This window comes from Microcoleus vaginatus PCC 9802, assembly GCA_022701275.1.
GTDB lineage: Bacteria > Cyanobacteriota > Cyanobacteriia > Cyanobacteriales > Microcoleaceae > Microcoleus > Microcoleus vaginatus_A.
On sequence record CP031740.1, the window covers coordinates 942399 to 1057741 of the forward strand.

Genomic DNA, 115343 nt, shown 5'->3' on the forward strand with positions numbered 1-115343 from the left:
ATTTTCTCATTCTGGGTTTTAGGTCGATAACCATTCTTTTGATCGGCATTCAAACCAGAACCAAACTGTGGGTTAATTTCCCCACCGCGACTAGCTAGCGCCTCTTCCACGCGGTTGGGAATGACAGCAATTTCTTCTGAGAGCTCAGCCAAAGCATTCTCTACTTTTTGCTGAAGTTCTGTTAGCTGCCGCTGCTGCAAACTGCCCCACTGCGGCAGTTCGTTGATAAACTGCTGCAAGTCCAGAATTATTGTTGTCAAAGTTTCGACTTGTTGCAACTCCGGTCGCTGTTTGAATTGGCGGCTGGTGAGTTCGATCTCGCTTTGAATCATTTTAATAGTTTTTTCTAAAATTATTAGTCGCTGGCGCAGGTTCTCAATTGCTGAAATTAGAGAGTGTACATTTTCTCCAGGCCCAACATTGAGATTTTCGCGAGATGTTTGAGCAAGAGCTTCGTCTAAAGCATTTACAGCAAGTTGCAATTGCTCGATTGCGCGATCGGTAGTAGCTGCTTGTTGATTGACGCGATCGAACGTGGCCGCCGTACTTGCTTTAACTTGCCCGTGCAGCTTCTGCCGGTTCACAAAATTCAACACCAACGAAATCACTACAGGCACTTGAGCATAAACGCTCTGCCCCCAAACCAAACTAGCAGCCAATCCCACAGCAGAGGCAGCAAGAAAAACCAATTCAGCAGTTTCTAACAAATTGCTGGACGTGGGATTTTGGATTTTCGTTTGTGAATTGGATGATGACATAGGCTAATACCATTTTAGATTTTAGATTTTAGATTTTAGATGTGGAATGAGTGATGAAGCTCCCAGTTGCGAGCGCGGGCCTATAGTTGCATTATTTTTTTGCAACTGGTACAAGTATGCGGATAACAATAAAGTACGCGAGCCCAGCTATCCGGTAGGGAATTGCACGCAGGCGCAGAATTGAGTAATGGTGAAAAACCCATTAAGTTTTTTATTGACAGCCATGTAATTAAATATATTAAAGCTGCAAAATTTGTCGAGCTAAAGTGAAATAAATCAAGACCCCAAGGACATCAACTGCGGTGGTAATAAAAGGAGCAGACATTAAAGCGGGGTCTAAACCCAAAGAACGAAATAGAAACGGCAGAGCTGAACCGGCAATAGAAGCTAAAATTGCGATCGCAAACAAACTCACTCCCACCGCGAGTGCCACTTCTAAACTCCCTTGCAGAGTATAAGCCCAGCCCGTCGCTACAGTCCCCAATATAGCTCCTAGCAGCGCTCCCGCCATCCCCTCGCGAACAATTACTTGAAACGGGCCCATTGCTGTAATTTCGTCAGTGTTCAAACCGCGAATTACAACTGTTGAGGACTGAGCTCCGACATTGCCTCCAGTGCCAGTCAGCAGGGGAATAAAGGCTGCTAAGGCGACTACTTGGTTCAAAATATCTTCTTGAGCTCTAATAATTGCGCCGGTGACAGTATTAGTTAAAAGCAGAACAAACAGCCACACGACTCTTTTCCGGGCAACGGTGATTAAATCGGTCTGAAAATAATTGTCGCCGCCGGACTGGACGCCGCCCAAGGTATAAATATCTTTGGCTGCTTCTTGTTCTAAGATGTCGATCGCGTCGTCAACTGTAATAATCCCGACCAGCCGCTGTTCGCGGTCTACAACGGGCACAGCTAAAAAATCGTAACGCTGGATCAGCCTAGCTACTTCTTCTTGATCCGTTCCTGTTTGAACAGAAACTACGTCGCGGGTCATAATTTCGCCCACAGTTTTGTCGAGGGGGGAAGTGACTAAATCCCGCAGGGACAAAATACCGGTCAAGCTGCGTCCGGCGTCGGTGACGTAAAGAGAATAAATTGTTTCCGTAGTTCTAGCCAAAGAGCGAATTCGGTCTAAAGCTTGGGCGACGGTAAAGCTTTCTTTCAGAGAAATGTATTCCGGGGTCATGATCCGACCGGCGGTACTGGCTTCGTAACCCAAAAGTTGAGCCGTAGCTTCGCGTTCCGTTGGGCTCAATTCCCCCAACAGGCGACGGACTAATATTGCCGGCAGTTCGTCAAACAGTCTAGCTCGATCGTCCGGGGACATTTTGTCTACAATATCAATGACTTCTTGGCGTTTAAATTTTTCGCAGAGGGACTGCTGAACGCTGGAGTCGAGATATTCGTAAACTGCGATCGCTTCGTCTTTGGAAAGCAAGCGGAAAGCTATTACTTGCATGGTTTCTGGCAGGCCTTCGATAGCTTCAGCTATGTCTGCTTCCTGCACCGGGTGCAAAATCGCTTTTGCTCCTTTAAAGTCTCCTTCTTCCAACAGGGCCCTTAACTGCGATCGAACTAATTCCCGGAGTTCTTTTCGCGCGTAGGTGGGTAGAGAAGACGATTGATAATTTTTTTCTGTTGTCACTGATGACCCTCCTAAACCTGTGCTGCGCGCCTTCCTGAATCCAGTTTAGAGCCTATTGACGCCACTGGTTGCAGTGGTCATCACACTTGCCCTGACAATATCCGCAGCTTATATGAAATCCGGCTTAAATACCCCTTTGTTTCTTAGTCGCTCTCAGGGAGGACGAAAGTTTGACTCTTGAGCGATTTCCATCGTCGAGTCGGAGCAAAGGGTTTTTAACGCGGATTTAGTATTACCCCTCTCCATCGGGTGCGCGCGAAGCACCTTAGCCGAGTGGGTATTAAATACATTTATCTTGATCGGCGACACTCATTGGTAGGAAAGGGAATTGCGCCCGCTCACTTTTTCCAACAGGTTCGTCGAACTTTGATTGCGAATAAAATTATTGACTGTTTCTTTCCATTCAGTGTCGCTTACTGGCAAGATTATGCCGTAGGAAATGCAGGTTAAAGGCTGCTGCTGTATAAGAGAATATTGGCTTTGAGTTACACCCTGTCTCAGCGCTTCTGGGACTAACAGCATCCTGTCGCTGGCGAAGGGATCGGTTGTTCCTGATACCGCATCTTTTACACCCGACTGTCGGCCCGTGATACCTTCATAAATTGCCTCTGAATAGTGTAGAATTCTCAAAAAACAGATGTGACATTACAAGGTGTGTAACAATGTGCGTATTGTGGGATAAACATTCTTGGCGCTCTTAATTTTATTACGGAATGTTTAAACTTGTATCTTTTCCTTAACCCTTTTATATTATTTACCAAATATTTATTTTTTTTCTCTAGGGTCTTGTTATGGTTGCTTCAAGCGAGCTTACAGCACTTTGCAACAAGAGTGAAATACCCTTAGTTATAAAAATAGGTCTTTATGACACACTGCCCCTGCTGCTCGAATCAAATGCTGCGTCACCTTCGCCAGCATCAACTCTACTGGTTTTGTCGCCAATGTTGGCAAACAATACCTATTTACAATCTGAACAGATGTAGCTCATCGCCCTATATAAATATAGTTAAAGGGCTAGGGGTTAAGAAACACCATTCTTTACCGATGCAATTTAACAGATCCACTTAGGGGGTATAAAGTTTAGAGATGGCCTTATTATTAAGTGGTTGTCCGGTAAAACCTTAGTTTTATTGCATCATTAAATTACCCAATTATATCCCACAAAATTGAAGACAGCTCTATTCATCTATCGGTTAATTTATGGTAATCCCTCGACGCAACGTAATTATAAGTTTAGGCCAAACACCACTTAAACGATTGCTACCTCTTTTGCTGGGTGTGGTGGCTTCTCTTGCTGTTTTATTTACGTGGCAACAGCTAACCATCAACGGACAAATCCACATCGAGCAGTTAATTCAGCAGGAAGCCAATGCGATTCAGTCACAACTGAGCGAAGGATTATCAATTCGGGTGTTGACACTTCGGCAAATGGCGAATCGCTGGGAAGCTAATGGCGGTACACCAACGGCTCTTTGGGAAGCCGATGCTGAGGCTTATGTAAAGGATTTCTACGGTTATCAGGCGATCGCATTAGTCGATCCATCATTTAAAGTGCGATCGGTTGTGCCACTGGCTGGGAATGAGGCAGCGCACAACCTCGATTTTAATCGCGAACTGCGCCGCCAAATTACTTTGCAAGTCGCTCGTGATTCGCGTCAACCTATTTTAAGTCGCAATATTTCACTTGTTCAAGGAGGTCAAGGATTTCTAGCTATTTTTCCTTTATTTGTAGGTGAAAGATTTGATGGCTTTATTGTCGGAATATTTCCGTGTCAAACTCTATTTGACAGTATTTTAAAAGTGTCACATGGGTACAAGGTGGCTATCTATGCTGGCACAGATTTGATCTACGGTCAAGAGATTTTATCTCACTATTTACAGCCTAAAACCGTTGTAGTGGAAGCGTATAGTGTAGACTGGCGAATAGATGTTTATCCCACTTTAGAGTTACTAAAAGGTAAATTTTATTTACTAAGACTTGTGTTAATTGGTGGCTTGATTTTAGTTGGGCTGCTTATGTTGGTCGTGTATCTCGCACAAGTTAGTTATTCCGAAGTCGATAAATTAAAAAAAGGCAATCGCCAGTTGCAATGGGAAATTCAGCAGCGACAACAGGCAGAAATTGCGCTCGCTCGACTAGCTGCGATCGTTGAATCTTCGGAAGATGCCATTATCAGCAAAGATTTAGAGGGTGTAGTTACAAGTTGGAATGTAGGAGCAGAAACAATTTTTGGCTATACAGCCGTCGAAATAGTAGGGCAATCAGGGAAAAAACTGATTCCCGCAGACTATCGAGATGAGGAAAACGAAATTCTCAGCAAAATCCAGCGAGGAGAACGCATCGAACACTACGATACAAAGAGGTTGAAGAAAGATGGAACATTAATCGATGTCTCGATGAGTGTCTGCCCCATTAAAGACGAAACAGGGAATATCATTGGAGCCTCAAAGATTGCCCGGAATATTGCTGACCGCAAACAAGCAGAAGCAGCACTACGTCAAAGTGAAGAACGCTGGGAACTGGCTGTACGCGGTAATAACGACGGCATCTGGGATTGGAATGTTCAAACCAACGAAGTCTTCTTCTCTAGTCGCTCGAAGGAAATCCTCGGCTATGAAGAGAAGGAAATTCAAAACACTGTAGATGAATGGAGAAATCGGGTACATCCCGATGATTTGGGGTGGGTGATGCAAGCCGTTCAAGACCATTTTGCCAAGAAAACCCCTTTCTATCTCACAGAACATCGTATTCGCTGCAAAGATTGTTCCTACAAATGGATTTTGGATCGCGGTCAGGCACTTTGGGATGATGCAGGTAAGGTAATTCGGATGGCGGGCTCTCACACCGACATTACCGAGCGCAAGCAAGCTGAATTTGATTTACAGCTCAGCGAAGCCAGATATCGGCAATTGATAGATAACTTAAATGCGGGTTTTGTGATTCATGGGACAGATACCAGCATCCAATTATGTAATGAAACGGCCGGTGAATTACTAGGGCTTTCAATGGATCAAATGCTGGGAAAAACCGCGATCTCTCCGACCTGGCATTTTGTGCGGGAAGATGGCAGCGTTATGCCGCTAGAGGAATATCCGGTAAATCAGGTTTTATCCACGGGAAGTTCCCTGAAGAATTATGTTTTAGGAATTAAAAAAGAAATTGATAGTTGTGTTTGGGTATTAGTTAATGCCTACCCCGAGTTCGCTCAAAACGGTAAAATTACACAAGTTGTAGTTACGTTTATTGATGTTAGTAAACGCAAAAAAGTAGAGCAGGACATCCAAAACACTCGCAATTTCTTACAAGCACTGCTGGATAATTTACCGGTGGCGGTTTTTGTTAAGGACGCACAGCCTAAACGATTTGGCGTATTTCAGTTTTGGAATAAAACCAGCGAACGGTTATTTGGCATTGCAGCCGAACAAGCGATCGGCAAAAGCTGTTATGATTTTTTCCCAATAGAACAGGCTATCTTTTTTGACCTAAAGGATAGAGAAGCCTTTGAGAAAGGTAAAACTGAGGATATTCTCGAAGAAGTTATTGACACTCATAGTCTGGGTCAACGCTGGCTGCATACAATGAAGATTCTTATTTACGACGAGCAGCATCAGCCCCAGTACCTACTTTGTTTTTCAGAAGATATCACCGATCGCAAACACGCAGAAGCAGAGCGTAAAGAAATGAGTGAGGTGATGCAAAATGCGGTGTCCGGCATTTCCAAACTGGATGTACAAGGGCGTTACCTCTATGTGAATAAAGCTTATGCTGACATGACAGGCTATTACCCAGAAGAAATGATCGGGATGTCCTGGGAAAATACCGTACATCCCGACGAATTGAAAAAACAGATTACCCTCTATTGGCAGATGGTGAAAGAGGGCCGAGTTGAAGTTGAAATGAAAGGAATTCGTAAAGACGGTTCGGTTTTTTACAAACAAATGGTGATGATTGCAACTTACGACGAACAGCAGCAATTTTTTGGGCATTACTGCTTCATGAAAGATATTAGCGATCGCAAAAAAGCCGAAGTTGCACTCGAACAGGAACTTCGGCGAAGTAAAGCCTTCTTCAACACTTCCCTGGACGGTGTTGTTGTCATGGATCGGCTCGGAAAAATAGTCGATTTTAGCCCGAGTTTTGCGCGGATGCTGGGCTACAGCCTGGAAGAAACCCTGAATCTTAATGTCTTCGATTGGGATGCTCAATGGACGAAGGAAGAACTACAAGTTATGTTAACAAAAGAGAAAATTCTTCCTCTGTTTGAGACGCGACATCGGCGTAAGGATGGTTCGGAGTATGACGTGGAAATTAGCTGGAGCCGGGTGGAATTAGAAGGTGAGATGATGCACTTCTGTATTTGCCGGGATATTAGCGATCGCAAACGCAACGAAGCGGAACGCCAACAAGCAGAACAGGCACTCCGAGAGAGTGAAACTCGCTTCCAAGCCTTCATGAATCACAGCCCTGCCCCTGCCTGGATTACCGATGAATATGGTGTAATGCTCTATGCCAGCGAGACTTATCTCAATACCTTGGAGTTACCCACTGACGATGTGATTGGAAAATCCCTTCTTGAACTTTACCCCGCCGCCACCGCCCAACAATTTCTAGACAATATCCAAACGGTTGCTCAAACCAACGAGCTCATTGAAACGATTGAGGTTGCGTCCCGTCGAGATGGAACCTTGGGTGAGTTTCTGGTTTACAAATTTGTCATCCCCGACTTACCTGGGCAAATCCTAGTAGGTGGTGTGGCGATCGATGTGACGCGACAACATCAAGCTGAAACCGCTTTACAACGGAGTGAGGAACGCTTAATGCTGGCACTAGAAGCCTCTGGAGATGGACTATGGGATTGGAACATTGAAACTGGAGAAGTTTACATTAATTCCTACTACCAGGAGATGCTGGGCTACAAGCCCGGTGAATTGGTGATGGATGTGAACGTCTGGGAGCAGATGATTCACCCTGATGATAATAAATTCTGGGTTTTTGAGGATCTCAATAGTAATTTGCAAGATAGCTCTCTCAAATATGCCTTTGACTATCGTGTGCGTTGCAAGTTAGGTGAGTGGAAGTGGATCGCTAACTACGCGAAAGTCGTTGCCTACGATGAAGATGGTAAGCCTTTACGGATGATTGGAACGCACCAAGACATTAGCGATCGCAAACGTAAAGAACTGGCACTGCTGCACGCAATGGAAGCAGCAGAAGCAGCGAACTTGGCAAAAAGTACCTTCCTAGCCAATATGAGCCATGAATTACGCACTCCTCTCAACGTAATTCTAGGATTTGCCCAAGTGATGGCCCATGACCCCTCCCTAACTCCCAACCAAAAACAAGACCTGCAAACAATTCGACGGAGTGGGGATCACCTCTTGAGTTTGATTAACGATGTGCTGGATCTCTCGAAAATTGAATCGGGACACTGCACAGTTGAACAAAGCGGATTGGACTTAGTTGCGCTGCTGCATTCCCTCCGAAATATGTTGGCGGAACGAGCAAGTTCTAAAGGACTTGACCTTTGTTTCGAGAGTGCGCCAGAAGTTCCCCAATTTATGCTTGTCGATGCTCAAAAACTGCGCCAGGTTTTGCTGAATCTGCTGAGTAATGCCATCAAATTTACCGATCGCGGAAGCATTAGTTTGCAAGTCAGCATTAAGGCGGACGGTACAGGGGCATTAACCACAACTCGGCCGATTCTCCAGTTTGTAGTCGCTGACACAGGTGTAGGGATTGCATCGCTCGAACTCAATACTATCTTCGATGCGTTTGTGCAAGCCCAAGCTGGGAAGGGATCGACCGGCGGTACTGGGCTAGGTTTAGCCATTAGCCGCAAATTGTTGGAACTAATGGGCGGAAAAATTTTTGTCAGCAGCACTGTGGGACAGGGGAGTACCTTCACCTTTACCCTTCCCGTCAGCCCCATCAGTGGAGTTAATGTTACACCAGAAGAGAATAATAATAATCGCCTCGTGATTGGGCTGGCTCCCTGTCAACTGGATCATCGCATTTTGGTGGTTGATGATCAAGCAGAAAATCGCTTGCTAATGGTCAGATTACTGACACAATTAGGATTAGAGGTAAAAGAAGCTACCAACGGACAGCAAGCGGTGCAGATTTGGCAACAATGGCAACCCGACCTAACCTGGATGGACATTCGGATGCCCGTGTTAGATGGATACGAGGCTACGAAGCAAATTCGGGCAATGGAAGACGGACACAACAGTATCATTATTGCACTTACGGCCCAGGCTTCCCAGAGCGATCGCGCCCTCGCCTTAGCTGCTGGCTGCAACGACTACATCAGCAAGCCCTTCCGGGAACAGATCCTATTTCTTAAGATGGCGGAATACCTAAGTTTAGAGTATGTATATGAGGAAGAGGAAACAGAAAAGGGGGGACGGGGAACAGATTGTTTTCCTTCTTACCTCTGTTCTGTTTCCCCTGGGGTTTCAGATTCCCTCGATCCAACGCTTCTGGCGACATTACCAAAAGTATGGGTGGTTCAGTTGGAAGATGCTGCTTTATGTGGGGATGATGTTGCGATCATTGAACTGGTAGCTCAACTTTCCTCAGAACTCGCTCAATTCGGTACTCATCTGACGGAACTCGCCCACCAGTATCAATTTGAGAAAATCATTAATCTAATTCAAGGTAATTTCCCAAGTGGAATTCCTCCATTGGATTTATAAGCTGTTGTGCAGTTAAACGTTTGATTAGGACTAGGGAATTAGGAACAGCCAACAAGAATACAATCTAGTTATTTATAATTTTTGAACTAAACCTCCTTAATCTTTATTAAAAATTCCTGCTCTAATATGCCTTATAAAATTACCAAGCTCTCCCAAATCACTCCTTTAACTTTAACAAGTTTAGAGGAATGCAGTGAAGAATCCGTGTATGCTCCCGGTCATATTCAGCCCCACGGAATCGTTTTATTGATGCAAGGAAACAGCCTCAATATTTTACAAGCTAGCGAAAATGTAGAACAGTTTTTTGGCATTTCTGCCGAAGAATTGCTAGGTCAGCCATTGCCAGGCTTATTGGGACACGATCAAGTACAAAAAATTGTCAGGTATCTAAATCAAGAACAACTCAACATTCATAATAGTTTTGACCTAAAAATCCCTCTAAAAGACGGCAAACATCAAACATTTAGAAGCACACTGCATCAGCTACCAGATCAGTTGATTCTGGAGCTCGAACCCCAATTGACTACTGAAAATAATCATTCAATCGATTTTTATCAGCGTCTGCAAACAGTTATCCTCAACTTTCGCAGTGCGATCGATCTTTCGGATTTAGCTCAAACCATTGCTAGAGAAGTGAAAGCCCTGACCGGGTTCGATCGCGTGATGATCTATCGTTTTGAAGCCGATGAGCATGGGGTGGTGATTGCTGAAGAGAAAGAAAGCTATCTAGAAAGCTACCTGGGATTGCATTACCCGGCTATTGATATTCCCGTACCCGCCCGCAAATTGTTTTACCGCAATTGGATACGCCAAATTCCCAATATCAATTACACTCCGGCTCGCCTAATTCCTACCAAGCATCCCGTAACCGGTACACCCCAGGATCTAAGTGCTTGTGTGTTAAGGGGAGTATCTCCCTACCACACTGAATATTTGCAGAATATGGGAGTTGCTGGGACACTGACGATTTCGTTAATTGACGATCGGCGCCTCTGGGGATTAATTGCCTGTCACCATTACAGCCCGCGATTGGTAGATTACGAAACTCGCAAAACCTGTGAATTTTTAGGACAATTTGCCTCGATCGAACTGGTACATCAGCAAGAGCTAGAATTGAACGTTTACCGAGCGCAGGCGAAAACTATTCAGGATCAACTTCAGCAGGCATTCCGGGGAGATTCTAATTTTATCGAACAGGTATTGACCGAAAATGCTTCTCAACTGCTAGATTTAGTTCATGCTCAGGGAGCTGCAATTCTGCTCGATGGTGGTCTGACATTGGTGGGTAAAACACCATCTGAAGCTGAGGTTGGCGCTCTCATGGAGTGGTTGCTGCAACAAAACAAAGAACGAGTGTTTGCAACAGCTTCTTTGTCTCAGTTGTATCCCCAAGCGAAGCAATTCAAAGAGCGAGCTAGCGGTGTTTTAGCAATCTCAATCTTCCTATCCTACGCCAAACAAAAGTCATACCATATCCTTTGGTTCCGACCCGAACAAATTCAAACCATAAACTGGGCAGGTAATCCACAGGATGCTGTGTCGATCGACGAAATTGGAAAAATGCACCTGTGTCCCCGCAAATCCTTTGAACTGTGGCAAGAGACAGTGCGCCAGATGTCTTATCCCTGGCAGATTGCAGAGTTAGAAGCTGCCGCCGAAATGAGACATATCCTCATGCTGGCGGTGTTAGAATTTTCGCAAGCTGCCCTAGAACACGCTGCAGAAAGGGCAGCAATAGCCAACCGTGCCAAAAGCCAGTTCCTGGCCAACATGAGCCACGAGCTCAGAACGCCACTTAACGCCATTCTGGGATTTACCCAGCTTATGAACCGTAGCCCCTATATCCCAGAAGAATTTCAAGAGCATTTAGGGATCATTACCCGTAGTGGAGAACACCTGCTGACATTGATCGACGATGTTTTGCAAATGTCTAGGATTGAAGCAGGGCAATTGGTACTGAGTCGAAGCTGTTTTAATCTGCATAGACTGCTGGGTTCTATTAATGAGATGTTCAGCATCAAAGCGCCTGAGAAAGGGTTACATCTGAGCAGCGAGTGGGATGCTACTGTCCCCCGTTATGTCTGTGGCGATCAAGCAAAACTTCGCCAAATTTTGATTAATCTGCTGGGGAACGCGATCAAATTTACAACAGCAGGAAAGATAGTGCTGCGCGGACGAGCTTTTTCATCCGATGATATGTCATCCGGCACAAATCGCGATCGCGCCACTAATCCACCCGATATTAAACCAACTATTACCCTGTGTCTCGAAGTTGAGGATACCGGATCTGGCATTTCTTCCTCAGATTTAGGATCAATTTTTGACGCTTTCAGGCAAACCAATCGCGGTCGTCACGATCGAGGAACAGGTTTAGGATTGTCTATCAGTCGTGAGTTTGCGCGTCTCATGGGAGGCGATATCACCGTGCGAAGCACCCTGGATCAAGGCTCGACTTTTACCTGCCAAGTCGTTTTGGAACTACCAGAGTCCGTTGATTTAGAGGAACCTGAAATTAGCGATCGGATTATCGGGATCGAACCTGGGCAACCTATCTACCGAATTCTAGTAGTAGAAGACGTTCCAGAAAATCGGCAACTGCTGGTGACGCTGCTGGAGTCAGTTGGGTTTGATGTGTGTGCGGTGGAAAATGGGGTAGAGGCGATCGCTCGTTGGCAAACATGGCACCCTGACCTGATTTTGATGGACATTCAAATGCCTGTCATGGATGGTTATGAAGCGACGAGACAGATTCGAGCGCAACAGTCATTAGTCATGAGTCATGGCTCATCAGCAGATAACTCAGGGCAAATGTCACAGGACAAAAGACAAATTACACGCATCATTGCCCTAACTGCCTATGCTTTTGAAGACGATCGTATCGCCAGCCTGCAAGTCGGTTGCGATGACTACATTGCCAAGCCGTTTACTGAAGACACACTTTTCGACAAAATAGCTCATCACTTGGGCGTCCGCTACTGCTACGCCGAAAAAGTTCCGCCAGACTCATCAGCTTCGCCACCAAAGATATTTACTCCAGACTTGAAAACCATGCCAACCAAGTGGATTGCAGAAGTTCATGAAGCAGCACTAGATCTTAGTGATAATAAGCTTTATGAACTTATCGCTCAAATTCCCCAGGAGAAACAAGATTTCATCGCGGCGATGACATCTCTGGTCGATAACTTTCAGCTTGAAGCGATCGCAACTCTCACCCAGATTTAGGAATAAGACCATGACAGCTTTATTCAAACTTGCGGCCCAAACGAATATTCTCATCGTGGATGATACCCCAGACAATCTGCGCTTGTTAGCCAAAATTCTAGAGTCACAGGGCTATATTGTCCGTAAAGCCCTCAACGGCAGAATGGCACTCCAAGGTGTTCATCGCAACCCACCGAATCTGATTTTACTTGACATCAATATGCCGGAGATGAATGGGTATGAAGTCTGCCAAAAGTTAAAAGCATCGGAAGCCAGTGCTCAGATACCAGTTATTTTTATCAGTGCGCTTGAACGACTCGAAAACAAGGTACGAGCCTTTGAACTGGGTGGTGTAGACTATATTACCAAACCCTTTCAAGAGCAGGAAGTGCTGATGCGAGTAAAAAATCAATTACTCATCCAACAGCAACGCCAACAACTGCTCGAACAAAATCAACGTTTAGAACACGAAATCCAAGAACGTCTGAGAGCAGAAGCAGAAGTAAGGCAGCTATCCGTGACCGATGAATTAACTGGATTATATAACCGACGAGGCTTCTTTTTACTAGCCAATCAACAATTAAAAACTGCTCGACGCACGCAAACCTCGTATTTTATTTTGTTCGCTGACTTAGATGGTTTGAAAAAGATTAACGACACTTTAGGACACGAAATGGGAGACAGAGTAATCGTTGAGGCAGCTCAAATATTGAAGCAAACCTTTCGTGAGGCGGATATTGTGGCTCGACTAGGAGGAGATGAATTTGCTTTATTTATTCCTAACTTTTCGGGTGATTCATCTACTAATTTTCATGGGCGGTTGCAAGAAAATATAGATCGCTTTAATCAACAGTCCGAGCGAGCTTATATATCAATAAGTCTTGGTGTGGAGTTGGGGGATTTAAACAATGAAGTTTTATTAGAACAATTGCTGGCAAAGGCTGACAAACTAATGTACGAGCATAAACGCACCAAATGCTGTTTAAATCCTCAACCGTTCTTTTGAGAACAAGGATATTGGAGCGCCATAAGCATTATTTATTAAACCTGAGTTAAACCGAGAAAGAGTAAACTGAAAACAAGATAGGGAAACAGCTTGCAGACTTTAGCCCCTCAGCCGGAAAACACCATGCAGTACACATCATCACACCTAAACCTGACAGGGTAGCAACCGGGTTAAAAGCTCTCTCTGTATTAGGTTAAGGGTGTGTGCGATCAAAAAATGTCGTAGCTATTGAACATTTGCTAGTTGAAATTGAGATGAGTTTTAGATTCAGCGGACTTATGTAAAGTATTGTAGGATTAAATTGGCGATCGCTCTAGCTGTTCGCAATTAAAATTAAGAGAGAGGATTTATGCAAATTGTGCTGGCTACCTTAGACGATGGTTTAGTTAGAGCGTGGGAAAGCACTTGCGGCAATATGGAAAATGTCAAGATACACCGCGGTTCAATCTTTGATGTGAAATGCGATGCTATTGTCAGTCCGGGAAATAGTTTTGGTTTCATGGACGACGGCTTAGGTTTAGAAATTTCGGTTTTTTTTGGGGGGCAGGTTCTTGAACGGCTGCAAAAACTAATTCAGGATCGACATCACGGTGAATTATTAGTAGGAATGGCAGAAGTTTTAGACACCGATCATGCTGAAATTCCCTATTTAATCGCTGCACCAATTATGCGCGTTCCCACAGTTTTAAGAGAAACAGTAAATGTTTATCTAGCAACCCGCGCTATTTTGACTCTCGTAAAATTTGGCTCAGTCCCCGATGGAACGCCAGTAAAACATATCATTGAAACTATCGCTATTCCCGGCATGGGTACGGGAATGGGCAAAGTACCGCCACATATCTGCGCCAATCAAATGAAAGTTGCGCTCGAAGAGGTCCTCTTCTCTCAGTACGAATTCCCTCAATCTTTACTGCACGCTCAAAGATGTCACCACTTGTTATATACGGACGAAAACGAAGATTTGCAGTTGGAAAATAGAAACTATTAAAGCGGCTCGTTTTATTGTGTTGAGAAACCAAGTTTATTAGTGTGTGTTTTTTGAGGTAGAGGGAGTTATCACAAATTTCAGTGCGCTAAACCGTACCTAAAAGTTGGCGGTATCCTACACACGAGAGAAACTTTGGTAGATATAATGTAATAGAACTGAGGTCATTCCAACTAGGTAAGCGCGGATACAAAAGTTGATGAAGCTGGAAGAAGAATTGCCTAGTTCTTATTAAATGCCAGAATTCCTTCGGGCGCTACACCTACAAAGTATGTATAAAAGACCACAATTCCTTCGGGCGCTACACCTACAAAGTCTGCATCCAGGGACTGTGAGATTTTTTGAAAATGTTTACTACCACAGGAGAAGATTGATATGACAGATCCAAAAGTAACCGAAGAACCAATTTTAGAGGCAACTCTAGAAACGACGGCGATCGTCAAAAAAGAGATGCCCGACGCGACTGATGAGGCGATCGCAGAAACTGCGGCGCTGTTTGAAGCAATTAAAAAACGCGCCACCGCCGAAGTGCAAGCAGCGGGCGAACTCACCCGCGAAGCTTATTTAAAAGCTGTGAATAAGGCCTCCGCGGCAATCGAAGAAAATAAGGATCTCGCCCACGAGAGAGTCACAGCAGCAGTCAGGCTGATTAAAAAAGAATCTGAGAAAAATTGGCTGGTGGTGGATGCGATTAAAACGCGGGCGCAAGCGCAGGTGCAAGAGGCCGGCGAAGTCAGTCGCGAGACTTATTTGAAAGCAGTGCGACAAGCGCGAGAAGCGGTGGAACAAAATAAATTGATCGAACGCCATCGCATCGAACAAGCGGTTGACCACATTCACACGGAAGCTGAAAAGAATTGGCACGTTATTGTGAAGCAAATTGAGTCGATCAACACTCGCTTGACGGATGCGGCTAAGTCTGCATGGAACGCGCTGACGGCGTTTTTTGACAAGTCTCACAGCGATCGCGGAGATTCCTAGAAGGGCCAGCCGGGGGTTTGGAACTCCCAGCGGGTTGTTAGGGTAGTTAGCTTTGGAATTAATTCCAAAGCTAATGGCGATCGTCGGTGCATTTGCATTCAGCAGAAGTTTCAGGCATACTGCATAATTAAAAAGCTTTATTTTTAGTCCACAACCCCGAATTATGAGAAGTTACTACTGCGGCGAACTGCGAAGCGAACACATCGGAGAGACTGTCACCCTTTACGGCTGGGTGGATCGCCGCCGCGATCATGGCGGGGTGATTTTTCTGGATGTGCGCGATCGATCGGGTATCGTGCAAATTGTCAGCGATCCTGAACGCACCCCCGATTCCTATCACGGGGCTGAGGCTTTACGCAGCGAATACGTGCTTAAAATTACGGGTAGAGTCAGCAGCCGCCCCGAAGACTCCCTCAACCCGAAATTGCCTACGGGTGAGGTGGAAATTTACGCTGACGAAATTGAGTTGTTGAATGCGGTTCGCAAACAGTTACCGTTTCAGGTGGCGACGGCGGAAAATGAAAGCGTGCGGGAAGATTTGCGGCTGAAATATCGCTATTTGGACTTGCGGCGCGATCGTATGAGTCGCAATTTGCAGCTTCGCCACCAAGTCGTCAAAGCGATGCGTCGCCATTTGGAAGATGTGGGAGGTTTTATTGAAGTTGAAACACCGATTTTAACGCGATCGACTCCTGAAGGTGCGAGAGATTATTTAGTGCCCAGCCGCGTCAATTTGGGCGATTGGTACGCTTTGCCGCAGTCGCCGCAGTTGTTCAAACAATTGTTAATGGTTTCGGGTTTGGACAGATATTATCAAATTGCCCGCTGTTTCCGCGATGAAGATTTGCGCGCCGACAGACAGCCGGAATTCACACAATTAGACATGGAAATGAGTTTCATGTCTTTAGAAGAAATTATCGAATTAAACGAAGGTTTAGTCTCCCAGATTTTCCAAAGTGTCAAAGGCGTAGAATTGCCTCGTCCTTTTCCGCGCTTGACTTACGCTGAAGCAATGGATCGCTATGGTAGCGACAAACCAGACACTCGCTTCGGTATGGAATTAGTTGATGTTTCCGATTTGATGAAAGATTCGGGATTTAAGGTATTTTCCGGGGCGGTTGCTGCGGGCGGAATTGTGAAAGTTTTGCCGATTCCGGGCGGGAATGATGCGATTTCTAACGTGCGGATTAAACCGGGTCCAAAAGGCGATTTGTTTAAGGAAGCCAGCGACGCCGGTGCGAAGGGATTGGCTTACATTCGGGTGCGGGATAATGGCGAAATTGATACGATCGGCGCTATTAAGGATAATTTGACGGAAGCACAAAAACAGCAATTGCTCGATCGCACGGGCGCGCAACCAGGTCATTTGTTGTTATTCGCAGCGGCTGACGCGACAACTGTCAATAAGACTTTAGATAGATTGCGTTTGTTCGTCGGTAACGAATTGGGATTGATTGACAAAGACAAGATGAATCTGCTGTGGGTGACAGATTTCCCGATGTTTGAATGGAACGCTGACGAGAAGCGTTTGGAAGCATTGCATCACCCGTTTACTGCGCCGCATCCCGACGATATTAACGATTTGAAAACTGCGAGAGCTCAAGCTTACGATTTGGTGTTAAACGGTACAGAAATCGGTGGTGGTTCTCTGCGGATTTATCAGCGGGAAGTTCAGGAAAAGGTGTTTGACGCGATCGGCTTATCGACTGAGGAAGCTTACAATAAGTTTGGCTTTTTGTTGGATGCGTTTGAGTATGGAACTCCGCCCCACGGAGGCATTGCTTACGGTTTGGATCGCTTGGTGATGCTGTTGGCTGGTGAGGAATCGATTCGCGATGTGATTGCGTTTCCGAAGACGCAGCAGGCTGGTTGTTTGTTGACGAATGCGCCGGCTGGGGTGGATGAGAAGCAGTTGAAGGAGTTGCAAGTGCGATCGACTTATACGCCGAAGTCATAAGCCGATGGGGACTTAGGCAAAGCCGATGTGTCATGCTGAGAGAAGCGAAGCATCTCAATCGATGCTTCGCTACACTGCGTTTTGTTCAGCATGACAGACACGATTCTGCGTCCTGGACTGTGATTGAGTCAAAACTTTGGCTGATACTGTATGCTCTAATTACATTCCAGGTCTTTAGACTAAAAACGCTATAATTAGCATAATCGAAAATAGGTAAAAACGATGTCAACAGTTTATCGTTTAAAAGCCAGCGAACTCAATCATCATTTTTTAGAACAAATCAAGGCGACTTTTGGAGATAAAGAGATTGAAATAATTGTTTCTGAGTGTGATGAAACCGAATATCTTTTGAAATCAGAAGTCAACAAAAATAGACTTTTAAAAGCTCTTGAAAATGTTAAAGAGGGGCAAAATTTAGTGGAAGTTAACTTACAGAATTTGCAATGAGCAGAAGAATTGTTTTTGAATCTTCGGCTTTTGCAGATTTTAATGAATGGGCAAAATTAGACAAAAAGATTTATCGCAAAATTGTAGAATTGATTAAAGATATAGACCGCTCACCGTTTGAAGGATTGGGAAAACCTGAACCTCTGAAATACGAGTTAAGTGGTTTTTGGTCTAGGCGCATTGATAACGAACATCGTTTAGTTTACCAAGTTACGGATCAAGAAATTGCGATCGTGGCTTGTAAGTATCATTACAGTGAATAGATGTGATTGCGTTTCCGAAGACGCAACAGCCGGGTTGTTTGCTGACAAATGCGCCGTCTGGTGTGGATGAGAAGCAGTTGAAGGAGTTGCAAGTGCGATCGACTTATACGCCCAAGTCATAAGCGTATAAAACACCTTGACAATTTAACCATTTGTAAATTCCTGACTTCTTTGAGAAGTCGGGAATCTGGGTAGTTCGAGTTTGGTGTCGTTGATGCAGAGGAGTTGGAGAGTTTGGTTGAGGTTGGTTTCGGTGAGTTGGGGAAACCAGGATTTAGGGAAGTTGGGTTAGGTTAAGGGTTGGGTGTGGCTATGCCATAATGAATGAGAGAATGAAATCAACCATTAACCATGACAACCACCGTTGAACTTAACGAAGAATTGGTTAAAGAAGCCTTTCGCTTAACCAATTTCAAAACAGAAAAAGAATTGATTGACTTTGCTTTGCAAGAATTAATTCGCACCCGTAAAAAGCGGAATTTACTCGATTTAAGCGGACAAATTCAATTTTCGACTGACTACGACTACAAAGCTTTGCGGGAAAACCGAAATGTTTCTGATTGATACATGAGTCTGGATCAGCGTTTTCCGCGACAGGACAGGTGTAGTACGCCAATCCCTGGAAGCAATAATTAATGATGAAAGTATTTTTTTGAACCGATTTACTCAGATGGAGCTTTTGCAAGGTTGCCGAGACGATCGCGAGTGGACACTATTAGAAACTTATCTCCAAGAACAAGACTACATCGAGTCTACGCCTAATACTTGGGTAGCGGCTGCTCGGATTTACTACGATTTGCAACGACAGGGGTTAACGGTTAGAAGTAGTATCGATTGCTGCATTGCCCAACTTGCGATCGAACACCAAATTATTCTAGTTCATAACGATCGCGATTTTGAAACTATTCAGAGGGTGCGATCGCTCAAGTGCTTGCGCTTCCGGCCTGACAATAATTAAAGATTAATTTGAGTTTGAGTTGGTGAGGATGGGGTGAAGGCTGAAATGATTACGGAAAGTATCTGTAAATCTCTTTGCGGTGGAGTATCCTGACGAAATAGACTACGCCATCATTAACTTTAATACCGATTCGGTAATCACCCACTCTAAGGCGATAGTAGTCTGCATCACCTTTTAGTTTTTTAACATTGCTGACTTCATTTAATTTTTCGGCGTTCTCAACTTCTTCTATCGCTTCCTGAATTCTTTGCAACAAGTCGGCATCAAGAATCTTGAGTAAATCCTTTTCAAAGCTCTTTTTAAACTCCACATTCATGGTTGTCTCTTCAGGATTTTGAAAATTTGCTCGCGGCTGACTGTTTCAGTATTTTCGCCTTCTTTGATAGCATTTTCCATCCCTATATCTTCTAGGGCTTCTGTTAAAATTTCAGAAAATACTTCTTTTTGTTCTTTTAACAACTCAAAAATCGCTGCTTTGAGCAATTCTTTAAGTTTGGTTTCGTCTAGAGTAATTTCAGACATTGCTTTTTTTCTGGTATTTATTTAAGGTTTTCATTATATCACGAAATAAAGTAGATTTATTTTGATGTTGAGGTAATTTAATTAAATTTATACTAGCTAACTTTGGTTTGCGGGTAGTCAGAAACCGGGTTTTTTCGAGAATACTTCGTTACACCTCGTAGAAGCGGCCAAAAACCCGGTTTCTTTGGTTTGCGGGTAGTCAGAAACCGGGTTTTTTGCGAGAATACTGCATCCCGACCTTTAACTAAAGTGAAAAACCCCGTTTCTTTGGCATCTATGCGTAACTCCCGACTGTCATAACTTAGGACTCTAGATGAAGTCGTTTGAGCCAGTTTACGACAGTTTGAAGTAAATCGGGGTCATGGGGGGAGAAGGTTTGCAGGGGTGGGTGAGGTGTGTCGGTGATGAGACAGATTGTACCGTCGAAGCGGGTAAGGGCATTGAGGAAAGTAGGGCTAAAACCTTCGGCGGCGGGGAATGTGGGGTCTTGGTAGAAGATGAGGATGGGGTGTTTGTCGCTGTGGCGGCGGAGTCGATTCCAGTAGGATTTGAGTTGGGGGAGGGTTTCGGGTTCGCCGTTGGGGTCTTTCGGGACAGTTTTGGTCGAGGAATTGTTCGTAGATTTCCAGGGCGGGGTTATCTGTGTCGATGAATTTGCTGGTGTCGATGCAAATTAGCTGTACGGATTCGATTAATTGTGTGTCTGCAAGTCTGGCATCAAGGATGTTGGGTAAATCTGCTAAATTGAGGCTTTGGGTGAAGGGGGTAGAACCGACTCCTGTTGTCTCTGGGACTTCTGGATGGGGTGTGGTGAGTTGATGGTGCCATGCTTGATAGAAAGTTGGGTAAGGCAGATTTTGGGCGCAGTTCCAGATGATTTCAAAGCTGTATTTGTAGAGGTCAAAATTGGTTTCATAGGTTTGATCGCACTGAAATTGTTGCAACGCTGAGACAACAGAAGGCATCTGGTCATTTTGCACAATTTTATTCAAACTTTCAGCGACTTCCCAACGGGTATGCTCATCATTAGTCGTTGATAGAAGTTCGATTAAAGCAGCGATCGCCTCTGGGTTGCCTGTGGCAATTTTACCCAAAATGCCAGCGTATCTCCCACGGGTAAGCTCATCATTAGTAGTGGAGAGAATGGCGATTAAAGCAGCGATCGCCTCTGGGTTGCCAGGGTCAATTTCACCCAAACTGTAAGCGACTATCCAACGGGTACCCTCATCAGTAGTAGTGGAGAGAATGGCGATTAAAGCAGCGATCGCCTCTGGGTTGCCAGGGTCAATTTTACCCAAACAGTCAGCGAACATCGGACGGGTGGTATAGTCATCATTAGTAGTGGAGAGAATGGCGATTATTAAAGCAGCGATCGCCTCTGGGTTGCCAGGGTCAATTTTACCCAAACTGTAAGCGACTCTCCGACGGGTATCCTCATCAGTAGTAGTGGAGAGAATAGCCATTAAAGCAGCGATCGCCTCTGGGTTGCCTGTGGCAATTTTACCCAAAATGTCAGCGACTTCCCGACGGGTATCCTCATCGGTAGTAGTGGAGAGAATGGCGATTAAAGCAGCGATCGCCTCTGGGTTGCCAGGGTCAATTTTACCCAAACTGTAAGCGACTCTCCGACGGGTATCCTCATCAGTAGTAGTGGAGAGAATGGCGATTAAAGCAGCGATCGCCTCTGGGTTTCCTGTGGCAATTTCACCCAAAATGTTAGCGACACTCCGACGGGTATCCTCATCAGTAGTAGTGGAGAGAATGGCGATTAAAGCAGCGATCGCCTCTGGGTTTCCTGTGGCAATTTCACCCAAAATGTTAGCGACACTCCGACGGGTATCCTCATCAGTAGTAGTGGAGAGAATGGCGATTAAAGCAGCGATCGCCTCTGGGTTTCCTGTGGCAATTTTACCCAAAATGTTAGCGACACTCCAACGCGTATGCCAATCGGTAGTAGTTGATAGAAGTTCGATTAAAGCAGCGATCGCCTCTGAGTTGCCTGTGGCAATTTCACCCAAACACTCAGCAACACTCCGACGGGTATCCTCATCAGTAGTAGTGGAGAGAATGGCGATTAAAGCAGCGATCGCCTCTGAGTTGCCTGTGGCAATTTCACCCAAACTGTAAGCGACACTCCGACGGGTATCCTCATCAGTAGTAGTGGAGAGAATGGCGATTAAAGCAGCGATCGCCTCTGTGTTGCCCGGGTCGATGTTACCCAAAATATCAGCGACTCTCGGACGGGTCTTCCAATCGGTAGTAGTTGAGAGAATTGCAATTAAAGCAGCGATCGCCTCTGGGTTTCCTGTGGCAATTTTACCCAAAATGTTAGCGACACTCCAACGCGTATGCCAATCGGTAGTAGTGGAGAGAATTGCGATTAAAGCAGCGATCGCCTCTATGTTGCCTGTAGCAACTTTACCCAAACACTCAGCAACACTCTGACGACAATTCTTATCAGTAGTAGTGGAGAGAATTGCGATTAAAGCAGCGATCGCCTCTGGGTTGCCTGGGTCAATTTTACCCAAAATGTCAGCAACTCTCCAACGGGTATCCTCATCAGTAGTAGTGGAGAGAATTGCGATTAAAGCAGTGATCGCCTCTGGGTTGCCTGGATCGATTTTACCCAAACACTCAGCAACACTCCGACGAGCATTTTCATCTTTAGTTCTTTTCAGTAAATCAATGAGTTGGTTGACAGCTATACTATAGTTTGTCTGTAACAGTGCTGCTCTTGCTCCCTCTGCAATAGGATCGAGAAATGTCCACCATTCTTGTTTTTCAAGGTTGAAATAACCGCAGCCCCACTTAATGATTGTTGCTACTATTTCAGCAGCCCACTTACAATCTTTAAACTCTCCTATCCCCGCAGCAGCTAGCAAATCGACTCGATATTCATAAAAATCACTGCACCCATCCTCAAACCCACCCAATGCCTCAATAAACTCCTCCTTCTGATTCCGATTCACCTCCTCCAGCCCCAACCACAGCAAAATCACCTGCTTCCACTGCGCTTCAAAAATCCGATATTCCTTCCCCACCACCGGAAAATCAACATGATTCCGAGGTAAAAAATAATCCCAATCATCCACCGCAAACGCCGCAAAATACTCCTGAAACGTCGCATGATAAAACGCATAGACAGATTCTTCCGGTTCATCAAAATCGATGCCAACCCGATTCAACCATCCTAGAGATAACGCTAAGGATAATAAAGACGTTTCATCGCTGCGTTCTCCTAAATACTCACTAACTAACTGATAGGACAAGCGAAAACGACCAGCTTTGCCATCAATTGCTGCTTTTGCTAATTCTCCTAACGCTTCATGTAAAAGTTTCTGACACTGACTCTGAGTTTTGCCACATAGCTTTGCATAGCTTTTGATAAACTGCTCTTTCCAGCGATAGATATACTTAATAAAACTTGCATATAATTTTGCCTGAGTATCCGGTAAAGTTCCCTTTCTCGAACTCCAAATTTGACACAACATCCACAACCGCAACGGATTTTGAATCAACTCCTTGAGACGGGAATTCTCCGACTCTGCTAACGCCAGCTCCAAACTCTCCCCCGTCGCAGCATCCCCCATCCCCGCAAACCAACGGCGAATATACTCCGTAACTTGTTCCGCATTAAACTCCAAATTGCGAAACACATCAAACCCCGAAAAAGCATTTTTATCCGCCTCCCAAACATTCACCCGACAAGTCACCACCACCCGCGCCGCCTGCACCCATGTCCTTAATAAGTCTTTCCCCAACTGCTGCATTCCTTGAGTGTGCGTCATTTCATCCACACCATCCAGCAACAACCAAACCAGACTTATTTGTGGCTCTAAATCACCGCGCGTCACTTCTCCCCGACACCGCAGCAACCACGCCTTTTCCAAATACTGACAGATATCTTGCTCCCCTAATTCAGCTAAATCTATCCAAATCGGCAACCCCAATTCTTGCTCTAAAATCCAATCAGCAATCTTCTGCAACCGCGTGGTTTTCCCTGCACCCGGTTCGCCAATAATCGCAATTTTGCGCCCTTGACTAATGTCGCTTTTCCCTTGTCGCAACACATCCTCAAAAAAGCGTTCTTCAGCAATGGGAATCAGTTTTTCAGTTTCTTTTTCCTTTTCTTCCTCCTGATTCCTTGGCTGAGGTTTGGGTTTTTGGCGTTCGACAATCGCTAAGGGAACATAAACGCCATCCAGTTGCGGTGTCATCCCGTTGGCGTTGGTGAAGAGGTTGGTAGTGAGTTGCTTTTGTTGGGCGAGGTTTTGGCGGCAGATTTCTTGCCAGTTTAGGGAGTTTTTTGCACCTCCAGAATTTTCAGTTTTTTCGACTGTGACAGAGCCAATTTTCTCCTGCCATTGCTTCTCAATTACTTCTAAATTTTTTTTAGGCTTAGTTTGATGATCCAGTTTGAGGGAAAATTTCCAAAAACCTTGATTTCTTGCACTAGGTTCAAGGATAAGTATACCTAAGTCTTTCAGACAGTCCAAAACATCTTGGATTGCCTCTCCTCTTCTCTGGGCGTTATCGACATTCTTTTCATCCTTGGGTTGAGAGAGTTCTAATGCCTTTCCGAAACATTCCACTAACGTCCATAAATCTTCTTTAGTTATCCCTTCCACGATTTTGGTTTGTTTGTTGCGTTTTTGCTGAAATTTCCCCGATACCAGCAACTCATCTTCCTTTACCCATTCCACATTAAACGTAGCTTTCAGCTTATCCCCCGGCACGGCAATTTCCTCATCCGCGAGGGCGAGTAACGCCTCAACCAGTTTGAAGACGTTGTTTTTTGTGGTGGCGTTTTTCCCGTATTTTCGTGCCATCGCTACCTTTTGAATAAAATTCATCGTCGCTTGGGCAACTTTGCCCAAACCAGTTGGTTTGCCCAAGCGCTTAACCCCGATTATACAAGGGTTTCAGAATTTTTGCTTTTTGCTTGCTTGGGTAAAAGCCCAAAAAAACAATTTACCTCATAAGCACAAAACGAGGTGAATTATGGCTACCCAAGAAGACAAAATCAAACAACGCGAAGCATTGGAAGATGCTTATGACAATTTTGTTGAACCATATATTAATCAATTGAGTGAAGTTAACGCTCAGTCTTTGCCCAATATTGATGTTGCGCTTCCGGGGTTTTGCTGTGTGTCGGGATGGTTGGCCTTGACTCTGTTATATTGTTTTTGGATGCGCTGGCGATCGCCAATTAAAACATTCTGACGATCGTACTCCTGGAGGCAGAAACCGGGTTTTTTACGGAAATACTGCATCCGGGCCTTTAACTGTCGTGAAAAACCCGGTTTCTTTGGTATTTATGGGTAAGTCCTAAATGAGACAGAAAGGGCGATCGCACTTTTTCAATTCATACGATCGCCCTCAAAGATTACTCTTTCCAGTAACGGGTTAAAATCCGAATTACCTCACCCGCTATCGGCGATGGTAGAGGCGGGCTCCATTCCCCAACTTCTGCAAAACCTAAAACGTGCAACAGATTAACGATACTTTCTACCGCTTTGGGAACGCCACACAACAGCAAACGAATCGGTTGTTTACCTTGAGGTACGTCAGGAATTTCTTCCCGGAGCAGTTCGGGAACTGATTTTGGCTGTGATATCATACAGTTTCTCCTAAATATGGGAGTTCAAGCCCCCACCGAACGATTGCGAGTCTGAGCGGTGGGGGTTTGGTTTTTCGGTGTTTAGATTACAATAGCATAAACTAGATTATGGTGTGCTACCTTGACTTAAAAAATCTCTAAAAAATTTGCAGTCAGCTAAAATGACATGGTGAACACGCTACCCCCAAACAATGTGAGTCCTGCAAAATCTCCCAGAGTTGCCTTTTACCCGCCGCCCGAAATTAAGGAGAAATTAGAGAAGCTGGCGAGCATTGAGCGTCGTTCGATGTCCCAAATGGCATTACTTTTGGTGGAGGAAGGGCTCGAAAGAGCGCAGAAGGAAGGGAGGTTCAATGAATCCAAAGACGATTAAGCCACTGGAACAGGCAGGATGCCTGTTCAGGAGAATGGTGCTTGATGTGGGTTCACCCCAAACATATGCGTTACCCTAGTTGACTACAACTTGTACCGCACTCCCCAACTAAATTCATGCTTCCCCGCATCAAAGAATTAGCCGCTACCCTAGCACCCCGCTTAATCGAAATTCGCCGCCACATCCACTCCCACCCCGAACTCAGCGGCCAAGAATATCAAACCGCCGCCTACGTAGCCGGAGTTCTTGCTTCCAGCGGAGTCCGCGCGATCGAAGGAATCGGCAAAACAGGAGTCCTCGGGGAACTCAAAGGCCACAGCAACGAGTCGCGGTGGCTGGCAATTCGCACCGATATGGACGCTTTGCCGATTCAAGAACGCACTAACTTAGAATTTGCTTCCCGCAACGAGGGAGTGATGCACGCCTGCGGCCACGACATCCACACCACCGTCGGTTTGGGCGCAGCCATGATATTGTCTCAGCTAGGCGAAAAATTGCCCGGTCACGTCCGCTTCTTGTTTCAGCCGGCGGAAGAGATTGCCCAAGGTGCTCAATGGATGATTAAAGATGGGGCGATGGAAGATGTTGACGGCATCCTCGGAGTGCACGTTTTTCCGACGATTCCCGGCGGTTGCATCGGTATCCGCCACGGGGCCCTGACGGCGGCGGCAGATGACATAGAATTGATTGTGATGGGCGAATCCGGCCACGGTGCGCGTCCCCACGAGGCGATCGACGCAATTTGGATTGCTTCTCAGATAATTACCACTTTGCAGCAGGCAATTAGCCGCACGCAAAATCCTTTGAGGCCACTGGTTTTGACGATCGGGCAAATTAACGGCGGACGAGCGCCGAACGTAATTGCCGATCGAGTAAAATTATTGGGAACCGTGCGATCGCTGCATCCAGAAACCCACGAAAAACTGCCGGCTTGGATCGAACAAATTGTTTCTAGCGTCTGCGCGACTTACGGCGCTAAGTACGAACTCACCTACAAGCGCGGCGTACCCGGAGTCCAAAACGACCCAAAACTCACGCAATTAGTCGAAACTGCGGCTTTAGAAGCTTTAGGGCGATCGCGCGTCCAAATTTTGCCAGAACCATCCCTCGGCGCGGAAGATTTTTCGATGTATCTAGAACACGCACCGGGAACCATGTTTCGCTTAGGAGTGGGACTGACTGACAAACCGAACTATCCCCTTCATCACCCGCAATTTGAGGTTGATGAAGCGGCGATCGTCACCGGCGCTGTCACCTTGGCCTATGCCGCCTACCAATATTGGAAACAGCATCCAGGTTCACACTAATAGTCTTCGACGTATGGGTGGTCAGCTAACTAACCGTAGGGTGCTTAGCCGGAAAAATGTTTAGTCGCTGGTAAAAACATTCAGCCCTGACCCACCCTACAATAACTACAATAACTAATTGATAAAATTTTATGAACCTAGATTTCGATCGATTTTGCGATGCCTGCAATCCCAGTCACTCCCTCAAGTTTGGAAATTCAGAAGATATTCGCTACTACATTGATTTTGCTGAGGTGCGCGGCGGGAAAATTATTGACATACTCAAACGAACAATTACCCGTCTGGCACGAGATAAACCCACTTGCCAATTATTTACCGGACATATTGGTTGCGGCAAGTCTACTGAATTATCCCGACTGCAAAAAGAGTTGACCGATCAGGGATTTCATGTAGTTTACTTCGAGTCAACACAAGACCTCGATGAAATGGATCTCGATTTGACGGATATCATGTTAGCGATCGCACGGCGAGTCACCCAAAGCTTGGAAGAGGGCAAAATTTCCTTGCAGCCCCAGGGCTTTAAAGAATTATTAAAAAATAGTTGGGATTTTTTACAAACCCCTGTGACCTTAGAAGCTGAAGGAGAATTTTTTGGCAGCAAAGTCAAGGGCAATACAGACGGAAATCTGGAAGTCTCTCTGCCTTTAGGCATCGCCAAAATCACTGCCAAAACCAAAAGCAATCCCGACTTGCGATCTAAACTGAGACAGTACATGGAACCGCAAGCTAATAAAATGTTAGAACTGATTAATCAAGAAATTATTGATGTAGCAATTAATCAGCTAAAGCAGGGGGGTAAAAAAGGATTAGTGGTGATTGTTGACAACTTAGACAGGATAGTTTCTCGACCCAATGCAGCGGGGCGACTGTTGCCAGAATATATCTTTATTGACCGGGGCGATCAGTTGCGGCAACTGAATTGCCATTTAGTTTATACCCTGCCGCTGGGATTGATTTTTGGCAATGAAAGCGAAATTTTGAAAAATCGCTTGGGGGGCGGAGTTGACCCGAAAGTTTTGCCAATGGTACCAGTAAAGAATAGAGATGGCAGCGAATGTGTTGAGGGAATGAATTTGCTGCGGCGCATGGTGATGTCGCGGGCTTTCCCTGATGTGTCAACCGAGGAACACATCACATTAATTACCGAAGTTTTTGACAGTCCTGAAACTTTAGATGAATTGTGTCGTGTCAGCGGAGGTCATCTGCGAAACTTGATGGGGATGCTGTTTGGTTGCTTGCAGCAAGAAGACCCTCCAATTTCGCAAAATGTGTTGAAATCAGTGATTCGCAGTTTCCGCGACAGTCTGAGTCGTGGCATTGATAATGATGAGTGGGAATTACTCTTTAAGGTGGTAAAAGAACAAAGCATTAATGGAGATAAAGAATACCAAGATTTGCTGCGAAACCTGTGGGTTTTTGAATATGTAGACACTCAAGGAAATTGGTTTGCGTTGAATCCGCTGTTGATGGAAACTGACAAATTTAAGCTATGGCAGCAGCAAAATTCGTGAGATTATGGTAAACTCAAATCTAGCAGAAGATATTGCAGCAGAAAATGAGCGATCGCTCTCTACTTTGGTACGGACTATCGCGCGCTTTCAAGGAAAGTTTTCTTTAACTTTAGTGCGCTGCAATTATGCTAGCTTGGGTTATGCAATGCTGCAAAAACTGCGCGACCGTTCGACTGTTGAATATCAAGAATTAGCCCTCGAATCTGCTACCAAAACACTTTATCAAACTATTCTCAATGCCGTCCAAGATCAACCGCCGAAAGCTTTAATAATTGTCGGTATAGAATCGGTGGTTGCTATTGATGACCTGTTAGCGGGGGCGAATAGAGCGCGAGATCAATTCAAGCAAGATTTTGCTTTTCCTTTAATATTATGGGTGACGGATTCCGTACTGTCTAAATTCAGTCGATCTGCGAATGATTTGAAGTCTTGGGCTCCTCCTCCAATTCAGTTTACCATGCCGCCCCATGATTTGATGAATTTGTTACAACAACAAACCAGTCAAGCTTTTGCTGATGTTGATAATTTCAAATTAGATGACTGTGAAATGGAGTTGCTGGAGAATGATTTGCTAAATGTAGCATTAGACCAGGAATTGCAAGCTAGTTGGCAATTTATTCGCGGTTTAGTTGAATTACAGAAAAATCAAATAGATTTAGCACTCGAACATTATCAGCAAAGTTTGACATTTTGGCAGCAAACTCGCCACTTAGAAAGACAAGGAATTGTCTGCCAGAAAATTGCTCAAGCTTACAACCGCAAAGCTGAATTGCACCGGGCAGGAAATCAAAATTATTGGCAAGAAGCTAGAAAGTATTTACAGCAATCTCTGGAGAGTTTTCAGCAAGCACAGCTACATGATTTAGCCGCTAAATGTATTAGCGGACTCTGCGAAGTGCTGCGGCGTTTAGCAGCTTGGGAAGAATTGCAAAGTTTAGCTAAAAAAGCCTTAGAAATGCACAAAATTTGTGGCACTCCGAGTCAAGTAGCTGAAGATTACGGCTTTTTGGCTGAGGTGGCGCTGCAACAATCTCAGTGGGAAAAAGCTTGCGAATCGGCTAAATTAGCATTGTCGGTTTTGGCACAAGCAGGAATAAATAAAAAAGAGACTGGTTTGTATCTGCTACTTTTGGCAAAAGGGCAGCGAAATCTTATCCCCTGTTCGACAGTTAACCCCCCCCAGCCCGCCCTTGCTAAAGGGGGGAGTCAATCAGTATTTTCCCCTCTTGAGATTATAGAAACTTTAACACAAGCGAAAGTAATTACCCAACCTCAAGATGATGTGCAGCTTTATCTGAGGATTTTAGAAGAGTTGAGAACTCTCTATTTTGAGCAAACCGAATATTTAAAAGCATTTTACCTTAAACTAGAACAACAGGAAGTTAAAAGCAAATATGGATTGCAAGCTTTTATCGGTGCCGGTCGCTTGCAGCCGCCGCAACAAACAATTGATATCGGTTTAGAATCCGGTCTGTCAAAAGCTGAAATTGTTGAGGAAGTTGAAGCCGCTTCCGGGCGGTCGCAGGATGTTAAACGGATAATTCAACGGATAGGTACACCTGCTTGCAAGCTGACAATTATTCACGGACAGTCTGGAGTAGGAAAAAGTTCGATTATTCAAGCGGGGTTAGTGCCAGCCCTGCAACTTACAACTTTTGACGCGCGGGATGTATTGCCTGTTTTATTGCAGTCTTATCATGATTGGGCGAGGGATTGCGGTCAGTGTTTGCGATCGGGAATTGAAAAAATAAAAGGTGAGAGTTTATCTACTGCTATTGACACGCCGATAGCTATTCTGGAACAGTTGCGACTGAATCAAAATCGCAATTTATTGACCGTACTAATCTTTGACCAGTTTGAGGAATTTTTCTTTGCTTATCAAGACCTAACTAGCCGGAGAGAGTTCTATGATTTTTTGGCTGAATGTTTAAATGAGATTGGTGAACTCAAAATTATCCTATCGCTGCGGGAAGATTATCTTTTCTACTTGTTTGAATGGAATCGCACGACCAATTTATCGATGATTGATAACGACATTCTCAATAAACGTATTTGCTATTACTTGGGTAATTTTTCGATACCCGATGCTGAAATTGTTCTCCAAACCTTAACAGAAAGGTCTCAACTTGATTTTTCTGAAGGTTTGGCAAACGCCCTGGTAGAAGATTTAGCAGGTAAACTTGGCGAAGTGCGGCCGATTGAGTTGCAAATTGTAGGGACGCAATTGGAAAAACGGCAGATTACTCAACTGGGTGAATATCAGCAACTTGGCAGTCAGGCAAAGCTCAAACTGGTTAAGGAGTTTTTAGATGAAGTTATCGCAGATTGTGGTAAGGAGAATAAAGATATTGCCAAAGTTGTCTTGTATTTACTGACGGATGAAAAGGAAACTCGTCCTCAGAAAAATTTTGCTGAATTAGCAGCAAATTTACGAATAGAGTTAGTAGAATTAGAGTTAGTTTTAGAGATGATCGTTAAATCGGGATTGGTATTAGAAGTGCCGGGAACTCCTAAACGCTACCAACTTGTTCACGATTATTTAGTGCCTTTTGTCCGCCAATGGGACAAGGCTAAATTCTCAGAAATAAGGGAAAAATTTGAGGAGTTTAAAGATTTAAAGCAGAGCGCAGAAGAAATCCGAAAAAATTGCGACCAACAACAAGAGGAATTAGAAGAGTTGTTAGCAATACAAAATAAAAATTTCAAAAAACAAGAGGAATTAGACAAAAAACAAGAGGAATTAGCAGAGTTGTTAGCAATACAAAATAGAAATTTCAAAATTATAGCTATTTTTTCTATTGTTAGTATAATTCTGTTTAGCATTAGAGTGGTCGATATCATTATAAGGGGAGTAGTGTAACAACAACTAGACCAAGCATAGAAATTGATAAAATTAGAGCGATCTGCAAGTGATGCTTTGAGACTGTTTGAGTTGAGAAATAATCACATAGAGCGATCTAACAGGCAAGCTGATACAAGAATGTGAACTACCCGCCACTAACCGCAAGTGGCTTGATCGGGGCTTCTGTACTCACAGGCGAATGCCTCAAAACAGACTGACGCCCGCTATGAGGTCTTACTTCCCCTCCTACAGCAGAAACGGCTGTTCCATCCGTCTGTAGCATTCTGATTCCTTCTGTTCTAATATTTGCAGCAGCGTTTCCATCTCGATCATGATGAGTGCCACAATGAGGACAAGTCCAGTCCCTTACATCGAGCGGCATTCCATCTATTTGATAGAAACAATTAGAACAGAGTTTGGAACTAGGGAACCATCTATTTATCTCTACTAAATTTCCACCCTTACGTTCTAATTTATAGGCTAGAAAATTAGTGAATATTCGCCATCCACAATCAGATATTGCTTTAGCTAAGCTATGATTTCGCACCATGCCTTTGAGATTAAGATTCTCTAGTACGACAACTTGGTTTTCGTTGACTAGCTTATGCGAAAGCTTGTGTAGAAAATCTTGACGTGCGTTTGATACTCGCTCGTATACCCTAGCAGCTATTTTTTTTGCTTTGAACCTTGAGTTACTACCATCTTCTTTTCTGGCTAATTTTTGCTGTTTCCTCTTGAGATTTTTTTCATGCACAGCTAAATGTTTGGGATTGCTATATTTAGATACTTTCTCTCCATCGTGAGTTACTGCAAAGTCCTTAACGCCTAAGTCAATACCTATTACATTGCCCTCAGTTGATCTCCGTGGCTTTTCTCCCTCTGTCTCAACTACTATCGAGGCAAAATATTTTCCACCCCGTGTTTTGCTCACGGTAACGGTTTTCACTTTTCCCTCAATCTGTCGATGAATCTTAGCTCTCACTTCCCCGACTTCACCAGGAATCTTAATAGTGTTATTGGCTAATATTTTGACGTTTTGAGGGTATTGAATAGATTGCTTACTTTTCTTTGACTTGAATCTCGGAAATCGGCTTCGACCCTCAAAGAAATTTTTATAAGCTGTAACTAATTTGAGAGTAGTAGCCTGCAATACCTGACTGTAGCAATCAGCCAACCAAGATGTTTCTGCTTGTTTCTTGAGTTTGGGCAATATGGCATTTAGCGCTACTTGTCCTATTCCTTTACCTGTTTCCTTGTAAGTCTCGATCGACTTATTCAGGGCAAAATTCCACCACCAACGCGAACAACCAAACGCTTGAGCCAATTTTTGTTCTTGGCTTTGAGTTGGATAGATTCTAACTTTGATAGCTTGGTGTTGCACGAGATATTTTGACGACTTCTCTATGTTGAATATAAAATTACTGTGTAGCCTTGTCAAGCACAGGGTTGTTTTTCCTTTTTTGGTCGCTCCATACCTTCGTAACTTTGGGGAGATCGGGGAATTAATTCCCTGGCGGTTGTCTGGTTAGAGGTTATTTCTCGGCAGGATTCCCTGACAAAATTTTCATGCCTTTTCATAGATCGATCGCCTTCAATACTCTATTTAAAGTAGTCCTAGGGTGCGTCGCCACAGAAAATCCCCAACTTGCATATCGACTTTTCGAGTGGCGACGCACCTGTACCTAAAGTTTGGATAGTTTCAGGGCTTCTCATGGGAGGCTAGAAACCGCGTTTCTACGAAATTTTGTGTTTAGTAGCGAGAAATCTACGAAGAAACCCGGTTTCTGAGAGCACAACTATTTTGCAAGGTGCGTCGCTGCGAGATTGTCGCTTTTTTTTAGGGATTTATCGCAGGCGACACACCCTACGGCTAGCTCAAGCGTATTGGCCTATCTTCCGGAATTCCCCTGTAGCAGCCGCCAAATGTGCTAACGTACAATCAAAAATCCCCAAATTTCAACTATCGGGAGATAGACAACTGTGTCCGCTCAAGCACCTCCAACTCCCCATTACAAATGGTTTAGCTGCATTTCTAGCACTGTTTTCACCGCATTGTGCCTGTTGCCTCTTTTCAGCGCTGCGGGATACGCCCAAACTCCCCAAAATAGACCCATCAAAATCGGCGTGGTGCAGCGGTTTGGCACCAAAGCAACCGACAAACTGACGCTGAAAGCATTACCGGGCGACAGCTTAACATTGAGTTACAAAACTCCTCAAGGCATAGAAACCAAAACGGCTGCTAGCGTCAAGTTAGAAATAGCCCCGAAACCGCTGGAAGCGCCATTAGTAGAAGAACGAGTTGTTCTGAGCTCCCACCGCAGTTTCGAGAGTGCAGAAGATAGCGCCAATCAGTGGCGCGCCCAGGGAATTGAAGTAGAAATTGCTCAACCTTTGCGCTGGCAAGTTTGGGCAAAAAGAGATGTTTATAACTCTCCTTTGGTGCGGCGCTGGCTGTTGCAAAGTTTGCAAGCCCAAGGCAACACAACAGCTTTTTTGGATTCCAAAGTTTTTAAACAAGTACCCCAGGCATTTTGGGTTTTAAACGGCTTTCGCTTCAACCGCAATGAGTTGGATGTGACGGCGGGGAAAAATGTGATTGAGGTATTGGAACAAACTACCCAAGAGGCGACAGCTATTGAGCCCGAAAAAGCTATTCAACAAACTCGCCGTTATGGCGGCAGTTTGCACCTGCAAAAAAATTCTTACGGCACTTATACTTTGGTAAACAAAGTGCTGACGGAAACTTATTTGCGGGGTGTTGTTCCTCACGAAATTGGGGCTTTTTCGCCTTACGCTGCGATTGTCGCTCAAACTATTTTGGCGAGAACCTACGCCCTGAGAAATTTGCGCCGGTTTGCTGTGGATAATTATGAGTTGTGCGCTGATGTTAACTGCCAAGTTTATCACGGTTTAACCGAGGTATACCCGCAAAGTGATAAGGCGATCGCCCAAACGAGCGGTCTGGTGCTAACTTACGAAAATCAGCTAGTAGACGCGCTCTATTCCGCCTCTAGCGGCGGCGTCACAGCCTCTTTTAACGATGTGTGGCAGGGCGCGGAACGTCCATATTTGCGATCGATCGTCGATTCGCCTAATAATATTTGGGATTTGTCCAAGCAGAGTTTGTCTGACGAAAACAACCTCCGCCGCTTTATCAGTTTGGAAAAAGGGTTTAATGAAGAAAAAGAAGACACTTTTCGGTGGCGCGAACCAGCTTCTTTGACCGCGATTGCTGGATTTCTCAAACAGTATCTTCAGAAGAAACAGCACCCGCTGGCTAATCTTAAAACTGTCACTCAAGTGGAAGTGGTGGAAAGGTCGGCCGCAGGTCGAGTTTTGAAAATGAAGGTTCAAACTGACTTGGGCCCCATCGATATCGACAAAGACGAGATTCGCAATGCTTTTTACCCCCCGATCAGCACGCTTTTTTACCTAGAACCAATTTACAATCCAGACAAAACTCTCAACGGTTATGCTTTTGTCGGAGGCGGCTTCGGACACGGGGTGGGAATGAGTCAGACTGGTTCTTACAATTTGGCTAATTTGGGCTGGAATGGATCTCAAATTCTGAGCTTTTATTTTCCCGGCGCTCAAGTTGTGCCGCTCAGCGATAACATTACATTTTGGCGCGAATAGTCGATCGGAGTCCGCCTAAGAGTCGGCGATTTAAATCATCGCCACTACACAAACAAAGCCCGCCTTTGCGGACTAAATATCAGCCGTAAAACTTTTAGATTTTAGACTTTGGATTCTAGATTGGTTTCACAGTTAATCTAAAATCGGCCATCTAAAATCTAAAATTATTTGGTCAGCTATCTGCTCCAACACCTAGGAATTCCTAGCTGGGAGTGACAGACTGCTGGCGGCTTTGTTGCAATGTTAGACACAGAAACCCGGTTTCTTAACATAATTGCGCTATTTCAGCTTAATTTTGAAAACGAGAAACCGGGTTTCTTAGGGTATCACGCAGAGCGTCCTTTCTTAGTACAGTTGTTCTTCTTGGTGAGTTTCGATCGTACAGTCAGACTTGGGATAGGCGACGCAGGTGAGGACAAATCCGGCCTCGATTTGGTCATCGTCCAAGAAAGATTGGTCGGATTGGTCAATTTCGCCTTTGGTGATTTTGCCGGCGCAGGTGGAGCAAGCACCAGCGCGGCAAGAGTAGGGGAGGTCGAGTCCTGCTTCTTCAGCAGCATCAAGAATGTAAGTATCGTCATCAACGTCAATGGTCTGGTTAATTCCTTCGGCTTCGCTGATGAGGGTAACTTTGTAAGTTGCCATGCACTAAATCCTCTCAAAAATTCAACAAGATTGATAATTTTTCCTAATGCAACCTTCAAGGCTCTATTAGCTTTGAGGTTAGCTCTTAGGTTTGTTCCCTCTATGATAGTAGGGGAAAGAAGTAAGGTTGCAACACTTATTTACAAAATATTTGAATGGGATTAGTTATAACTTTTTCTAATTTCATCTTGATTACTTATACCTATCTTGGGTTCAGCCTTGTGATACTGTTGCCGCAAGACTTGCGCTAAATAATCCGGTTTCTAGGAAAAATCCTGTTTTGAGCCCTACAGCACAAAAACCCGGTTGTTGCTATGCGGTGTGTCGATCGAGTTTCAGCAAGACTTGCTGCAAGGCAAGTCCCAGCAGGCGGTGAAATGTATAGTTAGATCGCATCAAGACTTGGGTGTTGAAGGCTCGATCGAATAAATCGCACCACAACCACAGCTTAAAATCGGCGCGGTAGAACCCTAAACCCCTGCACCGCAAGTCTGTAACTATCTAAAATCTTAAATCTCAAATCCCATGACTAATATTGATACTCGCTTTGGTTTTTCGGTTAATTCTCCAATTCGCGTGGGGATTGTGGGTACTGGTTTTGCCGCTAAGTTGAGGGCTGAGACAATTCAAGCTGATGGGCGATCGCACTTGGTAGCGGTTGCTGGCCACAGCCCAGAGAAAACCGCAGCATTTTGTCAAGGGTTCGGGGCAGAAGCTGCGGTTTCTTGGCGCAAGCTGGTAGAAAGAGACGATTTAGATTTGGTTATTGTGTGTACGGTGAATCGGGATCACGGGGCTATCGTCCTGGCGGCCCTGGAAAATGACAAGCACGTTGTGGTCGAATATCCTCTATCTTTAGACGTATCTGAAGCAGAAAGGGCGATCGAACTTGCCGCCCAAAAGCAAAAACTCCTCCACATCGAACACATCGAACTGTTAGGCGGTTTGCACCTAGCAATCAAAGAATCTTTGCCATTAATCGGTAAAGTTTTTTACGCCCGCTACATTACTATTACTCCTCAACATCCAGCCCCGCAGCGGTGGACTTATCAACATTCCCTCTTTGGCTTTCCGTTAGTTGGTGCAATTTCCCGACTGCACCGATTTACTGATTTGTTCGGGGAAGTGACAAGCGTTAACTGTCAAGCTCAATTTTGGGACACTCAGCCGGATTTCTACAAAGCTTGTTTGTGCAATGCACAGTTGCGCTTTGCCAATGGCATTGTGGCTGAAGCTGTTTATGGAAAAGGAGAGACTTTTTGGCAGTCGGAAAACATTTTTACCATCTACGGAGAAGCAGGAACGCTGGTTTTTACTCCTGAATCCGGTCAATTAATTCAGGGAGAAAATCGGCGAGCGCTCGAAGTGGGAACGCGGCGCGGCTTGTTTGCCAAAGACACCGATATGGTGTTGGAATATTTGTCAAACGGTACGCCTTTGTACGTTAATAATGCCAGTAGTTTGTACGCTTTGAAAGTGGCGGATGCTGCGAGGCGAGCGAGCGAGACTGGGCAAAATGTGACCCTAAGGAGTGCGTAATTCCTCGAATACTTCCTTTATTTATTAGCCGACGCAGGCGGACGAAAGTTTGACTTGCAGAGCGGTTTCAACCGCCTCTTTTATAAAGGAGGTAAAGAAATTTTAACTCGCTCTATATTGGAGAGTCAATGAAATCCTACTGGAAAAATCTTCACTTAAATTCGGAAACTATCGGCTTAATCTACGGTTTTTTGGGTGTAGTTGGATTTAGCTTGACCTTACCGGCAACCAGAGCCGCTGTAATAGATTTAGACCCGCTTTTTGTAGGTTTAGGACGCGGATTAGTAGCAGCTATACTAGCAGCCTTTACTCTGCGGATAACGCATCAACCCATTCCCTCAAAACAGCAACTTGGGAGTTTATTAGTTGTCGGATTGGGAGTTGTTTTGGGATTTCCGCTACTATCGGCTTGGGCAATGCAGCAAGTACCTGCAGCCCACGGTGCTGTGGTGTTAGGATTGTTGCCTTTAGCAACAGCGATAGCAGGGTTTTTGCGCGCTGGCGAGCGCCCTGATTTCAGCTTTTGGATTGCTAGCATTGTCGGTAGTACAACCGTTGTTGTTTTTGGAATTATAAGTGGAGCTGGACACCTTCAAGTCGCAGATTTAGCTTTGTTTGGAGCTGTAATTGCTGCTGCTTTTGGCTATGGTGAAGGTGGGCGATTAGCTTTGATTTTAGGTGGATGGCAAGTTATCAGTTGGGCCTTAGTGATTGTAGCTCCTTTCGAGGTTTTGCCAACAATATTTGTGGTATTAAAACAAGGGTTGATAGCTTCACCGATAGCCTGGTTCGGTTTTGCTTATGTAAGTGTTGTTAGTCAATTTATCGCATTTTTTGCCTGGTATCATGGTATGGCAATTGGTGGAGTTGTCCGGGTAGGCCAAATTCAGTTATTGCAACCATTTTTGACGCTCCTAGCTTCGGCAATTTTGCTTGGTGAAACCCTGGAGCCGATCGCCCTAGTCACGGCCTGTTTGGTTGTTGCTAGCGTAGCTGCGGGTAAAAAAGCATCAATTAAGCGGGCAGAAGATTTGTGAAACCAGCGCTTTCTGAACTGGCTGCTAACTCCAATCATTGACTTTCACATATCGATACCATCTAACGACAGATGTAAAGCGAAAACTATTTGTGTTAAATACTACCAATCACCTGAATCTTTAAGAGAATAGTAATGTTAGATATTGATGAAATGAGTTCAAAAGAAATACACGAGCTGCTACACCAAGTAGGATACGGTCATCTTGGGTGCATACACGAAGGCAAACCCTACGTGATGCCAATGAATTATTATCTCGAAGATTCGGACATCTACCTGTTTACAACCGAAGGCATGAAGACTCATGACATAGAGGCGAATCCAGAAATCTGCTTACAGGTTGAAGAAATACGTGATCCACTTCATTGGCGGAGCGTGATTGTGAATGGTCGAGCCTCGCGCCTCACAGTTCAGGAAGACATCGATCGGGCAATGCACTTGATCAAAGAGCGCAATCCAACGCTCTCACCTGCTATCAATCGAACCTGGATTGATGCTCAGGGACGTTCCGAAGTGATCGCAATCTACCGCATCGACGCGAGTGAAATGAGCGGACGCACGACTGATGGAGTCAGCAGTCGCTAAGAACCGAGATACCTCAAACGTTCTAGCATGAATGAACTTTATGCGATCGTCATTGATACAGATGCCATTGTTATTGAGCAGCCCGGTGATTTTGATGTGAATGAAATGATCGTCCGTCCGACACGTCAAGAAATTGAGAGTAATAGGAAAACATCATGAAACAGCGAAAACTCGGTAATCAAGGATTAGTGGTTTCGGAACTAGGACTCGGCTGTATGGGGATGTCCGAGTTCTACGGCATAGCCGATGAGTCAGAATCGATCGCCACCATTCATCGTGCCTTAGAGCTAGGCGTGACTTTGCTCGACACGGCTGATATGTATGGTGTCGGTCACAATGAAGAATTGGTTGGCACAGCAATTAAAGGGCATCGAGATCGAGTCATTATTGCCACCAAGTTTGGCAATGTACGCGGTAGCGACGGCAGCTTTAAGGGCGTGAATGGCAAACCCGAATATGTCCGTTCTTGCTGTGATGCCAGTCTCAAGCGTCTGGGCGTAGATACGATCGATCTTTACTATCAGCACCGAGTCGATCCAAACACTCCCATCGAAGAAACCGTAGGCGCAATGGCGAAGCTCGTCCAAGCCGGAAAAGTTCGCTACCTTGGTCTTTCCGAAGCGGCGAGCGCCACGATCCGCCGTGCCCAAGCAGTGCATCCTATTTCCGCACTCCAGACTGAATATTCGCTGTGGACCCGGGAGCCAGAATCCGAGATTTTGCCCACCTGCCGAGAGCTAGGGATTGGGTTTGTGCCTTATAGCCCTCTGGGGCGTGGGTTTCTCACAGGCAAAATCAAGAGCCTCGACACATTATCTGAGGGAGACTATCGGGCCCAGCGATATCCTCGCTTTCAAGGCGATAATCTCCAGCAAAATCTGGAATTAGTCGAGCAGATAGAGCAGATGGCAGCCGCTAAGGGCATCAAAGCTGGACAGTTGGCGCTGGCATGGGTCTTAGCCCAGGGCGAAGACCTGGTACCAATTCCAGGCACTAAACGTCGCACCTATTTAGAAGAAAACATTGCAGCGGCTGCTGTGACGCTGACTCCAGCAGAACTAGACCAGCTCGCCAAAGCGCTGCCATTAGGCATTGCAGTGGGCGATCGCTACCCCGATATGAGTACCGTCAATCGTTAGGAATTGGGGGGAGTAAAGTATTCTTAACTACGGCTAAATTTTTGATTCAGGAGCGATAAATCATGTCAAAACTTATTGTTTGGGGAACACCCGTCAGTACCTATGTCCGTACCGTCCGGCTGCTGCTTGAGGAAATAGGCGCAGACTATACCCTCCAAAGCGTTGATATCTTCAATGGTGAAAGCCAGTCCCCAGAGTACCTGGCTAAGAATCCCTTTGGTAAAATCCCCACCCTAGAAGTAAATGGCGAACTGCTCTACGAAACGGCGGCCATTACCGAATACCTTGATGCCACTTTAGGCGATCGCAAATTTAGCTTTTCCGATCCAATGCTTCAAGCTCGGATGCGTCAAATCATGGCGATTATTGATAGCTATTTCTATGGCCCTGCGATTACCACCATTGTGATTCAGCGATTGATTGTGCCGAGTCAGGGGGGTAACACAGATGAGGCTAAAGTCAAAAATGCGATCGCGCCTGCACAAAAGGCTATAGAGGCGATCGAGTCGCTAGCTACGCCTAGCCCCTATCTGCTCGGCAGCCAAGCGAGCATTGCTGATTTCTATCTGATTCCTATCTTTATCTACTTTTCCCAAACTCCAGAATTTGAAGTGATTACCGCTCAAACGCCAAAACTACGGACGTGGTGGGATCAGGTTAGCCAGTTGCCCAACGTCAAAAAAGTGTGCGCGTAATTGCAGTCAAGATGAAGCGGTTTTAGGGGCAGAAATCAGCGTGTCGGCTCCCGATGGTAGCGTAACAATGAAAATTATGTCAGTCTTGACGGTTTTAATCAGTCAGGAACGGACTTGAGGAAGTTTAATGCAAGCCGATCAATGCAGTGGAGATTGCTGGGCTTGCAATTTGTAGATAATGCCGATGCCGATCCTCGGACTGATGGAGTGGACGTGTTTAGCAAGCAGGAACACTTTGTCAGGGACTATAGCAAAAGCATTGGTCAGGAATGGAGTTATAAGGGATATACCGTAGATAAATTTCGCTATCCAGACGAGCTGCAGCTACCAGAAACATTACATGGGGCTACCTCGGTCTTCCTGCGTCGCATTCAGGGAAAGCGTTTTCTTTATCTCACCGGAATGTTTGTCTATTATATCGAGCACTTTGTGTTGAACGTCTAATTGAAATTGTACTTAATATTAATGCCTATATGGGTGTGAATCGGCTTTTCATCCCATGAGGGGGGGTCGAGATTGTTGAAGACGTGCGACGCACTTTGATTGCCAATAAATGTAGTGTTTAAAACGTGATACCCATGTTAAAGGAATTAAAAACCATTACTCTTGCAACTCTGCTGGTATTAGGAACAGCTAAACTGGGTTCTACTGCACCTCTACCAAGTCCTAATAATCAAGGGGATTATATAGGAAGAACTTCTCATACTTATTGGGAAGTAGTAGACTCAGACCCAAAGGGGTTAAATTGTCGCATGAATTCTTCTTTTGAAGAATTTATGCGTGTTGACAACCGCACTCCATTTGATGTTTTTAATTGGTCTGTAGTTGGTGTTTTAAAACAGGGACAGCGTTTTGAGAGCTTTCCTGGTAATGCTGGTGTTACTTTCCGTGATACCAGGGGTTTACCTTGGCTTTTTGTAGGAAAAACCTACACTGCTGGTGCGGCCCAAGGTTGTTTTATTCGCGCTAATAGTCAATTTGTCAAACCAATACAGATGTCACCAACCCGCGTACAACCTCAAGCGAGTCAACCGCTTACAAGTTCCACAGCGCTGCCGATGAAGCTTGGTTTTGACGAAGGATTTGGATCGATTGTAGTACCAGAAAGCGATACCACAGCATCGGCGTATGGAGGACGCTTAAGGCGATATGATGTTCACATTGCTAAAATGTTTGAAGTAACTCACTTTATGTGTCAAGAGGGGACTTTAACACCCGGTATTACTTGGAATTACGCGGCTGGAGGTGGCAGGATTAATATGGGAAGTTTTGTAATAACCTGCCGACTTGCTAATCAAATAGCTAGTGCCTATGGTTTAGGTAAGTCGGAACCTACGAATGTGACTTTTTCGGCTGGTGAAGTCGGTCGCCCCGCTGTCAGAAGTTTCAACATTCCCATCCTAGATATTACAGGTGATAAAGTACCACGCTGGGTGAGTTTTGTGCAGGGATTTCAGCCAGTGAGAAGGTAGGGCGAACACAGATAATATGCTCTACTGTCACTTAGAGCAATGTACCTTAATAAGATAGTTGAGAGGACTTTATGAATATAGATGAAAACGAACTGAAACAACTTTATGCAGAAGGCAGAAGAGATTTTCATGGTTGTGACTTAAGGGATGCTGATTTGACAGAAATTGATCTGAGCTTTGCTAATCTAAGTGGTGCAAATTTGAGCAATGCAAACTTAAATTATAGCAATCTAAGCTATACTAATTTAATCAGCGCCCAATTAAGAGGGGCATCTCTTATAGGGGCTAATCTGAAATGGTCAGATATTATTTATGCAGACTTGAGAGATGCAAATCTTGAAGGAGCAGACCTAGAGTGGGCTAATCTTAGAAGCGCTAAGCTTACCAATGCTAAGTACCAAACAGTAAAAAATATCGAAACGGCTGATATAACCGATGCTATAGGAGTAGAAAAAGTCATTAAAAAAATCGAAAAAAGCGATATGATTCAGTTAAATTTATTTGCAGAATACCCAATTAAACCCATTAACAGAACATTAAAATGTGAACCAAAGTATCAAGATAGTTTCCAGAAAAAATATCCACCAGCTTTATTACCAAAGATTTCAAGACATACTAAAATGCAGGGAATTCTGGCACAGATAGGACAAAAATTAGGCTATAGAGTATGGATTGCTCGAAACGATCACTCAAAGGACTATAGATTCGGAGAGTATAGCTTCGGGGACGATACTTTCGAGGACTCTAGATTCGGTAAACTTAAAGAATTAACAATGGAAGGATTCTCTATTGGTGGATTAGAAAAACAAGTTGAAAAAATTAGTAAATTAATTGATGTAATATGGCTAAATGAAAAGGATCAGTTTAAAGTAGTAGCATTATTTGAAATTGAATGCACTACTGCTATCCACTCTGGGCTATTGCGTATGGGTGATTTTGTGGTTAATGTAAAATTAAATCCCGTAACATTTATAGATCCCAATTTTCCAATTTATGTCGTAATTCCTGAAAAAAGAAAAAAACATTTACAATCCCAATTATCTCGACCAATATTTCAATATCTTGAATTGCACAAAAGTTGTGAAGGTATTAATATAGAAGATATAGAGAGGTGTTGGGAAAATATTATCAAGCATAAAATAAATATCCAGCAAGAAATCAAGCCGAATATTATTGATCTTATAGCTTTGAGCAATTTTATCGAGTCTAAAAAAAGTTTTTAAATTTTATGTGATTGGTCAATCAAAGCGTGGAGTGGTTTATATTGCGGTAATCCCTCTAATATTTAAGCATCTGTGCAAATTAAATCTTCTATAACCTATGGGTAATTTCACCCGATCGCAACGCAATTAAACCACAGAATTACTCTTTTCTATTCTACATCGATCGCATAAAAGCATTCACCGCATCATATTGGTCGGCCATCCGCGAATAAAACTCGATTGATCGCAAATCCAACTCCGGCAACAATTCACTTTTACTCACCAACTCATATCCCGTTGGACGCAAGCAATAAACCGAAATTACACCATCCTCCCAAAACCAAACCTCCTGCACTCCAACCCGACGATATATTTCCAGCGTATCAATTCCACCACTCGTCACTGTCACCTCGATCGCCAAATCTGGAACTGACTTGCGCGTACCCAAACAGTAAGACTCATCTGGTTCCTTCCGTGCGCCCAATTCCTTCATCCCTATGGTTGTACTGCCGCGCCCGTAGAAACGAATATTTCTCATCCGCATATAAATTTCTAAAAGCTGGCCTAAAGTGTTTTTAGGTTCTTCGTGGGCCTCAGATAAAGGAGCCATAATTTCTAAACACCCATCCAAATAAGTTAAACGTGCCCCGGTTCCTGCCAAATCTGCATCCAACTTTTCCAGAGTCTCCCATGTCACGTTTGACAGGAAGGCCGCACCTGTACCCAATCCTGCTTTAGAAATTGCGACAACCATCTGACTTACCTTTTACGATCGCTTTTCCATAATATATGACTTCAAAAATTTGGAGTCTATCGTCATACTAAATCCGGCTGTAATATTCTATTCTTTAGTCCGCGAAGGCGGACTTCGTTTGTGTAGTAGCGGTTTCAACCGCCGAGTCTGATTGTTCCCAAAAATATTTTTCCCCAAACAAAAAGCGCCCCTATTTCTAGGAGCGCTTTTTGTCAATCGATAGCTAAAACTTAGCCATTGATAGAAGGAGCAACCAAAGCTACAGGAGTGGTAACACCTGCAGCCAAGTCGAGAGGGAAGTTGTGAGCATTGCGCTCGTGCATCACTTCCATACCCAAGTTAGCGCGGTTGATGACATCAGCCCAAGTATTGATAACACGACCTTGAGAGTCGATAATCGATTGGTTGAAGTTGAAACCGTTCAAGTTGAAAGCCATTGTCGATATACCCAAAGCGGTAAACCAGATACCGACAACTGGCCATGCACCTAACAAGAAGTGCAAAGAACGGCTGTTGTTGAATGAAGCGTATTGGAAAATCAAACGACCGAAGTAGCCGTGGGCTGCAACGATGTTGTAGGTTTCTTCTTCTTGACCGAATTTGTAACCGTAGTTTTGCGATTCGGTTTCGGTTGTTTCACGAACCAAAGAAGAGGTAACTAAAGAACCGTGCATTGCGGAGAACAAAGAACCACCGAAGACACCAGCAACTCCCAACATGTGGAACGGGTGCATCAGGATGTTGTGCTCTGCTTGGAACACGATCATGAAGTTGAATGTGCCGGAGATACCCAAAGGCATACCGTCAGAGAAAGAACCTTGTCCAATTGGGTAGATCAAGAATACTGCGGTGGCTGCTGCAACTGGTGCAGAGTAAGCGACGCAGATCCAAGGACGCATACCTAAGCGGTAGGACAATTCCCATTCACGACCCATGTAGCAAAATACACCGATCAGGAAGTGGAAAATTACCAATTGGTAAGGGCCGCCGTTGTACAACCACTCATCGAGGGAAGCTGCTTCCCAGATTGGGTAGAAGTGTAAGCCGATGGCGTTGGATGAAGGAACAACTGCACCTGTGATGATGTTGTTACCGTACATCAAGGAACCTGCTACTGGTTCACGGATGCCGTCGATGTCCACTGGAGGGGCAGCGATGAAGGCGATGATGTAGCAGATGGTTGCGCTCAGGAGGGTGGGAATCATCAAGACGCCGAACCAACCTACATAAATGCGGTTGTCTGTGCTTGTGACCCACTCACAAAAGCGTTCCCAGACATTGGCGCTTTCGCGCTGTTGTAAGGTTGTTGTCATGGTTTTATGATTGCTTTATTTGGTTTTCAATGTTCGGATGATGTTTCTATTATTAACGGTGTTGTTAAGGTTTGTAAAGGGGTTGAGCGACAGTTAAACTGATGACTGCGATTAGGAAAGCTGATGAAAGGAGAGACAGGGGCGATCGCCACGGGTTTTGTTAAGAAAGTTGAGGGTTTTGCTTTCTGCGGGTCGGCTTGTGATATATTTCTCAAACCTGAAAGCGGGAAAGTCCGGTGCAATTCCGGCGCTGTGCCGCAACTGTGAAAGTCAGAATGCCGGTTTCGGGGGCGCTTTGTGGGCGTTTACTTTTGGATTCCCTGCGTAGCACGGGGAGGAGATTATTTGTTAGCTTTGACTGATTTGCCGACTTGTCCGGGTTTATTTTATGGTTCCCAAGCCCGAGACGGAGTTTTATCGAGAATGCGGATTCCGGGGGGAATTTTAAACGCACAGCAGTGTTGGACGATCGCCGATTTGGCCGATCAATACAGTACCGGCTGTTTGCAAGTGACAAATCGGGCAAATTTGCAAATCCGAGAAGTGAACTCGGAAATAGCCCCGGAAGTCTGGAACCGCTTGCAGGAATTGGGGATAGCGTCTCGCCGCGTTGAAGTTGACCCGATTCGCAATATAATGGCAAGTCCGACAGCAGGGATCGATCGCCAGCAGTTACTGGATACTCGCCCGCTAGTCAAAGCTTGGGATGATTACCTGCAAACACATTCCGAGTTGTCGGAACTTTCGCCTAAGTTCAGTATTGGCTTCGACGGCGGGGAATCGGTTTCGATCCAGGCTTTACGCAACGATATTTTATTAGCTGCATTGGGTCGTTCAACCCAATCAGAAATCGTTTTTCGGCTGCGTTTAAGCGGCGATACAGAAATTTTAATCCAAGAATCGCAATGTATTTTAGTATTAGCAGCCCTCGCTAGCACCTATCTTGAATACACCAAAAATCGACCTCGAATTGATGGCAAAAAACCGCGTTTGCGTCACCTGCTGGCAGATTGGGGCGCTGAAAGTTATCTAGAAAGGGTACAGCAGGATTTACCATTTTTATGGCAATTCACATCTTCCACCTTTCCCAAAAACAGCCAAGATGCCTCATCTGAAAAATCCTTCCCCCATCACCGACATCTCGGCATTCATCCTCAACGACAGTCCGGTTTCTCCTATATGGGAATTGCACTGCCTCTCGGTAGGCTAGAATCAAAGCAACTGCGGAATTTGGCGAATTTAGCCCAAAATCTAGCCAGCGGTACCCTGAGACTTACGCCGTGGCAAAATCTGCTAATTTCTGATATCCCCAACTCCCAGCTTTTTGAGGTAAAACAGCAAGTCGCCGATTTGGGATTGCACTCGTCGGCGACTCGCCTAGATTCGTGCTTGGTGGCTTGTGCCGGCAGCAGTGGCTGTGCGTCGGCGGCGACAGATACTCAAAGTCACGCCCTAGCAATGGTGAGGGATTTAGCGCAAAAATTGACGATCGACCTGCCGATTAACATTCATTTCAGCGGTTGCCAAAAGTCCTGCGCCCAGCACCAGCCCATTGATATCACGCTGGTAGGAATTCAGATTGAGCGAGGAGACGAGACGATCGAAGGTTACGACATTTATGCGGGTAGAAAAGATTTGCCCTTCGGACGACAAATTTTTCAGGCGGTGAGTCCGATCGAGATGCCCGATGCGATCGAGCGAATGTTGCGGGTGTATCAGCGGTTGCGAGAGCCTGGGGAGTCATTGGGTGAGTTTGTTGATCGGCAGGCGATCGACCAATTGCAGGAGTTGTTGAGCACCGAAAATTGGAATTGAAAGTGAAAAAATATCCCATAAAAACAGACAAATTTTAAGCATTTCTCTTTCTATCTCTCTTGAGATTTCTTCCTTCGCGTCCTTCGCGCCTTCGCGGTTCATTCAAAAAATCTATTTCACAAATCCTACAAAATTCCCATAGCAGTTTTAAACAATGATTGACTACATTCGAGACGGAACAGAAATCTACACCAAATCCTTCGCCACAATTCGAGCCGAAGCAGATTTGTCAAGCTTGCCGCCCGATTTAGAATTGGTAGCCGTGCGACTAATTCACAGTTGCGGCATGACCGATATTGTTACAGATTTAGCAGCTTCCCCCGGGGCCGCAACCTGCGGACGCCAAGCCCTCTCAGCAGGTGCGCCCATCCTGTGCGATGCCCGGATGGTGGCCGAAGGCATCACTCGCAAACGGCTTCCCGCTGACAATCCGGTGATTTGCACCCTCTGGCATTCCGAGATCCCGGAGTTGGCACGGCAAATCGGAAATACTCGATCGGCCGCGGCCCTGGATTTATGGCTGGACAACTTGCAGGGTGCGGTTGTGGCCATCGGCAATGCCCCGACTGCTTTGTTCCGACTACTGGAAATGCTGGATGCCGGGGCACCCAAACCGGCTTTAATTCTGGGTTTCCCGGTAGGATTTGTGGGGGCCGCCGAATCCAAAGCCGAACTGGCCGCCAACAGTCGGGGAGTGCCATTTATTACGTTGCACGGGCGGCGCGGTGGCAGTGCAATGGCAACGGCGGCCGTGAATGCGTTAGCGAAAAAGGATGAATTATGACTAAGGCGAATGGTAAATTGTACGGTTTGGGTATTGGCCCTGGCGATCCAGAGTTGATTACTTTGAAAGCTTATCGGATTTTGCAATCGGTGCCGGTGATTGCCTATCCGGCGATGGAAAATGGTAAGGTGCTGGCGCGGGCGATCGTCGCAGATTATCTGCGCCCGGAGCAAATTGAGATTCCGATGCCGTTGCCTTTTAGTCCGACGCGATCGTCTCAACCTTATTATGATATTGCTGCCGAGAAAATTGCGGCACATCTGAGCGAGGGGCGGGATGTGGCGGTGCTATGTGAGGGCGAACCTTTTCTCTACGGTTCGTTTATGTATCTATTCAACCGTTTGTCGGGGACATTTACCACTGAAGTTGTGCCGGGAATTTCTTCGACAATGGCGAGTGCGGCTGCGTTGGGAGTGCCGCTGACTTATCGTAACGATGTGTTAAGTATTATGCCTGCGACGCTGGATGCTGAGGTTTTGCGCGATCGACTGGCGGTTGTTGATGCTGCTGTGATTATTAAGCTGGGCCGGCATTTTGCGAAAGTCCGGGAGGTACTGATTGAGTTGGGACAGTTCGATCGAGCACTGTATATAGAACGCGCAACTATGCCGAATCAGCGAATTCGGGCGATCGCAGATGTCGAACCCGCTGAAGTTCCCTATTGGGCTCTCATTATGATACCTAGCCAGCAAAAGTCTGTATCTTAATATTTCCATGCCTGAAGGCGACGCGCTTCCAGGCTTTACCTACTTTTTTGTGCATTCTTACCTCTTTATCCAGTTTTCTGCGAATTGATAAGTTAACCTTATAACTTCTATCAGTTAATCTGTTGTTAAAATACTTTACAAACCTTAGAATATGCTTTATGTTTATTTACATGGCGGAACACAAAGCCGTCACGAACATTGAAAACAAAATAAAGCAATCATAAACAAATGACAACAACCTTACAGCAGCGCGAAAGCGCCAATGTCTGGGAACGCTTTTGTGAGTGGGTCACAAGCACAGACAACCGCATTTATGTAGGTTGGTTCGGCGTCTTGATGATTCCTACCCTCCTGAGCGCCACCATCTGCTACATCATCGCCTTCATCGCTGCCCCTCCAGTGGACATCGACGGCATCCGTGAACCAGTAGCAGGTTCCTTGATGTACGGTAACAACATCATCACAGGTGCAGTTGTTCCTTCATCTAACGCAATTGGTCTTCACTTCTACCCAATCTGGGAAGCAGCTTCCCTTGATGAGTGGTTGTACAACGGCGGCCCTTACCAATTGGTAATTTTCCACTTCCTGATCGGTGTATTTTGCTACATGGGTCGTGAATGGGAACTGTCCTACCGCTTAGGTATGCGTCCTTGGATCTGCGTCGCTTACTCTGCACCAGTTGCAGCAGCCACCGCAGTATTCTTGATCTACCCAATTGGTCAAGGTTCGTTCTCCGACGGTATGCCTTTGGGTATCTCCGGCACATTCAACTTCATGATCGTGTTCCAAGCAGAGCACAACATCCTGATGCACCCGTTCCACATGTTGGGAGTTGCTGGTGTCTTCGGTGGTTCTTTGTTCTCCGCCATGCACGGTTCTCTCGTTACTTCTTCCTTGGTTCGTGAAACAACCGAAACCGAATCGCAAAACTACGGTTACAAATTCGGTCAAGAAGAAGAAACCTACAACATCGTTGCAGCCCACGGCTACTTCGGTCGTTTGATTTTCCAATACGCTTCATTCAACAACAGCCGTTCTTTGCACTTCTTGTTAGGTGCATGGCCAGTAGTCGGCATCTGGTTTACCGCTTTGGGTATCTCCACGATGGCTTTCAACTTGAACGGTTTCAACTTCAACCAATCGATTATCGACTCGCAAGGTCGCGTTATCAATACTTGGGCTGATGTGATCAACCGCGCTAACTTGGGTATGGAAGTAATGCACGAGCGCAATGCTCACAACTTCCCTCTCGACTTGGCTGCTAGCGAAGTCAGCCCAGTAGCAATGGTTGCTCCTTCTATCAACGGCTAAGTTTTAGTTTTTGATTAACAAAAAGCGCTCCTAGAAATAGGGGCGCTTTTTGTTTGGGGAAAATATTTTTCAGACAGTCATGGACGCATGGCTCCGCCGACGAAGACACCGCAACTACAAAAATAAACAGTTCGCGATCGCACTCCTATTAAAGAAACCGGCTTTTTTACCGAATCTACGCGCTGCAACCCATCTTTTCCTAAAAAACCCGGTTTCTGACCACCCGTGCGTCCTGGACTAATATTGATAGGTGCGATCGCCCTTTAATCCAACATAAATAATCCCCATGATATTTGAAACAGAGAGATTAGTTTTGAAACCGATTGTGGAGAGCGACCTCAACAAGCTTCATAGAATTTTTATCGATGCCTATGTGAGGAGATATCTGTGCGACGGCGAAATCTGGTCGCTAGAAAAGGTTGAAGAAATGCTTGCCGAAAATAAAAAGCTGTTTGCCCAAAAGCAATTCGGTATGTGGTTTATCGAAACTAAGAGCGATCGAGAAACTATTGGATTTGTTGGTTTGTGGTATTTTTTTGAAGAAGCACAGCCCCAGTTAGTTTACGCACTGCTGCCGAAAGCACTTAAAAAAGGTTACGCTACTGAAGCATCAACCAAAATATTGGATTATGGTTTTGATGAACTTGGCTTTAACTATCTTGTCGCAAGTTGCGATCGCCCAAACATTGAGTCGCAAAAAGTCGCAGAAAGACTCGGAATGAAACAAGTAGAAGAAAGAATTATGAATGGAAATCCCATATTATTCTTTAGAATCGATAAGTAGTAATTAGCAGTAAGGGCGCAATGCACAAATGGCTTTCGGTGGTGGGGATTGGCGAAGATGGACTTTCGGGACTCGGCCCGATCGCCTCTACCCTCCTCTCTCGATCTCAAATCGTTGTTGGTGGCGCCCGTCACCTAGCAATGCTACCAACCGACGACACCCGCGAAAAATGGGTTTGGGCATCGCCTTTGCAAGCAACAGTTGACGACATCCTCCGTCGCCGGGGACAGTCTGTGTGCGTGCTAGCAAGCGGCGATCCGATGTGTCACGGAATTGGGGTAACACTGTCGCGCCAGATTCCCATTTCGGAAATGACTGTGATTCCGGCTGTATCGGCTTTTAGTCTTGCTTGCGCCCGTTTGGGTTGGCCACTGGCCCAAGTTGAGACTTTCAGTTTGACAAATCGCCCGATCGCATCGATCGCCCTTGCTTTGTCCCCCGGCGCGCGCCTGCTGGTGTTGAGTGCTGACAGGCACACCCCTAGTCTTGTGGCAGCAATGTTAACACAGCGGGGGTTTGGCAGCAGTTTGATGACCGTGTTCGAGCGGATGGGATCGGAATCGGAACGGCGGATCGAGCGGGTAGCAGCAGCCTGGAATGAATCGGATTTGGCGGATTTGAACACGATCGCAATTGCAGTTGCAGCCGATCGCGAAACTGTGATTTTTCCTCGTACCTCGGGTTTGCCGGATGCTGCTTATCGCCACGACGGACAACTTACCAAGCGGGAGGTTAGAGCCGTTACTCTGTCAACGTTAGCTCCGATTCCCGGAGAGTTACTTTGGGATGTGGGGGCGGGCTGCGGGTCGATCGGGATCGAATGGATGCGGAGTCATCCTCGGTGCAGGGCGATCGCGATCGAACGCGATCCGACTCGATTGCAATACATCGCCGAAAATGCCTCGACTTTGGGCGTTCCCGAACTCGAAATCGTTGCGGGAGAAGCGCCGGAAGCCCTGACAAATTTGCCTCAACCGAATGCTATTTTCATCGGCGGCGGTGTCACCGCAGAAGCTGTGCTGGAAACTTGCTGGAATGCTTTAGGTGAAGGCGGCCGATTAGTTGTTAATGCGGTGACAGTTGAGAGCGAGTTTAAAGTTTTGCAATGGCACGATCGTTATGGTGGGGAACTCATTAGAATTGGCATTCAGCGAGTAGGGGCGATCGGCTCTTTTCAGGGTTGGAAACCGTTTGCACCCGTGACGCAGTGGGCCGTAGTTAAAATCTAAAAATATAATAAAAACGAGATTCTACATCAAGAATATTATCCCGCAATTGCGATAAAATTGTATGTCACCGTACCCCGAGCCGTCGGAGGCCAGAGTCAGGACATTAGCAGTCATCTAAAATAATCCCCGATCTTCTATTTATAAATACTTTGGCGAGATTTGAGTTCATAGTAGATGGCCCACCAGTATCACAACAAGCTCGCAGGCGAGATCGTCTTAAAGCTTGGAAAATGACGGTTAGGCAAGAGGCTGAAAAATAGTGGTCTTCAGAGCAAAAAACAGCTACGGGGCTCGTTATGCTCCAGATAACTTATTTCTACGATTCTGTTAAAATTGATGTGGACAACATAGTAAAGCCAATTCAAGATGCAATTATTGGCCTAGCCTACGTGGATGACGATCAAGTAACCGATGTTCTAGTCCGGAAGAGGAATTTATCGGGTAACTTTACAGTAGAAAATATGACCTCGACCCTAGCGGAAGGATTTGCTCGTGGCAATGAATTCTTGCACATTGTCGTAATTGATGATCCTGACCAAGAGGTACTGACATGATGGCAACCCCAACTGCAAACATAGAAAGAGAGCGATTACTGAAATTAGCAGAGGAGTATCGTGAGAGAGGTTACGAGGTTTCATTTCATCCCAACCTTGAAGATTTACCTGACTTCCTGAAAAGCTATCGCCCCGATATGATAGTGCGCCGGGGTAAAGAGTCAGTAGTTATTGCAGTCAAGTCACGCTCCTCACTCAATTCATCCTCTACTCAATATTTACGCAATTTAGCCCAAGCAGTAGCAGAAAATCCTGGTTGGAGGTTTGAGTTAGTGATGACTAACCCGGAGGATGCAGTCTATTTTCCCAAAGCTGAGGGTTCTCTTCAAGAGCATGAAATAGAAGCGCGCTTGCAAGTAGCAAAGCAACTTGTAGCACAACAACATCTAGAGTCAGCTATGCTATATTCCTGGTCTTTAGTTGAGGCGACTTTGAGAATTGTTGCGGAAAAAGAAGAGCTAAGTTTGACAAGATTACAGCCACTTTTTTTAGTAAAACAACTGGCAACTGAGGGGGTAATTTCCCAATCAGAGTATCAGTTACTAATGAATGCACTTTCATTGCGTAACGCAATTGCTCATGGCTTCAAAACTACACAACTTACGCAAAACTCTGTATGCGAACTGATTGAGATTGCAGAGCAACTATTGAAATCTCTGCATACTGGCGAAGAAGCAAGCTAACCTTTTAAAAAGCATAATAGTTACGCAATGAACACGAAAAAGCCAGCTTTGAGATTGCTCTCCCGTTGCGCAATGACAGAAAATCGTAGTGGTGCGTAAGTCCTGTCCTGTAAAAAAAATAGGTTGGGTTTAACACAAGTAAACCCAACCTACCAATTCAATTAAAATTCAGAATTTAGCCTTGATTCACAACAGTCGGTTTTAAACTTTCCTGTGACTTGGCTCGATCTAAACCCTTTTGAACTTCCACAGATTCCTTAATCGGTTTCCGGGCTTCAATTAAAGTCAAAGCTTTGTTGACACTTTCAGGTAAAATCACTACCAAACTGCCGGCAGGAGCCTCATCTAAAGCCTTGTTAACGGCCGTTGTTTCGTCGAGAATCAACTCGTATTCAACTTGAGATTTCTTTGCGGTTCCTGCAGAAATCGCCTCTGCAATCCCCTGGCAAATTAACTTGGCCACCACACCGGGTTCTCGCCCGCGCCTGTCAATATCTTCCTTGACAATAATGCGATCGAACATCTCGGCCGAAAGTTTGCCCAGCGTGACAAAATCTTCATCTCGTCGGTCTCCGGGGGCGCCGACTACCCCTATCCGCAGTCCCGGCCAATTCAGCACGAAACTGCCCAAAGCTTTGTAGCTGTGGGGGTTGTGGGCGTAGTCGAGCAAAGCGTGATAGTTACCCAATTTAAACAAATTCATCCGTCCGGGAGTTTGACCGACCGATGCTTGGAAGCTTGACAAAGCCGATCGAATATCTTCTATTTTCACTCCTTGGGCAAAAGCCGCCAAACAAGCTGCTAAAGCATTAGCAATCATAAACGGCGCGCGCGCGCCCATCGTCAGCGGCACGTTCACAGCCTGCTCAATTCTCAGCGTCCAATCGCCTTTCAAGATCGACAAATACCCATTTTCGTAAATCGCTGCCAGCCCGCCCGCAGCGGTATGTTTGGCAACCAGTTCGTTGTCCGGGTTCATCGAAAAATATGCAATTTGAGCCTTGACACGCTGCGCCATCCGTGATACCAACGGGTCGTCTGCATTTAAAACTGCATAGCCTTTGGGCATTACCGCCTCGACGAGGACGCTCTTGAGTTTGGCGAGCTGTTCCACGGTGTCGATGTCGCCAATTCCCAAGTGATCGGCCGCGACGTTCAAGACGACGCCGACATCGCACTGATCGAAGCCCAGGCCCGATCGCAAAATTCCGCCTCTAGCCGTTTCCAGCACCGCTACTTCCACCGTTGGGTCGGACAAAATCAACTGAGCACTCTGCGGCCCGGTATTGTCTCCGGTTTCTACCAAATAATCGCCGATGTAAGTGCCGTCGGTAGTCGTGTAGCCGGTAATCTGACCGGTCTGCTTAACAATGTGGGCAAGCAGGCGAGTAGTTGTCGTTTTGCCGTTGGTTCCCGTTACCGCTAAAATCGGCACCCGGCTGGTTTGAGGCGAGGGGAAAAGCATATCGAAGACGGCGCCGGCGACGTTGCGGGGTAAACCCTGACTCGGGGCGACGTGCATTCTGAAACCCGGTGCTGCGTTGACTTCGACAATGACGCCGTTGACATCGCGCAGGGGTTGGGAGATGTCGGGAGTTACTACGTCAATGCCGGCGATGTCCAAACCGATAATTTTGGCGACTCTGGAAAACAGCCAGACGTTTTCCGGGTGGATTTCGTCGGTGCGATCGACTGCAATGCCACCGGTACTCAAGTTTGCTGTCGCCCGCAAAAATACTCTTTCGCCGGCGGGCACTACGGAGTCCATCGCGTATCCTTGTTTTTGCAGCAAATCCAGGCACAATTTGTCGATCGTGATCCGGGTGAGCACGTTGTCGTGTCCGTCTCCTCGCTGCGGGTCGCGGTTTACTTCTTCAATAAGCTGTTCTACTGTAAACTTGCCGTTGCCCACGACGTTAGCGGGGACTCGTTCTGCGACTGCTACGACTTGCCCGTTGACTACCAATACTCTGTGGTCACGACCGACGTAATAGCGCTCGACAATCACGCTTTTTGTTTTTGATGCCGCGCTGGCTAAGTCGTAAGCTTCTTCTGCTGCTTCCCAAGAATTGATGTCGATCGTAATGCCGCGGCCGTGGTTGCCGTCTAGGGGTTTGAGGACGATCGGATAACCGCCGACTTCTTCGATCGCCCCGTGCAGTTCATCCAAATAATTAATCACCGTCCCTCTTGGAACAGGTACGCCGGCGCTAGCGAGGATATTTTTGGTACCTTCCTTGTCACAGGCAAGTTCTACCCCCAAAACTCCCGTGCGGTTGCTCAGAGTTGCCTGAATCCGCTTTTGGTGAACCCCATAGCCGAGTTGAATCATAAACCGGGCGCTCAAAGGCATCCAAGGAATGCCGCGCGCTTCTGCTTCCTTAATCAGTGTTTCCGTGCTCGGCCCCAGGGCCGCCGACCCAGCAAACCCTCTAAGGTCTCTCAAATCTTGGACTAATTCTGCTGCTGGATAAGTGCCTGTATCGGCAATACTCTGGCACATCCGCACGCCCGCCCGGGCTGCATAGCGACCAGCTTGTTCGTTTTGATACTCAATCACTACTTGGTAAATGCCTGGGGTCGCAGTTTCGCGGGTGCGGCCGAACCCGACCGGCATTCCTGCCATTTCCTGAAGTTCTAGGGCGACGTGTTCGATTACGTGTCCCATCATTGTGCCTTCTCTGACCCGTTGCAGGAATCCTCCCTGATGGCCTGGAGAACAGTGATGCTCGTTCAAACTCGGAAGTGCGGCGATCAACCCTTCGTAGAAGCCAGGAATTTCAGATGTGGTTTTATCTGCCCACTCCTCTAAATCCAAACGCATCAGGACGAGTTTGTGGCGTCGGATGCTCCAGTAGTTGGGGCCGCGTAAGGTCTGGATTTTAAGTATTTTCATGGTAGTTAGAGGGGTATGGGGCGCGAAATCTTATAGATAATTGGAGCATTTATTCAATTTCGATCTAGATTGCTCGCTCGACTGTTCGCAGCGAACAGTTTGGGAGTGAATTTCCAGTTATGGGCTACCCAATTGAAAATTCATGCCCCTGCGAGCAGCTAAAAACAAGTACAGATCCATGGCTAGCAAAAACTCAAAGCCCGAAGTTAGAATTTTCTGTGATTCTGCCTCCTGGTGTCAGCCCGTGGCTGCTTCGGAATCTATTCTATTGTTGTATCCATGATTCGGCCGGAATGCCGCCTAATTTCTGCCGAATCAATGACAAGAGATGTTCTGCGTTAGTTGGCTGTGCGGCATTCGGGGGGCCAGCCAGACTCGGAACAGGCTCCCGATGGCATTGGTTTGCCTAGGGGCATATTGTAGCAATCTCCGTGACACAGAACGTGCAAGCGCATATTGAACAGACTTAAGGGTTCTGTCGCTCCTACCAGAGACTCATTGGTATAAAAATTTTCCCTAGAATCAACAATAGTCACAGTGCCTTTACCGAGAACTTTCATAGTATCGTCTCCCTCAAACAAGGCGCAGGTGTCTTCGTCAATACCAATAGCGATGCGATCAGGATGGCAAGCCACAGCCGACAGCAAGCGAGCCATCCGGTTGCGGTTGTGAAAATGCTGGTCTACGATGAGCTCAGGAATAATGTTAAGTCCGTTTGCCATGTCTACTAAAGATCGGTTCGGTGACGCCCCACTCCCGCCGCCTGCAATCATGTGATATCCCATCACCGCAGCACCCGCGCTCGTACCGGCGAGGGTAATCTTGCCTTCGAGAGTTTCTTTGCGAATTTTCTCCATAAGCGGGGTGTCCGCCAGCAGCCCGCAGAGCCTCAGTTGGTCGCCGCCTGTGATGAATACGCCCGTACAATCTTCTAAGTAATCTTTCCAGACGGGGTTTTCGGCTTGTTCGCGTTCGCGGATGTCCACTACTTTGACGGCACTAACGCCCATTTCGTCAAATATGGTGCGGTAACGGTTGCTAATTCCTTCGGGATCTCGCGAAGCGCACGGAATAATCGCCAGCCGAGCGTTTGCACCCCCAGCACGGCAAAAAAAGGTGTTTAGAATCTCTCGCCCGTGAACTTTGTCTTCGGCTCCCCCGATGACCATAATCGAAGTTTTTGTGCGCTGGGGAATATTGTGTTCAAGGGCTTGAGATGTCAACTGCTGCATGGTGTGTCTTCCTTTGTTGGATGTGAAATTCAATTTTGCCGTTGCTGTGGTTACAATAGGGCTTTTTAAGAATAAATTTTTGTTTGTGCGAGTGAGGTGCGATCGCCGATCGCGCTATCCCGCAGTTGTTTGGCCGCGAGTTTGCTTACAGTCGCTGTCATGAAAAACTGATTTATTGTTGTACAAAACGGGGCCGCCGACAAAGGAAGAGAATTTAACTTGCAAAAATTTTCAGAAATTATAAGAAATTATAAAGAATAAAGCAATTACTGAAAACTGAACTCACCCTAAGGGTCAAACTAGAGGTGATGTATCAATAAATTCCAATAATTGTGCGCTTTGACGTAGTTACCTTATTTCCAGAATTTTTCCGGGCTCCCCTGGAGTCGGGACTGATGGGCAAAGCCTTAGCTAAAAAAATTGCTGAGGTGAATTTTGTCAATCCCCGCGATTTTACCACAGACAAACACCAGCGAGTCGATGACGAGCCTTACGGGGGCGGAGTGGGGATGCTGATGAAACCGGAACCGATTTTTGCTGCGGTGGAGTCGCTGCCGGTTTTGCCAAGGCGGGAGGTGATTTTGCTGACTCCCCAGGGGGAACCGATGCAGCAGGCGATGTTTCGAGAGTTGGCGGCCGATCGCGATCAGTTGGTGTTGATTTGTGGCCATTATGAGGGTGTGGACGATCGAGTCCTGCATTTGGTAACTCGCGAGGTATCTTTGGGGGATTTTGTGCTCACGGGGGGCGAAATTCCGGCTTTGGCTTTGATTAATGGGGTTTTGCGATTGCTGCGGGGAACTGTGGCCAAGGAAGATTCGCTGAAGTTTGAGAGTTTTGAAGACGGACTTTTGGATTATCCGCAGTACACTCGACCGGCGGATTTTCGGGGATTGAAGGTACCCGACGTGTTGCTGTCTGGTAATCACGCAGAAATTGCTCGCTGGCGCAAGCAACAGCAAATTGAAAGAACTCGATCGCGCCGACCGGATTTGCTAGCGGATTAGTTAACTTTTGACTTTTAACAGTCGGGGTTGAGCATCCTATTTTTAGCAGAGAAACTTATGTTAAAAAATCAACTTTTGTGCTGTACGGCGATCGCCTTTTTACTCGCCGCTGAAGTTACTGTCAATTTAACTCCTGGCAGCGGTGGCAAATGGTTACATATTAACCGGGAAGCTTTTGCCCGAAGCAGTGGCGGAAGTAGCGGCGGGCGATCGTCTTCTTCTAGTTCTAGTTCCAGTTCCAGCCGCTCTAGCAGTACCTCGCCTAGCCGTTCTAGTTCTTCTAGTTCTTCTAGCAACAGCTCGTCTGGCACTTCTTCTAGTCCTTCTAGTCCTTCTAGAAACAGCTCGTCTGGCACTTCTTCTAGTTCCATTCCCAGCCGTCCCAGTACCAGTGGAAACACTGGGGGAAGAGTTCGCAGTGGCTCTTTTGAAAAGGCGGCTTCACCTGCACCTGTCGCCGTACCTAACCCTCCAATTCCCCAACAATATGGAAATAACAGAACTGTAATTATTCAGCGCCGCACCTATAATTCCGCTCCGAGTTATGCAGTTCCTTACAATGCCGGTAACAGTCAGCCCAATACTGGTTATAACCCAGAGCCAGCAGTTAATCCAACGCCAATCACCACTGATAATTCGGGCGATCGCCAACTCGTAGCGCCATCTTCAGACAATCCCGGTAACAGTCAGCCAAATACTGATTATAATCAACAGCCAGTAATTAATCCAGCACCAATTCCCACTGAAAATACCTCTGACAACGCTCCGAGTTCGCCATCATCTGAGGACTGGAAATTGTTTTGGTTTTGGCTGTTTTTTTCGGGAGGGGGTGTAGCGTTAATCGCTTACTGTATTTACTATTATCGACCCCAGTCTGGATATCAAAATAAAAAACATATTTTTGCTGTCAGCAAGTTGCAAGTTGCAATGTTAGTGGGATCTTGCCCAGTAGTTCAAAGTCAGCTAACTGAATTGACATTAAATTCTGACCTAAAAAGTGCGACCGACAGGGCAGAATTTTTGCAAGAATGTGTTCTGGTTGTTTTGCGTTCGTGCGACAATTGGACTCACGTTTGCGGGAATTCCCAGATATTTGCGAGTCGGGAGGAAGCGGAGCAAATATTCAATCAACTCTCGATTCAAGAACGCAGCAAGTTAAGTTTAGAAACTCTGACTTTGATTAACAGCGACATCCGCTACCGCCCGTCTGTCAGTGCTGGGAATCGAGGGTCGGGAGAGTATATTGTAGTGACGTTTTTGATAGGAAGCGAGGATGTCAGACCGCTGTTTGGAGACATTCGCGATAGTGGGAAATTTAAAATAGCGTTAGAGAAAACGGCGGCGACTCCTGCGGAGAATTTGCTGATTTTTGAGTTGATTTGGAGTCCGCAGGAGGAAACGGATAGTTTGACTGGCGATGAGTTGTTGAGTTCCTATGCGGATTTGATTCAGGTTGGTTGATGGTTGATAGCCCAGGGCGATCGCTAGTTTTAAGTAAAATAATCGTGGACGCATGGGTATGTAGAAAGCGGGTTGGATAGCGCGTCTACTTCTTTCCAAACCCCACCCAGGGTAAAAAACTCGGTTTGTTTGTTGCGAGTCGGTAAGTTTTAGTAAAAAGCTCGATCGCCCAAAAAACTCAATTATCCTCAGACAAAATATGAAATAATTGTCTACTGTCTGCTTTTCTCAAAAATCTACTTTACATGAACATCCGCATCGGCAACGGCTACGACATTCACTGCTTAGTTCCAGAACGCCCCCTCATCCTCGGCGGCGTGCACATTCCCCACGAATTAGGCTTATTAGGACACAGCGACGCCGACGTACTTACCCACGCTATCATGGATGCCATGCTGGGAGCTCTCAGCTTAGGAGATATCGGGCTGTATTTCCCGCCAACTGACCCGAAATGGAAAGGTGCTGATAGTCTCGTACTGCTGGCACAAGTAAATCAGTTAATATTAGATAAAGGCTGGGAAATCGGCAATATTGATTCGGTGGTGGTGGCAGAACGTCCAAAGCTGAAACCGCATATTGAGCAAATGCGCGATCGGCTTTCTACTGTCCTACAATTAAAACCTGACCAAATCGGCATCAAAGCTACTACAAACGAAAAATTAGGCCCGGTGGGAAGAGAAGAAGGAATCGCGGCTTACGCTGTAGTTTTGTTAGTGCTAAAATAGTTGTCAGATTCTAAGGATTTTCAACCCATTTAGGAGTCAAATCTATGCTCGCCGAAAACTTGGAAATTACAACACCGATCGACGTTGACATCATCGCTCTCGATAAAGACGATCGGGTAGTCGTGCTAATTGAGGTCAAAATTATTCAAGCTCAAGAACAAGCAGCAAAGCAGAGGATTGCTGATTACATGATCTCTTGGATGAAAGCTGTGTTAGCGAAGATATCCGAGCAACGCACCATCATTCCCTATGCTATGTTTGTTGACACCGAAAAAATTCTGATTTTCAAATGGAACGGAGAAAATTTATCTGAGCCTGTTTGCTCTCTAAAAACTGGTAAGATAATTGGTTATTATGAGCCGGAATTTGGTAAAAAATGGATATCTGAGCGTTACTTAGAGAGTCTAATTGAATCGTGGCTGCGAGACTTAGGATATAACGGGAAATCTGAGAGACCGCCAGCAGAATCAGAACAAATAGCAAAAATTGGCTTGTTACAAAGGCTGGCTGGTGGAACAACAAAATCAGGAGTACAACTTGGTAATTTTGTATATAGAGACAAACTTCTTGATGAGTATTGCCACAGGGCGTGACCCTCAAGCCAGTACGTTGCTGAGGCAAATGCCAGCATCTGTACAGTTGACAATACCCAGTATTTGCTACATGGAATCTTTCTCTGCTTTAGAGGACGAAGTGAAGCGACACAACTCTTTCAAGCAGCAACTTGAAAATCAAATCAGCGAGGCTAACCGAGATTTGACTTCGCAGCACGCCCCGTCTCTATGTTTAAAATTAGGTCAGTCTAAAATAGACTATGAAAGACGACGAAATGATATAGAATTCCGTCTGCGCGAATCTATTGAGCAGTTGTCTCAAAATGCTGAGATGATTGATTTAACAGCTAATATTCTTCAAGAAAGCTTGAATGCAACTATCATCGGAAAAGACCCAACAGATAATTTAATTCTACACTGTATCTTGAGTCATGCCCGCTTGCGCCCCACAGAAACCAAAGTATTTCTAAGTGGCAACGTCAAAGAATTTGGCAATCTACCGGAAGTTCAATATGCTTTGCGGGAAGTAGGGATAAAGTATTTTTCGCGCACAGAAGACTTTCTCGGTTGGTTACAATCTCAGTCATAGTTGCACGCAGGTGCTAAACTAAAAAATTATGAAAATTTCTATGATGTTACATTCAAGACTGCGCTGGCTGGCGATTTTACTGGCGGCAATTGCCACTCTAACTCTGTCTGCGTGCACTCCAGCCCGATCGAACTTAGTAAACAGACTCATCGTTCCCACCCCCAGCGGCCCGGCCACCTTTAACTACCCGCTAAATCAATCTGCATACAGCGTATTTGGCTATATGTACGAGGGATTGATCAACGAAAACGGCTTGACCTCGCAGCTAGAACCCGGTTTAGCCGAGTCGTGGGAAGTTTCTAAAGATGGCAAAAAGATTGTCTTCACCCTGCGAGAGGGGTTGAAATGGTCGGACGGCGAACCGATGACTACTGATGACATTATCTTCAGCTATGAAAAGATTTATTTCAATGACAAAATTCCTAGCGGTTTGAAAGATACTTTGAGAGTTGGGATGAGTCGCGAATTCCCAAAAGTTAAAAAAATAGGCAGCCGCCGCGTTGAATTTTCCGTTGCAGAACCCTTTGCTCCGTTTATTAGATATGCTGGGGGAATCCCTATTTTACCAGCTCATATTTTACAGGAATCTATCGATAATACAGACGCAGAGGGCAAGCCTCAATTCTTGACTACTTGGGGCACGGATACTGATCCTAAAAAAATTGTGGGAAATGGTCAATATCGAATGCTGAGCTACACTCCCAATCAGCGCGTGGTTTTGGAAAGAAATCCATATTTTTGGCGCAAAGATGCTGAGGGAAGTGTGCAGCCTTACATCCAGCAAATTGTTTGGCAAATTATCGAAAATACTGACAATCAACTGCTGAATTTTCGATCTGGCGATTTGGATACTCTGAACGTGGAGCCGGAAGTGTTTCCCCTGCTGAAACGGGAGGAAAAACGCGGCAAATATACGGTCTTTAACGGCGGGCCGGATACTGGCAGCGTGTTTATGTGTTTCAATCTGAATAAGGGGCGCAATGCTCAAAATCAGCCGTTTGTAGACCCGGTTAAGTCTCGGTGGTTCGCGACTAAGGAATTTCGGCAGGCGATCGCCTACGGCATCAATCGATCCGCTATGACTAACAATATTTATCGCGGACTTGGCGCGCCGCTGCATTCCCCAATTCCGGCCCAAAGCCCGTTCTACCTGTCCCCAGAACAGGGATTGACAACTTACAGTTACGAGCCGCAAAAATCGAAAGAGTTACTGTTAAGTGCTGGTTTCAAGTATAATAGTAACGGCGAATTGTTGGATGCTGAAGCCAACAAGGTGCGATTTACTTTGTTGATGGCGGCGGGTAAAAAAGTTCGGGAACAAATGGCAACGCAAATTAAGCAAGACTTGGGCAAACTGGGGATGCAAATTGATACGCAGTTCCTGAGTTTTAACACTTATGTGGAAAAGCTGCGGTTGACGCGGAATTGGGATACTTACCTCGGCGGTTTTACGGGAGGTACTGAACCGCACAGCGGCTATAATATTTGGTCTGTTAACGGCACACTGCACAGTTTCAACCAGGGCCCGCAAGCCGGAGAACCGCCGATTAAGGGTTGGAAAGTTGACGACTGGGAGCAGAAAATCGATGACCTTTACGTGAAAGCTTCCCAGGAGCTTGATGAGGCCAAGCGCAAGGAAATTTATGGGGAGACGCAGCGGGTTATAGCCGAACAAGTGCCGTTTATCTATATGGTGAATCCGCTGACTTTTGAGGCGGTGCGCGATCGCGTTTCGGGAATTCGCTACAGTGCCCTCGGGGGTGCTTTCTGGAATTTGTACGAGTTGAAAATAACAGAATAGTCAGCAGTTATTAGTCATTAGTCAGTCATTAATTAATGGAACCTAAAATTTTACAGAAGTTACTCGAATCTGTGGCAGCCGGCGATATTAGCCCGATCGCAGCTTTGGATAAATTAAAGCATTTTGACTTTGAACAAGTCGGTGATTTTGCCAAAATTGACCACCACCGTACTTTAAGAACGGGTTTTCCTGAAGTAATTTGGGGCCCGGGGAAAACGCCCAACCAAATTATTAATATCATCGAGGCCATGCGCGGGCGAAATTCTGCGGTGATGGCGACACGAATCGAACCGGAAGTTTTCGAGCAATTGCAACAAAAAATACCCGATTTGTGCTACTACCCAAAGGCTCGAATTTGTGCAATTTCTCCTAATTCCCCAACTCTGCAGCATCCGGGTACTGTGACTATTATCAGTGCGGGAACGGCGGATTTGCCTGTAGCGGAAGAGGCGGCAATTACTGCGGAACTTTGCGGTTTTCAGGTGCGACGTTTGTGGGATGTCGGAGTTGCCGGCATTCACCGTTTGCTGAGTAACCGGCACGTTATTGCCGATGCTGATGTGTTGATTGCGGTGGCGGGTATGGAAGGTGCTTTGGCCAGTGTGGTTGCGGGTTTGGCAGATTGTCCGGTGATTGCTGTGCCGACAAGTGTGGGTTACGGCGCGAGTTTTGGCGGGATTGCTCCTCTTTTAACTATGCTCAATTCTTGTGCGGCTGGTGTGGGTGTGGTGAATATTGATAATGGATTTGGGGCGGCGATTTTGGCTTGTCAAATTCTGAGAACTGCTGGGAAAGTGGAGAGAAGAGGGGAGGGGGAGAATGGGAGAAAGGGGGAATAGTTAGAAACCCCCTTGATCAGATAAGACTAAGGCCAACTGTCCCACGACGATCAATTTTTAGGGTGCATCTTGCACCATTCTCAAGAACAGGCAAGATGCCTGTTCCACAAAGAGTGAGTTTTCTTGTGGGGTGGGCATCCTGCCCACCCGTAAAAAACCTAATTGAAAATGGTGCAACATCTCAGGTGCGTCAGACTCCGTTATTGAAATATTATTGAAGATTTCCGGTAGTAGAGCACCTTACTATATATGCCAGTGGCGTCCAGGACGGCCAGACTCGGCGGTTGAAACCGCGTTTACACTTGCCTCTGGTCCCAGCAGAGGGCGACTAAAAAATACAGGAGGTATTATTGAAGCCGGGTTTGATATTACTTGCTTGCCAGCCAAATCGGATAAGCAGAAGAATCCTCAGCTTTTAACTTTTGCGCCTGATAATTCTTGCTAGTCCAACTAGCTACTGTTTCCAGGCTTTCTGTCAAACAACTTTCGCTGCCAAACGCTTCAAATCCCAAAGTCCACCACGCGCTGCCGTTAATGTTCAATTGAGTAAGTTCCACGGTGCAACCTTGGGGAATTGGGGCTTCCACAGGCACAGATATCAGGGAACCAGGGGCCGAAACTTGATAAAGACGCTGCGCTCGCTTTTTCTTGACTGCCACCCACTTTCCTGTCGCCAAAATATCCGCCGGTATCGGCGCCATCGTGTCGGCACAAACCCACTTCAGCCACTTTTCGGCTTTGCCTTCCCAGCGGCTGCCGAACTGCATCGTCCCTAACTCTGCCTGACGCCACTTTACCTCCAAGGTTTTCCCACGAAGCTTCACTCCCAAGTAGTCGCAGCTAGGTACTAACAAATATATGTCTTCCCGCTCTTCGGGAGGCGAAAGATACGCGCCGAGACTCTCGCTTCCAAACCATTGATTGAGCGATTTTGGCAGTGCACCGCTATAAAACCACCGCATTTCCAGACTGGCCCGCATAAATTTTTCCTCCGTTCCACAATTTTCGTCAAACCCAGACTGGATTTGCCATACACCATCGACTTTTGTGCCTCTCCACTCTATCCTCCCCCCTCCGGGGCCCTGAGTCTACCCACCGTCATACCATTTTAGATTTTAGATTTTAGATTTTAGATTTGGGAAAGACTGACTAGATAAGGGTTTAGAGCTTGCCTACAGTTGCATTTTTTTTTAAACTGGTGTCAGATCGAGGTATTTAAAAAAATTTCTCACAATCCTTTACATATCTTCACAAGTCTGTTACATTTATTTACAGTACACTAAAAACCATTTAGGAAAAAAAACATGAGTAACAGAGGCTTAATGCTGGACGACCAAGGCAAAATGAACAATTTTGCGATCGAGCCGACAGTATACATCGATTACGAAGCCCGCACCGGCTTCACTCCCTACGCAGAACGCTTAAACGGCCGCCTTGCCATGATTGGCTTTGTTTCTCTCTTGGCTTTAGAAGTTTCGACCAAGCACGGACTGATTAGCTGGCTGACTCACCTGTAATGATTTTGTTAACAATTAAACTATATGGCTATGGATTGCTGGCGGTACACAAACAGCGATCCATAGCTTAACTATTTTGAGGAGCAAGGTTTGGTGAGACAATTAAAATTAAATATTTTTGTTTTACCCTACCCATAAAAAGAATGCTCAAACGAATTGCGGCAATACTTCTGGTGGTTCTAAGCCTCACCTTGACCGGTTGTGTGTCGTCTAAAGGCACGGGACTCAAAAGTTACGTTGATACTGGCGACGGCTATCAATTTCTCTATCCTAACGGCTGGCTGCCGATCGCGGTTTCTAACGGGCCCGATGTGGTGTTCCGCGATTTGATTCAGCAAACCGAGAACGTCAGCGTGGTCATCAGTACAGTTGCGAAGGACAAGACTCTAGCGGATTTGGGAACGCCGACGGATGTGGGATACAAGCTCAGCAAAAGTGCGATCGCCCCGAGTGATTCCGGTCGCGAAGCTGAATTAGTCAATGCAGAAGCTCGTGAATCGCGATCGAAAAACTATTACATATTAGAATATGCCGTTAAGTTGCCCAACCAAGAACGCCACAACTTAGCGAGTGTAGCCGTCAGCCGCGGCAAACTTTTTACTCTTAACGTTTCCACTACCGAAGAACGCTGGCCCAAGGTAAAAGAAGCTTTTGAGAAAGTTGTTAAATCTTTCTCTGTTTATTAGGTTAAAAAGTAGTTAAGAATGGGGAAGAGGGCGCAGGGCCTTGGGGATGGGGAATAGTTGAGTTTATTTTTCTTCCTTCTAACCTCTTCCTTCTTCCTTCTTCCTTCTTCCTTCTTCCTTCTTCCTTCTTCCTTCTTAACTTATGAAAATTCCAACTTTTGTATTAGCTTCAGCTTCTCCAGCACGCCGTCGCCTCCTAGAAAATGCCGGAATTCAAGCTGTGATTTGCCCCAGCGAATTTGATGAAGGGCAAATACAAATGAGGGATGCCAATAAATTAGTGCAGGTTTTAGCAGAGGGAAAAGCTGAGGCGGTAGCTAAGTTTTTGCTGGCTAATTCTCACCCGCAAATTCCTAATCCCAAATCTTGTTTGGTTTTGGGATGCGATTCAATTTTGCTCATAGATGGCGAAATTCACGGCAAACCCAAGGATGCGGAAGAAGCAATCTCGCGCTGGCAGAAAATGCGCGGTAAGGTGGGCGAACTGTATACGGGTCATGCTTTAATTGATACTAGATTCGATGACTTTGGTGAGGCCAGGTCGCGATCGATCATTCGCTGTCAAGTTACAAAAGTTCATTTTGCGGAAGTTACCTCGCGCCAAATAGTGGCTTACGTCGCTACCGGAGAGCCCCTCGCCTGTGCAGGCTGTTTTGCATTGGAAGGTAAAGGCGGCCTTTTTGTCGAAAAAATCGAAGGATGTCACACAAATGTGATCGGTTTGAGCTTACCTCTGCTGCGGCAAATGCTCACCGAAATGGGATATGATGTGGCAGATTTCTGGCAATCTTAAAGTTGGGTGGACAGGGGACAATTTACATTGCCCATAATCTCAGAAATCGGGAGGCAGAGCAACAGTGAAATGCGTTCCCAGGCATAGCCTACGAAGAGTATGAATTTTTCCTTTCCTCTTGTGGAATGGGCGTTTCGCCCGTCCGTGCTATGCAGATTAGCCTTGCCCAGCAGTTGGTAATTATCCTAGAGCGATCGCCCCATCCGATACAGATATAAACTGAAGTTGATCCGGCGAAACATCCTTCACCAAACCCAAGATATTGCCGCTGCTAGCTTCCCGAATCACCGTCGCCTTAGTATTTAAAATTCTAAACTCAGTAGTTCTAATACCTCCCGGAGGAAAAGGGCCGCTGCTCTCGTAATCTCTGGCATCACCAATTGTTAAAAACCTTTCGCTCAAAACAATATCATTTCGCGTCAGTCCTCCCGCCAATCCAATTACATCACCTTCAGCCGGATTGTAATCGAGAATAAAATCGGCAGGCACTTCATCTACATCAAAATTGCCGCTAGGAGGCGGTTGAAGCGAACCAATCTCCCCCGAAGTTGCTCCCACTTCTGTGCGGAGGACAAACACATCTGCGCCTTCACTTCCCCAAAGCCTATCAATTCCAGCATCACCGATTAGAGTATCGTTTCCACTCTCTCCTACTAAAGCATCATTCCCTTTACCACCGCGAATAAAGTCATTAGCCGTGCCTCCATAAACGTAGTCATCACCTTGATCTCCGCTGACAAAATCGCTGCCACATTCTCCATAAAGAATGTCAAAATCTTGGCCACCGCGAATAGTATCGCTGCCGCAACCTCCGATTAAGGTATCTGTGCCACTGTTACCGTTCATCAGTTCCGCACCACCGGAACCTCTGACAAAATCGTTACCATCTAAAGCCCGCAAACCTCCGGGAGTATTCCGCAGAATTCCATTTGCTAATTGAAATGCGTCGTCATTGGGAGTTAAGTCAAAAAAGTTGGGGTCGCTGCCTAGATTTGGCAATGGCGCTGTGAGTAATTTGATGTTTGGGGGATCAGCAATAATTGGGTCTGAATTTTCAGCTAATGCTCTAATTTCTCCGAGATTAGTTTGTAACATCTTAAGTTTCTCCTTTTTTGATTGACCTTGTTGACATTCTGATTTTAACAAAGGTTCCAATTAAGAAATATGCGGGAATCTGGGGTTAAAACAATCAAATTATTGTCAAACTTGCCGGAGGTCTTTATTCAACAAGCCTAGGTTATTGACACCAATCGGCGCGTCCAAATCCGCAAATATTTTGAACGGTATACCAATAATTCTGGGGATCGCGTACTCTATTACCCGTCAGCAGTCAGCGTGGGAAAACCCAGAGACTGCTAATTGTCATGAAACCTTGAGTTAAGTCAGGAATCGTTAATATGCTAGACACTGCGATCGAATTTATTAAAGCCAGAGAAATCCTCGACTCCCGCGGCCGCCCCACCATTGAAGCTGAAGTTTACCTAGCTAACGGTGTTGTCGGGCTCGCACAAGTGCCCAGCGGCGCCTCTACAGGCTCTTTTGAAGCCCACGAACTTCGCGACGGCGACAACAAACGTTACAGCGGCAAAGGAGTCCTAAAAGCCGTCGATAACGTCGAGCACAAAATTGCCCCCGCTTTGGCTAATCTAGATGCGATCGACCAAGCACTGGTAGACAAAACCATGATTGAGTTGGACGGTTCCCCCAACAAATCCCACCTCGGCGCAAATGCCATTCTCGGAGTCTCCTTAGCCACAGCAAAGGCCGCCGCCGAGACTTTAGGACTCCCCCTTTACCGCTACTTGGGCGGCCCCTTAGCGAACGTTTTGCCAGTGCCACTGATGAACGTGATCAACGGGGGATCTCACGCTAACAATAATGTGGACATTCAAGAATTTATGATTGTCCCTGTGGGTGCGCCCTCTTTTAAAGAAGCTTTACGCTGGGGTGCAGAGGTATTTGAATCCTTGAGTAAAGTCTTAAAAGCTGAGGGTTTGCTGACTGGTGTGGGTGATGAAGGCGGTTTTGCGCCTAATCTTAAATCCAATCAAGCAGCTTTGGATTTGTTGATTGCAGCTATTGAAAAAGCTGGCTATAAACCGGGTGAACAAGTTGCTTTAGCTTTGGATGTTGCTGCTAGCGAATTTTACAAAGATGGGCAGTACACTTACGACGGTGTGGCTCATTCGCCGGCAGAATTAATCGATTATTTGGATGGTTTGGTGAGTCAATATCCCATTGTTTCGATTGAAGATGGTTTGCACGAAGACGATTGGGACAGTTGGGTAGCGCTGACGCAGAAAATGGGCAGCAAAGTTCAGTTGGTAGGTGACGATTTGTTTGTTACTAATCGCACGCGGCTGCAAAAAGGAATTGATTTGAAAGCTAGCAATTCGATTTTGATTAAGCTGAATCAAATTGGTTCTTTGACAGAGACTTTGGATACGATCGACCTCGGCAAACGGAACAGCTATCGAGCCGTCATCAGCCACCGTTCCGGTGAAACTGAAGATACCACCATTGCCGATTTAGCCGTAGCGACTCGCGCCGGCCAAATCAAGACTGGTTCTTTGTGTCGCAGCGAACGAGTTGCTAAATATAACCGTTTATTGCGGATTGAGGATGAATTGGGCGATCGGGCAATTTATGCTGGGTCGATCGGTTACGGGCCTAAATAACACTTGGTAATCGCTAATCCTGGTTCCCAGGCTCTGCCTGGGGACGCAGATCCGGAGGCAGAGCCTCCAATTTTCCTGGGATCTTCGAGGCTCTTCCTCTGGATATTGGTTCCCAGGCCCAGAGAGCCTGGAAACCAGTTAAATTTGGATATTACCGATTCTTAATTAAGGATAGAAAGCCAATTGTGGCAAACCCAAAGTTTCTTCCCAGCCCATCATCAAGTTCATGCACTGGATGCCTTGACCGGCTTGTCCCTTAATTAAATTGTCGATCGCCGAGAGCACAATCACTCTGTCAGTACGCGGATCGACTTCGATGCCGATATAACAAAGATTCGTGCCACAAGCCCATTTTGTTTGCGGGTAAACTCCAGCCGGCAACACTTTTACCCAAGGGCAATTGCGGTAAAAAGCGCTGAAAATCGTGATTAAATCTTCTCGCACCAAACCCGGATCGCGCAAAGTTGCGTAAACAGTCGCCAGAATTCCGCGCACCATTGGAATTAGGTGGGGAGTAAACTGAACTTTAATATCGTGTCCCGCTAAATCGCTGCAAATTTGCTCGATTTCTGGCGTGTGGCGGTGGCGGCCAACGCCGTAAGCGCCCAGAGAACCCTCTGCTTCAGCCAACAAGAGATTAACTTCGGCTTTGCGGCCCCCTCCCGAAGCACCGGATTTAGCGTCAATAATTGCCGTTTCTGGCACGATAAGACCTTGTTTGAGCAAAGGTGCCAGGGCCAATAAACTAGCAGTGACGTAGCAGCCGGCACAGCCTACTAACTGAGCGTCTTTAATTCGATCGCGATACAATTCTGGCAAACCGTAAACAGCCGTTGCAGCTAAAGCAGAGTCCGATCGCTCGCCGCCGTACCAAGCTTTGTAAGTTTCCTGATTTTCAAATCTGTAGTCAGCCGACAAATCCAAGACTTTGCAGCCTTTTTCTATCAGCGTCGGTGCCATTTTGCAAGCTAAACCGTTCGGCAGCGACAGAAACACAACTTCACATTTAGCCCCTATTTTGTCTAGGTCGATCGCCTCCACTGTCAAGTCAGTGCAGTTAGTCAAATGCGGATAAAGGCTGGAAAAAGGTTTTCCCGCACTGCTATCCCCGCCCAAATACACTACTTCAGCCGCTGGGTGATCAGCCAGCAGTCGCACAAGTTGCACGCCGCCGTACCCTGAAGCGCCGATAATTCCTACAGGCACACGTCCAACATCTCCCATTTTCCTTTATCCCCTCAGCCGTTGAAGTCAAAAACGCTTGAACTTTTGCTGCATTGTAGTACCAAACGCCAACTTTGGTGGCAAAGAATTGTATTGTTTTGTGTTGGAGGTGCATTTTTATTAATTTTCGGCTGTTTGACCCCGCCCAAAAACGGATACAAAGCCCCGACTCCCTTCCTGGAGAACCCAAAATTTTAGACCAAAGTCCCCTCTTCCAGATTCAAAGCAGTAAGTAAATCTAAAATCTAAAATCTAAAATCTAAAATCGACTGAGTGATCGCCAAAACCCTAAAATTAACAAACTGATGTGCGATCGTGCTATAAAAAACTTACTTTAACCCATCCACAAACCGGAGATTAACATTTTTCCCTTTTGCCTCTTGCCTCTTGCTTCCTGTATCCTGCCTCTTCCCTCTTCCCTCTTCCCTCTTCCTTCTTCCTACCTATGGGCATAGTTGTAGAAAACGTATCAAAACAGTTTGGCAGTTTCCAAGCACTCGATCGAGTCAGCTTAGAAATTGAATCGGGTTCCCTAGTGGCATTGCTGGGCCCGTCTGGTTCCGGCAAGTCTACACTGCTGCGGCTGATTGCCGGTTTAGAAATGCCCGACTCCGGCAAAATCTGGCTAACAGGCCAAGATGCCACGAATACTAGCGTCCAAGACCGCAAAATTGGGTTCGTGTTTCAGCACTACGCGCTATTCAAGCACATGACAGTGCGAAAAAACATCGCTTTCGGGATGCAAATTCAGAAAACACCACCCGCGAAAGTCAAATCGCGGGTAGAAGAATTGTTGAATTTAGTGCAATTGGCAGGATTGGGCGATAGATACCCGTCGCAACTTTCAGGAGGCCAGCGGCAGCGGGTGGCCCTCGCCAGAGCTCTGGCTGTGGAACCGAAAGTGTTACTGCTAGACGAACCTTTTGGTGCTCTCGATGCCAAAGTTCGCAAAGATTTGCGTGCTTGGTTGCGGCGACTGCACGACGAAGTTCACGTTACCACAGTCTTTGTGACGCACGATCAAGAAGAAGCGATGGAAGTTGCCGATCACATTACAGTAATGAATAAAGGTAAAATCGAACAAGTCGGCACACCAGCAGAAATTTACGACCATCCAGCTAGTGCCTTCGTAATGAGTTTTATCGGTCCAGTCAATGTCTTGCCCAGCAGTTCAAGAATGTTTCAAGACAACGGCTTTGACTCAGCCAACCCTGAGATTTTCTTGCGCCCTCACGACGTTGTTATTGAAACTACAGAAAATAGTGCAACAGTGCCTGCAAGAATCAGCCGCTTGATTCATTTGGGATGGGAAATTCAGGTAGAATTAACCTTAGATGACGGTCAAGTAGTAAACGCTAATTTGACTAGAGAAAGATTCGATAGCTTACACTTGCAGCCCCAGCAAAGAGTGTTCGTAAAGCCGAAAGGTGCCAAGTCGTTTCCACTTTTTTATTCAATCTGATACCAATTCTGAAAACTAGAGATAAATTTAGATTGGATACGACATTTGCAGGGACACGGCACCGCGCCGTGTCCCTAATCTTTTATACTAACAACTGTCCGCTGACTACTGCGCGCTGAGTTAGTCTTTGATTTTGCTGACAGCTTTTTTGACTTGTTGCTCAAAGGATGTAGTATTTGTGTTGGAAGGATTCTTCATTTTTTCAATGTCAGCGTCTCCCTGAACTTCGTTAGGCCCTTTGCTCGCTTTTTCTTGAGTTTCTTCCAAGGACATCGGTTTTTTCAGGACAACTTCTTGAGATTCTTTTTCAATACCCAAAAGTTGGTCTTCGCCTTTGGTGGGGCTGCTGGTAACGGCCAAAGCGGGGAAAACATTAGAAACAAACAGCAAAGTACAAAAACAAACAGTTATTAAAGTGCGAACTAAACGCTTGGCAGGGAAGTTAAAGCTGATAAAAGACATACAAAATTTCTCCGTTTTTAGTAGTTTTGATCGCTAAGATTGTTAACAGGCTGAAGCTCACTCATATTCTGCACAATCTTTAACTCAAGTTGGAGAAAAGCAACCCTTGCTCTCTTTCAAATTGAGCTAACATATAATATTTAGCTGAAAAAGTTGGTATTTGAAATCCTTCTCAGGGAATATTTCTAGATGACAGGCGTCGGTTGCCCCAAGACATTTATGTAGAAGGCACTTGTGTAGAATCAAAAAAATTCTCTATAAGTGCCTTCGGATGCGCCTCACATAGCGGTATCAATGTCAGTAACTGGTGTGATTATCGTGGGCTGGGGGCGGGTTTATTTAGCCTGGTTGCAATGTGAGAGGGCGCTTGAGTGAACCCGCAGAGGGGTTTGTTGAAAATGTTGCAAGATATGAGATGCGCCCGACTATCCACTGACTAATGACTAATAACTAATGGCTGCTGCTGTCGCACGGGAACTTGACATTTTGCTAGATAAGTTTTAATTTCTCCTACACTGAGTTGCCCGTAATGCAGCAGGGAAGCCAGCAGTGCAGCTTCTGCTTTGCCCTCAGTCACGGCTTCGTAGATGTGGTGACAGTTGCCGGCGCCGCCGGAAGCAATGACGGGAATTTCGACAATTTCGGCAATGCTTCGAGTTAATTCCAAATCGTAACCGGCTTGAGTGCCATCAGAGTCCATGCTTGTCACCAGAATTTCGCCCGCGCCGCGCTGTTCGGCTTCTTTGGCCCAGGCGATCGCATCTTTTCCGGTATTTTCTCGCCCTCCGCGCACGTACACGTCCCAACCAGGATTATCTGCGTCTTGCCGTTTGCGAGCGTCGATCGCCACTACAATGCACTGATTACCAAATCGATCACTGGCTTTGTCAATTAAACTCGGATCGCGCACCGCCGCCGAATTAATACTCACCTTATCAGCGCCCGCCCTCAATAAACTTTTAATTGTGTCTAAGGATTGGATACCGCCGCCCACCGTCAAAGGGATAAATACTCGATCGGCCGTTCGGTACACCACATCGATCATAATATTCCGGTCTTCGTGAGTCGCCGTAATGTCCAGAAACACCAACTCGTCAGCACCCGCATCATTGTAAACCTGAGCCATTTCTACCGGATCGCCAGCATCCTGAAGATTGACAAAATTGACACCTTTGACCACGCGACCGGCTTTCACATCCAGACAAGGTAAAATTCTTTTCGACAACATACAATTCTCTTCCAATTTAACTTACTCGGCGGGAAGTGCCCCGCTATAACTGTACTCTTCTTAGCGGTGGGATGAAAGCCAGGGTTGTTTTTTCCCGTCCAGCTTATGGTCTTCACTCCTAGCTGGAGAACGAGTTGGACAGGCAAGAAATAACCAATCTCTCAGTTATCACAAGACGGTTACAATAAATAAAATTCGTTTTAAAAATTTGATAAATCATCATAAATGCCCCAACGATTGCCACAAACAAGCAGTCAAAAGCGAGATCTAGGGCATTTAGCACCTACTCTAGCATAGAGGATTTTTAATCTTAGTGGTTTCCTACGCTTCTTACCAACAGTTAATCTCAGAACAAAAGACCTTAATCCGTCCGATTCTGAGCCTGCTAAAAAATTAAATTTATTCAAAACCTTTCTGCTGGGATACACCTTGACACGCCACAGCTTCTTGCTGTTTTGCCAGATTTATTAAAAATCGCTGATGCTCATAATAATGGGGGGGATGTAAAGTACGCAGTTTTCTAAAAAGTGTTTTTTACACGGCAATTATGAGCAATGATTTTACTTGGGAATCCTCACTACTGCTGGCAGTATAATAGTAAAATTAGACCCCTTACCAATCTCGCTTTCAACTAAGGTGTCGCCACCCCTAATCCGAGACAAATTTCTAGTAATTTCTAACCCTAATCCAGTACCCCCATACTTTCGTGTAGTTGAAGCATCAGCCTGGGTGAATGGTTGGAACAATTTTCCCATTCGTTCTGGAGCTATGCCAAGGCCAGTATCACTTATCTTAAATAAAATATACGGAATGGCTGATTGCTGTTCTTCCCTATCGGTTATGCAAGACTTTCTGTATTTGTTTTATAGATTAATCGTAATTTGCCATTTTTTTGTAAATTTGCTGGCGTTACTAAGCAGATGAAATAAGCAGGGTTCCCTTAAACCATTGCCTGGTAAGTTTTCTAGCTTGCTTGTTACCCCGCTAGCTCAGTTTTGCTTCGTAAACTGCTATTTACCAGATGCGATTGCCCTGTCACCCAAAACTGCATCATTTGAGTTTACTAAACCTATGCAGAGCATTCATCAACTTCTTTGAAGGACGGGCATCTTTCCCGAAGTTCTAGTCAACGCATGACAAGCAATCAATTCAGTACCCACAAAAAGTACAAATTGTTGGTGAGAAATTCCTCAATTTTCTAGGAAAGCTGGGGAGGGTTTTTGCTACAATCAACCACAATAGCTCAAAATATAAACCGTAAGTACCATAAAACATTTCGCAAACATTAAGGTTAAATTGTCACCATAAAGCTCGTATACTGGCCATGGCTCACGAAAAGATGGCAAACAATCGTGAAAATTTCCAGGAAAAACCATCTCCCAAGTTGGTGCAGAAAAACCAAGTTATCTTTGTTGAAAATGTGGCAGTTAATAACATGGTAAAAAATCATTACCTAGCCAAATAAATTAGGAATTCCGGATGGTCTAAATTGACCAGAACGTTGAAATACAAGGCTGAAAGAGACGGTAAAACTTACCTAGACCTAGGTCGGTTTTTTGCGCCATAGAGTAAGAGTTGCCACGTAGGTCTGAATCAGGTGGGTAGCCTTCCGTTGGAAGTGTGAAGCTGGACTTATTGCAACTGCAAAACTAAGCACGATAGAGATGTGAATTCTGCTATCATTATTGGCGATGAAGGGCTTGGATTATTAGCGTTATGAACTACCACCACTGCCCAGGGACGGAATGTAAGTTCGACGTTTGGAAGGAAATCTTCGATACGATCGGCTGTTCGGGTTGAAATTGGAAGCTTACACCAGAGGGAGTACTGCACAGAACTCTGGCTCTGCTGCATACCAGCTCACACCCCCTACCCGCGCCTAGCTCTACCGTGTACAGAGAAGTTGCTCGCTGACCCATATTGTAGAAACCCTGTTTCCTAGAATCTTGATTTCTCGTTTTGCCGAATCAATAACTTAAAATTCAGGAAAATAAGCTTCCTTTCTGAGATTCATGCGAAACTTGGGTTTCAGGAATTGTGTTGAAAGATTTCGGAGTTGTGTGTATAGGGTAGCCGCCTAGCCAGAGAGCCATTTTCCAACTTTTTTCGGACCCATCAAAATAAATAAAAGTTGTCTCCGCTCCGGGGCAGGCAGTATTATCAGGTACAATCTTGGTAGACAGTATGTTTTTACTGGCTGCTTTTGTAGATCGAATCATAAATACCTTCGCTCGCTCGATCGAATTTATGGTTCTGAAATCCTGCAGGGGCTAGGTGCATCTACGATGGACTAAAAAATCTAAAATCTGAAGTCTCAAATCTCAAATCGGTTAATTTTGTGTCGTTTCTAGGACTGTTGTGACGAGTGCAACCCAATCCACATATGGTACTTCGCACAGAAGGCGGCAATCGCTACTTGCCGCTCGCCGGCAGCAATTGCTGGACAGTAGGGCGGAGCGATGACAATAATTTTGTACTGACAGATCGCTGGATTTCCCGTAATCACGCGATGTTACAGCAAATGGAGACAGGAGAGTTCTACCTGATCGACTTGGGCAGCCGCAATGGTTCCTTTGTCAACGGGCGGCGGGTCAGTATTCCTGTCACTCTCCGAAATGGCGATCGGATTATTTTCGGTCAAACCGAATTGGACTTCTACAACCCAACCGCGGGCCATCGGCACGATCCAATACACGAGACAGACTCTGAAGATTTTACGGCGACTTTGACGGTGCGTAGCCTGATTAGCGTCATGGTAATGGACATCCGAGACTTTACAGTTTTGACTAGGCAGCTAGACGAAACTCTCCTCTCGGAAGTCATCGGCAATTGGTTCCGCAAAGCAGGACAGATCATTCGCGAACACGGCAGTTGGGTGGACAAATACATCGGTGATGCCATCATGGCAGTCTGGTTCCACAAAACCAGCGGTGTCAGCAGCGAAGAAATGATGCGGATTTGCCAAGCTTTGAGCGAACTGCACAAGGCAACAGACGAACTCAGCAGCCGTTACCCCCTACCTTTTCCTCTGCGAGTCGGGGCCGGAATCAATACTGGTTATGCAATGGTGGGAAATTCTGGCAGCAGCGATCGATCGGACTATACCGCCTTGGGAGATACTGTAAACGCAGCATTTCGCCTGGAGTCTTGCACCAAGCAACTTGGCAAGGATATCGCTGTGGGAGAAACGACCTACAAATACCTGACGCAATTGGGGGCCCAGGGCGCTTTCGAGCCACACACCGTGGCTTTGAAGGGTTACGACACTCCCAGCCTGACTTACGCTGGTACTTATGCTGACTTGAACGCTTTTCTCAAAACGAAAGGAAAGAGTTCTTGATAGCTAGAAAATTGCGTGCAGGGCAAAAATTAACCCTTTAAAATGGCAGTCCGAGTTTTTAATTTGGAGTGCCTTTTATAAACTTGCCTGCGATGTTTAAAAGCCTACCAATATCATATATCGTCTGCGTTGTCAATACCAAAATGTAAAGTTTATAACAGCCCTCTACCTATTGCGGATTTATCTGAAAAACTGCATAAGCAAAATGGTAGTCTCTACATAAATGCTGTGTATGAAATTGGGAGACAAAACTTCATGAAACGATTGGGTCGTCTATTGGCAGTATTGGGCTTAGTGCTGGGCTGCTTTGCATGGGCTGGAGACCAAAGCGCGATCGCGGCGTCATTAAGCCGTATCGTCTTGCCATCATCCTCGCTCCTAGCTGTTGAAGCTCCGGCTAGAACCAATCGCGCCGATGAGAAGCTTGCCACAGAATACGGCAAAAAACTTGATTTGAACAACAGCGCCGTCCGGGACTTTCGGGAATTTCGAGGGTTGTATCCCACTTTAGCTCGACTAATTATTAAGAATGCTCCTTACGAAAATGTTGAGGACGTACTCAATATTTCAGACTTGACGGATGCTCAGAAAAAAGTGCTGCAAGCTAACATGGACAAATTCACTGTAACTGATGTTGAATCAGTCTTTATTGAAGGAGACAACAGGTTGAATAATGGTCTCTACGACTAGGTAGCAGCGGGTCTCATTTGAAGGCAGAAGTCATTGGGCAGAAGGCATTCGGCAGAAAGAAAAAATTTTTTTCTCTAGGCTGATGACTTCTGCCTTTAATTTATGGAGACTTACTTTCAACCACCATTGGGCAAAAGCCTGCAAACATTCCCTAGATTGAAATAAGCGGGTTCCCCAGATTCCTCTGTAGACTCAATTCTTTAATCTAAAATCTAAAATATAAACTCGATCGACTGACATTAGTTCAAGTCCCCAGATTCATCTGTAGACTCAATTCTAAAATCTAAAATCTAAAATCTAAAATCTAAAATTGACTGGCGGCAGACTTATGAGTGACAAATTTGACGTATTGGTAATAGGTGCTGGCGCGGCGGGTTTGTACACAGCACTTTGCCTGCCAGAGCATTTGCACGTGGGCTTGATCAATAAAAATACCCTACCTGTTTCTGCCAGCGATTGGGCTCAAGGAGGGATTGCCGCAGCGATCGCCCCTGAAGATTCGGCAGCACTGCACATTCAGGATACACTGGCTGCAGGAGCCGGTCTTTGCGATTTGGATGCGGTGAAATTTTTAGTTGAGGAAGCTTCAGCCTGCATTGACTCCCTAGTGAAAATGGGCGTTGCATTCGATCGCACCGGCCCAGATTTAGCCCTCACCCTAGAAGCCGCCCACTCCCGCCGCCGAGTCCTCCACGCCGCCGACACTACGGGCAAAGCCGTTATCAGTACGCTGACAGCAAAAGTATTGAGCCGCAAAAACATTCAACTTGTATCTCCTGCCTTTGCTTTGAGTCTGTGGCTAGACGAAACCGGGCGCTGCCAGGGGATTAGCTCGATTTGTGGCTCACAAGTCAAGTGGCTGCAGGCCAAAGCCGTGGTGCTGGCGACAGGCGGCGGCGGACAGGTTTTTGCTCAAACGACCAATCCGTCGGTAAGTACCGGGGACGGGGTGGCAATTGCGTGGCGCGCCGGGGCGCTGCTGCGAGACTTAGAATTTGTGCAGTTTCACCCGACGGCGCTGAGCACAGCGGGCGCGCCTCGGTTTCTCATTAGCGAAGCGGTGCGGGGAGAAGGAGCTCATTTGGTTGACAGTAAGGGATATCGCTTTGCTTTTGACTCTCACCCCAGCGGGGAACTCGCCCCTAGGGATGTTGTCAGCCGCGCTATTTTCCGCCACTTGCAAAAAACGGGGGAACCTCATGTTTGGCTGGATTTGCGGCCGATTGCGGTCGATCGACTGCGCTACAGGTTTCCCAATATTATCCAAGTGTGCGCTGATTGGGGAATTGATATTTTTTCCGAACCGGTGCCGGTGACGCCCGCGGCGCATTACTGGATGGGAGGAATTGTCGCTGACAAGTTTAACCAAACTTCGATTCCGGGTTTGTACGCGGTGGGAGAAACTGCGAGCACGGGGGTACACGGCGCTAATCGGTTGGCGAGCAATTCGCTGCTGGAATGTCTGGTTTTTGGGGCGCAGATGGGACTTTTGCAGCTAGAAGGTGGAACGCCCGAGGCATTCGCCGATCAGTTCGAGGCGGGGGAAATCTTGGAAAAATCGATTTCTGAAAAGGACATTGAGGCGATCGAAAAGTTGCGGGTCGAATTGCCTAATTTGGTGTGGCAGAGTGCGGGAATTTGCCGGGGACAACGCGATTTGGAAAGTGCGATCGTCCAACTTGAGATTTGGCGGCAAGAATTTGCTTCGTTGCCTTTGAGTCAAACGCTTGATAATTTACGGCCCGGACAAAGTATTGATTTTTCCCCTGCTGAGGCGGAAAATAGCTCGATTTTGCGAAATTGGGGAGAAGTTGCGAATTTATTGGATATCGGCTATTTAATTGTCAAAAGTGCTGCGTTTCGCACCGAAAGTCGCGGCGGTCATTACCGAGTGGACTATCCCCTCACCGATCCGGATTGGTGCAGCCATACTTTAATTAACCAATCGAATTGGTACAAATCTCCGCGAATAGAAGATTGAAAATTTATTGAAAATTTGGGGTCAGCGCGTCCCCGTACCGTCACTTTTGGGGTTGCCGTTCGGGTCTGGTTCGTATTCTTTTGGGTAATTTGGAAACCTAGAGGTTTGTGCTACTGTCAAAAGTCTGGAGGTCGATGGCCTCGGGCTCTGGCCCGCGCTACGGGCTTTTGTGAAATTGCTAGTGGAGTTGCTGGCAAGTGGAGCCGCATTTGCGGTGCCGACTATATTCACTTGCAGGCAGGCCGCCAGGGTTGCCGTTGTTGTGAGCTTAATCAAAGTACGCATAGTATTCACAGCCTTATTCAAATCATCGCAATAGATCCACGTCTGTACACCTATTATATCTATCAATTTCCGTATTTCCACTGATATCTTTACATTTACTTTAATTAACTTTCGTAAGCTTACATAATTTTTTTTACATTAAGGCTTTTTGGCGCTTTGAATTGGGTTTCAGGTTGTGATTTATTTTAATATTTTGTAACATTTAGATAAGGTGGCAAGTTGCTCTCATAAATTTTATATTTGGCTAAATCTATCTAATGACAGATGACAGATTAAAAATTTTTAAGTTATGTGATTTTAGATTTTAGATTTCACTACTTTGGACAGTTTTTTGAACGGTTTCAACAAGCTTAGAGGGCTTACAGTTTAAGGAGCGAGCTATTTTTTTAAGTTATCTGCACAGGGGACGCCTGAAATAATATCTCCCTCACGGCCCAATTAGGGTTTGAGGTGTAGAAATTGCTCAAATTTTGTCTGAAATAATTGAGATTTCAGATAAAAAAATTGAATAATTACAAATGACTTATCAATATCGGGGTGGGGAATTTACCTACAGTTGCATTATGTTTTTAACTGGTCTTAATTAATAAAAGTGATATTGATTTTTCCCGCGTTCCTTAGCACGATACATCGCAACATCGGCATTCTTAACTAAAATCTCTGGCTCTTGACCGTCAATGGGATATAAACTAATGCCAATACTTGTAGTTACAGAAACTCTATGTTCTTCTAAAATAAAAGGCTGCATGATGGCGTCGCAAATTTTTTCCGCTACTTTCGCAGCTTCCTCCCGACCGGGAATTGCGGGCAAAATGACTGTGAACTCGTCGCCGCCCAACCGCGAGATTGTATCGCTGCCGCGCAAGCATTTTTTGAGCCGACTGGCAACTGTTTTTAAGAGTAAATCACCCACATTGTGTCCGAGACTGTCGTTGATTGACTTAAATCCATCTAAATCTAAAAACAGTAAAGCTACCAATTCCTGAGTGCTGGAGGCTATTTCTAGAGACCGATGCAAGCATTCGTAGAACATTTGGCGGTTGGGCAAACCGGTAAGGGCATCGTGATAAGCTTGGTGGCTGAGCTCAGCATTTTTTTGTTCTAGGGCATTTGCCCGGAGTTGGCGCTCGGTAATATCTCTGATTGCTCCGACTAAAAATAGGTTGCCGGCAGCATCTTTATGCAGGGATCTTTTAGTCGCAATTAGATGCGTAATTCCGTGAGCGTCAGTAAAATATTCTTCATTTTCTCGGGGCTGGTGAGTTTGCAATACTAATTCGTCTTGCTGCCAAAATATCTCGGCTTCGGCTTGGGGAAATAAATCGTAATCTGTGCGGCAGGTTAAAATTTCTAAAGGATAGCCAATAAACCGGCAATATGCCTGATTCAAAACAACGCAGCGGTGATTTCGATCTTTGACAAAAATCGGGTCGGGAATTGTATCGATTAGCGATTGTAAAAATTCTTTAGACCGTTTTAATTCTTCTTGCAAGTGAGCCAGATAACCCACAACTGCGACACCAGAACCCACAAGACTGAGGATTGGAGGAATTAACGGTACCCACCAACCTGCTAAGAATGCTAAGTATAAAGTGGCACTCAGACCTAGACAGATACTTAATAAACAGTAAGCCGATCGACCAAGCGATCGCAAATTCCAACTCACATTTGCTCCCGCCCAAGACCAGAGTAAAATCCACAGCAACTCCGCAGCCTCTGGCCAGACATTGATACCCCCGCGCCCGTCGAGGGCCGCACTCAAAATTTGGCTCAAGAAATGAGCCTGAAGCTCGACTCCCGGTATTTGCTGGGGAGAACCAAACCAACCCGAGCTGTAAGCATTTTGGTAAAAGTCTCTGAGGCTGGGGGCAGTTGAGCCGATCAAGACAACGCGCGATCGTACAAAATCAGCGGGTACTTTGCCAGAAAGCACATCGCTCATCGATGCAGTGCGAAAACTGCCTCGCGGGCCGCGCAGGTTGGTCAAAATTTGATAGCCACGGCTGTCCGCTCGAACGTAAGCACCATCATTCGGTTGAAAAGGCCGAAAAACCCCCTTGCCTAACTGCAAGTATTTAGGATTGGCTTTTGCTGATTGAGGGGAAATTCCTTCGCTTTTGAGGTAAAGCAAAGCCAGTCTAAGTGCAAAACTTTTATGAGTTTTGCCGTCTCCGGGCCAAGCGTAGAGCAAAGTTCGCCGCACTTTTGAGTCAGCGTCGATGACAACATTGTTGAAACCAATTCGATCAAGCTGGTCAAGTACCGGAGGTGGCCGAACTCCGAAGCGGGTTTCGTCTGGCATCAACTCAATGCCGATTAAGTTGGGAATATTTTTAAAAGAGTTGACTAATTCGGCGTTACCCGGTTGAGTTGGCAAATCTCGGTAAACGTCGAGGCCGATCGCCCGCGGCTTGCCAGCGTGCAATTTTTGCAGCAATTGGGCTAATAAAGCATCCGAAATTGGGTAGCCGTATTTTTGCAAGTCAGCTTCGTTAATTTCTACAATGACGATGCGCGGGTCAATTGGTTCGGCCCGCCGCCACCGCACAAAGTGGTCGAAAGCAGCCCATTCCCACACCTGACAAAATCCGAACCAGCGCATTACAATGACCGTACTAGCAACGGCACTCGCAGTAATCAATACTCGGCGTTCTTGATCGACCCATTTTTTGATAGTTTTTAGCATATTTTGGGGATTTTGGCCTCGCCCTTTGAGCATCTAAACTACTACTAGGTATAGGTTTTACATCTCCGACGCGATCGGCTTAGTCGATTTTAGATTTTAGATTTTAGATTATCCAATTTTTTGGTTTTTCGGCTCAGTCGATTTTAGGTTTTAGATTTTAGATTATCCAATTTTTTGGTTTTTCGGCTCAGTCGATTTTAGATTTTAGATTTTAGATTATCCAATTTTTTGGTTTTTCGGTGCGATCGGGCTGCAACAGCAGAAACCGGGTTTCGCAACCAAAATATCTCATTTTAACAATAACTCTGGAAGCAGAAACCGGGTTTCTGGGATTTTTATGTAAAACTTTTAGTAGTTATTTACCGATCTAAATACTACAGGCCCACAAATAGTTTTAAACTTTTTCGTTGTAACTAATTTTTCCTATTTTTTTATTGATTATAGATGCGAGATTTTAGATTAATTCCCCAGCACGAGCCAACGATAAACTAAGTGTAAAAGCCAGATTTTTCCAGCCCATCAATCTAAAATCTGTCATCTATAATCTCCAACTTTCCTGTCAGTTTTGAAAGTTGCGGGGGCCGGTGTAACCCGATAAATCAGCGAGTTTATCCAAAGATTGCGTCCCCGCATAAAACTGACCATTAATTTCCCAAGTCGGGAAACCTTTCACATTCGCAGCAGCAGCTTGGCAAATTTCAGCACGGGAATTTTGCCCCCGGGGATCGCATTCAAAATAATCAATTATTTTGGCTGCTTCTTTGCCGAACAGAATTTTTTGGTCGTGACAGTGGGGACACCAGTAAGCGCCGTACTCTTTAGCGCCAATTTGTCGGAGGTGGCGGGCCAAAGCAATTTGTGCCGGGCCGGAGGTTGTAGTGACGGCAGGAGGTACAATTCCGGGGGTAGAGACAGTAGGGCCAGGTGAGTTGACGCTGTTATAAAGTCCCAAGGCACCGATCGAACTCACCATTGCCACCAAAATGCCTGTAAACACCAACTGTCCGATATCTTCCCACTCGCGCCCGACTAGCACCAGCACAAACAGCGACAGTGAAAATAAGGCAGAAGTGATGCAGTAAATGCACAGTTCCTGAACTTCAAAAGCCATCAAATACATCAAATAGCTGCTGAAAATTACCATCGCAGCGGTGATGATAAATAGGGCTTGCCAAGTGTTTTTTTCTAGTTGAGAGTGCAGTCCTTTATTGGTGTTGGGATTGACGCCTTTGGGAGCCAATGCCAGGATTACTATGCTCAGGTAAGCCAGACAGCCTAACAAACTTAAAGGCACTGTGCCGACTGTAGCGTAGGGACTGTTGAGAACTTTGTCGCAGCCGCTGGTGGGACAAATGACCGAGCCTGTCGTGAATTTAGCGATCGTGAGATAGGCCGTTTCTACGACGCCTATGGCTGCGATCGCTGCCATCACAGTCCGAGACCAGCGATGAATCCAAGGGGTTGAACGTCGGCGAATCATTTTTTGATTTGGTAATTAATAATTGGGACCTTGAAACAAGAAGGAATTTGGGCAACTAGCAATGTCAGGGTTTTAAGGGATTTAACGGATGGATGTTGAGGGAAAAAGTCAGAAGCCAGAGAAAAGAAATAGCTATCCGTGTATCTGTGACTTCCGTGTCGTGAATCAAGGAAATTGGGAAGTGGTGATTGATAATTGGTGATTTTTTCACGGTTAGCTCTTCGTTTTCAGCGATTACCGATTACCCGTTACCGATTAGCCGTTACCGATTACCCATTACCCCTTCCCATTTTACGTTTTACTTGTGACTTTGCCCGGTTCCGGTGTTGGCCCTCTTGAGCCATTAGCATCTCTATTTTCCTGTTCGCGCTCTTTCTGTGACAAGCTGCGGCGGGCGGCTTCTACAAACTGACTGACGCGGATCGGATCTATAGGCTGCTCGATGCGGCCGTTTCGTTTCAGGGAACTCGATACGATTACGCCGTCAGCGGCCTGCATGAGGGTGGAAATGTTTTCCCACGAGGCGCCGCTGCCGATGAAAACAGGAATTCCCGCCGCTGCTGCACTCGCGAGTTCTAAGTCTTCGAGATTGGGAGGGCTACCAGTTGTCCAGCCCGAAAGGATTACGGCGTCGGCTAAAGCTCGCCCGATCGTCTCTTGGACGGCTGTGGTCAAGTTGGGGCTGCCTAGGGGTCGCCCGTGCTTGACTAACACGTCTGCTAATATTTTGACATCACTGCCCAATTCCCGGCGGTAGCGCAGTAGCTGGTGAGCTTGGCCTTCAATTAAGCCTTGGTCTGTAGCCATGATGCCGTTGAGGACGTTGACGCGGATGAATTGAGCTCCTGTGCAGGAGGCGATGGCGATCGCGCTGTGGGCGTCGTTTCGCAGCACGTTAACGCCGATCGGCAGCGTCACGAGATTTGTTAGCCTCTCAACTACCAGAGTCATGGCACTTACCACCGCCGGATCTACGCTGTCTTTAGCAAAAGGAGCGTCGAAAAAGTTCTCGACTATGATACCGTTTGCGCCACCAGAAGCCAGCGCTGTAGCCTCTTGCTCGGCTCTTCCGATAATAGCTTTGAGGTTTCCGCCCCAGCGGGGAGAAGTTGGCAAAGGCTGTAAATGTACGACACCGATTATGGGATTCGGCGTTTTGAATATTTGTTTTAAGTCCACGGATTTTCCTGAAACCACCAAGTTCACTGACGGCTGACGGCGGATTTTGACGGTATATTCTAGAATTCTATATCCACGAGGGCGATCCGGTTGACTTAATGGGGTTGCCAAGTTGCTCAAAGCCCGACGGCATAACATTTTAGATTTTAGATTTTAGATTTTAGATTTTACAAGGACGACGTACTTACTTCACTCCAAGAGGGATACTTGCTTCAAGACAGGAGTCCTCGAAAGCAAAAAAAGTTTAGATTTTAGGGAGATTTCCCAGATTCCTCTGCGGAGTCAATGCTTTAATCTTTAATCTAAAATCGACTGACTACAATCGGGGTTGAGAGCTTGACTGCAGTTGCATTCTTTTTTATACCTTGGTGTCGGCAGGGGTTTATCCTTCTCTATCGAGGTTAAGTGGTGAAAGTTGTTCTCATAATTTTGGCTGTCACCGCAGGATTGGGGGCGGCAATCGAAGTGATCCTGCGGGTGCTGCTGGGTTTTGGTAATCCCTTGATTTACATTGCCGATGCCGAGTGCGGCTATTTGTTGGCGCCCAACCAAAAGGTGCGTCGCTTGGGCAACCGGATTGAGATTAACGAGTATTCGATGCGTACTGGAGCGATCGCCCCTACACCCCCTCCAGAAACTCTGCGTGTTTTGCTGTTGGGAGATTCTGTCGCCAACGGCGGTTGGTGGACACATCAGACAGATACGATCTCGGAAATTATGGCTCGGAATTTGAGACTGCTAGTACAGAATATGGCTAAAAATACACAATTAGCTTCACAAGTCAACTATTCAAATTTTGAAGTTCTCAACGCCTCAGCCAATTCTTGGGGGCCGAGGAATCAACTTGCTTACGCCAAGCGGTTCGGTGTTTTTGGGGCAAAGGCTTTGGTTTTGCTGCTCAATACTGACGATTTGTTTGCATCGGCTCCGTGCGATCTGGTTGTGGGGCGCGATCGATCTTACCCGGATCACAAACCCCGATCGGCTACGCTAGAGTTATTGCGCCGCTACCTGCTAGCTGCAGTGCCGACTCGCCAATTGGCAGCACCCGGAGCCACAAGCGGCGATGTAGTAGGCTGCAACTTAGAGGCTATTCGCCAAATCCAGAAAATAGCTGTATCCGCCAACATCGAGTTTTTGCTAGCCGTCACGCCCAAGCGGGGCGAACTCGGCGGCCCGGGCCCTCGCGACTGGGAAGTCAATGCTAGAGCGCGTCTCGCCGAACTCGTAGAAACAGAGAAAATTACTTACATAGATTTTCTTCCCATTTTCAATTGTGCGGCCGAATTTCCAACTTTGTATCGAGACAGCATTCACCTGAGTCGTCAAGGAAATCAGCTAGTTAGCAAAACCATCAGTCGTCAAATAGTCGCTCTTTTTTGGCATAAATCGTGACTTCACCTAAAGAGGGATACTTGCCCACGACTTCTGTTGTCGAGAGCAAAAAAGTTGAAACCTTAGTTCAAGCCCCCAGATTCATCTGCAGAGTCAATCTAAGATCTAAAATCGTTCGACTGAGCGCAACTCGACGCTCGCACTCGCCGAACTTCTCACGCCGAATTGTCCAATTTCAAATCGACTGACATCGAATCCGGTTGCATGGGAACAGTTACCCTCTTCAACGAACAACAAACCCAAACTGTAAAAGCACCCGGAAACGACACGATTTGTCTCGATTTAGCTAACTTGCAAAGTAGACTCTAGCTCTTTCGGATACCAAGCTTGACCGTCGAGAGCCATTTGCTCAATCAAACTCGCAAGCCGCAGAGCTTTGAGAGCTTGTTCTCCTCCCACAGAAGGCTGATTTCCACCCCGCACGCAATTAATAAAATGCTCCAATTCTGCGTGGAGCGGTTCAATATTGCTGGTGTAAACTTTCTCGATCAACCCATCTTGACGGTAAAGCACCTGACCGTAATCCGTCACGTAATTGGCGGTTGTTTGTCGGTGAATCAAGATTTCGTTGTTGAGAAAATCTGCCTCTGTCAGAGAATTCTTGCAGTGAGCCACGATTGAACGGAGTTTGCGGTGCGTCACCTTACTGGCAGTCAGGGTGGCGACAATGCCGTTAGCAAAGTTCAACGTCGCTGTCACGTAGTCTAAATAACCTGAATCTGAGGCCCTGCTACCGCTGGCCGTCAGCTTCACCACTTGGGAATCTGCCAATTCCAACAGTAAGTCGATGTCGTGGATCATTAAATCCAAAACTACCGATACGTCGTTAGCCCGCTGGGAATAGGGACTCATCCGGTGAGCTTCCAATGCCAGTAACTCTTCAGTTTTCAGCACTTTGCCGAGTTCCTGAAAAGCTGGATTGAAGCGCTCGATGTGACCCACTTGTAAAATCCGGTGGGCTTCAGCAGCCGCGTTGACCAAAGATTCGGCTTCGGCAATGCTAGCCGCGATCGGCTTTTCAATTAAAACGTGAACACCCGCTTGGAGACAAGACATCCCCACAGGGTGATGCAGGCGAGTTGGAACGGCGACGCAAACTGCATCTACGTGGGCAAGCAAATCTCGGTAGTCTTCAAAGAAGCGAACCCGGTATTTGCTTGCTACATCTATTCCCCGCTCTACATTTATGTCTGCAACACCCACGAGTTCGATATCTTTTAGCAAGCTCAGAACTCGCGTGTGATGCTGGCCCATATTGCCAACCCCAATCACCCCAATGCGGAGGGGTTCGGGTTGACTTCGCTGGGCGAAAACGTTTGCGTATCCCAATGACATCCTATCTAGCACTCCTGGATTCTCCTCCACCACCACAGGAATCAAGCCCCTTGGCTTCCCTCAGCTACTCACAGCCATCCAGATAGTACCACAGTCAAACTATTTGTGAAGAATTTCTAAGTTCAGTGGCGATTATCGCATCAGGCACTTAACCAGTAGCTACTCATACACAAGGGCAGAATAAAGGGGTAAAATGTCGGGAAATTGCGTATTGACAAAATTTATTAAGTGTGTATATACATGGGGACGATCGTCCGCAGCATCGCCACAACACAAACCCGTCGGAATATTGGGCGATGACGATCAAACATTTTTCTAGTTTGTGTTCAAAAGTAATAGTGAAAGTCATAAAGTATACAAACAACAGATGACGCATTCGTATTAGTTGGGTTATTTACATTCGGCAATCTTTGAATTCAAAAAAATTTACTTTAAGAATGCGGATAATTACGGGCGATCGCTCACTCAAATAAACTAGACTTACGTAAAGTTTAATAAAAAACAATAAGTCAAAAACAAAGGCCCAGATTAGGAAGTGCGATCGCTAGCACAATTTTAAGTTTGTTTTCAGCCGCGTCATTGGTAGGAGTTGACAAAGCACAAGCCGCCGTACTCACCTACAATATCAATTTGGACGGTCAAGGTAGCGGTTTTTTAAAGGTGGATAACTCCTCGCTTACAGGAATAGACTTTGAAAGAATTGCCGTTTCCGAGGGAAAATTATACGGTTTCACTTTTCCAGAGTTGGGAAGCAAAAAACAATATGATAATTTGGTAGGGGCTACAGCTATATTTGCTCAAGGGGATTTTTTGGGACTGTATGCAAGCGGCAGCGACTCTGGGATAAGAGACCATATCATTCCTCCAGACGAACCGGATGGGCCTTGGTTCTTGAGGGTTGAGGGCAGCGCCTATTGGTCTATCGGAGTTACCTCTGGCTCGTGGAGTAGGGAGTTAGTGCACAGACAGGTGAACTATCAATCATATATAGACGATGGATCGATCATCACCGAGAGCTATGTTATATACTCCAGATATATCTCCAGCAATGCCGAGATTTCTTACACCCTAGTGGATACCGAAGCCGAACCAGTTCCCGAACCTCTCACCGCAGGGGCGGCAGCTTTAGCATTGGCTGGTTTAAGTTGGTTAAAACACAAGAAAAAAATGGCAGCTTGAGGTGCGATCGTACATCAACAATTAAGCACTCAGAAGTCACTTTTCAAAGAATATTCGAGTTGCAAAATTTTGCTCTCGATTGGGAGACAGAGCTCGGGCTTTCAAAATCGCGGCTACCAAAAAGGCATAGGACAAAACTCCCACCAAGGCCAGCAAAAGTACACTGACGGCTCCCGACGCATTCCACAAAGCGTGAAGTGCCGAAGCGCTGAAATAACCTACGCCCAAAATAGGCCAGCGTTTTCTGGGTTTGAGGGCGCTCAAACCGATAAAATATCCCAAATAGCCGCTGTAAGCCATGTGTCCGGCGGCGGAGCCCAAAATGCGGGGAATTAGCAACTGCAATCCTACTAATTGTCCGGCGTCCTGCCCTGCTTGCAGGGTGACATTTTGGATGACATTGGGAACGTACTGTCCCAGAGTTTCTAACAGTGTAAAGCCGACTGCCGAAGCACTTCCTAACAGAATTCCGTCTAAAGGTTCCCAAACGCCGATTCGCTCGCGCCACGGATTTCGCAGCCAATTTCCCAGCAGCATCGCTCCCAAAACGGGCAGGGCTTTCAGCAATTCTTCCATCAGACCCGCCCCGAAAAACATTCTGTTCAAAAAAGGCAAAAAACTGATTGTTTCGCCTTCGGTTGGCAGGTGACCGGGCAAAATTTCTCTAAATACGAATATAAATCCAATCAATAACGGGCTGGTCACAATCAGGACTGTAGCTAACGCCGAACCAAGCAATACCCACCATGGCTTGTGTTTGCCGCACAGTTGATAGATAAAGTAGTAAGCCGCACCGGCGAGGTAAGCTGACAGCAGCAAATTGAATGCTGCGGAATTTCCAACGGCGACAAACATCGACACGACAACAATAACTGTGGCAATACCTGGATATAAGTAAGCTTTTTGGCTTAATTGTTTGCCCGTTGAGGCGATCGGGAATAATTGAGTTAAAGTGAGATTGTCTTTTTCACTAGCAGCAAAATTGCCCGTTTGTGGTGCAGGGAATCCGGGTTTATTTTGGTAAGGGGTTAGGGGAGATTCAAATATGAATTCAGGGCCGTCAAGACCGAGACTGATGCGATCGCCTGTTTCTAAAGTTTGGCAGCCAGAGAGCTTTTTTCCGTTGATATAAGTTCCGTTAGCGCTGTTGAGGTCGCAAATTTCCCATCTCGTCAAAGTACCCTGCGTTAGGGGACGGATCATGGCGTGGCGACGGGAAACCATGCCGTGACCGATCGACTCTAAAGCTATTTGACAATTGCGATCGCGTCCGATGACCAATTCCCCATCTTCAGACAGTTGGTACTTCGATGCTGGCGTTCCCACAGCGTCTTTGGCTGGCACTTGTCGCAGAAATCCGATTTCATTAGTCATGAGTTATCAGTCATCAGTCATCAGTCATTAGTCATTAGTGATGAGTTCGCGAGCTGTTAGCTGATGTTATTTTTGGGCAGTCTTTATTCCACAGTGATTAGTGATGAGTTCGCGAGCTGTTAGCTGATGTTATTTATCCGCTATTTTTATGCCACAGTTATTAGTTGTTAGGTGCTAACTAATGACTAATAGACATCTCCAAAAATTCTTGTAGGGATTAGGGGTTAGGCATCCTGCCTGCCCAAAACCTACTTTTCTGGAGATGTCTAATGACTAAAAACTCATGACTAAAAACTCTGCTTATAGATTTGCCCTGGCATCCTGAACGGCTGCATAGAAAAATATGCCAGTTAGCGGTACGCTCAGGGCGAGGATGATGCCGGTGACTAAATTGCCAAGTTGAGCTTCTCCCGATGACAGCTCAAAGATCGAGCCGACTGCCGCGATCGCAGTGATGCACGAAAGAGCTAAGAGTAAACCACTTTTCGGAGTTCCTGCCATCATACTGATTTTACTGCCTTGGGCGAAAATTTATGCTTGACTAATGCTTCATTCAGTGCCAGCTTGTTTTCTACTCTGTCTACAAACAGCACTCCGTTGAGGTGATCCATTTCGTGCTGAATTGCCCTCGACAGTAACTCTGTTGCTATCAGGGTTTGTGGGCGGCCGTATTCGTCGCGGTAGGATACTTCAATGACTTCTGGCCGTTTGACTTCTAAATAAACTCCCGGAATGCTCAAACACCCTTCTTGCAAGATGCAGATATCGCTGCCGCTACTTTTGATGGTGGGGTTGATCAAAACCATTGGGGGTGTGGCGGGGTTTTCCGGGTCGCAATCGAGTACGATTACTTGTTTGTTGACTCCGACTTGGGGGGCGGCCAAACCGATGCCATCGGCACTGTACATGGTTTGCAGCATTTCTCGGACTAGCTGCCGAATTTCTGCATCAACGCTTTTGACGCGCTTTGCTGGCTGCCGCAGGACGCGATCGCCTAATGTGTGTATTGTTAGGGGCGGTTTTTCTAACTTTTTCTTTTCAATCAAGACCTGAGCCGTCATAGAACCTCGCGGGATGTTTGGAAACCCCCAACTAAAGCTGTTGGGGGATGAAATTGGAACCAATACTATTATTTTCAATATTAATCTAATTTTAAGTAGCCATGACTGGAAACGCACCAAACCAACGGCCGATTATTTCTCTGGGGCTTTCGCCTGTTTTAGTGGCAGTAGAGCTTTTAGGTGCGATCGCGATTTTGCTGGCTGTTTTGCTCATCGTCAAGTTTTGGGCCGTTTTGCCCGATCGAATTCCGATTCATTTCGGCTTAGGGGGGCTGGCTGATGCTTGGGGCGACAAGGTGACGATTTGGATCATGCCGGCGGTTGCTGCCATTATTTTTGCGGTTTTAACTGCGGTTTCGCGCTATCCGCATACTTTTAATTATCCGGTACGAATTACTTCTGAGAACGCTCGCCGGCAATATCTGTTGGGGCGAGGCCTTTTGGCTTGGGTGAAGGCGGAGATTTGCTGGCTGTTGGCGTTTGTGGTGCGGCAGCAAATTCTTGTCGCTTTGGGCAATGCTCAAAGGTTTAGTGTGGAGTTAGTTTTGGGGATAATTGTTTTGATATTTGGGACGGTTGGGGTGTATTTGCTCAAGTCTTATTCTGCTCGCTAGAGGTATGGTCAAAAACTTACATATACCCAAAACAACCCTTTCTCGCTCGACTTTATTTAACCGATGTTAATAATATATAACCTCTCAATAATCTAGAAAAGTCGTTTGTGATGAGAAATAAATTACTCAAAATTTTTTGAAAATTTTAGTTCTCACTATAAACATTTTTGATGGCGGATAATTGAGTGGGCATGATAGGAATCACAGGCGAGAAGTTTGTGCTAGGGTAAACGGGGATCGACTAACCCATCAGATATGTTTGCTGATTGTTCATCGGCCATACTCGCAACCGTCGATTTTTTAAATCAGGTTCTAAGCCTAGTTCTTCCATGGGAATCACGCCCAGCAAAACAGCAGAAACGCCTTCGGGTAACTCTAAACAATCAAATCTCCCTTCTCTCCCCTCTACAATAATTTGAGCGCCTGCAAAAATTCGACCTTTTTTGATGCCCGCTGATGTTTCTACATCTCTTTCTCCTACTTGCCTTAAACCTAGTTGGCTAATAATAAGAGCTGGCAAGGAAAGCAGAGTTGCTCTGGTATCGACAACAACGTTATCGAGGGTAACAGAGCGAACTTCCTCAGCAGCAATGAATCCCCGTTCAGCCATAACTAGATCGATGAAATTCGTGAGGGTGATTGTAGTGATTACTTGACCCATTTGTTTTTCTTGCATATTGGGGAGTACCAGGGTCATAATATGTTACCTCTTTGAGTATAATTAGTGGATATTTAGATTGTAATGCTATCTAGAATCCTGCGAAAGTTAGTTAAAATCGTTATAATGACCGGCTAAAATTAGAACTTGCCTCAACGCATGACACCAGAAAACAACTCTTCTCAACCCAATCGCCCTGAATCTAACGTGACTGTAGAAAGTCTCAACGGTGCGAGCCCTACTGCGCCCCCAGAATCAGGGACAATCGTCGCTACTGCTGAACCGAAAAAACCGGTACCGCCACCTCCAACTCGCAAGGTTTTATTGCCGCAGCAGCCGGAACAAACGACTACTGAGAAGTCTGGGTCCGTGGTGACGCTGGGGTTGATCGCAGCGATGATTTTTGGGCTGGCCAATGACAACATTTGGCTGGGCTTAATTGGCGCCGTAGGTGCGATCGGCATATCGCTGCGGCTGATGTGGCCGAGTTGGGGCAAAATCTGGGCGCAGGTAATTCCGCCGACTTGGCGCACTCTGATCGTCGCCTGCTTCGGGCTTTTAGCTGGGATTGTTGGCTTGCTGATGCTCAGCGGTAGTAATACTGAACCGGGAAGCCGCAACATCCAAATCAACTGGGACGCCATCGGCGCTCTCGGCGAGTTGATCGGCGCTTTGGGCCAAATTTTGATCGCAATTTTAGGCGTTTATGTGGCTTGGCGACAGTACGTTATCTCGAAAGATTTGACGATTCAGCAAAATCGAATTACGCAGCAGCAAACGATCGATGCTTATTTTCAAGGGGTTTCGGACTTAGCGCTTGACGAACAAGGGTTTTTGGAAGACTGGCCGCAGGAAAGGGCAATCGCAGAAGGCCGCACGGCTGCGATTATGAGCAGTGTAGATGCTGAAGGTAAAGCTAAAATTCTGCGGTTTTTGTCGCAGTCTAGATTGGTTACTCCTCTGAAGCGCGATCGGCTTTTAGGCCGCCCCATCCTTGACGGTGACGGTGGCTACGCTGAAGATAGAGATCACGGTATCCGTGTTATCGATCTCAATGTCATGTTAGCGGGTGCTGACCTGGCTGGCACTGATTTGCGGTGGACGGATTTGAGCGAAGCCAACCTCGTCCGCGCTAATCTCAGCAAGTGCGATTTAGTGAAAGCCAACCTCTCCCGCGCTGTCTTGTACGACGCCAATCTTGCTCGCGCCGACATGAGAGGCGCCGCATTATTCTACGGCTCGGCAGAAACTGCATCTCCCCGCAGCCGTACCGAATTTCCTAACTATCAAACGGGTGAACATACCGGCGCTGTGGTTGAACATGCTGATTTCACCGGTGTCAAGCGGCTGTCGGACGAGCAGCGCTATTACTGCTGCTCTTGGTGTGGCTCTAAGTCGAGAGAGACTATTCCCGGTGGCTGCGAAGGGATTCCCAATAAACTCGGACGTTAAAATTAGTAGTACGCCTGTACTTACGTATATATTTGGCTAGCGCTCGGCAGCGGACTATACTTTAATTTTAAATCTACAGTCTTGCGCTGTTTTAGCCATGGCAAATACTGATTTAGGGCTAGAAGTAATTCCGCGCCTGGAGCGCTCCAAAAGCAGGGACGGGTTAATTTTTGTAATTGCTATGTGGTTTCTGAGCCGATCGGTAATTGCGATCGTGATGCAGATAATCGCTCCTTTAGTCTGCAAGAACCCGCCAGTGTATGCCATCCGGCCACCTCTGGGTTTTGTCAGTGGCTTCCTTCCCAAAAGCGGTTGGGAACTGTTTTCGCACTGGGACGGTAAATGGTACACCCAAATCGCTAACTTAGGCTACAGCTATGCAAATGACGGGCAGCAGCATTCCGTTGCCTTCTATCCGCTTTTTCCCTTACTAATTCGGGGGCTGATGACCCTGGGAATGCGAGCCGACGCAGCAGGGGTATTAATCAACTCTTTGGCGTTTTTGGGCGCGTTATTCGTGGTGTACTTTTGGGTAGAGGAGCGATACGATGCTGGTACAGCGAAGTGGACAACTGCTGTGCTAGCTTGGTGTCCGTTCTCACTATTTTGCACTGTCATGTATACAGAAGGATTGTTTTTGTTCCTGACAGCATCGGCTTTACGAGCTTTTGAGAGGGGCGAGTATATTTGGGCGGCTTTTTGGGGAGCTTTGACGACTGCGACTAGGGGGCCGGGAGTGGCGCTGATACCTACTTTTTTACTGACAGCTTGGAGGGAAAAAAGACCTCCCCTCGCTTATGCTGCGGCTTTTGCTAGCGCGATCGGGTTCTTTTCATTTATTTTATACTGTGCTATTAATTTGGGAGAGCCTTTAGCATTTATTCGCATCCAAAAAGCCTGGGGTCAGCCTACTTGGTGGGAGATATTTAAGGACTTTTTCAGTTTCCGCTTGTACGCTGCTACTAAAGTTGGGATGGTTTTTGGCGGTTGCTATTTGTTGTGGTATTTACGAAAAAGGTTGAGCATTACAATCCTTTGCTTCGGTTTTTGCTCTTTGGCCCTGCTGGTTACTTCGGGAGCTTTACAATCGGTAGAGCGCTACGCTTACGGTATTGTGCCGCTGTCAATAGGTCTTGGCTTGTTATTGGCCGCTAGGCCTCGTTGGGGTTACGGGTTGATGGGATTGTTTGGTATATTTCTGCTGCGCTTTTCCTTGAGATTTGCTAGTTGGCTGTGGGTAGCTTAGGGGCGATCGCTCTTAATATCTTTTGCCCAAACTTAATTTACCTGAAAAAAGGGGTCTAAAGCCCCGTCCTTCTAGGACGGCTTTTCTTGATTCTCTACTTGTGTTAGAGTTATTTATGTCAGACATTGCGACGTAAAATGCTGGTATTTGAAGCAAAACTTGAGGGAGAGAAACAACAGTATGAGCGGCTCGATGAAGCCATTCGTACTGCGCGTTTTATTCGCAATTATTGCATCAAATACTGGATGGACAACCAGAAGATTGGACGGTATGAACTGAGTGCTTATTGTGCTGTTCTCGCCAAGGACTTTCCTTGGGCAAGTAAGCTCAACTCTATGGCTCGTCAAGCTTCTGCTGAACGAGCTTGGTCTGCGATTGCTCGGTTCTACGACAACTGTAAAAAAGCTAAACCAGGAAAGAAGGGATTCCCGCGCTTTAAAAAGCATCAAACACATGGTTCTGTAGAATACAAAACCTGTGGCTGGAAGCTGTCGTTCGATAGAAGAACTATCACTTTCACCGATGGTTTTAAAGCCGGAAGTTTCAAGTTGTGGGGAACCCGTGATTTGCATTTTTATCAGTTGAAGCAGATTAAGCGTGTCCGGGTTGTCCGTCGTGGTGACGGGTACTACGTTCAGTTTTGTCTTGATGGTGAGCGAGTCCAGAAGCGAGAACCAACGGGTAAAATTATCGGTTTGGATGTTGGGTTGACGCACTTCTACACTGACTCGGACGGGCAAACGATTGAAAATCCCCGTCATCTTAGGAAGTCCGATAAAGCTCTCAAGCGGCTTAATCGTCGTCTTTCTAGAACCCAGAAATGCTCTAAAAACAGAGCCAAAGCAAGAAATCGCTTGAGCAAGAAGCACCTCAAGGTAAGCAGGCAGCGTAAAGATTTTGCCGTGAAATTGGCAAGATGCGTTATCCGGTCTAATGACTTGGTTGCCTATGAGGACTTGATGGTGCGGAACATGGTCAGAAACAGAAAGCTGGCTAAATCCATTTCTGATGCCGCGTGGTCTACTTTCCGCCAATGGTTGGAATATTTTGGCAAGGTGTTTGGAGTGACGACGGTTGCTGTTCCACCCCACTACACCAGTGCCAACTGCTCTAACTGTGGGGAAGAAGTTAAAAAGTCGTTGAGTACGAGAACTCATAAATGTCATCATTGTGGGTTTGTACTTGATAGAGACTGGAATGCGGCTATCAACATTCTTGAATTAGCACTCCGTACCGTGGGGCACACGGGAACGTTATACGCCTCTGGAGACATTGATCTCTGCTTGGGTGAGGAGACTCCTCCGAGTAAGTCAAGTCGCAGAAAGAGGAAGCCCAAAGAGTGATCTTTGGAATCACCGTGGCTTTAGCCCGGTGAGGATGTCAATCTATTTCCCAAGCTGCCTGAAAAAAGTCTCTTTCGCACAGCATAGCGTAGCGATAGGTTGCTTCTACTTCCGGCCCAGCTTCTGCGTAGCGATCAACCAAACTTTCCAGCCGTTTTGCTAAAATCTCAAAATCCGGGCTGCTATAGGTGGAAATCCAGTCGCTAAAGGCGTGTTCCGGTATATTAGGTTTAGCTAACTGCTGTCCCAAAAAAGCATACAACCGCAAGCAAGGAGTCATCGCGGCTGCTGTCAAACCGACACCGCTTCCCCAGGCTGTCGCTAATAAAAAATCTGTGTAGCGGCGGGTAGCGATTCCCGGTTTGGCTTCTTGCAAGTTTACCCCCCATTTTGCTGCATATCCTTGATGCAAACGAAGTTCTTCTAAAACACCGCTGCCGAGATTGTGGAGGATTTCAAACCCCTCCCAGTCGGGTGCTTTTGCCGCAGCGATACTGTAAGCGCGAGCGAAGGCTCCCAGAAAAAATGCGTCTTGTGCAACGTAATATGCAAAACTATTTTGGGGGAGGCTGCCGTCAGCAATGCCTCTGACAAAGGGATGTTGCAGACAAGCTTCGCTTAAGTCTTGATTTGCTTGCCAAAGATAATTGGAATTGGTCATACAATTTTGAATAGATGGGTTATGATTGTAATTTTTATAGTCTGACTAAACATCTATGATAACCGATATTTTCGTTGGGCGTGCGTCAGTCTTATGGTGTCTTTTATTTTTCGTATTTAAGAAAATAGATAAGTTTTGGTAAGCTGCTATTTTGTCTGCTGCTGTTTTCTGGATCACAGACCGAGATTACGTGCCGAACCTCTCTCGTGAAGCAGCCCGGGTGTTTGGGGGAAAAGAAACTTTTGATTGAAGGGTTGAAAAGCCGATTTTTAAACAGAAACTGCAATGAACGATACACCTAAGTATTCTTTGGTAATTCCTATCTATAACGAAGAAGAAAATATCGCTGAATTGTATCGGCGAATTAGTGCAGTGATGGATCGGCTGGACGGCCCAGTAGAATTAATTTTAATCAATGATGGTAGCCGCGATCGCTCTCTCGAACTTTTGCGAGAATTGCACGAAAAAGACTCGCGAATTTGCTACCTTAGTTTTGCCCGCAATTTCGGTCACCAAATAGCTGTAACTGCTGGTTTAAACTTTTCTACTGGTCAAGTTGTAGTCATCATGGACGGCGATTTGCAAGACCCGCCCGAGCTAATTATAGATATGGTAGAACAGTGGCGGCAGGGCTATCAAGTTGTTTACGCTCAGCGCACCCAACGCCGTCAAGAAGGTTGGTTTAAGCGGTTGCCAGCTTATATGTATTATCGCATTTTGCGGCATCTTGCTGATGTTGATATTCCCATAGATACGGGGGATTTTTGTTTGATGGATCGCTGTGTAGTGGACGTACTCAATGCGATGCCTGAACGCAACCGCTACATTCGGGGACTACGCGCTTGGATTGGTTTTAAACAAACGGCGGTTAAGTTTGAACGCGATCCGCGTTTTGCTGGCGATGTTAAGTATACGTTCAGTAAATCTTTTGCCTTGGCGATGAACGGTTTAGTATCTTTTTCAAAAGTTCCCCTCCGACTTTCGATTTATATGGGGTTATTTGCGGCATTTGTATCTGTGTTAATGGCTTTTTTGATTTTGTATTGGCGGATATTTTATCCAAATTCTGCCTTAACGGGTTTGACAATTGTGATGATGGCGGTTTTCTTTTTGGGTGCGGTGCAGTTGGTTAGTATTGGAATTTTGGGCCAGTATATAGGGCGTATTTACGAGGAGGTGAAGGGCCGACCGCTTTATACGCTGGCAGAAGTGGCTGGTTTTGGCGATCGACACCGATCGCCAAAATAATTTTAGCAAATAACGGTTAACTCATCGTGCCTCAATTATCTAATTTATGAGATAATTTAAGATCCTAAAATCTTCTCAAGACTCATGTTTAAACTTTACGAGTATTCCCCATCGGGCAATTGCTATAAAGTTCGCTTGCTCTTAACTCAACTTAATATTCCCTTCGATCGCACAGAAATTGATATTCTCCAAGGAAAAAGCCGCACACCTGAATTTTTGGTCAAAAATCCCAATGGCCGCATTCCGGTGTTAGAAATCGCACCGGGTAAATTTCTGTTTGAATCGAATGCAATTATGTTTTACTTGAGCGAAGAAACTGAGTTTTTCCCCACCGATAAATTTGAACGCGCTCAAGTCATGCAGTGGTTATTTTTTGAACAGTACAGTCACGAACCTTTTATTGCTACTTCTCGTTTTTGGTATTTGACAGGGAAGGCTGAAGAATATCAGGAAGCACTCCAACAAAAACAAGCACCGGGTTATGCTGCTTTGGGGGTGATGGAACAGCATTTAGCAGAAAATGAGTTTTTTGCGGGCGATCGCTATACAATTGCTGACATAGGTTTATTTGCTTACACTCACGTTGCTGACGAAGGTGGATTTGATTTAACCAGATTTCCAGCAATTCAAACTTGGATCGATCGCGTAAAAAGTCAACCTCGATATATAAAAATTACACAATGAAATTAAAATGAGGCTAATTACATCAAAGCTCGAAATCGTTCATCATCTCGGATACTGTCAAAATCTGGGTTGTGTTTTGCTTGGTTTCGGCTAAAACGAGGTGCAATATCAATCGCTTTCTGTAGATTATCGATAGCCTGTTCTATCTCACCTTGTAGTGCGTAGCAGCAGGCTTTACCGTAATAGCCACTCTCATGCTTAGGATTTTGCTCGATCGCTTGTTCACACTCAGCAAGGGCTTCGGTGTATCGACCAGCCCTTGCCAAAATAATGCCACGATTAGCCCTGAGTATCACTTCTTGAGGGTTTAAGCTAATTGCTTCATCAATGGCTGTAATAGCTTTCTCAAAATTTTTGAGAAGACTTAATGCTAGTGCTTGAGTGTTCAGTGCTTGAAGATTCTTAGAATCAATTTTAAAAGCTCGATCGCAAGCAGTAAAGACTTCCTCATATCGCTCTAAATCAAGGAGAGCAATCCCTTGATTTACCCAAGCATCAACAGATTTAGGAGCGAGGTCAATCACTTTTTGATAACTTTCCAGTGCTTCCTCATATCTCTCTAGTTTTCTGAGCATATTCCCTCGTTTTACCCAAGCATCAACAGATTTAGGAGCGAGGTCTAGCGCTTTTTGATAACTTTCGAGCGCTTCCTCATATCTCTCTAGATTATTGAGTGTATTCCCTCGATTTACCCAAGCATAAACAGATTTAGGATCGAGGTGTAGCGCTTTTTCACAACTTTCCAGCCCTTCCTCATATCTCTCTAGATTGCCTTGTACAGCCCCTCGATTTGCCCAAGCATCAACAGATTCAGGATCGAGGTCAATCGCTTTTTCAAAACTTTCCAGCGCTTCCTCATATCGCTCTAGATTGCCTAGAGCAACACCCTGCCCAACAAAAGTGGATGCATTACCTTGGTCTAACTCCAGTGCTTTCTGATAGCAATCCAGTGCATCCTTGTAACGTTCTGCACTTTCCAGTAAGTCACCAAGCATTGAAAAAAGAGTATGCTTCAGTTTCGGATCGCAGTGAGTTAATTTTTCACACTGGCTTTTCCCTTGCAACAGTGAATCAGTTATTTCTCTGAATGTATTGCAACGTAAAGACTTATAGATCAGTCCTGCACACTTGCCTAGACTATCCTTGAGATCACCAACATAGCCCAACAGGGATTGAATAGATACTTCAATTTGTTTGGAAAATTCCTCAATTGCTTGTTCTGAAGGAGTATTCTCACCTTTAAATTTAATCTTGTATTTTTTTGGGTGTATATGTAGAAATTTCCAGCCAAAGCTGAGAGCTCTTCCGGAATCTTTAAAAAATTTGTCTGTCGCTTTGGGAAGCAGATTCTGGTTCTCTTCACTTATCTCTGCACAAATGAAAGCAAAGGGAGCCATAAATACATCTGGTTCTTTCAGATACACTGCGGTAAAGACCTGTTCAATATATTTTTGGAGTCCTTCCTTTCCCTTGCCAAAAAGATTGTAATAGAGAAACTCTGCCATCAGCTCTCGCCAATCCTCATCCTCATACTGATCGGGTAAAAACATTTCAGGAGTAACAAGTTTATCCGCTTGTTGCTGGAAGTAATTGGCTAGTAAAGCATGAGTTTTGCGAAACAGAGTTTGATCCTCCTGAAAATAGGACTGCCGAAAGACATCCCGCGCCACATCATCTAAGCGGTAGTGCCCTTTGGTAAACTCAACAAAATCTAAGTCTTTCAACCATTCAAAGTAACCCTCTGCATTATCGGCATCTTGTTGTAAGCCTAATTCAACGCTTCCAAGCAAATACCGAATCATCGCCCGATCGAACCATAGACAACAAGCTACCACATACAAAACTTTCCGATTCCGGGGCTCTATCCCCTGCAAAAGTAATTCAGCGATCGCTTGGTTTCCTTGGGAAAAATCAGGTTTTTTACCTTGCTCTCGTTGCTTCCGTACCCAATCTAGATAATAGGGTAATCCCTGTGTTGCTTTGTAGATTTTGGCGCGTATACCGCCATTTTCAATGCCAATTTGCTTGAGATATTCATGTGTATCCTTGATGCTAAAATTCTCAAGTGGCACCTCAAAAAGCAACTTCCGATCCTGGTTGAGCTTGCGCCAACCCTCATCTGCTTCCAGCGATCGCCGCCCTACAACCACGAGCCTTACTGGTGCACAAGACAAGGCAGTATCTTCGACCAAATACTGCCATAGCCATTGATTCAGGTAAGACTGTGCTTTTTCATAGGTATCCAAAATCAGCACCAGCGATCGTCCTCTGCTTTGGGCAATTTGCATCAGACTTTCAGCAAATGCCTGCGTCAGTTTGGAAACTGGCTGTAACATAAGAGCCAGTAGCTCAGGCTGGTCTTTGGTCGCAGGGTGATTCCGCACTCGCTGCTCGATCGATTCTTGCAAGCTGTCTGCATCCTCTCCAATGGCCGCTAATGCAGAAAAACCTACCCCTGAAACATTAAAAGATGTCGGCTTACTTGAGGTGGAGGTCAAACCTATTAGGTTTAGCCATATGAAGCGTTCAAACCAGCTTGTAATCTTCCTTGCTTCTTCGCTGCTAATTGTTTCACCATCAATTGACTGATGACTCAACTTGTATAGAGTTGACTCAAACTGCTGCTTCTTTTGTTTAAATGAATCAGCGATCGTTTCACGTCCAAAACGCTCAACAGCCTGCTCATGTACCTTTCGCATCAATTTTAGGGGAGTTTCGATATCAGGCGTTTTCGTAAAACAAATCTCCAGAAAATCAACTTTGCCTGCATGGGCATCCTTTAACCGCCCCAGTAACGTTGTTTTACCAACTCCGCCAGTTCCGCAAATATTGAATAGCAAGGGTTGTCCCTCAGATTCCTTGAGTGCTAAGGCAAAGCGTTCTAAAAGCCTTTTCGCCTCCTCTCGTTCAATGTAATGGCTATCTGGCACTCGCGATCGCATCGGAGATTGACGATTCATCTCGGACTGAGCCGACTGCTGAGTCTCTTTCTTTGCTAATTGTGCCGCTTCTAATCGTGCCTTCAGGTTATCAACTTCTTGGCGTTTGTCCTTCAGTTCGATATTTAGATTTGACGGCCTTGTCAGGCTGGTGTAGCCTGCTGCCTTTTTCTCTAAATCTGCAAGCACCGTTTGGGCAATAGCCAGTGTTTCTTCCAAAGCAGCGCAATCATCCATTCGATTTCCCATCCCTCAATCTTGCTTCCAATTCTGCCACCTCTCGCTGTTTTTCCTCTAGGTCAATCTGCAGATGAACAGGCATTTGCAGCCTTCCATAGCCAGCAGCCTGTTCTTCTAGAAAAGCCAGCGATCGCTTCGCCATCGCCAAGGCTGGGGTCATCACCTCTTGATTTGTCATCACCCTAGGCAACTCTGGACTCTGGGTTTGGCTGGGCAGTCCCTTGCCACCGCGCAACAGTGCCACTGGGAAATCCTCCGTCGCTGCATTACAAAACGGGGTTTGTTCTCGGTGACAGAGGTTACGGGCACTCTCTGGAACCGTTTTTCCCAAGTGAGTCATGACGTTGAAAATTGTGACGAGGCGATCGCCCGGTTGATTTGCCGCTCCCTTGAGCGCCTCAATCAGATGATACGTATAGAGACTGAGGCCCTCTGGACGCACGTAAGAAGATTGATGTCCTCGTGATGAGGTGAACACTGCCCGACCTTCCCCCTGCTTCAGGGCATCATTCACCCCTTTCGAGAATTCTGTACGCAAAAAGTCTGCTGGCAGATCGTTCTTAGCGGTAGCCATCCCCTCCGCATAACAACTATAGTCATTTCAAATAAATCTGAGACAAATGCAAGATGATGTAAAATCAAGAAAAATTGTTAACTCGGAGCCGAAAAATGGCATACAGTCTAGATTTAAGAAAAAGAGTAGTGGATTATGTGGAAAATGGAGGGGGTATAACTAAAGCCGCCGCCCTGTTTAAAGTAGGAAGAGCAACAATATACAGATGGCTAGGGAGGGAAGACCTTCGAGCCACTAAGGTAGAACACCGTGAGCGAAAGATAGACTGGGAAGCGCTCAGAAAAGATGTAGAAGAAAATCCCGAAGCAAGATTAATAGAAAGAGCAAGGAAATTCGGGGTGAGAGCGAGTGCCATATGCTATGCCTTAAAGAAAATGAAAATTACGAGAAAAAAAAAGAATATCGTTATAGAGAAAGGAATAGAGAAGAAAGAATACAATACTACCAAACACTGAGAAATTTAATTAAAGCTCATGGGAGTAAAAGCCTTGTATTTATTGATGAGTCAGGGTTTGAAGAGTTTCATGCTTGTGTTTATGCGTGGTCAAAAAAAGGAAAAAAAGTATATGGGGATAGACAAGGAAAACGCGGAAAGAGAGAAAATTTAGTAGCAGGAAGAAGAAAAGGAAACAAGGACTTGATTGCACCTATGGTCTTTACAGGGAGCTTGAATGCAGAAAGTTTTGAAGGGTGGTTAGCTTTATATTTATTGCCATCTTTAACAATACCATCAATATTAATCATGGATAATGCACCGATTCATCGTAAGACAGCAATTAGACTGCTGGTGGAGGAAGCAGGCCATCAGATACTTTTTTTACCAAAATACTCTCCTGACTTAAATGATATTGAGCATGATTTTAGTGCATTAAAGAGAGCTATAATGTATTCGCATTCTGCCACATCTCTTGATGAGATTATTCGCGCTTATTGTGCAACTTAGTGTCTCATTTTTATTTGAAATAACTATATCAATGATTACCCAGAGACGTTTAGCCTTGATATTGCGTAACTTCTCATTCAATGTTTCCGCTAAAAGGGCTGTTTGTAGAATGGCTTGCTCATTAAAATCATGTTGGACTAAGTAGTAAGCATTACTGGCATCGTGAAACCCACCATGCCCAGAATAGTAAATGACGATCGTGGCCTCTGGGTCTGCATCTGCACATCCTTTTAACCAGTCCAGATCCTCCAAAATGGCACTGCGAGTCGCACCCTGGTTCTTTAACAACCGGACATGATCGGGGGTATTGGGATATGCGCAAAAATTTGCGTCAGTCAGCACATCTTTGAGCGCTTCAGCATCCGTGACTGTTTCTGGAAGTGAATAGCCAGGGTCAGCAGTATTACCAACACCAATCAACAGCGCGTAACCGTGGGTAAATAGATCAGACATCTAAAAAAAACTCCAGCAAAAAATAACAATCCCTCAACCCGAGTTAATAATATATAGTTACTAAACTTAGAATAAACTAAAAAACACAATCAAGCTACCTCACAAATAAATTATAGAGTAAGCTCTTACTTTCATAGCTTACTGGTTATCGCTACCTTTTTCCCAGTTTCGCTCGACTTGCTGGCAGCATTGGCAATTTTAAAACCTTACAAATTACTGGAATTATTTACGTATAAAGGCGTAAAAATTTAAAAGTATTTCAACACCGTATCGGTATATTTTACCAGCAAAACGCGCCGCTTTCATACTTTGATAGGGCGCCTATTTTTCCCTGAACTAATTGACAAGATTTAGGAGTAAAAACCAGGGTTTCTTCTTCTCCGTAGATGGTAAAAATGTTGTCAGACTGCCAAAAAGTCTCTCCTTTTCCATAAACAGCTTCAGCGGCAAGGGTAGTGGCAAAGCGCCACTTTGCGTTGCACAAACAAGCTTGGTATAAATCCGGCTGACTGTCCCAAAATATGGCATCTACCGTCTTTTGAAGAAAAATCGATCGCACTGCCGCAAAAATTAGAATCAAGATAATCGGACTCTTGAACAGATTAAGCAACAGTATCAATGCGATCGATTTGTGTTTTTGCTTGAGGCTGTTTGCGGCGCCGTACTCGCTCAAGCTTTGTTTCGCGTCTTGACGGCTTAATCCTGCGGTTTAGAGTGTGTCGGGTGAAGCACCTGCTCTGTGAGTAAGCGCCGAAATGTTGACTTTGGATTCATTATTTTATACCTTATTTTTATTCTTAGTCTTAATGCCTCGAACTAAAGAAGAACCTTAGGTAAGTTGATAATAAAGCTTGTCCCCTTGCCCTCTGCACTTTCAACCCCAAGTGTCCCTTTATGGGCTTCAGTAATACTCTTTGCTAAAAATAATCCTAATCCCCAGCCGGTTTGCTCCTCGGCAGAAATGGTTCGACGAAATTGTTGAAATAGGATGGATTGAGCGTCTAGGGCGATCGGATCGCCTTCATTATGGATAGTAAGGCTGATCTGCGTTTCAGTTTGCTGGAGCGTTAGTGTAATCGGCGTACTAGGCGCACCATATTTCACAGCGTTAATTGCTAAATTTTCAATCACCCGCCGTATTTCTTTACGGCTGCAAAAAGTCCTGATATCAGGGTCAGAAACCACAACAAACCGCTGTCCATAGGCGAAACTCAAATCTTCTACTACCTCTTGGACTAGCATCTCAAAATCGCATTCTTCAAGTTCAATCTTTAAGCTCTGCCCTGCCCGCAGCCGACTTGCATCAAGCAGATTTTGAATCATCGAATCCAGCCGATTGATCGCACCCAGCATCCTCGCGGCCACATCCATGTGGGTATCTCCTCGTTCCAGCCGCCGCAGAGTCAGTTGAGTTCCCATTTTTACGACATTGATGGGATTTCTGAGGTCGTGAGTTAGCGTCACCATAAATAGTTCTTGAATATCTCGTAGCGTTTCGGAGAATTGAGTGGCAGCGTCATTAACGGCTTGCTCAATGGAGCCGATAATAATGTCTCGATCCTGCACTCCTAAAGGTGCTTCTTCTTCTAAAACTTGAAATATTACTTGACGGAGGAGGTGATACTCGAAAATTAGGTGAGTCATGGAGTAGTCAGCATACCCCGCCCGTTCCTGCCCATGCAGCCTGCCAATCCGCGTACTTTCTACCTCGTCGGCTGTGATTCGGGCAGATGTCCTAACAATTCTGTTTGAGAGTTCATCTACCAGTTGGTTTAAATACAGAGGTAGGGAATCTTGCAAGACAAGAGAAGTTTGATGCGTTGATGCACCGATTTCATCACGCGCCCGCTTCTCCCACATCCGCATAATTTTTTCAGAATTTTGTTTAAGACGGTCAGACGCTTGGTTGGACATCGTTTCTGATTTTCTGGATGACTGGTTGTTGAGAGAAGATTTTCTCCCTTATTTATAAGGCCACGCAAGCAATCTTGCAAGTATAGAGGCAGCCTCAGCCTTTAGCAGGTTAGCAAGTAACAGGTCTAAATCTCCTCGTGAAACAGGCTTGAATATCAGTTCCCATTGCGGTAATTTCTACCGACAGGGCTTGAATTGATTTTGCACTCGCTAATTCTGCTTCCTCATTCTCGGCATTCTGACTCACCAATAAATTTGATGCCAAAATCCTAGATAAAGACGATCCAAATGGTGATACCATCGCTTCTCGGAGAGAATTCAGTCCCCAAATTAGGTCAACATTTAGATGCCAAAGATTACATCTGTTCGAGTTCTATTCCTCTGGTTTCCTGCTGCCACTTTGATTGCACTTAGACACACACTTTTTTGAGTCGGGGCAACTAACTCACCTTCTCCCACCATGTCCGTAGTTTCGGCGTTTGAGGGGTAATCACTTCAAAATCTGGAGTTTGGGAAATGTAGATAAAGATGGGAATCACGTAGAAATTAGCAATGCTCGCTTCGCTGCCGACCAGATAGGGGCTACCCGCAGCTAGCGACTCGATCGCCTCTATAGCACTTTGTGCAGGCGCGATCGCATTTTTGACTGTAGCCTCATCTGTTTGGCCGCCCTGACTCGGCACAATCAGTCGCTCAATCACAATAGTTCCAATGGCAGGGCCATACAAATAGCTATAAATAATCGCCCAGATTTGACGCATCCTAGCTTGGAACAATGGATCGGAAAAGCTCAATTTGCGATCTGCTTTAGGGAAGGGGCACGGAAATGGAAGATCAGCTTCAATAGTGGTATAAAAGTAATGATGGCGATGGAGCTCGCCGAAACCGCCCTTCGTTATTAATAATCTTCATAACGTTTAAAAGGCTGATGGCTCCTACTGTTCCGACTTGTGGCGGAAGGGTAGGATAGTGCGGATGCCTCGATCGATCTTTCCCCTACAAGTCACCTTCATCGATTCAGCTTCAAGGTGGCGTGATGTTAGAAAGTATTATCTGGATTTTATTAATGGGCTTTTTTGTCGGGCAGATTGCTCGACGGCTGAAAGCTCCAGCACTCGTAGGTATGGTGCTGGTGGGCATTTTATTAGGCCCCCAACTGGGCAATGTCATTAGCCCAGAGGTTTTGGGCGCTGCGAATTCCCTTCGCACCATTGCCGTGATGGTGATTTTGATGAAGGCGGGGTTAGGACTCGATCGCGAAAAGCTATCCCAACAGGGAACTGTGGCGCTGCGATTAGGCTTTCTGCCTGCGGCTTGCGAGGCCATCTCTATTGCTGTCGCTGCGATGTGGCTACTTCAGTTTGATTTTTTGACGGGGCTACTGCTAGGCTGCATCATTGGCGCGGAATCTCCAGCAGTAATTGTTCCCGGAATGCTGCGGTTAAAAAGTCTAGGTTGGGGAGTAAAAAAAGGAATTCCCGATGCGATTCTGACTGGAAGTGCCTTGTCAGATGTATTGCTGTTGCTGGTGTTTAGCCTACTGCTAGCATTTCTGTCCCAAGGGAAAGCTACAGCCATTACCTTACTGGGAGGAATAACCCTCAGCCCTGTGCAATTGCTGCCATTTCAAATCCTCATCCAAATTACCTTGGGCGTGCTGTTGGGATGGGTGACTGCTCGAATTTTGGTGTCACTATTAGTCAAGCAAAACTGGACCCAGACTGCGGTTCAGGACTCCCTAGTCGCTGCTGGCTTTGCCCTAGGGCTGGTAGTATCAGCCGAACATATTCCGGTTTTCTCTGGCTATTTGGCTGTCATGGCGGCGGGGTTTTTCCTGATTGAGTTGGATGCGCCTTTAGCACGAAGATTGCGGGGCGGCTTTGACAGTTTGTGGACGATCGCGGAAATTATTTTGTTTGTGCTACTGGGAGCCAGTATTCAACTTAATGTCTTAGGAAATACCTTGCTGGTTGGTCTGTTGGTGTTGGCGATCGGGACTCTGATTGGGCGATCGCTCGGTTGGTATCTTTCCACTTTAGGTAGTAATTGGACTGGGAAAGAACGGCTGTTTTTGCTAGCAGGAAATTCGGCTAAGGCAACGGTACAGGCGGCGATAGGGGCGATTCCCCTAGCTCAGGGCATTGCTGGTGGCGAGACGATTTTGGCGATCGCAGCTCTCTCAATTTTAGTAACCGCTCCCTTGGGTGCTTGGGCAATTCCTACCTTTGCTCCCAAACTATTAGAAAAAGGCGAAGTTGACCCGACCAAAGTAGCTATTTCCGGTCGTCCAGTTTTTCTCACAGCAGTAGACGCTTCCCCCCTAACAACAGATGTTTTAACTAAGACCGCAGACTTAGCTCGGCGCAGTGATGGGGATGTGATTGTTTTGTATGTAGATAATCTGGGAGATAAAAGCACCAACTTACAATTACAACAACAAGCACAACGAACCTTATCAGATATTCGCTATGAGTTCCTGAGTCTTTCTGGTACAGTTCCAGAGGAGATTATCCGCGTGGCGCAAGCTCGGCAAGTGACATATATTGCGATCGGAAAACGAGGGCATCAACCTTGGGAAGAAGTGCTAGTCGGTTCGGTTTCTCAAGCCGTCTTAGAAACCAGTCCTATTCCTGTCATCTTGGTGGAATCTAGTTACAAGTAATCCCAAATATGGGTTTTATCTCCCCTTGATACTCTTCTCCCCTCTCTGCGTCCTCTGCGCCCTCTGCGGTTCATAAACAAGGCCGTAATTAACGCAGATTTTGGCTCGATCGCAACGAGCCTAAATTTCTCCAAAAGAATCATTTCTTATGAAAAGTCTCCCTCAACTTGAGCAGTTCACAGTCATTCTGCAACTCAGCAAGTGGTTCATTATTTCTTGTATCGTTGGTATGCTTTCCGGCCTTGGTTCCGCCGCTCTCCTCGCATCTTTAGAATGGGCAACCAATTGGCGAGAATCTCATTTATGGGCGATCGCCTTACTACCCCTAGGTGGATTCTTCAGCGGTTGGATTTATCATAAATATGGCAAAAAAGTAGAAGCCGGAAATAATTTTTTACTGGAAGAGATTCATCATCCCCAAAGCATTATTCCCTTACGAATTGCTCCTATGGTGCTGTTAGGGACAAGTTTAACCCATTTATTTGGAGGTTCAGCAGGTCGGGAAGGGACAGCCCTACAAATTGCGGCATCCCTTGCCGATCAGTTGACTAAAATATTCCACTTTAAACCCAGGGATCGCCGAACTTTATTAATGGCGGGGATTAGTGGAGGATTTGCTTCGGTTTTTGGAACTCCCTTAGCTGGAACTATCTTTGGTTTAGAGGTTTTAGCGATTGGTACGATTAACCATAATGCTCTTTTTCCCTGTTTAGTTGCAGCAGTTGTGGGCGATCGCATTACCTTAAATCTGGGGTTGCATCACACCGCATACCGCCACGCTCCGCTTGTACCAATGATAACTCCAATGGGGCTAGTTTATGGAATTATAGCTGGCATAATTTTCGGCATTGTAGCGAGGATTTTTGCGAAACTAACTCATCAAATTAGCCACTTCTTTAAAGCTCAGATTTCCTACCCTCCTTTACGCCCGGCAATCGGCGGTGTTATTGTCGCCTTGACTGTTTGGGCGATCGGCTCAACTAAGTATATCGGTCTTGGTATTCCTATCATTGTCGATGCGTTTTATACTAAGTTACCGCCTTGGGATTTTACGGCAAAAATAGGTTTAACGGCGTTGACACTAGGGGCTGGTTTTAAGGGCGGTGAAGTTACTCCTCTATTTTTTATTGGCGCAACATTAGGCAATGCTTTGTCATCAATCTTGGGATTACCAGCACCTTTATTGGCAGGAATGGGATTTGTGGGAGTCTTTGGCGGCGCTGCCAATACACCGATCGCTGCAACTTTAATGGGAATTGAACTTTTTGGACCCGAATCAGGGGTGTTTGTGGCGATCGCTTGTGTGATGAGCTACCTTTTTTCAGGTGATGCTGGCATCTATAGCTCACAGCGTCTTGGCGCTGGAAAATACCATTTTATGCCCACGAAAAAAGGGCAAAAGTCGGAAAAATCCGCCCAGGAAATCCCTCCCAAATCAGAATAAGATGTTAAAATAATTAATTAATTTCATGAGTTACATTAATAGCAGAAACTATTAATTTTTGGAGCGTAATCACGTCAGGGCGATCGAGAATTTTTCTCTGTCAAGTTCATCGCCCCAATGAATTATTTGATGGTTACGCAGCAAGATACCCCTACTTGAGATCTTTGCGGTCTAACTCGTCCCCAAGGCCTTCCTAGCTGCCACGTTCAATCATATCTGCATGACACCTTAGTGCGGTTTAGTCTAGTGTCCGGTGAGTAAAGAAAGCGATCGCCCAAAAAAATCCTTGTTTAGGTAAAATGGCAGCGATCGCCTATTTCCTCCCCATAGTTTCTCCCAGTTAATTTAGGCCGACCAAGATTCGCGAAAGTCAGCATAGAGGGTCAATCCACCATCAATATAGAGCGTTTGTCCCGTAATGTAAGCCGCTTCATCTGATGCAAGAAAAGCCGTTGCTGCAGCCATTTCCTCCGATGTGCCTGCCCGCCCCATTGGGATATGGCTTTCAACCACTGCCTTTTGTTCTGGATTGTCCCTCCAGCTTTCATTAATCGGTGTAATTGTTGCACCGGGCGCAATAGCATTGACGCGGATGCCTCGGTTTGCGTATTCCAACGCTAGGGTTTTAGTTAGATTTCCCATCCCGCCTTTGCTGATGGAATAGCTGATATACATCGGGCGGGGAATGATTTCATGCACACTCGAAATTATTGAAGTTTCCACGCAATCAGACCAACAAGTGCAATCAGACCTAATGCTCTACGAAAGTAATTAACGCCTTGGAATAATTCTTCCCAAGCCCAAGTAAACAAAGAGCCAAAGGCTAGTATCTGCAACCCTAAATTAATTTGACCTGTTGTAACAATGAGCGTTAATAAAGTAGCTACAATCCCGACACTCAGTGGTAGATTGGGCATCTGAGCTATAACAATTTGGCCTTCGCTGTCCCGGAATGTGCGATCGAACAATGTGTTTTCCATGAGTTTCTCGTGTCAATGTAATAAATAGAACCAGGCTAACATTCAATACTGCGGGCCTTTTGGGGAACGATACTACAAGCTTTAGAGGGCAAGGATCATAAAAAACTCGAATTAAATGCAAGTCAGGAGTGGAGATGACATTGATTTAATTATCCACAGTGGCTCAAATTCCTAGGAAATTAGCCATGGGAGCCTAGAAAAACTGTCAATATTATTGAACATTTAAATAGGAAATTTATCCTGGATAAAGTTTTTTTGATTCCCTATCATGACTTCATTCAGCTTGTTTTACCCATTCTTTTAAAGGTTTTTTATTTGAGTTGCTAGATGGTATTTTTATAGTAAAATTCAAAGTTTTAAATATCATCTCTCGGTTGGAATAGTTTAGATTAAAAGGTTATCTATAATTGGACAGACATCATTGTTTCTCTAATATCGCATCGAGAGCGATCGACTTTATGCTCAAATCCAAGGTCAGCAATTCACAGGTCTAAACCTTTTCGTCAAGCAGGCTTGAACCTTGGCAGTGCAGTAATTTCTGTTTCCACAGCTTGAATTGATTGTGTAGCTGCTATTTCTGCTCATCGCTCTCAGCATCCTGACTCACAAAAAATGTGGTCACTGTTGCTGTCAAATAACCACATACGCGATCGCACACAATGCAAGGAAAAAACAAAGCACCTGCCCTTGGGCTGTTTTCGGAAAGTAATCAGAGGCGATCGTGCTCATCAACATTCCCGTCAACCACAGCGCAGTGCCATAGTCATTAATGCCAGCACTACCATTAGGAAATTCGCACTCAAACGCCTAACTTCTAGGCACTCCAATTAGGGTGACGAGCGCTATCAGTTTACAGAAGAATTCAGAATTCAGGAGCCAGAATGGATTCTGTGCGACAGGATGGAGAATAGAAGTTGAAAACCCCTGGGGGGGTGACAAAGAGGCTTAGGAGATAGACCGAATCAGGGTTGCAGCCCGCATAGCTTATTGATAAAAGTGGCGTTTATTTCGAGTTAACTTGATTAACTGTTCCACCTCATCAGAATATTGTTCGAGATAATTAACCCACTTTTCTCCCTCTGGCGCCAACACCAAATGCACTCCGTCTTCGATATCTTTTTTTAGGTTATTGACGCCGGAATACATATTTTCCTACCTGCTTTTTCGTAAGTTCAATGCCTTCAAATATTGCCCAACTGTAGGCGAGTTTCACGAGCAGAATTATGTTAATCAATCGGTTTGCTTTTAAGCTAGTTCTTTCCATATCGTAGCCTCCTGTTTGACAATCTCGAAACATTTCTTCAATGCCCATCCGTTGCTTGTAAGCATCGATCGCTACTGGCAAGAACCCTAAACCTGTGAGAATAAACCACGCTTCATCTACCTACCATGTCCCAGAGTTTCTTTTCCACTTACAAGCAACATTAAATCCAGTGGCCGACTGAGTTTTTCTCACTCTTTTACCTTGAAAATATCAAGAGGTTCCACAGCATGATTCCTAATCCATCTAACCGTTGCCAAACTAAATGTTCTATTTCGATACAATGATTCCTCTTGAGTCTTAATTAAACCAAAAGACACACCCTTTTCCTTCAGCCACTTTCCTAAGTCGAACTCGCAAAATTCCCGGTTTCCTAAAACGATGACTTTATCTTCTGAAAATAATGGTAAAACTTGCCGTATATTTGTAGTTTGTTCCTCGAAGTTGCTGCTGCCCAAATTTGGCAACAATGACCAGTATAATGGAATTGCTCTTCGCTTCCCGATTAAGCTAACTAACCATGAAGAGATTAATACACCCATTGACTGCGCTCGATTGATCTTGATAAGCTTTGACCAACACCGCAATAAGTGGTCAACCAATCAGTTCAGTAATTAATGGGAACCAAATTAATTCGATCGTTAAGTTCGGCAAATCTAAAAATTTTTGTAATTTACGTCGCCGACTTTCGGCTGTAATTAGACAGGGAAATACTCGGGAGAGCCGTTCTAATCTCACTTGTTTTTCAGATTTCATCAAGGATAGCAAGGTTGTTATCACCAAAAACTGAGATGGCGTCAGGTATTTTTGTAAATGAGTCTGGTAGAATCTTCGTATCATTATTTTTTTGGATAAGCAAGCCTTTAACAATTCTGCTGCCTATCTTTTTTTACCACAAGTTAACTCAATCCTTACTAACTATAGGTTTCCGGCGGTTTGTCACCCCCCCAGGAGGCACAATATTCATCAATAAAATTGATGGTGGGTAGAGATGGGCGGGCTTCATCTATAGACAGCAACTGAGTTTGGGTCGTTTTCGGCTATTATACTCCCATCAGAGTGACCCAAGAGCAATAAATAGCATGTGGAAATTGTCGAAAGGGTTGTCGGGTATGAGGTGTAGGGTGTAGGCGCATGCAAATTAAATTCCTATTAACTTATGCTAGGTATCAATGTCGGGAGAAGTCACTATGCTTGGTAAATCAAGGATGCCCTTATCACCTAGACTTTTCACAAAAATTTCGCTACAAATAATGCTAATTGTTCCATTTGTTGTCCAAACAGTTGGAGCAGTGGCTGTTGTTGGTTATCTTTCCTATAGAAACGGTCAAAAAGCAGTAAATGATGTAGCTACTCAGTTGCGGAATGATATTAGCGATCGCATCCAGGAAAATCTAACTTATCTGGTTGCTATTCCCTTTCAAACCTTTGAAAGCTATGATGCAACTCTGAGCCAAAACCGCATCGATATTAATAATGGGAGAGATGTAGAGAAGTTTCTATGGAAACAACTCCCAGCCTTTCCCCATGTTGCTGCCACAGTTTTTGTTAACGCCAATCAGCAGTTTTTTGGTGCGGAGCGGCAGGAGGATGGCGCGCTCGTCATCCGTGCTTCGGAGGTAGAAAATAACCACAGTTTGACTACCTATACTACCAGTCCAGAGGGGGAACGCCGGGAAATTACCAACGCCGGGAAACCTAACTGGGACCCCCGCAAACGCCCCTACTATAAAATTCCAGTCCAGAAAAAGCAAGCTGTTTGGGGAACAGTGTATCCCCACATTACAGGTGAATTCCTATACATTGCGGCTGGCAAACCCATATATACCAAGGCTGGAGATCTCCAAGGAGTGTGGATGACAAGCTTAAATCTGGTAATGTTTGGGGATTTTTTAAGCAAACTCAAAATCGGTAAAACTGGGCAAAGTTTTATTCTGGA

94 protein-coding genes, 9 pseudogenes and 1 riboswitch (2 of these 104 cut by a window edge) are annotated in these 115343 nt (G+C 45.7%); of the genes and pseudogenes, 62 read left to right on the forward strand and 41 right to left on the reverse strand.

Annotated elements, in window-relative coordinates:
- The 3 genes from D0A34_03995 to D0A34_04005 all read right to left on the reverse strand — a co-directional run.
- A protein-coding gene (locus D0A34_03995; protein UNU18137.1) for a hypothetical protein crosses the window boundary here: on the reverse strand, positions 1 to 758 show its 5' portion. It extends 166 nt beyond the left edge of the window; only the first 758 of its 924 coding nucleotides appear in the window; it begins with the start codon at positions 756 to 758; its stop codon lies beyond the left edge, outside the window.
- Positions 759 to 996: 238 nt separating this feature from the next.
- Positions 997 to 2397 (reverse strand): magnesium transporter, encoded by a 1401-nt coding sequence (gene mgtE / locus D0A34_04000; protein UNU18138.1) that lies wholly within the window; start codon positions 2395 to 2397, stop codon positions 997 to 999.
- 309 nt (positions 2398 to 2706) lie between these two features.
- Entirely contained in the window at positions 2707 to 2919 is a 213-nt protein-coding gene (locus D0A34_04005) for a hypothetical protein (GenBank protein ID UNU18139.1), read from the reverse strand.
- 342 nt (positions 2920 to 3261) lie between these two features.
- Between D0A34_04005 and D0A34_04010 the strand changes: the two genes are divergently transcribed.
- The 11 genes and pseudogenes from D0A34_04010 (at position 3262) to D0A34_04060 (ending at position 18891) form a co-directional block, all read left to right on the forward strand.
- Positions 3262 to 3465, forward strand: a complete 204-nt coding sequence (locus D0A34_04010; GenBank protein UNU18140.1) for a hypothetical protein — start codon at positions 3262 to 3264, stop codon at positions 3463 to 3465.
- A 132-nt stretch (positions 3466 to 3597) separates the two neighbouring features.
- Positions 3598 to 9093: a PAS domain S-box protein gene (locus tag D0A34_04015; GenBank protein UNU18141.1), complete on the forward strand. Its 5496-nt coding sequence runs from the start codon at positions 3598 to 3600 to the stop codon at positions 9091 to 9093.
- A gap of 126 nt (positions 9094 to 9219) precedes the next feature.
- Positions 9220 to 12315, forward strand: coding sequence for a hybrid sensor histidine kinase/response regulator (locus D0A34_04020; GenBank protein UNU18142.1), 3096 nt, complete (start codon positions 9220 to 9222; stop codon positions 12313 to 12315).
- A 10-nt stretch (positions 12316 to 12325) separates the two neighbouring features.
- Positions 12326 to 13300 (forward strand): diguanylate cyclase response regulator, encoded by a 975-nt coding sequence (locus tag D0A34_04025; protein UNU18143.1) that lies wholly within the window; start codon positions 12326 to 12328, stop codon positions 13298 to 13300.
- Positions 13301 to 13649: 349 nt separating this feature from the next.
- Positions 13650 to 14288, forward strand: coding sequence for an Appr-1-p processing protein (locus D0A34_04030; GenBank protein UNU18144.1), 639 nt, complete (start codon positions 13650 to 13652; stop codon positions 14286 to 14288).
- A gap of 372 nt (positions 14289 to 14660) precedes the next feature.
- Positions 14661 to 15266 (forward strand): hypothetical protein, encoded by a 606-nt coding sequence (locus D0A34_04035; GenBank protein UNU18145.1) that lies wholly within the window; start codon positions 14661 to 14663, stop codon positions 15264 to 15266.
- A gap of 163 nt (positions 15267 to 15429) precedes the next feature.
- On the forward strand, positions 15430 to 17223 hold the full coding sequence (locus D0A34_04040) for an aspartate--tRNA ligase (GenBank protein UNU18146.1): 1794 nt from the start codon (positions 15430 to 15432) through the stop codon (positions 17221 to 17223).
- A gap of 222 nt (positions 17224 to 17445) precedes the next feature.
- The gene (locus D0A34_04045) at positions 17446 to 17670 is read left to right on the forward strand and encodes a hypothetical protein (GenBank protein UNU18147.1); all 225 of its coding nucleotides are present in this window, start codon (positions 17446 to 17448) and stop codon (positions 17668 to 17670) included.
- Entirely contained in the window at positions 17667 to 17933 is a 267-nt protein-coding gene (locus tag D0A34_04050) for a Txe/YoeB family addiction module toxin (GenBank protein ID UNU18148.1), read from the forward strand. Before D0A34_04045 ends, D0A34_04050 begins: the two co-directional genes overlap by 4 nt.
- A gap of 351 nt (positions 17934 to 18284) precedes the next feature.
- Positions 18285 to 18497 (forward strand): type II toxin-antitoxin system VapB family antitoxin, encoded by a 213-nt coding sequence (locus tag D0A34_04055; GenBank protein ID UNU18149.1) that lies wholly within the window; start codon positions 18285 to 18287, stop codon positions 18495 to 18497.
- Positions 18484 to 18891: pseudogene (locus tag D0A34_04060) on the forward strand (PIN domain nuclease). Before D0A34_04055 ends, D0A34_04060 begins: the two are co-directional and overlap by 14 nt.
- A 49-nt stretch (positions 18892 to 18940) precedes the next feature.
- On the opposite strand, the gene D0A34_04065 reads toward D0A34_04060, so the two are convergent.
- The 4 genes from D0A34_04065 to D0A34_04080 form a co-directional block, all read right to left on the reverse strand.
- Positions 18941 to 19207: a type II toxin-antitoxin system RelE/ParE family toxin gene (locus D0A34_04065; protein ID UNU18150.1), complete on the reverse strand. Its 267-nt coding sequence runs from the start codon at positions 19205 to 19207 to the stop codon at positions 18941 to 18943.
- Positions 19204 to 19413 carry a hypothetical protein gene (locus D0A34_04070; GenBank protein UNU18151.1) on the reverse strand — a complete coding sequence of 70 codons (210 nt, stop codon included), beginning with the start codon at positions 19411 to 19413 and terminating at the stop codon, positions 19204 to 19206. Before D0A34_04070 ends, D0A34_04065 begins: the two co-directional genes overlap by 4 nt.
- Before the next feature lie 301 nt (positions 19414 to 19714).
- On the reverse strand, positions 19715 to 19912 hold the full coding sequence (locus D0A34_04075) for a hypothetical protein (protein UNU22161.1): 198 nt from the start codon (positions 19910 to 19912) through the stop codon (positions 19715 to 19717).
- Positions 19869 to 24308, reverse strand: coding sequence for an NACHT domain-containing protein (locus D0A34_04080; GenBank protein UNU18152.1), 4440 nt, complete (start codon positions 24306 to 24308; stop codon positions 19869 to 19871). Before D0A34_04080 ends, D0A34_04075 begins: the two co-directional genes overlap by 44 nt.
- A 106-nt stretch (positions 24309 to 24414) precedes the next feature.
- Between D0A34_04080 and D0A34_04085 the strand changes: the two genes are divergently transcribed.
- On the forward strand, positions 24415 to 24636 hold the full coding sequence (locus tag D0A34_04085) for a hypothetical protein (GenBank protein ID UNU18153.1): 222 nt from the start codon (positions 24415 to 24417) through the stop codon (positions 24634 to 24636).
- A 163-nt stretch (positions 24637 to 24799) separates the two neighbouring features.
- Here the strand turns inward: D0A34_04085 and D0A34_04090 are convergent, their stop codons facing one another.
- Positions 24800 to 25033 carry a hypothetical protein gene (locus D0A34_04090; GenBank protein UNU18154.1) on the reverse strand — a complete coding sequence of 78 codons (234 nt, stop codon included), beginning with the start codon at positions 25031 to 25033 and terminating at the stop codon, positions 24800 to 24802.
- A 169-nt stretch (positions 25034 to 25202) separates the two neighbouring features.
- Here D0A34_04090 and D0A34_04095 point away from each other — a divergent pair, with 169 nt between their 5' ends.
- The 4 genes from D0A34_04095 (at position 25203) to D0A34_04110 (ending at position 31084) form a co-directional block, all read left to right on the forward strand.
- On the forward strand, positions 25203 to 25406 hold the full coding sequence (locus D0A34_04095) for a hypothetical protein (GenBank protein UNU22162.1): 204 nt from the start codon (positions 25203 to 25205) through the stop codon (positions 25404 to 25406).
- Between the two features lie 116 nt (positions 25407 to 25522).
- Positions 25523 to 26713 (forward strand): amidohydrolase, encoded by a 1191-nt coding sequence (locus D0A34_04100; GenBank protein UNU18155.1) that lies wholly within the window; start codon positions 25523 to 25525, stop codon positions 26711 to 26713.
- 131 nt (positions 26714 to 26844) lie between these two features.
- Complete coding sequence (locus D0A34_04105) at positions 26845 to 28224, forward strand: ATP-binding protein (protein UNU18156.1); 1380 nt, start codon at positions 26845 to 26847, stop codon at positions 28222 to 28224.
- Between the two features lie 4 nt (positions 28225 to 28228).
- Complete coding sequence (locus tag D0A34_04110) at positions 28229 to 31084, forward strand: hypothetical protein (protein UNU18157.1); 2856 nt, start codon at positions 28229 to 28231, stop codon at positions 31082 to 31084.
- Positions 31085 to 31211: 127 nt separating this feature from the next.
- Here D0A34_04110 and D0A34_04115 read toward each other — a convergent pair whose 3' ends face one another.
- Positions 31212 to 32447: a transposase gene (locus D0A34_04115; GenBank protein ID UNU18158.1), complete on the reverse strand. Its 1236-nt coding sequence runs from the start codon at positions 32445 to 32447 to the stop codon at positions 31212 to 31214.
- Positions 32448 to 33046: 599 nt separating this feature from the next.
- Here D0A34_04115 and D0A34_04120 point away from each other — a divergent pair.
- Positions 33047 to 34702: a SpoIID/LytB domain-containing protein gene (locus D0A34_04120; protein ID UNU18159.1), complete on the forward strand. Its 1656-nt coding sequence runs from the start codon at positions 33047 to 33049 to the stop codon at positions 34700 to 34702.
- A 345-nt stretch (positions 34703 to 35047) separates the two neighbouring features.
- Here D0A34_04120 and D0A34_04125 read toward each other — a convergent pair whose 3' ends face one another.
- Positions 35048 to 35347 carry a ferredoxin gene (locus D0A34_04125; protein UNU18160.1) on the reverse strand — a complete coding sequence of 100 codons (300 nt, stop codon included), beginning with the start codon at positions 35345 to 35347 and terminating at the stop codon, positions 35048 to 35050.
- Positions 35348 to 35872: 525 nt separating this feature from the next.
- Between D0A34_04125 and D0A34_04130 the strand changes: the two genes are divergently transcribed.
- The 9 genes and pseudogenes from D0A34_04130 to D0A34_04170 all read left to right on the forward strand — a co-directional run bounded on the left by D0A34_04130 (position 35873) and on the right by D0A34_04170 (position 43036).
- A complete protein-coding gene (locus D0A34_04130; protein UNU18161.1) occupies positions 35873 to 36886 on the forward strand; it encodes a gfo/Idh/MocA family oxidoreductase in 1014 nt (337 codons plus the stop codon).
- A gap of 128 nt (positions 36887 to 37014) precedes the next feature.
- On the forward strand, positions 37015 to 37923 hold the full coding sequence (locus tag D0A34_04135; GenBank protein ID UNU18162.1) for a DMT family transporter: 909 nt from the start codon (positions 37015 to 37017) through the stop codon (positions 37921 to 37923).
- A gap of 134 nt (positions 37924 to 38057) precedes the next feature.
- Entirely contained in the window at positions 38058 to 38507 is a 450-nt protein-coding gene (locus tag D0A34_04140; GenBank protein ID UNU18163.1) for a pyridoxamine 5'-phosphate oxidase family protein, read from the forward strand.
- Between the two features lie 155 nt (positions 38508 to 38662).
- Entirely contained in the window at positions 38663 to 39646 is a 984-nt protein-coding gene (locus tag D0A34_04145) for an aldo/keto reductase (protein ID UNU18164.1), read from the forward strand.
- A gap of 62 nt (positions 39647 to 39708) precedes the next feature.
- Entirely contained in the window at positions 39709 to 40341 is a 633-nt protein-coding gene (locus D0A34_04150; GenBank protein ID UNU18165.1) for a glutathione S-transferase family protein, read from the forward strand.
- A gap of 141 nt (positions 40342 to 40482) precedes the next feature.
- Positions 40483 to 40785, forward strand: a complete 303-nt coding sequence (locus tag D0A34_04155) for a hypothetical protein (GenBank protein UNU18166.1) — start codon at positions 40483 to 40485, stop codon at positions 40783 to 40785.
- A pseudogene (locus D0A34_04160) lies at positions 40758 to 40844 on the forward strand (ACP S-malonyltransferase). Before D0A34_04155 ends, D0A34_04160 begins: the two are co-directional and overlap by 28 nt.
- A 492-nt stretch (positions 40845 to 41336) precedes the next feature.
- On the forward strand, positions 41337 to 41813 hold the full coding sequence (locus tag D0A34_04165; protein ID UNU22163.1) for a hypothetical protein: 477 nt from the start codon (positions 41337 to 41339) through the stop codon (positions 41811 to 41813).
- 71 nt (positions 41814 to 41884) lie between these two features.
- Positions 41885 to 43036 (forward strand): pentapeptide repeat-containing protein, encoded by a 1152-nt coding sequence (locus tag D0A34_04170; GenBank protein UNU18167.1) that lies wholly within the window; start codon positions 41885 to 41887, stop codon positions 43034 to 43036.
- A 154-nt stretch (positions 43037 to 43190) separates the two neighbouring features.
- On the opposite strand, the gene D0A34_04175 is transcribed toward D0A34_04170, so the two are convergent.
- Both D0A34_04175 and psbA (D0A34_04180) read right to left on the reverse strand, forming a co-directional pair.
- Positions 43191 to 43769 carry a Uma2 family endonuclease gene (locus D0A34_04175; protein ID UNU18168.1) on the reverse strand — a complete coding sequence of 193 codons (579 nt, stop codon included), beginning with the start codon at positions 43767 to 43769 and terminating at the stop codon, positions 43191 to 43193.
- 230 nt (positions 43770 to 43999) lie between these two features.
- On the reverse strand, positions 44000 to 45082 hold the full coding sequence (gene psbA / locus D0A34_04180; protein UNU18169.1) for a photosystem II q(b) protein: 1083 nt from the start codon (positions 45080 to 45082) through the stop codon (positions 44000 to 44002).
- Positions 45083 to 45265: 183 nt separating this feature from the next.
- Positions 45266 to 45384: riboswitch (cobalamin riboswitch) on the forward strand.
- Between psbA (D0A34_04180) and cobG the strand changes: the two genes are divergently transcribed.
- From cobG to D0A34_04220, 8 genes are all read left to right on the forward strand, one after another.
- A complete protein-coding gene (cobG, locus tag D0A34_04185; protein UNU22164.1) occupies positions 45380 to 46897 on the forward strand; it encodes a precorrin-3B synthase in 1518 nt (505 codons plus the stop codon). (Overlaps the previous riboswitch by 5 nt.)
- 154 nt (positions 46898 to 47051) lie before the next feature.
- Positions 47052 to 47681 (forward strand): precorrin-8X methylmutase, encoded by a 630-nt coding sequence (locus D0A34_04190; protein ID UNU18170.1) that lies wholly within the window; start codon positions 47052 to 47054, stop codon positions 47679 to 47681.
- The gene (locus D0A34_04195; GenBank protein ID UNU18171.1) at positions 47678 to 48388 is read left to right on the forward strand and encodes a precorrin-2 C(20)-methyltransferase; all 711 of its coding nucleotides are present in this window, start codon (positions 47678 to 47680) and stop codon (positions 48386 to 48388) included. The genes D0A34_04190 and D0A34_04195 overlap by 4 nt, the downstream gene beginning before the upstream one ends.
- Positions 48389 to 48616: 228 nt before the next feature.
- Positions 48617 to 49699, forward strand: coding sequence for a photosystem II q(b) protein (gene psbA, locus D0A34_04200; GenBank protein UNU18172.1), 1083 nt, complete (start codon positions 48617 to 48619; stop codon positions 49697 to 49699).
- Positions 49700 to 49985: 286 nt separating this feature from the next.
- Entirely contained in the window at positions 49986 to 50483 is a 498-nt protein-coding gene (locus D0A34_04205) for an N-acetyltransferase (GenBank protein UNU18173.1), read from the forward strand.
- Positions 50484 to 50503: 20 nt separating this feature from the next.
- The gene (locus D0A34_04210) at positions 50504 to 51712 is read left to right on the forward strand and encodes a bifunctional cobalt-precorrin-7 (C(5))-methyltransferase/cobalt-precorrin-6B (C(15))-methyltransferase (GenBank protein ID UNU18174.1); all 1209 of its coding nucleotides are present in this window, start codon (positions 50504 to 50506) and stop codon (positions 51710 to 51712) included.
- Positions 51713 to 52008: 296 nt separating this feature from the next.
- The gene (locus tag D0A34_04215) at positions 52009 to 52266 is read left to right on the forward strand and encodes a RusA family crossover junction endodeoxyribonuclease (GenBank protein ID UNU18175.1); all 258 of its coding nucleotides are present in this window, start codon (positions 52009 to 52011) and stop codon (positions 52264 to 52266) included.
- Positions 52266 to 52949 (forward strand): hypothetical protein, encoded by a 684-nt coding sequence (locus D0A34_04220; protein ID UNU18176.1) that lies wholly within the window; start codon positions 52266 to 52268, stop codon positions 52947 to 52949. The genes D0A34_04215 and D0A34_04220 overlap by 1 nt, the downstream gene beginning before the upstream one ends.
- A gap of 175 nt (positions 52950 to 53124) precedes the next feature.
- Here the strand turns inward: D0A34_04220 and cphA are convergent, their stop codons facing one another.
- Both cphA and D0A34_04230 read right to left on the reverse strand, forming a co-directional pair.
- Entirely contained in the window at positions 53125 to 55845 is a 2721-nt protein-coding gene (gene cphA, locus D0A34_04225) for a cyanophycin synthetase (protein ID UNU18177.1), read from the reverse strand.
- A 338-nt stretch (positions 55846 to 56183) separates the two neighbouring features.
- On the reverse strand, positions 56184 to 57077 hold the full coding sequence (locus D0A34_04230) for a cyanophycinase (protein UNU18178.1): 894 nt from the start codon (positions 57075 to 57077) through the stop codon (positions 56184 to 56186).
- Positions 57078 to 57409: 332 nt separating this feature from the next.
- Here D0A34_04230 and trmD point away from each other — a divergent pair, with 332 nt between their 5' ends.
- The 8 genes and pseudogenes from trmD (at position 57410) to D0A34_04270 (ending at position 64210) form a co-directional block, all read left to right on the forward strand.
- A complete protein-coding gene (trmD, locus tag D0A34_04235; GenBank protein ID UNU18179.1) occupies positions 57410 to 58084 on the forward strand; it encodes a tRNA (guanosine(37)-N1)-methyltransferase TrmD in 675 nt (224 codons plus the stop codon).
- A gap of 57 nt (positions 58085 to 58141) precedes the next feature.
- Positions 58142 to 59545 carry a DUF1517 domain-containing protein gene (locus D0A34_04240; GenBank protein ID UNU18180.1) on the forward strand — a complete coding sequence of 468 codons (1404 nt, stop codon included), beginning with the start codon at positions 58142 to 58144 and terminating at the stop codon, positions 59543 to 59545.
- A 245-nt stretch (positions 59546 to 59790) separates the two neighbouring features.
- On the forward strand, positions 59791 to 60270 hold the full coding sequence (locus D0A34_04245; protein ID UNU18181.1) for a 2-C-methyl-D-erythritol 2,4-cyclodiphosphate synthase: 480 nt from the start codon (positions 59791 to 59793) through the stop codon (positions 60268 to 60270).
- A gap of 44 nt (positions 60271 to 60314) precedes the next feature.
- Positions 60315 to 60863, forward strand: a complete 549-nt coding sequence (locus D0A34_04250; GenBank protein UNU18182.1) for a hypothetical protein — start codon at positions 60315 to 60317, stop codon at positions 60861 to 60863.
- On the forward strand, positions 60841 to 61413 hold the full coding sequence (locus tag D0A34_04255) for a hypothetical protein (GenBank protein ID UNU18183.1): 573 nt from the start codon (positions 60841 to 60843) through the stop codon (positions 61411 to 61413). Before D0A34_04250 ends, D0A34_04255 begins: the two co-directional genes overlap by 23 nt.
- Positions 61414 to 61453: 40 nt before the next feature.
- Entirely contained in the window at positions 61454 to 63214 is a 1761-nt protein-coding gene (locus tag D0A34_04260) for an ABC transporter substrate-binding protein (GenBank protein ID UNU22165.1), read from the forward strand.
- Between the two features lie 35 nt (positions 63215 to 63249).
- Complete coding sequence (larB, locus tag D0A34_04265; protein UNU18184.1) at positions 63250 to 64053, forward strand: nickel pincer cofactor biosynthesis protein LarB; 804 nt, start codon at positions 63250 to 63252, stop codon at positions 64051 to 64053.
- 73 nt (positions 64054 to 64126) lie between these two features.
- Positions 64127 to 64210: pseudogene (locus tag D0A34_04270) on the forward strand (cobalamin biosynthesis protein CbiG).
- Between the two features lie 211 nt (positions 64211 to 64421).
- On the opposite strand, the gene D0A34_04275 reads toward D0A34_04270, so the two are convergent.
- Positions 64422 to 65033: a hypothetical protein gene (locus D0A34_04275; GenBank protein UNU18185.1), complete on the reverse strand. Its 612-nt coding sequence runs from the start codon at positions 65031 to 65033 to the stop codon at positions 64422 to 64424.
- Between the two features lie 324 nt (positions 65034 to 65357).
- Between D0A34_04275 and D0A34_04280 the strand changes: the two genes are divergently transcribed.
- From D0A34_04280 to D0A34_04290, 3 genes are all read left to right on the forward strand, one after another.
- Positions 65358 to 65570 (forward strand): high light inducible protein, encoded by a 213-nt coding sequence (locus D0A34_04280; protein UNU18186.1) that lies wholly within the window; start codon positions 65358 to 65360, stop codon positions 65568 to 65570.
- A 143-nt stretch (positions 65571 to 65713) separates the two neighbouring features.
- Positions 65714 to 66256: a photosystem II oxygen evolving complex protein PsbP gene (locus D0A34_04285; GenBank protein ID UNU18187.1), complete on the forward strand. Its 543-nt coding sequence runs from the start codon at positions 65714 to 65716 to the stop codon at positions 66254 to 66256.
- A 142-nt stretch (positions 66257 to 66398) separates the two neighbouring features.
- Positions 66399 to 67049 (forward strand): septum formation inhibitor Maf, encoded by a 651-nt coding sequence (locus D0A34_04290; GenBank protein ID UNU18188.1) that lies wholly within the window; start codon positions 66399 to 66401, stop codon positions 67047 to 67049.
- Between the two features lie 180 nt (positions 67050 to 67229).
- Here the strand turns inward: D0A34_04290 and D0A34_04295 are convergent, their stop codons facing one another.
- Entirely contained in the window at positions 67230 to 68144 is a 915-nt protein-coding gene (locus D0A34_04295; GenBank protein UNU18189.1) for a calcium-binding protein, read from the reverse strand.
- 302 nt (positions 68145 to 68446) lie between these two features.
- On the opposite strand from D0A34_04295, the gene D0A34_04300 reads away from it, so the two are divergent.
- The gene (locus D0A34_04300; protein UNU18190.1) at positions 68447 to 69727 is read left to right on the forward strand and encodes a phosphopyruvate hydratase; all 1281 of its coding nucleotides are present in this window, start codon (positions 68447 to 68449) and stop codon (positions 69725 to 69727) included.
- A gap of 165 nt (positions 69728 to 69892) precedes the next feature.
- Here the strand turns inward: D0A34_04300 and D0A34_04305 are convergent, their stop codons facing one another.
- Positions 69893 to 70951 carry an N-acetyl-gamma-glutamyl-phosphate reductase gene (locus D0A34_04305; protein ID UNU18191.1) on the reverse strand — a complete coding sequence of 353 codons (1059 nt, stop codon included), beginning with the start codon at positions 70949 to 70951 and terminating at the stop codon, positions 69893 to 69895.
- Positions 70952 to 71396: 445 nt separating this feature from the next.
- Here D0A34_04305 and cysA point away from each other — a divergent pair, with 445 nt between their 5' ends.
- On the forward strand, positions 71397 to 72413 hold the full coding sequence (cysA, locus tag D0A34_04310) for a sulfate ABC transporter ATP-binding protein (GenBank protein ID UNU18192.1): 1017 nt from the start codon (positions 71397 to 71399) through the stop codon (positions 72411 to 72413).
- A gap of 120 nt (positions 72414 to 72533) precedes the next feature.
- On the opposite strand, the gene D0A34_04315 is transcribed toward cysA, so the two are convergent.
- From D0A34_04315 to D0A34_04330, 4 genes and pseudogenes are all read right to left on the reverse strand, one after another.
- Entirely contained in the window at positions 72534 to 72875 is a 342-nt protein-coding gene (locus tag D0A34_04315) for a low temperature-induced protein (GenBank protein UNU18193.1), read from the reverse strand.
- A gap of 436 nt (positions 72876 to 73311) precedes the next feature.
- Positions 73312 to 74103, reverse strand: coding sequence for an imidazole glycerol phosphate synthase subunit HisF (gene hisF, locus D0A34_04320; GenBank protein UNU18194.1), 792 nt, complete (start codon positions 74101 to 74103; stop codon positions 73312 to 73314).
- Positions 74104 to 74663: 560 nt separating this feature from the next.
- Positions 74664 to 75023 (reverse strand): annotated as a pseudogene (locus D0A34_04325) (hypothetical protein).
- 1062 nt (positions 75024 to 76085) lie between these two features.
- Positions 76086 to 76322 (reverse strand): hypothetical protein, encoded by a 237-nt coding sequence (locus D0A34_04330; protein UNU18195.1) that lies wholly within the window; start codon positions 76320 to 76322, stop codon positions 76086 to 76088.
- A 164-nt stretch (positions 76323 to 76486) separates the two neighbouring features.
- Here D0A34_04330 and D0A34_04335 point away from each other — a divergent pair, with 164 nt between their 5' ends.
- From D0A34_04335 to nadB, 3 genes are all read left to right on the forward strand, one after another.
- Positions 76487 to 77443, forward strand: coding sequence for an adenylate/guanylate cyclase domain-containing protein (locus D0A34_04335; protein ID UNU18196.1), 957 nt, complete (start codon positions 76487 to 76489; stop codon positions 77441 to 77443).
- 255 nt (positions 77444 to 77698) lie between these two features.
- Complete coding sequence (gene psbU, locus D0A34_04340) at positions 77699 to 78133, forward strand: photosystem II complex extrinsic protein PsbU (GenBank protein UNU18197.1); 435 nt, start codon at positions 77699 to 77701, stop codon at positions 78131 to 78133.
- Between the two features lie 328 nt (positions 78134 to 78461).
- Positions 78462 to 80114 (forward strand): L-aspartate oxidase, encoded by a 1653-nt coding sequence (gene nadB / locus D0A34_04345; protein UNU18198.1) that lies wholly within the window; start codon positions 78462 to 78464, stop codon positions 80112 to 80114.
- A 21-nt stretch (positions 80115 to 80135) separates the two neighbouring features.
- Here the strand turns inward: nadB and D0A34_04350 are convergent, their stop codons facing one another.
- The 4 genes from D0A34_04350 to D0A34_04365 all read right to left on the reverse strand — a co-directional run bounded on the left by D0A34_04350 (position 80136) and on the right by D0A34_04365 (position 85771).
- A complete protein-coding gene (locus D0A34_04350; protein ID UNU18199.1) occupies positions 80136 to 80480 on the reverse strand; it encodes a hypothetical protein in 345 nt (114 codons plus the stop codon).
- A 502-nt stretch (positions 80481 to 80982) separates the two neighbouring features.
- Complete coding sequence (locus D0A34_04355; GenBank protein UNU18200.1) at positions 80983 to 83118, reverse strand: CHASE2 domain-containing protein; 2136 nt, start codon at positions 83116 to 83118, stop codon at positions 80983 to 80985.
- A 526-nt stretch (positions 83119 to 83644) separates the two neighbouring features.
- On the reverse strand, positions 83645 to 84565 hold the full coding sequence (locus D0A34_04360; GenBank protein UNU18201.1) for a hypothetical protein: 921 nt from the start codon (positions 84563 to 84565) through the stop codon (positions 83645 to 83647).
- Positions 84566 to 84856: 291 nt separating this feature from the next.
- The gene (locus D0A34_04365; GenBank protein ID UNU22166.1) at positions 84857 to 85771 is read right to left on the reverse strand and encodes a phosphorybosylanthranilate isomerase; all 915 of its coding nucleotides are present in this window, start codon (positions 85769 to 85771) and stop codon (positions 84857 to 84859) included.
- A 381-nt stretch (positions 85772 to 86152) separates the two neighbouring features.
- On the opposite strand from D0A34_04365, the gene D0A34_04370 reads away from it, so the two are divergent.
- On the forward strand, positions 86153 to 87139 hold the full coding sequence (locus tag D0A34_04370; GenBank protein UNU18202.1) for an SGNH/GDSL hydrolase family protein: 987 nt from the start codon (positions 86153 to 86155) through the stop codon (positions 87137 to 87139).
- Positions 87140 to 87421: 282 nt separating this feature from the next.
- On the opposite strand, the gene D0A34_04375 is transcribed toward D0A34_04370, so the two are convergent.
- Complete coding sequence (locus D0A34_04375) at positions 87422 to 88474, reverse strand: gfo/Idh/MocA family oxidoreductase (GenBank protein UNU18203.1); 1053 nt, start codon at positions 88472 to 88474, stop codon at positions 87422 to 87424.
- A 579-nt stretch (positions 88475 to 89053) separates the two neighbouring features.
- Here D0A34_04375 and D0A34_04380 point away from each other — a divergent pair.
- On the forward strand, positions 89054 to 89653 hold the full coding sequence (locus tag D0A34_04380) for a hypothetical protein (GenBank protein ID UNU18204.1): 600 nt from the start codon (positions 89054 to 89056) through the stop codon (positions 89651 to 89653).
- Positions 89654 to 89689: 36 nt separating this feature from the next.
- Here D0A34_04380 and D0A34_04385 read toward each other — a convergent pair whose 3' ends face one another.
- The 3 genes from D0A34_04385 to def form a co-directional block, all read right to left on the reverse strand.
- A complete protein-coding gene (locus D0A34_04385) occupies positions 89690 to 91015 on the reverse strand; it encodes a PrsW family intramembrane metalloprotease (protein UNU22167.1) in 1326 nt (441 codons plus the stop codon).
- 312 nt (positions 91016 to 91327) lie between these two features.
- On the reverse strand, positions 91328 to 91531 hold the full coding sequence (locus D0A34_04390; GenBank protein ID UNU18205.1) for a hypothetical protein: 204 nt from the start codon (positions 91529 to 91531) through the stop codon (positions 91328 to 91330).
- The gene (gene def, locus D0A34_04395; protein UNU18206.1) at positions 91528 to 92088 is read right to left on the reverse strand and encodes a peptide deformylase; all 561 of its coding nucleotides are present in this window, start codon (positions 92086 to 92088) and stop codon (positions 91528 to 91530) included. The genes D0A34_04390 and def overlap by 4 nt, the downstream gene beginning before the upstream one ends.
- A 101-nt stretch (positions 92089 to 92189) precedes the next feature.
- On the opposite strand from def, the gene D0A34_04400 reads away from it, so the two are divergent.
- Positions 92190 to 92702, forward strand: a complete 513-nt coding sequence (locus D0A34_04400; protein UNU18207.1) for a DUF1648 domain-containing protein — start codon at positions 92190 to 92192, stop codon at positions 92700 to 92702.
- A gap of 241 nt (positions 92703 to 92943) precedes the next feature.
- On the opposite strand, the gene D0A34_04405 is transcribed toward D0A34_04400, so the two are convergent.
- Complete coding sequence (locus D0A34_04405; protein UNU18208.1) at positions 92944 to 93399, reverse strand: aspartyl protease; 456 nt, start codon at positions 93397 to 93399, stop codon at positions 92944 to 92946.
- 120 nt (positions 93400 to 93519) lie between these two features.
- Between D0A34_04405 and D0A34_04410 the strand changes: the two genes are divergently transcribed.
- The 3 genes from D0A34_04410 to D0A34_04420 all read left to right on the forward strand — a co-directional run bounded on the left by D0A34_04410 (position 93520) and on the right by D0A34_04420 (position 97401).
- On the forward strand, positions 93520 to 94812 hold the full coding sequence (locus D0A34_04410; GenBank protein ID UNU18209.1) for a pentapeptide repeat-containing protein: 1293 nt from the start codon (positions 93520 to 93522) through the stop codon (positions 94810 to 94812).
- Between the two features lie 97 nt (positions 94813 to 94909).
- Positions 94910 to 96058, forward strand: a complete 1149-nt coding sequence (locus D0A34_04415; protein UNU18210.1) for a hypothetical protein — start codon at positions 94910 to 94912, stop codon at positions 96056 to 96058.
- A 137-nt stretch (positions 96059 to 96195) separates the two neighbouring features.
- Entirely contained in the window at positions 96196 to 97401 is a 1206-nt protein-coding gene (locus tag D0A34_04420) for a transposase (protein UNU18211.1), read from the forward strand.
- 37 nt (positions 97402 to 97438) lie between these two features.
- On the opposite strand, the gene D0A34_04425 is transcribed toward D0A34_04420, so the two are convergent.
- Positions 97439 to 98062, reverse strand: a complete 624-nt coding sequence (locus D0A34_04425; protein ID UNU18212.1) for a TenA family protein — start codon at positions 98060 to 98062, stop codon at positions 97439 to 97441.
- A gap of 285 nt (positions 98063 to 98347) precedes the next feature.
- Between D0A34_04425 and D0A34_04430 the strand changes: the two genes are divergently transcribed.
- Together D0A34_04430 and D0A34_04435 are read left to right on the forward strand one after the other, a co-directional pair.
- Positions 98348 to 99310 (forward strand): glycosyltransferase, encoded by a 963-nt coding sequence (locus D0A34_04430; GenBank protein ID UNU18213.1) that lies wholly within the window; start codon positions 98348 to 98350, stop codon positions 99308 to 99310.
- Between the two features lie 84 nt (positions 99311 to 99394).
- Positions 99395 to 99994 carry a glutathione S-transferase family protein gene (locus D0A34_04435; GenBank protein ID UNU18214.1) on the forward strand — a complete coding sequence of 200 codons (600 nt, stop codon included), beginning with the start codon at positions 99395 to 99397 and terminating at the stop codon, positions 99992 to 99994.
- Between the two features lie 17 nt (positions 99995 to 100011).
- Here D0A34_04435 and D0A34_04440 read toward each other — a convergent pair whose 3' ends face one another.
- Together D0A34_04440 and D0A34_04445 are read right to left on the reverse strand one after the other, a co-directional pair.
- The gene (locus D0A34_04440) at positions 100012 to 103182 is read right to left on the reverse strand and encodes a tetratricopeptide repeat protein (GenBank protein UNU18215.1); all 3171 of its coding nucleotides are present in this window, start codon (positions 103180 to 103182) and stop codon (positions 100012 to 100014) included.
- On the reverse strand, positions 103163 to 103747 hold the full coding sequence (locus tag D0A34_04445; protein UNU18216.1) for a hypothetical protein: 585 nt from the start codon (positions 103745 to 103747) through the stop codon (positions 103163 to 103165). Before D0A34_04445 ends, D0A34_04440 begins: the two co-directional genes overlap by 20 nt.
- A 95-nt stretch (positions 103748 to 103842) precedes the next feature.
- Here D0A34_04445 and D0A34_04450 point away from each other — a divergent pair.
- Positions 103843 to 104690: pseudogene (locus D0A34_04450) on the forward strand (IS630 family transposase).
- Here the strand turns inward: D0A34_04450 and D0A34_04455 are convergent.
- The 4 genes and pseudogenes from D0A34_04455 to D0A34_04470 all read right to left on the reverse strand — a co-directional run bounded on the left by D0A34_04455 (position 104616) and on the right by D0A34_04470 (position 107860).
- On the reverse strand, positions 104616 to 105143 hold the full coding sequence (locus D0A34_04455) for a caspase family protein (GenBank protein UNU18217.1): 528 nt from the start codon (positions 105141 to 105143) through the stop codon (positions 104616 to 104618). The pseudogene D0A34_04450 and the gene D0A34_04455 sit on opposite strands and share 75 nt — an antisense overlap.
- Positions 105144 to 105423: 280 nt before the next feature.
- Positions 105424 to 105816: a hypothetical protein gene (locus D0A34_04460; GenBank protein ID UNU18218.1), complete on the reverse strand. Its 393-nt coding sequence runs from the start codon at positions 105814 to 105816 to the stop codon at positions 105424 to 105426.
- 143 nt (positions 105817 to 105959) lie between these two features.
- The gene (locus D0A34_04465; protein UNU18219.1) at positions 105960 to 107057 is read right to left on the reverse strand and encodes a sensor histidine kinase; all 1098 of its coding nucleotides are present in this window, start codon (positions 107055 to 107057) and stop codon (positions 105960 to 105962) included.
- A 440-nt stretch (positions 107058 to 107497) separates the two neighbouring features.
- Positions 107498 to 107860, reverse strand: a pseudogene (locus tag D0A34_04470) (glutathione S-transferase family protein).
- A gap of 233 nt (positions 107861 to 108093) precedes the next feature.
- Here D0A34_04470 and D0A34_04475 point away from each other — a divergent pair.
- On the forward strand, positions 108094 to 109719 hold the full coding sequence (locus D0A34_04475) for a sodium:proton antiporter (protein ID UNU18220.1): 1626 nt from the start codon (positions 108094 to 108096) through the stop codon (positions 109717 to 109719).
- Between the two features lie 148 nt (positions 109720 to 109867).
- A complete protein-coding gene (locus D0A34_04480) occupies positions 109868 to 111163 on the forward strand; it encodes a chloride channel protein (protein ID UNU18221.1) in 1296 nt (431 codons plus the stop codon).
- Between the two features lie 345 nt (positions 111164 to 111508).
- Here the strand turns inward: D0A34_04480 and D0A34_04485 are convergent.
- From D0A34_04485 to D0A34_04500, 4 genes and pseudogenes are all read right to left on the reverse strand, one after another.
- Positions 111509 to 111871 (reverse strand): annotated as a pseudogene (locus D0A34_04485) (SDR family oxidoreductase).
- Positions 111871 to 112143 carry a hypothetical protein gene (locus D0A34_04490; protein UNU18222.1) on the reverse strand — a complete coding sequence of 91 codons (273 nt, stop codon included), beginning with the start codon at positions 112141 to 112143 and terminating at the stop codon, positions 111871 to 111873. Before D0A34_04490 ends, D0A34_04485 begins: the two are co-directional and overlap by 1 nt.
- Positions 112144 to 112646: 503 nt before the next feature.
- Positions 112647 to 113082 (reverse strand): annotated as a pseudogene (locus D0A34_04495) (two pore domain potassium channel family protein).
- 45 nt (positions 113083 to 113127) lie between these two features.
- A pseudogene (locus tag D0A34_04500) lies at positions 113128 to 114244 on the reverse strand (IS4 family transposase).
- A gap of 368 nt (positions 114245 to 114612) precedes the next feature.
- On the opposite strand from D0A34_04500, the gene D0A34_04505 reads away from it, so the two are divergent.
- Positions 114613 to 115343, forward strand: the start of a protein-coding gene (locus tag D0A34_04505) for a HAMP domain-containing protein (GenBank protein ID UNU22168.1). The gene runs 1294 nt beyond the window's last position; the window shows 731 of its 2025 coding nt (coding positions 1-731); the start codon lies at positions 114613 to 114615; its stop codon lies beyond the right edge, outside the window.

Bases quoted from the DNA above. Each gene is read 5' to 3' on its own strand.
- D0A34_04005 (UNU18139.1), bottom strand. From the start codon at position 2,919: ATGCTGTTAGTCCCAGAAGCGCTGAGACAGGGTGTAACTCAAAGCCAA.
- D0A34_04010 (UNU18140.1), top strand. From the start codon at position 3,262: ATGACACACTGCCCCTGCTGCTCGAATCAAATGCTGCGTCACCTTCGC.
- D0A34_04015 (UNU18141.1), top strand. From the start codon at position 3,598: ATGGTAATCCCTCGACGCAACGTAATTATAAGTTTAGGCCAAACACCA.
- D0A34_04020 (UNU18142.1), top strand. From the start codon at position 9,220: ATGCCTTATAAAATTACCAAGCTCTCCCAAATCACTCCTTTAACTTTA.
- D0A34_04025 (UNU18143.1), top strand. From the start codon at position 12,326: ATGACAGCTTTATTCAAACTTGCGGCCCAAACGAATATTCTCATCGTG.
- D0A34_04030 (UNU18144.1), top strand. From the start codon at position 13,650: ATGCAAATTGTGCTGGCTACCTTAGACGATGGTTTAGTTAGAGCGTGG.
- D0A34_04035 (UNU18145.1), top strand. From the start codon at position 14,661: ATGACAGATCCAAAAGTAACCGAAGAACCAATTTTAGAGGCAACTCTA.
- D0A34_04040 (UNU18146.1), top strand. From the start codon at position 15,430: ATGAGAAGTTACTACTGCGGCGAACTGCGAAGCGAACACATCGGAGAG.
- D0A34_04045 (UNU18147.1), top strand. From the start codon at position 17,446: ATGTCAACAGTTTATCGTTTAAAAGCCAGCGAACTCAATCATCATTTT.
- D0A34_04050 (UNU18148.1), top strand. From the start codon at position 17,667: ATGAGCAGAAGAATTGTTTTTGAATCTTCGGCTTTTGCAGATTTTAAT.
- D0A34_04055 (UNU18149.1), top strand. From the start codon at position 18,285: ATGACAACCACCGTTGAACTTAACGAAGAATTGGTTAAAGAAGCCTTT.
- D0A34_04065 (UNU18150.1), bottom strand. From the start codon at position 19,207: ATGAATGTGGAGTTTAAAAAGAGCTTTGAAAAGGATTTACTCAAGATT.
- D0A34_04070 (UNU18151.1), bottom strand. From the start codon at position 19,413: ATGTCTGAAATTACTCTAGACGAAACCAAACTTAAAGAATTGCTCAAA.
- D0A34_04085 (UNU18153.1), top strand. From the start codon at position 24,415: ATGGCTACCCAAGAAGACAAAATCAAACAACGCGAAGCATTGGAAGAT.
- D0A34_04090 (UNU18154.1), bottom strand. From the start codon at position 25,033: ATGATATCACAGCCAAAATCAGTTCCCGAACTGCTCCGGGAAGAAATT.
- D0A34_04100 (UNU18155.1), top strand. From the start codon at position 25,523: ATGCTTCCCCGCATCAAAGAATTAGCCGCTACCCTAGCACCCCGCTTA.
- D0A34_04105 (UNU18156.1), top strand. From the start codon at position 26,845: ATGAACCTAGATTTCGATCGATTTTGCGATGCCTGCAATCCCAGTCAC.
- D0A34_04110 (UNU18157.1), top strand. From the start codon at position 28,229: ATGGTAAACTCAAATCTAGCAGAAGATATTGCAGCAGAAAATGAGCGA.
- D0A34_04125 (UNU18160.1), bottom strand. From the start codon at position 35,347: ATGGCAACTTACAAAGTTACCCTCATCAGCGAAGCCGAAGGAATTAAC.
- D0A34_04130 (UNU18161.1), top strand. From the start codon at position 35,873: ATGACTAATATTGATACTCGCTTTGGTTTTTCGGTTAATTCTCCAATT.
- D0A34_04135 (UNU18162.1), top strand. From the start codon at position 37,015: ATGAAATCCTACTGGAAAAATCTTCACTTAAATTCGGAAACTATCGGC.
- D0A34_04140 (UNU18163.1), top strand. From the start codon at position 38,058: ATGTTAGATATTGATGAAATGAGTTCAAAAGAAATACACGAGCTGCTA.
- D0A34_04145 (UNU18164.1), top strand. From the start codon at position 38,663: ATGAAACAGCGAAAACTCGGTAATCAAGGATTAGTGGTTTCGGAACTA.
- D0A34_04150 (UNU18165.1), top strand. From the start codon at position 39,709: ATGTCAAAACTTATTGTTTGGGGAACACCCGTCAGTACCTATGTCCGT.
- D0A34_04155 (UNU18166.1), top strand. From the start codon at position 40,483: ATGCAGTGGAGATTGCTGGGCTTGCAATTTGTAGATAATGCCGATGCC.
- D0A34_04165 (UNU22163.1), top strand. From the start codon at position 41,337: ATGTCACCAACCCGCGTACAACCTCAAGCGAGTCAACCGCTTACAAGT.
- D0A34_04170 (UNU18167.1), top strand. From the start codon at position 41,885: ATGAATATAGATGAAAACGAACTGAAACAACTTTATGCAGAAGGCAGA.
- D0A34_04175 (UNU18168.1), bottom strand. From the start codon at position 43,769: ATGGTTGTCGCAATTTCTAAAGCAGGATTGGGTACAGGTGCGGCCTTC.
- psbA (UNU18169.1), bottom strand. From the start codon at position 45,082: ATGACAACAACCTTACAACAGCGCGAAAGCGCCAATGTCTGGGAACGC.
- D0A34_04190 (UNU18170.1), top strand. From the start codon at position 47,052: ATGATTGACTACATTCGAGACGGAACAGAAATCTACACCAAATCCTTC.
- D0A34_04195 (UNU18171.1), top strand. From the start codon at position 47,678: ATGACTAAGGCGAATGGTAAATTGTACGGTTTGGGTATTGGCCCTGGC.
- psbA (UNU18172.1), top strand. From the start codon at position 48,617: ATGACAACAACCTTACAGCAGCGCGAAAGCGCCAATGTCTGGGAACGC.
- D0A34_04205 (UNU18173.1), top strand. From the start codon at position 49,986: ATGATATTTGAAACAGAGAGATTAGTTTTGAAACCGATTGTGGAGAGC.
- D0A34_04210 (UNU18174.1), top strand. From the start codon at position 50,504: ATGCACAAATGGCTTTCGGTGGTGGGGATTGGCGAAGATGGACTTTCG.
- D0A34_04215 (UNU18175.1), top strand. From the start codon at position 52,009: ATGCTCCAGATAACTTATTTCTACGATTCTGTTAAAATTGATGTGGAC.
- D0A34_04220 (UNU18176.1), top strand. From the start codon at position 52,266: ATGGCAACCCCAACTGCAAACATAGAAAGAGAGCGATTACTGAAATTA.
- cphA (UNU18177.1), bottom strand. From the start codon at position 55,845: ATGAAAATACTTAAAATCCAGACCTTACGCGGCCCCAACTACTGGAGC.
- D0A34_04230 (UNU18178.1), bottom strand. From the start codon at position 57,077: ATGCAGCAGTTGACATCTCAAGCCCTTGAACACAATATTCCCCAGCGC.
- D0A34_04240 (UNU18180.1), top strand. From the start codon at position 58,142: ATGTTAAAAAATCAACTTTTGTGCTGTACGGCGATCGCCTTTTTACTC.
- D0A34_04245 (UNU18181.1), top strand. From the start codon at position 59,791: ATGAACATCCGCATCGGCAACGGCTACGACATTCACTGCTTAGTTCCA.
- D0A34_04250 (UNU18182.1), top strand. From the start codon at position 60,315: ATGCTCGCCGAAAACTTGGAAATTACAACACCGATCGACGTTGACATC.
- D0A34_04255 (UNU18183.1), top strand. From the start codon at position 60,841: ATGAGTATTGCCACAGGGCGTGACCCTCAAGCCAGTACGTTGCTGAGG.
- D0A34_04260 (UNU22165.1), top strand. From the start codon at position 61,454: ATGATGTTACATTCAAGACTGCGCTGGCTGGCGATTTTACTGGCGGCA.
- larB (UNU18184.1), top strand. From the start codon at position 63,250: ATGGAACCTAAAATTTTACAGAAGTTACTCGAATCTGTGGCAGCCGGC.
- D0A34_04275 (UNU18185.1), bottom strand. From the start codon at position 65,033: ATGCGGGCCAGTCTGGAAATGCGGTGGTTTTATAGCGGTGCACTGCCA.
- D0A34_04280 (UNU18186.1), top strand. From the start codon at position 65,358: ATGAGTAACAGAGGCTTAATGCTGGACGACCAAGGCAAAATGAACAAT.
- D0A34_04285 (UNU18187.1), top strand. From the start codon at position 65,714: ATGCTCAAACGAATTGCGGCAATACTTCTGGTGGTTCTAAGCCTCACC.
- D0A34_04290 (UNU18188.1), top strand. From the start codon at position 66,399: ATGAAAATTCCAACTTTTGTATTAGCTTCAGCTTCTCCAGCACGCCGT.
- D0A34_04295 (UNU18189.1), bottom strand. From the start codon at position 68,144: ATGTTACAAACTAATCTCGGAGAAATTAGAGCATTAGCTGAAAATTCA.
- D0A34_04300 (UNU18190.1), top strand. From the start codon at position 68,447: ATGCTAGACACTGCGATCGAATTTATTAAAGCCAGAGAAATCCTCGAC.
- D0A34_04305 (UNU18191.1), bottom strand. From the start codon at position 70,951: ATGGGAGATGTTGGACGTGTGCCTGTAGGAATTATCGGCGCTTCAGGG.
- cysA (UNU18192.1), top strand. From the start codon at position 71,397: ATGGGCATAGTTGTAGAAAACGTATCAAAACAGTTTGGCAGTTTCCAA.
- D0A34_04315 (UNU18193.1), bottom strand. From the start codon at position 72,875: ATGTCTTTTATCAGCTTTAACTTCCCTGCCAAGCGTTTAGTTCGCACT.
- hisF (UNU18194.1), bottom strand. From the start codon at position 74,103: ATGTTGTCGAAAAGAATTTTACCTTGTCTGGATGTGAAAGCCGGTCGC.
- D0A34_04330 (UNU18195.1), bottom strand. From the start codon at position 76,322: ATGATTCGATCTACAAAAGCAGCCAGTAAAAACATACTGTCTACCAAG.
- D0A34_04335 (UNU18196.1), top strand. From the start codon at position 76,487: ATGGTACTTCGCACAGAAGGCGGCAATCGCTACTTGCCGCTCGCCGGC.
- psbU (UNU18197.1), top strand. From the start codon at position 77,699: ATGAAACGATTGGGTCGTCTATTGGCAGTATTGGGCTTAGTGCTGGGC.
- nadB (UNU18198.1), top strand. From the start codon at position 78,462: ATGAGTGACAAATTTGACGTATTGGTAATAGGTGCTGGCGCGGCGGGT.
- D0A34_04355 (UNU18200.1), bottom strand. From the start codon at position 83,118: ATGCTCAAAGGGCGAGGCCAAAATCCCCAAAATATGCTAAAAACTATC.
- D0A34_04360 (UNU18201.1), bottom strand. From the start codon at position 84,565: ATGATTCGCCGACGTTCAACCCCTTGGATTCATCGCTGGTCTCGGACT.
- D0A34_04375 (UNU18203.1), bottom strand. From the start codon at position 88,474: ATGTCATTGGGATACGCAAACGTTTTCGCCCAGCGAAGTCAACCCGAA.
- D0A34_04390 (UNU18205.1), bottom strand. From the start codon at position 91,531: ATGATGGCAGGAACTCCGAAAAGTGGTTTACTCTTAGCTCTTTCGTGC.
- def (UNU18206.1), bottom strand. From the start codon at position 92,088: ATGACGGCTCAGGTCTTGATTGAAAAGAAAAAGTTAGAAAAACCGCCC.
- D0A34_04400 (UNU18207.1), top strand. From the start codon at position 92,190: ATGACTGGAAACGCACCAAACCAACGGCCGATTATTTCTCTGGGGCTT.
- D0A34_04405 (UNU18208.1), bottom strand. From the start codon at position 93,399: ATGACCCTGGTACTCCCCAATATGCAAGAAAAACAAATGGGTCAAGTA.
- D0A34_04410 (UNU18209.1), top strand. From the start codon at position 93,520: ATGACACCAGAAAACAACTCTTCTCAACCCAATCGCCCTGAATCTAAC.
- D0A34_04415 (UNU18210.1), top strand. From the start codon at position 94,910: ATGGCAAATACTGATTTAGGGCTAGAAGTAATTCCGCGCCTGGAGCGC.
- D0A34_04420 (UNU18211.1), top strand. From the start codon at position 96,196: ATGCTGGTATTTGAAGCAAAACTTGAGGGAGAGAAACAACAGTATGAG.
- D0A34_04425 (UNU18212.1), bottom strand. From the start codon at position 98,062: ATGACCAATTCCAATTATCTTTGGCAAGCAAATCAAGACTTAAGCGAA.
- D0A34_04430 (UNU18213.1), top strand. From the start codon at position 98,348: ATGAACGATACACCTAAGTATTCTTTGGTAATTCCTATCTATAACGAA.
- D0A34_04435 (UNU18214.1), top strand. From the start codon at position 99,395: ATGTTTAAACTTTACGAGTATTCCCCATCGGGCAATTGCTATAAAGTT.
- D0A34_04440 (UNU18215.1), bottom strand. From the start codon at position 103,182: ATGGGAAATCGAATGGATGATTGCGCTGCTTTGGAAGAAACACTGGCT.
- D0A34_04445 (UNU18216.1), bottom strand. From the start codon at position 103,747: ATGGCTACCGCTAAGAACGATCTGCCAGCAGACTTTTTGCGTACAGAA.
- D0A34_04455 (UNU18217.1), bottom strand. From the start codon at position 105,143: ATGTCTGATCTATTTACCCACGGTTACGCGCTGTTGATTGGTGTTGGT.
- D0A34_04465 (UNU18219.1), bottom strand. From the start codon at position 107,057: ATGTCCAACCAAGCGTCTGACCGTCTTAAACAAAATTCTGAAAAAATT.
- D0A34_04475 (UNU18220.1), top strand. From the start codon at position 108,094: ATGTTAGAAAGTATTATCTGGATTTTATTAATGGGCTTTTTTGTCGGG.
- D0A34_04480 (UNU18221.1), top strand. From the start codon at position 109,868: ATGAAAAGTCTCCCTCAACTTGAGCAGTTCACAGTCATTCTGCAACTC.
- D0A34_04490 (UNU18222.1), bottom strand. From the start codon at position 112,143: ATGGAAAACACATTGTTCGATCGCACATTCCGGGACAGCGAAGGCCAA.